The organism is Acidobacteriota bacterium (assembly GCA_016715115.1).
In the GTDB taxonomy this organism is placed as follows: Bacteria; Acidobacteriota; Blastocatellia; order Pyrinomonadales; family Pyrinomonadaceae; genus JAFDVJ01.
The window spans coordinates 980,415-1,095,757 of the sequence record JADKBM010000011.1 but is presented as its reverse complement, the minus strand read 5'-3'; the positions used below and the strand labels follow the sequence as shown (position 1 = coordinate 1,095,757).

At 54.8% G+C, this 115,343-nt stretch carries 104 protein-coding genes, 1 tRNA gene and 3 pseudogenes (2 of these 108 cut by a window edge); 48 read left to right on the top strand and 60 right to left on the bottom strand.

All coding sequences use genetic code 11. The features are described 5' to 3' along the window. The 6 genes in view from IPN69_13440 to IPN69_13415 are tightly spaced (at most 31 nt apart) and all read right to left on the bottom strand, a layout consistent with a single transcriptional unit that may run on beyond the window. A protein-coding gene (locus tag IPN69_13440) for an aminotransferase class III-fold pyridoxal phosphate-dependent enzyme (protein ID MBK8811720.1) crosses the window boundary here: on the bottom strand, nucleotides 1–557 show its 5' portion. It extends 607 nt beyond the left edge of the window; 557 of the gene's 1,164 nt are visible here — the first part of the coding sequence; its start codon is at nucleotides 555–557; its stop codon lies off the left edge, out of view. A gap of 3 nt (nucleotides 558–560) precedes the next feature. After that, nucleotides 561–983 (bottom strand): hypothetical protein, encoded by a 423-nt coding sequence (locus IPN69_13435; protein ID MBK8811719.1) that lies wholly within the window; start codon nucleotides 981–983, stop codon nucleotides 561–563. A 31-nt stretch (nucleotides 984–1,014) separates the two neighbouring features. Then, the gene (locus IPN69_13430; protein MBK8811718.1) at nucleotides 1,015–1,236 is read right to left on the bottom strand and encodes a hypothetical protein; all 222 of its coding nucleotides are present in this window, start codon (nucleotides 1,234–1,236) and stop codon (nucleotides 1,015–1,017) included. Between the two features lie 3 nt (nucleotides 1,237–1,239). Next, nucleotides 1,240–2,310, bottom strand: a complete 1,071-nt coding sequence (argC, locus tag IPN69_13425; protein ID MBK8811717.1) for an N-acetyl-gamma-glutamyl-phosphate reductase — start codon at nucleotides 2,308–2,310, stop codon at nucleotides 1,240–1,242. A gap of 4 nt (nucleotides 2,311–2,314) precedes the next feature. After that, nucleotides 2,315–2,710: a VOC family protein gene (locus tag IPN69_13420; GenBank protein ID MBK8811716.1), complete on the bottom strand. Its 396-nt coding sequence runs from the start codon at nucleotides 2,708–2,710 to the stop codon at nucleotides 2,315–2,317. Between the two features lie 13 nt (nucleotides 2,711–2,723). After that, nucleotides 2,724–3,161, bottom strand: coding sequence for a hypothetical protein (locus IPN69_13415; protein MBK8811715.1), 438 nt, complete (start codon nucleotides 3,159–3,161; stop codon nucleotides 2,724–2,726). A gap of 374 nt (nucleotides 3,162–3,535) precedes the next feature. On the opposite strand from IPN69_13415, the gene IPN69_13410 reads away from it, so the two are divergent. Together IPN69_13410 and IPN69_13405 are read left to right on the top strand one after the other, a co-directional pair. Then, nucleotides 3,536–5,710 carry a S8 family peptidase gene (locus IPN69_13410; protein ID MBK8811714.1) on the top strand — a complete coding sequence of 725 codons (2,175 nt, stop codon included), beginning with the start codon at nucleotides 3,536–3,538 and terminating at the stop codon, nucleotides 5,708–5,710. A gap of 189 nt (nucleotides 5,711–5,899) precedes the next feature. Next, nucleotides 5,900–8,389, top strand: a complete 2,490-nt coding sequence (locus IPN69_13405; GenBank protein ID MBK8811713.1) for an EAL domain-containing protein — start codon at nucleotides 5,900–5,902, stop codon at nucleotides 8,387–8,389. A gap of 13 nt (nucleotides 8,390–8,402) precedes the next feature. On the opposite strand, the gene IPN69_13400 is transcribed toward IPN69_13405, so the two are convergent. Beyond that, entirely contained in the window at nucleotides 8,403–9,146 is a 744-nt protein-coding gene (locus tag IPN69_13400; GenBank protein MBK8811712.1) for a class I SAM-dependent methyltransferase, read from the bottom strand. A gap of 117 nt (nucleotides 9,147–9,263) precedes the next feature. Beyond that, nucleotides 9,264–9,821: an HNH endonuclease gene (locus IPN69_13395; GenBank protein MBK8811711.1), complete on the bottom strand. Its 558-nt coding sequence runs from the start codon at nucleotides 9,819–9,821 to the stop codon at nucleotides 9,264–9,266. A gap of 340 nt (nucleotides 9,822–10,161) precedes the next feature. Here IPN69_13395 and IPN69_13390 point away from each other — a divergent pair, with 340 nt between their 5' ends. Then, nucleotides 10,162–10,968, top strand: coding sequence for a hypothetical protein (locus tag IPN69_13390; protein ID MBK8811710.1), 807 nt, complete (start codon nucleotides 10,162–10,164; stop codon nucleotides 10,966–10,968). 197 nt (nucleotides 10,969–11,165) lie between these two features. Here IPN69_13390 and IPN69_13385 read toward each other — a convergent pair whose 3' ends face one another. Beyond that, complete coding sequence (locus IPN69_13385; protein ID MBK8811709.1) at nucleotides 11,166–11,648, bottom strand: hypothetical protein; 483 nt, start codon at nucleotides 11,646–11,648, stop codon at nucleotides 11,166–11,168. A gap of 230 nt (nucleotides 11,649–11,878) precedes the next feature. After that, a complete protein-coding gene (thiL, locus tag IPN69_13380) occupies nucleotides 11,879–12,802 on the bottom strand; it encodes a thiamine-phosphate kinase (protein ID MBK8811708.1) in 924 nt (307 codons plus the stop codon). Nucleotides 12,803–12,886: 84 nt separating this feature from the next. On the opposite strand from thiL, the gene IPN69_13375 reads away from it, so the two are divergent. Both IPN69_13375 and IPN69_13370 read left to right on the top strand, forming a co-directional pair. After that, a complete protein-coding gene (locus IPN69_13375) occupies nucleotides 12,887–13,423 on the top strand; it encodes a MerR family transcriptional regulator (GenBank protein MBK8811707.1) in 537 nt (178 codons plus the stop codon). 46 nt (nucleotides 13,424–13,469) lie between these two features. Beyond that, a tRNA-Pro gene (locus IPN69_13370) sits at nucleotides 13,470–13,543 on the top strand. A 37-nt stretch (nucleotides 13,544–13,580) separates the two neighbouring features. On the opposite strand, the gene IPN69_13365 is transcribed toward IPN69_13370, so the two are convergent. From IPN69_13365 to speA, 6 genes are all read right to left on the bottom strand, one after another. Continuing rightward, entirely contained in the window at nucleotides 13,581–14,651 is a 1,071-nt protein-coding gene (locus IPN69_13365) for a hypothetical protein (GenBank protein MBK8811706.1), read from the bottom strand. Continuing rightward, nucleotides 14,648–15,142 (bottom strand): hypothetical protein, encoded by a 495-nt coding sequence (locus IPN69_13360; GenBank protein MBK8811705.1) that lies wholly within the window; start codon nucleotides 15,140–15,142, stop codon nucleotides 14,648–14,650. The genes IPN69_13365 and IPN69_13360 overlap by 4 nt, the downstream gene beginning before the upstream one ends. Before the next feature lie 102 nt (nucleotides 15,143–15,244). Then, nucleotides 15,245–16,735, bottom strand: coding sequence for a DegQ family serine endoprotease (locus IPN69_13355; GenBank protein ID MBK8811704.1), 1,491 nt, complete (start codon nucleotides 16,733–16,735; stop codon nucleotides 15,245–15,247). A gap of 91 nt (nucleotides 16,736–16,826) precedes the next feature. Next, a complete protein-coding gene (gene speB, locus IPN69_13350) occupies nucleotides 16,827–17,735 on the bottom strand; it encodes an agmatinase (protein ID MBK8811703.1) in 909 nt (302 codons plus the stop codon). Between the two features lie 110 nt (nucleotides 17,736–17,845). Continuing rightward, nucleotides 17,846–18,907 (bottom strand): deoxyhypusine synthase family protein, encoded by a 1,062-nt coding sequence (locus IPN69_13345; protein ID MBK8811702.1) that lies wholly within the window; start codon nucleotides 18,905–18,907, stop codon nucleotides 17,846–17,848. Between the two features lie 55 nt (nucleotides 18,908–18,962). Beyond that, nucleotides 18,963–20,885, bottom strand: coding sequence for a biosynthetic arginine decarboxylase (gene speA / locus IPN69_13340; protein MBK8811701.1), 1,923 nt, complete (start codon nucleotides 20,883–20,885; stop codon nucleotides 18,963–18,965). 313 nt (nucleotides 20,886–21,198) lie between these two features. On the opposite strand from speA, the gene IPN69_13335 reads away from it, so the two are divergent. The 3 genes from IPN69_13335 (at nucleotide 21,199) to glnA (ending at nucleotide 25,160) form a co-directional block, all read left to right on the top strand. Then, nucleotides 21,199–21,621 (top strand): type II secretion system protein, encoded by a 423-nt coding sequence (locus tag IPN69_13335; protein MBK8811700.1) that lies wholly within the window; start codon nucleotides 21,199–21,201, stop codon nucleotides 21,619–21,621. A gap of 105 nt (nucleotides 21,622–21,726) precedes the next feature. Next, on the top strand, nucleotides 21,727–23,631 hold the full coding sequence (locus IPN69_13330) for a hypothetical protein (GenBank protein MBK8811699.1): 1,905 nt from the start codon (nucleotides 21,727–21,729) through the stop codon (nucleotides 23,629–23,631). Between the two features lie 107 nt (nucleotides 23,632–23,738). After that, a complete protein-coding gene (glnA, locus tag IPN69_13325; GenBank protein ID MBK8811698.1) occupies nucleotides 23,739–25,160 on the top strand; it encodes a type I glutamate--ammonia ligase in 1,422 nt (473 codons plus the stop codon). 89 nt (nucleotides 25,161–25,249) lie between these two features. On the opposite strand, the gene IPN69_13320 is transcribed toward glnA, so the two are convergent. Next, on the bottom strand, nucleotides 25,250–25,816 hold the full coding sequence (locus IPN69_13320) for a hypothetical protein (protein MBK8811697.1): 567 nt from the start codon (nucleotides 25,814–25,816) through the stop codon (nucleotides 25,250–25,252). Between IPN69_13320 and IPN69_13315 the strand changes: the two genes are divergently transcribed. Genes IPN69_13315 through IPN69_13275 form a run of 9 tightly spaced genes read left to right on the top strand, consistent with a single transcriptional unit; the run spans nucleotide 25,806 to nucleotide 32,738 of the window. Then, the gene (locus IPN69_13315; GenBank protein ID MBK8811696.1) at nucleotides 25,806–26,111 is read left to right on the top strand and encodes a hypothetical protein; all 306 of its coding nucleotides are present in this window, start codon (nucleotides 25,806–25,808) and stop codon (nucleotides 26,109–26,111) included. The genes IPN69_13320 and IPN69_13315 overlap by 11 nt on opposite strands. A gap of 8 nt (nucleotides 26,112–26,119) precedes the next feature. After that, nucleotides 26,120–26,407 carry a 2-nitropropane dioxygenase gene (locus IPN69_13310; protein MBK8811695.1) on the top strand — a complete coding sequence of 96 codons (288 nt, stop codon included), beginning with the start codon at nucleotides 26,120–26,122 and terminating at the stop codon, nucleotides 26,405–26,407. A gap of 11 nt (nucleotides 26,408–26,418) precedes the next feature. After that, nucleotides 26,419–27,639, top strand: a complete 1,221-nt coding sequence (locus tag IPN69_13305; protein ID MBK8811694.1) for a hypothetical protein — start codon at nucleotides 26,419–26,421, stop codon at nucleotides 27,637–27,639. A gap of 10 nt (nucleotides 27,640–27,649) precedes the next feature. Then, nucleotides 27,650–28,387, top strand: coding sequence for an orotidine-5'-phosphate decarboxylase (gene pyrF / locus IPN69_13300; GenBank protein MBK8811693.1), 738 nt, complete (start codon nucleotides 27,650–27,652; stop codon nucleotides 28,385–28,387). Next, entirely contained in the window at nucleotides 28,387–29,937 is a 1,551-nt protein-coding gene (locus IPN69_13295; protein ID MBK8811692.1) for a DUF3108 domain-containing protein, read from the top strand. Before pyrF ends, IPN69_13295 begins: the two co-directional genes overlap by 1 nt. Before the next feature lie 47 nt (nucleotides 29,938–29,984). Next, a complete protein-coding gene (locus IPN69_13290) occupies nucleotides 29,985–30,437 on the top strand; it encodes a nuclear transport factor 2 family protein (GenBank protein ID MBK8811691.1) in 453 nt (150 codons plus the stop codon). Beyond that, nucleotides 30,380–30,661, top strand: a complete 282-nt coding sequence (locus IPN69_13285; protein ID MBK8811690.1) for a ferrous iron transport protein A — start codon at nucleotides 30,380–30,382, stop codon at nucleotides 30,659–30,661. The genes IPN69_13290 and IPN69_13285 overlap by 58 nt, the downstream gene beginning before the upstream one ends. Then, a complete protein-coding gene (gene feoB / locus IPN69_13280; protein ID MBK8811689.1) occupies nucleotides 30,658–32,598 on the top strand; it encodes a ferrous iron transport protein B in 1,941 nt (646 codons plus the stop codon). The genes IPN69_13285 and feoB overlap by 4 nt, the downstream gene beginning before the upstream one ends. 2 nt (nucleotides 32,599–32,600) lie before the next feature. After that, entirely contained in the window at nucleotides 32,601–32,738 is a 138-nt protein-coding gene (locus tag IPN69_13275; protein ID MBK8811688.1) for a FeoB-associated Cys-rich membrane protein, read from the top strand. 44 nt (nucleotides 32,739–32,782) lie between these two features. Here IPN69_13275 and IPN69_13270 read toward each other — a convergent pair whose 3' ends face one another. Next, the gene (locus IPN69_13270) at nucleotides 32,783–33,097 is read right to left on the bottom strand and encodes a winged helix-turn-helix transcriptional regulator (GenBank protein ID MBK8811687.1); all 315 of its coding nucleotides are present in this window, start codon (nucleotides 33,095–33,097) and stop codon (nucleotides 32,783–32,785) included. 77 nt (nucleotides 33,098–33,174) lie between these two features. On the opposite strand from IPN69_13270, the gene IPN69_13265 reads away from it, so the two are divergent. From IPN69_13265 to cphA, 9 genes are all read left to right on the top strand, one after another. Further along, entirely contained in the window at nucleotides 33,175–33,474 is a 300-nt protein-coding gene (locus IPN69_13265; GenBank protein MBK8811686.1) for a hypothetical protein, read from the top strand. Then, complete coding sequence (locus IPN69_13260; GenBank protein ID MBK8811685.1) at nucleotides 33,471–34,064, top strand: hypothetical protein; 594 nt, start codon at nucleotides 33,471–33,473, stop codon at nucleotides 34,062–34,064. The genes IPN69_13265 and IPN69_13260 overlap by 4 nt, the downstream gene beginning before the upstream one ends. Before the next feature lie 197 nt (nucleotides 34,065–34,261). Continuing rightward, nucleotides 34,262–34,735, top strand: a complete 474-nt coding sequence (locus IPN69_13255) for a hypothetical protein (GenBank protein ID MBK8811684.1) — start codon at nucleotides 34,262–34,264, stop codon at nucleotides 34,733–34,735. 59 nt (nucleotides 34,736–34,794) lie between these two features. Further along, on the top strand, nucleotides 34,795–35,172 hold the full coding sequence (locus IPN69_13250; GenBank protein MBK8811683.1) for a hypothetical protein: 378 nt from the start codon (nucleotides 34,795–34,797) through the stop codon (nucleotides 35,170–35,172). 23 nt (nucleotides 35,173–35,195) lie between these two features. Next, nucleotides 35,196–35,870 carry a hypothetical protein gene (locus tag IPN69_13245; GenBank protein MBK8811682.1) on the top strand — a complete coding sequence of 225 codons (675 nt, stop codon included), beginning with the start codon at nucleotides 35,196–35,198 and terminating at the stop codon, nucleotides 35,868–35,870. A gap of 150 nt (nucleotides 35,871–36,020) precedes the next feature. Then, complete coding sequence (locus tag IPN69_13240) at nucleotides 36,021–36,800, top strand: hypothetical protein (protein MBK8811681.1); 780 nt, start codon at nucleotides 36,021–36,023, stop codon at nucleotides 36,798–36,800. A 644-nt stretch (nucleotides 36,801–37,444) separates the two neighbouring features. Further along, entirely contained in the window at nucleotides 37,445–38,299 is an 855-nt protein-coding gene (locus IPN69_13235; GenBank protein MBK8811680.1) for a cyanophycinase, read from the top strand. Between the two features lie 218 nt (nucleotides 38,300–38,517). Further along, on the top strand, nucleotides 38,518–38,919 hold the full coding sequence (locus IPN69_13230; protein MBK8811679.1) for a four helix bundle protein: 402 nt from the start codon (nucleotides 38,518–38,520) through the stop codon (nucleotides 38,917–38,919). A gap of 786 nt (nucleotides 38,920–39,705) precedes the next feature. Further along, nucleotides 39,706–42,336 carry a cyanophycin synthetase gene (gene cphA, locus IPN69_13225; GenBank protein MBK8811678.1) on the top strand — a complete coding sequence of 877 codons (2,631 nt, stop codon included), beginning with the start codon at nucleotides 39,706–39,708 and terminating at the stop codon, nucleotides 42,334–42,336. Between the two features lie 1,222 nt (nucleotides 42,337–43,558). On the opposite strand, the pseudogene IPN69_13220 reads toward cphA, so the two are convergent. From IPN69_13220 to IPN69_13175, 10 genes and pseudogenes are all read right to left on the bottom strand, one after another. Then, nucleotides 43,559–45,081 (bottom strand): annotated as a pseudogene (locus IPN69_13220) (IS1182 family transposase). 523 nt (nucleotides 45,082–45,604) lie between these two features. Beyond that, on the bottom strand, nucleotides 45,605–46,402 hold the full coding sequence (locus tag IPN69_13215; GenBank protein ID MBK8811677.1) for a hypothetical protein: 798 nt from the start codon (nucleotides 46,400–46,402) through the stop codon (nucleotides 45,605–45,607). A gap of 274 nt (nucleotides 46,403–46,676) precedes the next feature. Further along, nucleotides 46,677–47,426, bottom strand: coding sequence for a hypothetical protein (locus IPN69_13210; GenBank protein MBK8811676.1), 750 nt, complete (start codon nucleotides 47,424–47,426; stop codon nucleotides 46,677–46,679). 392 nt (nucleotides 47,427–47,818) lie between these two features. Beyond that, nucleotides 47,819–48,391, bottom strand: coding sequence for a hypothetical protein (locus IPN69_13205; GenBank protein MBK8811675.1), 573 nt, complete (start codon nucleotides 48,389–48,391; stop codon nucleotides 47,819–47,821). Between the two features lie 157 nt (nucleotides 48,392–48,548). Continuing rightward, nucleotides 48,549–49,049, bottom strand: coding sequence for a HEAT repeat domain-containing protein (locus IPN69_13200; protein ID MBK8811674.1), 501 nt, complete (start codon nucleotides 49,047–49,049; stop codon nucleotides 48,549–48,551). Between the two features lie 290 nt (nucleotides 49,050–49,339). Further along, nucleotides 49,340–49,774: a hypothetical protein gene (locus IPN69_13195; GenBank protein MBK8811673.1), complete on the bottom strand. Its 435-nt coding sequence runs from the start codon at nucleotides 49,772–49,774 to the stop codon at nucleotides 49,340–49,342. A gap of 364 nt (nucleotides 49,775–50,138) precedes the next feature. Beyond that, nucleotides 50,139–50,750 carry a hypothetical protein gene (locus tag IPN69_13190; protein MBK8811672.1) on the bottom strand — a complete coding sequence of 204 codons (612 nt, stop codon included), beginning with the start codon at nucleotides 50,748–50,750 and terminating at the stop codon, nucleotides 50,139–50,141. 102 nt (nucleotides 50,751–50,852) lie between these two features. Then, on the bottom strand, nucleotides 50,853–51,755 hold the full coding sequence (locus tag IPN69_13185) for a hypothetical protein (protein ID MBK8811671.1): 903 nt from the start codon (nucleotides 51,753–51,755) through the stop codon (nucleotides 50,853–50,855). Nucleotides 51,756–51,988: 233 nt separating this feature from the next. Next, nucleotides 51,989–52,561, bottom strand: a complete 573-nt coding sequence (locus IPN69_13180) for a hypothetical protein (GenBank protein MBK8811670.1) — start codon at nucleotides 52,559–52,561, stop codon at nucleotides 51,989–51,991. 796 nt (nucleotides 52,562–53,357) lie between these two features. Further along, nucleotides 53,358–53,984 carry an isoaspartyl peptidase/L-asparaginase gene (locus IPN69_13175; GenBank protein ID MBK8811669.1) on the bottom strand — a complete coding sequence of 209 codons (627 nt, stop codon included), beginning with the start codon at nucleotides 53,982–53,984 and terminating at the stop codon, nucleotides 53,358–53,360. Between IPN69_13175 and IPN69_13170 the strand changes: the two are divergent. Beyond that, nucleotides 53,898–54,185: pseudogene (locus IPN69_13170) on the top strand (collagen-like protein). The gene IPN69_13175 and the pseudogene IPN69_13170 overlap by 87 nt on opposite strands. A 3-nt stretch (nucleotides 54,186–54,188) precedes the next feature. On the opposite strand, the pseudogene IPN69_13165 reads toward IPN69_13170, so the two are convergent. From IPN69_13165 to IPN69_13155, 3 genes and pseudogenes are all read right to left on the bottom strand, one after another. Then, nucleotides 54,189–54,689, bottom strand: a pseudogene (locus tag IPN69_13165) (isoaspartyl peptidase/L-asparaginase). Continuing rightward, nucleotides 54,686–56,989 carry a cadmium-translocating P-type ATPase gene (gene cadA / locus IPN69_13160; protein MBK8811668.1) on the bottom strand — a complete coding sequence of 768 codons (2,304 nt, stop codon included), beginning with the start codon at nucleotides 56,987–56,989 and terminating at the stop codon, nucleotides 54,686–54,688. The pseudogene IPN69_13165 and the gene cadA overlap by 4 nt, the downstream one beginning before the upstream one ends. 380 nt (nucleotides 56,990–57,369) lie before the next feature. Next, on the bottom strand, nucleotides 57,370–59,475 hold the full coding sequence (locus IPN69_13155) for an elongation factor G (protein MBK8811667.1): 2,106 nt from the start codon (nucleotides 59,473–59,475) through the stop codon (nucleotides 57,370–57,372). A gap of 293 nt (nucleotides 59,476–59,768) precedes the next feature. On the opposite strand from IPN69_13155, the gene IPN69_13150 reads away from it, so the two are divergent. The 12 genes from IPN69_13150 (at nucleotide 59,769) to IPN69_13095 (ending at nucleotide 76,371) form a co-directional block, all read left to right on the top strand. Continuing rightward, a complete protein-coding gene (locus IPN69_13150) occupies nucleotides 59,769–62,834 on the top strand; it encodes a VCBS repeat-containing protein (protein ID MBK8811666.1) in 3,066 nt (1,021 codons plus the stop codon). Nucleotides 62,835–62,921: 87 nt separating this feature from the next. Beyond that, entirely contained in the window at nucleotides 62,922–65,954 is a 3,033-nt protein-coding gene (locus IPN69_13145; protein MBK8811665.1) for a VCBS repeat-containing protein, read from the top strand. A 151-nt stretch (nucleotides 65,955–66,105) separates the two neighbouring features. After that, nucleotides 66,106–67,944: a tetratricopeptide repeat protein gene (locus tag IPN69_13140; GenBank protein MBK8811664.1), complete on the top strand. Its 1,839-nt coding sequence runs from the start codon at nucleotides 66,106–66,108 to the stop codon at nucleotides 67,942–67,944. 44 nt (nucleotides 67,945–67,988) lie between these two features. Then, nucleotides 67,989–69,836, top strand: coding sequence for a tetratricopeptide repeat protein (locus IPN69_13135; protein MBK8811663.1), 1,848 nt, complete (start codon nucleotides 67,989–67,991; stop codon nucleotides 69,834–69,836). Then, complete coding sequence (locus tag IPN69_13130; GenBank protein MBK8811662.1) at nucleotides 69,837–70,886, top strand: UDP-N-acetylmuramate dehydrogenase; 1,050 nt, start codon at nucleotides 69,837–69,839, stop codon at nucleotides 70,884–70,886. A gap of 495 nt (nucleotides 70,887–71,381) precedes the next feature. Continuing rightward, complete coding sequence (locus tag IPN69_13125) at nucleotides 71,382–71,606, top strand: hypothetical protein (GenBank protein ID MBK8811661.1); 225 nt, start codon at nucleotides 71,382–71,384, stop codon at nucleotides 71,604–71,606. 41 nt (nucleotides 71,607–71,647) lie between these two features. Next, on the top strand, nucleotides 71,648–71,827 hold the full coding sequence (locus IPN69_13120; GenBank protein MBK8811660.1) for a hypothetical protein: 180 nt from the start codon (nucleotides 71,648–71,650) through the stop codon (nucleotides 71,825–71,827). Between the two features lie 169 nt (nucleotides 71,828–71,996). Then, nucleotides 71,997–73,121 carry an IS21 family transposase gene (locus IPN69_13115; GenBank protein ID MBK8811659.1) on the top strand — a complete coding sequence of 375 codons (1,125 nt, stop codon included), beginning with the start codon at nucleotides 71,997–71,999 and terminating at the stop codon, nucleotides 73,119–73,121. Continuing rightward, nucleotides 73,121–73,945, top strand: coding sequence for an ATP-binding protein (locus IPN69_13110; GenBank protein ID MBK8811658.1), 825 nt, complete (start codon nucleotides 73,121–73,123; stop codon nucleotides 73,943–73,945). The genes IPN69_13115 and IPN69_13110 overlap by 1 nt, the downstream gene beginning before the upstream one ends. Before the next feature lie 50 nt (nucleotides 73,946–73,995). Next, complete coding sequence (locus IPN69_13105) at nucleotides 73,996–74,316, top strand: hypothetical protein (protein ID MBK8811657.1); 321 nt, start codon at nucleotides 73,996–73,998, stop codon at nucleotides 74,314–74,316. A 120-nt stretch (nucleotides 74,317–74,436) separates the two neighbouring features. Continuing rightward, nucleotides 74,437–76,077, top strand: a complete 1,641-nt coding sequence (locus IPN69_13100) for a VWA domain-containing protein (GenBank protein ID MBK8811656.1) — start codon at nucleotides 74,437–74,439, stop codon at nucleotides 76,075–76,077. Nucleotides 76,078–76,143: 66 nt separating this feature from the next. Then, nucleotides 76,144–76,371, top strand: coding sequence for a hypothetical protein (locus tag IPN69_13095; GenBank protein MBK8811655.1), 228 nt, complete (start codon nucleotides 76,144–76,146; stop codon nucleotides 76,369–76,371). 131 nt (nucleotides 76,372–76,502) lie between these two features. Here IPN69_13095 and IPN69_13090 read toward each other — a convergent pair whose 3' ends face one another. The 9 genes from IPN69_13090 to IPN69_13050 all read right to left on the bottom strand — a co-directional run bounded on the left by IPN69_13090 (nucleotide 76,503) and on the right by IPN69_13050 (nucleotide 86,774). Beyond that, nucleotides 76,503–76,823, bottom strand: a complete 321-nt coding sequence (locus tag IPN69_13090) for a hypothetical protein (protein MBK8811654.1) — start codon at nucleotides 76,821–76,823, stop codon at nucleotides 76,503–76,505. 303 nt (nucleotides 76,824–77,126) lie between these two features. Continuing rightward, the gene (locus tag IPN69_13085) at nucleotides 77,127–77,894 is read right to left on the bottom strand and encodes a hypothetical protein (GenBank protein MBK8811653.1); all 768 of its coding nucleotides are present in this window, start codon (nucleotides 77,892–77,894) and stop codon (nucleotides 77,127–77,129) included. A 176-nt stretch (nucleotides 77,895–78,070) separates the two neighbouring features. Further along, the gene (locus IPN69_13080) at nucleotides 78,071–78,880 is read right to left on the bottom strand and encodes a hypothetical protein (protein MBK8811652.1); all 810 of its coding nucleotides are present in this window, start codon (nucleotides 78,878–78,880) and stop codon (nucleotides 78,071–78,073) included. A gap of 16 nt (nucleotides 78,881–78,896) precedes the next feature. Then, nucleotides 78,897–80,012 carry an RHS repeat-associated core domain-containing protein gene (locus IPN69_13075; protein MBK8811651.1) on the bottom strand — a complete coding sequence of 372 codons (1,116 nt, stop codon included), beginning with the start codon at nucleotides 80,010–80,012 and terminating at the stop codon, nucleotides 78,897–78,899. 75 nt (nucleotides 80,013–80,087) lie between these two features. After that, nucleotides 80,088–80,624 (bottom strand): hypothetical protein, encoded by a 537-nt coding sequence (locus IPN69_13070; protein ID MBK8811650.1) that lies wholly within the window; start codon nucleotides 80,622–80,624, stop codon nucleotides 80,088–80,090. Continuing rightward, nucleotides 80,621–82,651, bottom strand: a complete 2,031-nt coding sequence (locus tag IPN69_13065; GenBank protein ID MBK8811649.1) for an RHS repeat-associated core domain-containing protein — start codon at nucleotides 82,649–82,651, stop codon at nucleotides 80,621–80,623. Before IPN69_13065 ends, IPN69_13070 begins: the two co-directional genes overlap by 4 nt. A 99-nt stretch (nucleotides 82,652–82,750) precedes the next feature. Next, nucleotides 82,751–83,473: a hypothetical protein gene (locus tag IPN69_13060; protein ID MBK8811648.1), complete on the bottom strand. Its 723-nt coding sequence runs from the start codon at nucleotides 83,471–83,473 to the stop codon at nucleotides 82,751–82,753. A 131-nt stretch (nucleotides 83,474–83,604) separates the two neighbouring features. Continuing rightward, on the bottom strand, nucleotides 83,605–84,093 hold the full coding sequence (locus IPN69_13055; protein ID MBK8811647.1) for a hypothetical protein: 489 nt from the start codon (nucleotides 84,091–84,093) through the stop codon (nucleotides 83,605–83,607). Continuing rightward, complete coding sequence (locus IPN69_13050; GenBank protein ID MBK8811646.1) at nucleotides 84,090–86,774, bottom strand: hypothetical protein; 2,685 nt, start codon at nucleotides 86,772–86,774, stop codon at nucleotides 84,090–84,092. The genes IPN69_13055 and IPN69_13050 overlap by 4 nt, the downstream gene beginning before the upstream one ends. Nucleotides 86,775–87,295: 521 nt before the next feature. Between IPN69_13050 and IPN69_13045 the strand changes: the two genes are divergently transcribed. Next, a complete protein-coding gene (locus tag IPN69_13045; GenBank protein MBK8811645.1) occupies nucleotides 87,296–88,741 on the top strand; it encodes a sigma-54-dependent Fis family transcriptional regulator in 1,446 nt (481 codons plus the stop codon). Here IPN69_13045 and IPN69_13040 read toward each other — a convergent pair. Next, on the bottom strand, nucleotides 88,708–88,974 hold the full coding sequence (locus IPN69_13040; protein ID MBK8811644.1) for a hypothetical protein: 267 nt from the start codon (nucleotides 88,972–88,974) through the stop codon (nucleotides 88,708–88,710). The genes IPN69_13045 and IPN69_13040 overlap by 34 nt on opposite strands. On the opposite strand from IPN69_13040, the gene IPN69_13035 reads away from it, so the two are divergent. Beyond that, entirely contained in the window at nucleotides 88,931–89,611 is a 681-nt protein-coding gene (locus IPN69_13035; protein ID MBK8811643.1) for a chitosanase, read from the top strand. The two genes, IPN69_13040 and IPN69_13035, sit on opposite strands and share 44 nt — an antisense overlap. 302 nt (nucleotides 89,612–89,913) lie before the next feature. Here IPN69_13035 and IPN69_13030 read toward each other — a convergent pair whose 3' ends face one another. Beyond that, a complete protein-coding gene (locus IPN69_13030) occupies nucleotides 89,914–90,153 on the bottom strand; it encodes a hypothetical protein (GenBank protein ID MBK8811642.1) in 240 nt (79 codons plus the stop codon). 3 nt (nucleotides 90,154–90,156) lie between these two features. On the opposite strand from IPN69_13030, the gene IPN69_13025 reads away from it, so the two are divergent. After that, nucleotides 90,157–90,525: a hypothetical protein gene (locus IPN69_13025; protein MBK8811641.1), complete on the top strand. Its 369-nt coding sequence runs from the start codon at nucleotides 90,157–90,159 to the stop codon at nucleotides 90,523–90,525. On the opposite strand, the gene IPN69_13020 is transcribed toward IPN69_13025, so the two are convergent. The 6 genes from IPN69_13020 to IPN69_12995 all read right to left on the bottom strand — a co-directional run bounded on the left by IPN69_13020 (nucleotide 90,526) and on the right by IPN69_12995 (nucleotide 94,915). Next, complete coding sequence (locus IPN69_13020; GenBank protein ID MBK8811640.1) at nucleotides 90,526–91,014, bottom strand: hypothetical protein; 489 nt, start codon at nucleotides 91,012–91,014, stop codon at nucleotides 90,526–90,528. A 131-nt stretch (nucleotides 91,015–91,145) separates the two neighbouring features. Next, nucleotides 91,146–92,276, bottom strand: coding sequence for a deoxyhypusine synthase (locus IPN69_13015; protein MBK8811639.1), 1,131 nt, complete (start codon nucleotides 92,274–92,276; stop codon nucleotides 91,146–91,148). Next, on the bottom strand, nucleotides 92,273–92,566 hold the full coding sequence (locus IPN69_13010; protein MBK8811638.1) for a hypothetical protein: 294 nt from the start codon (nucleotides 92,564–92,566) through the stop codon (nucleotides 92,273–92,275). Before IPN69_13010 ends, IPN69_13015 begins: the two co-directional genes overlap by 4 nt. Next, entirely contained in the window at nucleotides 92,544–92,759 is a 216-nt protein-coding gene (locus tag IPN69_13005; GenBank protein MBK8811637.1) for a cysteine-rich CWC family protein, read from the bottom strand. Before IPN69_13005 ends, IPN69_13010 begins: the two co-directional genes overlap by 23 nt. Before the next feature lie 66 nt (nucleotides 92,760–92,825). Beyond that, nucleotides 92,826–93,461 (bottom strand): peroxiredoxin, encoded by a 636-nt coding sequence (locus IPN69_13000; GenBank protein MBK8811636.1) that lies wholly within the window; start codon nucleotides 93,459–93,461, stop codon nucleotides 92,826–92,828. Between the two features lie 137 nt (nucleotides 93,462–93,598). Next, entirely contained in the window at nucleotides 93,599–94,915 is a 1,317-nt protein-coding gene (locus IPN69_12995; GenBank protein MBK8811635.1) for an HlyC/CorC family transporter, read from the bottom strand. A gap of 55 nt (nucleotides 94,916–94,970) precedes the next feature. Between IPN69_12995 and IPN69_12990 the strand changes: the two genes are divergently transcribed. Continuing rightward, nucleotides 94,971–97,316, top strand: coding sequence for a penicillin acylase family protein (locus IPN69_12990; GenBank protein MBK8811634.1), 2,346 nt, complete (start codon nucleotides 94,971–94,973; stop codon nucleotides 97,314–97,316). Here IPN69_12990 and ruvX read toward each other — a convergent pair. Further along, nucleotides 97,294–97,791 (bottom strand): Holliday junction resolvase RuvX, encoded by a 498-nt coding sequence (gene ruvX, locus IPN69_12985; GenBank protein MBK8811633.1) that lies wholly within the window; start codon nucleotides 97,789–97,791, stop codon nucleotides 97,294–97,296. The two genes, IPN69_12990 and ruvX, sit on opposite strands and share 23 nt — an antisense overlap. A gap of 59 nt (nucleotides 97,792–97,850) precedes the next feature. Between ruvX and IPN69_12980 the strand changes: the two genes are divergently transcribed. Continuing rightward, nucleotides 97,851–99,176 carry a PDZ domain-containing protein gene (locus IPN69_12980; GenBank protein MBK8811632.1) on the top strand — a complete coding sequence of 442 codons (1,326 nt, stop codon included), beginning with the start codon at nucleotides 97,851–97,853 and terminating at the stop codon, nucleotides 99,174–99,176. Nucleotides 99,177–99,289: 113 nt separating this feature from the next. Here the strand turns inward: IPN69_12980 and lpxD are convergent, their stop codons facing one another. Further along, on the bottom strand, nucleotides 99,290–100,312 hold the full coding sequence (gene lpxD, locus IPN69_12975) for a UDP-3-O-(3-hydroxymyristoyl)glucosamine N-acyltransferase (protein ID MBK8811631.1): 1,023 nt from the start codon (nucleotides 100,310–100,312) through the stop codon (nucleotides 99,290–99,292). Nucleotides 100,313–100,450: 138 nt separating this feature from the next. On the opposite strand from lpxD, the gene IPN69_12970 reads away from it, so the two are divergent. The 3 genes from IPN69_12970 to IPN69_12960 all read left to right on the top strand — a co-directional run bounded on the left by IPN69_12970 (nucleotide 100,451) and on the right by IPN69_12960 (nucleotide 102,512). Then, on the top strand, nucleotides 100,451–101,023 hold the full coding sequence (locus IPN69_12970) for a Uma2 family endonuclease (protein MBK8811630.1): 573 nt from the start codon (nucleotides 100,451–100,453) through the stop codon (nucleotides 101,021–101,023). Between the two features lie 11 nt (nucleotides 101,024–101,034). Beyond that, nucleotides 101,035–101,184 (top strand): hypothetical protein, encoded by a 150-nt coding sequence (locus tag IPN69_12965; protein MBK8811629.1) that lies wholly within the window; start codon nucleotides 101,035–101,037, stop codon nucleotides 101,182–101,184. 164 nt (nucleotides 101,185–101,348) lie between these two features. Then, nucleotides 101,349–102,512, top strand: a complete 1,164-nt coding sequence (locus IPN69_12960) for a transposase (GenBank protein ID MBK8811628.1) — start codon at nucleotides 101,349–101,351, stop codon at nucleotides 102,510–102,512. Nucleotides 102,513–102,596: 84 nt separating this feature from the next. Here IPN69_12960 and IPN69_12955 read toward each other — a convergent pair whose 3' ends face one another. Continuing rightward, on the bottom strand, nucleotides 102,597–102,917 hold the full coding sequence (locus IPN69_12955) for a hypothetical protein (GenBank protein ID MBK8811627.1): 321 nt from the start codon (nucleotides 102,915–102,917) through the stop codon (nucleotides 102,597–102,599). Nucleotides 102,918–103,738: 821 nt separating this feature from the next. After that, the gene (priA, locus tag IPN69_12950) at nucleotides 103,739–106,213 is read right to left on the bottom strand and encodes a primosomal protein N' (GenBank protein MBK8811626.1); all 2,475 of its coding nucleotides are present in this window, start codon (nucleotides 106,211–106,213) and stop codon (nucleotides 103,739–103,741) included. Nucleotides 106,214–106,290: 77 nt separating this feature from the next. On the opposite strand from priA, the gene IPN69_12945 reads away from it, so the two are divergent. Next, nucleotides 106,291–106,764, top strand: coding sequence for a hypothetical protein (locus IPN69_12945; GenBank protein ID MBK8811625.1), 474 nt, complete (start codon nucleotides 106,291–106,293; stop codon nucleotides 106,762–106,764). A 3-nt stretch (nucleotides 106,765–106,767) separates the two neighbouring features. On the opposite strand, the gene IPN69_12940 is transcribed toward IPN69_12945, so the two are convergent. From IPN69_12940 to IPN69_12905, 8 genes are all read right to left on the bottom strand, one after another. Then, nucleotides 106,768–108,525, bottom strand: coding sequence for a sulfatase-like hydrolase/transferase (locus tag IPN69_12940; protein MBK8811624.1), 1,758 nt, complete (start codon nucleotides 108,523–108,525; stop codon nucleotides 106,768–106,770). A gap of 8 nt (nucleotides 108,526–108,533) precedes the next feature. Next, nucleotides 108,534–109,490, bottom strand: coding sequence for an ABC transporter ATP-binding protein (locus IPN69_12935; GenBank protein MBK8811623.1), 957 nt, complete (start codon nucleotides 109,488–109,490; stop codon nucleotides 108,534–108,536). A 68-nt stretch (nucleotides 109,491–109,558) separates the two neighbouring features. Next, nucleotides 109,559–110,491, bottom strand: coding sequence for a hypothetical protein (locus IPN69_12930; protein ID MBK8811622.1), 933 nt, complete (start codon nucleotides 110,489–110,491; stop codon nucleotides 109,559–109,561). Further along, the gene (locus tag IPN69_12925) at nucleotides 110,488–111,276 is read right to left on the bottom strand and encodes an ABC transporter permease subunit (protein MBK8811621.1); all 789 of its coding nucleotides are present in this window, start codon (nucleotides 111,274–111,276) and stop codon (nucleotides 110,488–110,490) included. The genes IPN69_12930 and IPN69_12925 overlap by 4 nt, the downstream gene beginning before the upstream one ends. Before the next feature lie 240 nt (nucleotides 111,277–111,516). Next, nucleotides 111,517–112,005, bottom strand: coding sequence for a prepilin-type N-terminal cleavage/methylation domain-containing protein (locus IPN69_12920; GenBank protein MBK8811620.1), 489 nt, complete (start codon nucleotides 112,003–112,005; stop codon nucleotides 111,517–111,519). Between the two features lie 340 nt (nucleotides 112,006–112,345). Further along, nucleotides 112,346–112,834 (bottom strand): prepilin-type N-terminal cleavage/methylation domain-containing protein, encoded by a 489-nt coding sequence (locus IPN69_12915; protein MBK8811619.1) that lies wholly within the window; start codon nucleotides 112,832–112,834, stop codon nucleotides 112,346–112,348. Nucleotides 112,835–113,980: 1,146 nt separating this feature from the next. After that, the gene (locus tag IPN69_12910; protein ID MBK8811618.1) at nucleotides 113,981–114,472 is read right to left on the bottom strand and encodes a prepilin-type N-terminal cleavage/methylation domain-containing protein; all 492 of its coding nucleotides are present in this window, start codon (nucleotides 114,470–114,472) and stop codon (nucleotides 113,981–113,983) included. Between the two features lie 249 nt (nucleotides 114,473–114,721). Then, nucleotides 114,722–115,343, bottom strand: the end of a protein-coding gene (locus IPN69_12905) for a sigma-54-dependent Fis family transcriptional regulator (GenBank protein ID MBK8811617.1). 788 nt of this gene lie beyond the right edge of the window; the window shows 622 of its 1,410 coding nt (coding positions 789–1,410); its start codon lies off the right edge, out of view; the stop codon is at nucleotides 114,722–114,724.

The window sequence follows — 115,343 nt, the reverse complement described above, 5'->3', positions numbered from 1 at the left end:
TCGAGCATCACCGCCGCCGTCTCGTTGTCGGCAACGGCGCGGACCGATTCGATATCGCCGAAGATCGCCTCGACGTGTCCCGGCACGTTCGGCTTTCCGAGGTTGCGGTAATTTCCGAGAAACGTCGCCGAGATCGCATCGGCGGTCCGGCCGTGAAAGCCGCCGCTGAATGTGATGACTTTCTCGCGCCCGGTCGCAAAACGGGCCATACGCATCGCGTTCTCGTTCGCTTCGGTCCCGGAGTTGCAGAAAAACGCCTTCGTGAGGGAATCCGGCGCTACGGAAACGAGTTTCTCGGCCGCGACGGCGCGTGTTTCCGAATAAACCAAATTCGAGTAGAACAAAACCTTTTCGGCCTGTTCCTGCAACGCTTTGACGACCTGCGGGTGTGAATGGCCGGTCGCGCAAACGGCGTGGCCGCCGTATAGATCGAGATATTTGTCGCCCTCGCTCGTCCAGATCCAGGCACCTCGGCCGCGCGCGACGGCGATATTCATTTTGGCGTAGGTTTCGACCTGAAATCGGTCTTCGGTTTCTTTTATCGATTCGAAGTTCATTGGTTACCCGCGCCCGTTGACGAATCTGAGCGCGTCGTTGTGGTTGATCACGGCGTCCGGGTTGGTCGTCAGCGCCGTCTGGAACTTGTTGTTGAATTCTTCGTCCGCGTCCCCAAAGTTGAGCAGGATCCGCGCTTCGTGAAAGAGTCCGAGCGCTTCGGGCTCGGTCGCCGGGCGGCGGATCGAAACGGCTTCGTCGATCAGCGCGATGAGCGCGGAGATCTTTCTGAGCCAGGCGAAATGCTCGTCGTCGATAACCAGCTGGAAATAGTGGTTGACGCTCGTGATGCGCCCGTGAATCTCTTCAAAATCGAGCTTCGCCGCGTCGAGGAGAGTTTTGTGCAAACGAAGCATAGCCTTGCTCAGGTCCTTAAGAATGGCGCGTGTCTCGTCGGTCAAACGTTCGTCTCCGTTTTGATTTTCCATAGCGATTATTTTAGGTTGCGGACGCCCGAAATCAAACCCGTCGGTCGAGAAAACTGGACGGCGAATAGGAAACCGCATCCGCCAGCGATCTGAGGGTCGAAGGGTCTCGCTCGAACGCGGCGATCTCTTCGGGCGTAAGCTTGATCTTGATGGTATAGATCGCAACCGTCCCGCAGAGGACTTCCAGAAAGCACTCGCCGTTGTCTTCGCGCCAGGCGTCGAAAAAATAATGTTCGGAAGCGAGAACCTGCATTTATCACGGATTCGTGCCGATGAGTTTGAGTCCGGTCGTTTCATCCAAGCCAAACATCAGATTCATATTCTGAACCGCCTGGCCCGCGGCGCCTTTGACGAGATTGTCGATCGCCGAAAAGACAGCGATCTGACGCCCGTGCGCGTGGACCGAAATGTCGCAAAAGTTCGTGGTTTTGACCCAATTTATGTCCGGAGAACCTTCGACGATTCGAATGAACGGATTCTCGGGCTCGACTTGGGATTTGGGATTTGGGATTTCGGATTTTGGATGATAAAAATCCGCGTAGATCGCCTTGAGCTCTGCCGTCGAGATCTCTTGGCCTGCTTCGGCGTAGCACGACGCGAAAATGCCACGCGACAAGGGCAGACTGTGGGTCATAAAAACAAGTTCGTTCGCGAACTTTCCGATCGATCGCAGATGCTGCCCGATCTCGGGAACGTGCTGGTGCGTAAACGGTTTGTAAGCGTAAAAAGAAGTCATCCGCTGCGGATGGTGCGTGTTCGCCGCCGGCTTGGCGCCGGATCCGGACGAACCGGTCTTGGCGTCGACGATGATTCGACCGACCGGCAGCCCCGCCTTCACGAGCGGTGCAAGCGCGAGCAACGTCGCGGTTGCGAAGCACCCCGGATTAGCGATGTATTTCGCCTCGCGGATCGCGTTCCGATTGGTTTCCGTCAAGCCGTAGACGAAGCTATTCTGGAGTTCGTCGGCGGTGTGTTCCAGCTTGTAGAATTTCTCAAACACCGTTTTGTCGTCGATTCGGAAATCGCCTGAGAGATCGATGACCTTGATGCCGTCCGCGAGTTGCGGGACGATTCTCAGCGCCTGGCCGTGCGGCAGTGCGAGAAACGCGACATCGCAATCGAGCGCCGGCAGATCATAGGGCGAGGAATCGAAAGTCAGATCGCAGACCCCGCGCAGATTCTTGTGCACTTCCGAGACCGGCTTTCCGGCGTGTTCGTTGGCGGTTACCAAAACGATCTCCGCATTCGGATGGGCCAGCAAAATCCGCAAAAGTTCGCTGCCGCCATAACCTGAACCGCCGAAGATCGCGATCTTGATTTGTTTCATTTCATTACTCTTCCGCAAACTGCACCAAATCCCAAAGATTCCCGTACAGGTCAGCGAAAACCGCGACCGTGCCGTAATCGTGGCTTGACGGCTCGCGCACGAACTCGACGCCGCGCGACCGGTACAGATAATAATCCCGCCAGAAATCGTCCGTCCTCAAAAACAGGAAAACGCGTCCGCCGGTCTGATTCCCGATTCGGCTCGTCTGCTCCTCGCCGACCGCCTTCGCAAGCAATAAACGGCAATCGCCCGAACCCTTTGGCGCGACCAAGACCCAGCGTTTTGTCTCGCTCTGCGGCGTGTCTTCGATCAGATCGAAGCCGAGTGTCTCGGTATAAAATGCGATCGCCTCATCATAATCCGCGACGACCAACGCGATATGTACAAGCGATCGATTCATCTCCAATACCAATTTAGTCCAATCGGCGCGCTTTGTTAAGAGCGACGAGATCGGGTTCGAGGAAAGTACGCTTTGCATCGGCCGAAAACAGGCGTTCGCGGCTGTAGAAACGGAGCGGAAAGTCTTTGTCGAACTCGCTCGTGATCCGTTCGCACAGTTCGAAGAACCAAAGTTCGGGATGCTCGAGACGGAATGCGTCGACCGCACGCATCCAGAAGACGGTCAGCGTCTCGTGATACGGCGATTCTGCGGTTTGATCGACGCCGAAGGCGTCCAGCAGCGACAGGATCCCGCTTCGCATCCGAAACGCCGCTTCTTCGAAGTCGTGTTCGAAAAGATAGCGGCAAGCGACGATCAGGTGCTCGGCGTGACGCCAATCGCTTCGAGGGATCGTCCCCGATTCGAACTTCGCGATCATCAAGAGTATTTCTTCTTCATCCCGATATTTCATATGGCCCCAAAAGCAAAGGGTCAAGTCTTCTCGACCCGACCCGTTTTCGCTACGGTCACAGATTAACATTGCCCGCAAGCATCAACAAATCCTACTGAAACCGAATTACGCAGCACGAAGTACTCTCTCGCGAACCACGCAAAACACGTTTCGCGTTTTTCGCGGCTTTTTGCGGGCGAAAACTCTAATCCGTTACCCGGGTTGCACGGTCAAACTGATTGGTAATCTCGGTCATTTTGACCAGTCTCAAGCCGCCGTTTCAGCGGAAAACGAGGTATTGCCAGTGTTCTGTTAGGTTGGTCGGAGTGGCACGGCGATTGCGACTGTTTGGATGCCGGCGGTCCAACCCAGACGACGTCGAGCAGAGGACAGATATGCGAAAGACAAAAATTCAGAAACTCCAAGCTGCCGCCTTGATCGCGGCGTTCTGTATGTTCGTGATTCCTGGCGGATCGTTGCAGGTTCGGGCCCAGACGACTAGTTCTTCCGGGATGACCAAGCTCTCAAAGCCTTTGCAGCAGGTCGTCCTGGGCCAGATAACGGATTCGAATTCGTGGTACGAGGCGAACGCGACTCAGCCTTTCGTGCAGGTTTTGGTTCAAACCTATTCAAGCGATCTTGCCGGCGTCCGACAGGCCATCAAGGCGGCCGGCGGAACCGTCTGGACCCGCTACTACTCGATCAACGGAGTCGATGCGTGGATTCCGGTAGCCCGTCTTCTTGAAATCGCTCAGCGTTCCGATGTTGAACGAATGACACCCAACTATTTGACCCAGCAGACAGAGAGCAAGCTCGAGAAGGCGACTGGTGCGGCGGCTACCAGAGTACTTGACGCACTTACGAATGATTATGTCGGACCTGACGGATCGGGGATCGGAATTGCCGTATTGGATTCCGGGATCATGGCGGGCAACAAAGGGTTCAACGACGCCAATGGCGTTTCGCGGGTCAAAGCACAGACCGATATTGTCCAGCTCAACACCGCACTCCGCGCTTTCAAAAACTCACAGTATCGTGACCGGATCCCGTATGCCGGCAAGGACTTTGCGGACCTCTACTACGGCGCAATTTCATCTGCCGGAGTGAGTCCTATACTTCGAAATTGGCAGGCCAACGGAGACGTTTACGGACATGGGACTTTTGTCGCGGGCGTCGCCGCCGGTCGCGGAAAAGGGGGAAGCGATTCGTCGGATTTTACCGGGATCGCCCCGAACTCGAATATTGTTTCGGTCAAGGTGCTTGACGACGGCGGAGTCGGACAGGTGACCGATGTCATCAAAGGAATCGATTGGGCAATCCTTCATCGAAGCGAATATAACATCCGCGTGATCAATTTGAGCCTCGGTGGATCGTCCGGCGAGAGTTATTTGACCGACCCGCTTTGCCGCTCAGTGCGCAAGGCTGTTTCCGAAGGAATAACCGTCGTCGTCTCGGCAGGGAACTACGGCAAGAACGAGGCCGGACAAGAGGTTTACGGAACGATAACATCACCGGGAAACGATCCGACTGTGATCACGGTCGGATCTGCGAATACTTTTGAAACCGATGGCCGCGTCGATGATCGGGTAACCAGTTTCAGTTCGCGCGGTCCGACACGCGGATTCTATCTCAACTCGAGCGGTGCAAAAGTCTATGACAACCTGCTCAAACCGGACATCGTTGCACCCGGAAACAAGATCGTTTCGATGGAATCGGATGGCAATGAACTGGTCGAGAAGTATGCCGCTTTGGAAATCGCCGATGCCGATGTTGCAGCGCCGGTGATGCGAATGAGCGGAACCTCCGTGTCCGCACCCGTCGTATCGGGCGCCGTCGCGCTGCTGCTTGAGAAGAATCCCGGTTTGACGCCGGCACTGGTGAAGGCGATTCTCCAGTATTCGGCTCAACAGATAACCGGAGCGAACGTCTCGCAGCAAGGCGCGGGACTCCTCAACATCCGCGGAGCGATTCGTTTGGCAGAGGTTCTGCGGACGGACGTTTCCACGGCAATTGCGAACGGCACGATCCGGACCGGTGATTCAATGCTCGCCCCGGGCAAGTCGCTGCCGTATTCTTACGACTCGCTCAACGGTCAAACGGTCTATTGGGGTAAGTATGTCTTCGCCGGCGGCAACCACATTCTCGGGGGAAGTTCTCTTCTATCGAAGTATCAGGCCTTTTACAACCCCAAAATGCTCTGGGTCAAAAAGAAAGTCCTGATCAACGGCGTCAATGCGCCGACAAACACGGTGCTGATCTCGACCGGCGTCATTTCCGGCGACTTCGTTGCGGATAAGAAAGCCCTGACGCTTGGCAATGACATTCGCAGTCGTTTGAATAGCGGTCAAGGCGTGATGCTTGCGGATGGCGTGATGCTCGCAGACGGCGTGATGCTCGCAGACGGCGTGATGCTCGCGGACGGCGTGATGCTTGCCGACGGCGTGATGCTCGCAGACGGCGTGATGCTCGCTGACGGAGTAATGCTCGCCGACGGAGTAATGTTCGCCGACGGCTACAGTACTTGGTGGCAGGGAGTACTCCGAAGCGAAGCATTTCTTGCGGGGGAATAGATCTTGAGGGAATAAATTTCATTGACAACGGCCCGTCGTATCGGCCACCATTTATTGGCAGCTCGATACGGCGGTTTCATTGGCAAAGCAACTCGATCGCCGACAAATGCCGCTCTCCAGGCATCATTCGCTCCTGGATCAGATTATCCGATCCGTCACGTTGTTTGCGTTTCTTGGGCAACATTCCAAATGTCCGACCAACCGAAAAACAGTTTCCTGTTCGACGCCTACACGCTATCGGTCACGATGGTCGGTGTAGTTGTCTGCGCTTACGCCGTTCTTTCGTTTCCGTTTCAGCGTGCCGGCTCGGAATCCCTGGTGCTCGCGCTTCTTTCGATACTTGTCGGGTCGACCGTTTCAATCGGAATAAAACGCGCTCGCTTGAGCGTTTCGGTTTCCGATGTTTTCACTATTCTCGTTTTTCTTTTGTACGGAATCGCTCCGGCAGTTCTTCTGAGCGCGGTCGAAGCTTTCATAAGTTCTAGCAGGCATACAAAAGACGTGCGGCTCCGGCTTTTCAATTCTGCCGTGATGCCGATCTCATTCTTTCTGGCGTTTTTGGCATCCCGGACACTGGTCGGAACGAGCGATGTTCTCACCGGCAGCGGATTGGGTAAAGAAGCATTGTTAACGACGTTCGTCGTTGCGCTCTCGCATTATTTGGTCAATACGGTCCTCATCGCCGCGAGTTCGGCGATTCGCTCTGAACGACCGGTCCACGAAGTTTGGAAAGAGCAATACCGCTGGATGATCGTACCGTTTCTTGCAACCGGCTCCATCGCGTTGGTCGGCGCGAGCCTGATCAGCGCGGCCGGATTCGTCGCTTTCCTTTTGGTTCTCCCGATCGTCGGCGTCGTCTATTTCACGTACCTGAGCCATCACGAAAAACTCGAAGCGGTCACAGTTCAGGCTGAGCAGGCCGAGACGCATCTGCGGGAGATGACCGAAAGCGAAGAGCGATTCCGATCGGCGTTCAGCAACGCACCGATCGGAATCGGCCTCGTTTCCCAGGACGGCAACTGGCTGCAGGTCAATGAGGCGTTATGCGGAATCTTCGGATTCAGTGAAGAGGAATTCCGTCATCGCTCGCTCGCTGATCTGGTTCACCCGGAAGATCTCATTCAGTTCCTCAACGAGATCGGCAAGGTTGTCCAGCGAAAGAAGCGGATGTTTCAGGCCGAACTGCGGTATTTCAATCGAAACAACATCGAGATTTGGACGCAAACAAGCATTTCGTGGCTCAATGCCTCCGAAAACGCGCGGTTGATCTGCCAGATCCAGGACATTTCAGCGCGCCGCAAAGCGGAAGAGAAGTTGCGACACGACGCGTTTTTCGACTCGTTGACGGATCTGTCGAATTACAACTATTTCATGCTCAGTCTCTCGCAGTCTTTGACCCGAATGAGAGAGACGAACGATGGTTTCAGCGTTGTTTTCGTTGATCTCGATCGTTTCAAGCTGGTCAACGACAGCCTCGGACACCGCGTAGGTGACCGGCTCCTCGCGGCCGTCGGACAACGATTGAAGAAATGCGTTCCGGAAGAGGCCGTGGTCGCCAGATTCGGTAGCGACGAGTTCTATCTGTTGATCGAAGGGCGATTCGAGGGCGACGATCTTGTGTCCCTTCTCGACGAAATCCAGAAACAAATCAACCTCGTTTACAACGTTTCCGGTCAGGAGATCTCCATCTCGTCCAGCTTCGGAGTCGTCAACGTGACGCCCGAACACAAAGCTGTGGACGATATTATGCGTGACGCGGATACGGCACTCCACATTGCGAAAAAACAGGGGCGCGGGCGATACGTGATCTTCGATGACGAGATGCGCGATCGGGCTTTACACGAGGTCAGGCTCGAGAAAGAACTCGGCGGTGCAATTGAGCGCAATGAGATGCATCTGGCATATCAGCCGATAATGGATTTGGAGACAGGCGAGATCAGCGGCTTCGAAGCGCTTGCGCGATGGAACCACCCGAGTCTCGGGAATATCCCGCCGAGCGACTTTATTCCGATCGCCGAGGAAACCGGCCAAATCGTAAAACTCGGGGCGTTCGTGCTAAACGAGGCGTGTCGGCAACTGGCCGCTTGGCGCGATCGTTTCGGACGCGATCTGAATTTAACGATGAGCGTCAACGTCTCTCCCCGGCAATTGCTTCAACCGCGCCTGATGTCGGAAGTGCTCGAAACCATCGAACGCAATCGGATTCCGGCGAACTTGCTGAAACTCGAGATCACCGAAAGCGTGATCGTCGACAATTCAGATGTGGTGATCTCGATCCTCAAGCAACTTCGCGCGATGGGCACGACGCTTAGTCTCGATGACTTCGGTACGGGCTATTCTTCGCTTAGCTATCTTCATCGTTTGCCGATAGACACGCTGAAAATCGACCGTTCCTTCGTGTCCCAAATGACGACAAAAGCCGAAAGCGAGGAGATAGTCAAGACGATTATCGTTCTCGCCAAAAATCTCGAGCTTGATACGGTCGCGGAAGGTATCGAAACCGCTGAACAGCTTGCGGCGCTGTCCGTGTTCGGCTGCTCGCTCGGTCAAGGGTATTACTTTTCACGGCCGATGGATGTCGCGTCGGCGACGGATTTTATCGAAACGAGAAACACGAATTTCATTGCCGGCATCGCCGACAATACGGCGTGCGATCCAGCCGTTGCCTTCGAGCACTAGTATTTGAGTCCGATCATTGCGGTCGCGCGACGACGATCTGCTTCGGCGACCTGCCGCAGAACTCCGATTCATCGAAATCGCCGTACTTTGCCTCGACACGGAATCCGTTTTGGGCAAAAAGCGCATCGAGTTCCTGCGGGAAGAATTGTCGCATCTGAAACGACAGCGTCTGCTCCTCCTTCATATACTGATTCTTGTAGTGCCAGTCGATGTGGTTGATCTGCGTTGCCGCGTCGTAGCGAACGTTTTCGGTAACGACGACCCAGCCGTTCTCGGTTCGGTACTCGCCGATGAAATGACGTATGTCGGACGGGCGGCAGAGCAACGGCAGCGATGGATTGAAGACCTCGACGATAAATCGGCCGAAAGGGAACAGGTGTGCGCGGACGGAATCGAAGCAGGATTTGAGGTCTTCCGCGGTCAAAACGTGCTGGAGCGAGTTTCCGGCAGCGAAAATGAGTTTGAACTTCTGTTCGATCGCGAAGTTCCGCATATCGCCGATGTGCAGATCGGTCGAAACTCCTTCCGCGTCGGCCTTGCGTCCGGCGGCTTCGAGCATTTCTTCGGAACTGTCGAGTCCCGAAATGTTTTGCAGATCGTTGGAAAGCGCAACGAGGTAGTTTCCGGAACCGCAGCCGAGCTCGAGCACCGGTTCGCCGAAGCGTTCAATCTGCCGCTGATAGAACCTGATCTGTGCGTCGCCCGCCTTGTCGTTATGGACAAGGTCGTAAAGCCAATTGTTTTCGTAAAGATCCACAGGCAATTTTGGATTTTCGATTTTCGATTTTGGATTGTTCGCGTGATACGGAATCCGAAGTCACCGGAAGACAACTTGTCGCAATCCAAGATCCAAAATCGAAAATCCAAAATCGATCTACGCTGCGAGGCGCTGTTCAATCACAACATCTTCATCCATAAACAGATACTTTTTCCATTCCGGACGCGATTCGGCGTAGTGGCAGAGCAAGACGTGGTCGAGCCCCAGCCGGAGCAGTTTCTGCGATGTCAGAAGCGGCATTCTGGCCTGTTCCGGCGTTCTGTTGCCCTTTCGCTGGTTGCATTTGACGCAGGCCGACACCAGATTGTGCGGCGTGCTTTCTCCGCCTTGCGCACGCGGCAGGATATGGTCGAGCGTCAGATCCTTGGCGTGTTTGTGCTCGGCGCAGTACTGGCAACGGTACCGGTCGCGGATATAGATCCGCGCGCGCTTCATCGTCGATTCCTGTCGCCGGCGCTTGACGTGAACATAGTTGCGAAGTCGCACGACCGAAGGAACCGGAATGGTCGTCGAGGGTGAATGCAGGACATTCTTGCCGTCGTTTTCTTCAACCGTCAACTTGCCCGAAAACCACATACAGATCGCCCGTGCAACGCCGATCGTGCCGAGCGGTTCGTAAGAAAAGTTCAAAAGCAAAACTCTACCCGTTATCAATGGAATCACCTCCTGTATCCGTAAGTTGCGGATTGCCGAATCACAAACGAATCCGACAAAAAGCGCAACATCTTGTGCGTTAAAACTCAGTTGGCACTATATTACCCAATTTGACTTCGTTTTGTATATGAAATTCTTGTGAATCGAGGGTTTTTGCGCCACAACGCGCCGGAAGTCTGCGCGCATTTCGCGCGCAGATGCCCTGCGATCCATTCGCAAATCATTGATTTTGAATGTTTTTACAGTTTTCAAGAAAAAAGTTGCAAGAAATTTTCAAACCCGCCGTTCTTCGATGACAAGGCAGCAAGCCTTAAAAATAAATCTTAGGAGAACAACTAACTTGAAAGAACAAATCCTGAAAACACTGACCTTCGCGTTTCTTTTCGCGATCACCGCAATCATCGCCAGCGCCGCGCCGCAGCCGAACCTTTCCGTTCAGCCGTGGGTTGCTCCGGCGACGGTCACCGTCAATTCGACCTATCAATACACGGCGAGCGTTCGAAACATCGGCACGCAAACCGCGCAGAACGTGTCCTTGACGATCGAGTTTCCGCTCACGAACACTAGCCCGAATCGTCACATACTGGGAAAGGTGACCGGTTACCCGAGTAACTGCTCGATCGTTTCGAACAAACTGGTCTGCAACTTCGGCAACGTCAAACACAATCTCAATCCGACCCGAACCGTATCGTTCAATTTCGAATATCCGGTTTCGACAAAACCGCTTGAGTTGATCGCCCGCGCGGCGACAACTTCGACCAACGAGATGAATCCGGCCAACAACGTTCTCGGCTACGCGCCGACGGTGACCCATCCGGATCTCCCGGTAACGTCGGCAAACGTCGTCGTCTCACACTGTACCGGTACGAATCTGACCTCGTTTTTCGAATGTGAAAAGTATCCGAGTTCGATCGCGTCGTTCACGATGACGCTCGATCAGGGCGGATCGATCACCTTGCCCTATCCGGGTTACTTCGGAAACTGGAATCAGAACATTTCGCCCAAGCAGTTATACTTCAACGTCACCGACGGTTCGGACGGCGTGACGTTCAACGGTTTCGCGTCGAATTCGACTTGCTTCGAAGGCGTCGCGACCTTTACGCCCGCGAGCAACTACGTGAGTCCGTACAAGGTCTGCATTCAGTAACAAGAGAAAGGGAAGTCAAAACAAAAGGGGCGGCTGTCTGACAGGGACAGCCGCACTTTTGTTTTCAAGCTTACCTGTATCGCTCCGTTCCGGGACGGTTGAATTCAGCGGGTCGCGCCCGGCGGTTGACGCCGTTCGCGATGGAAGAGAATGCGCGGCCGTCCGAGTCGCGCGAATTGTGGAATTTGAAAAATTTCCTAGCTGCTGCCATAGTTCATCGGCGGGCCGGCGGCCTGGATCTGCTGAAAGATCACGCGGACATCGGTCGGGACTTCCGGATTCGTCGAAAGCGTTTTGTAAAGCGCGGTGTCGCGTTTGCGCAGGTGGTTGTTCATCATTCGGATCACGTAGCGGGTGTGCGAGATCGAAGACTCCCAATTGCTTGCGTTGTTCTCGTTCCCGGCTTTGTCGACGACTCCGTCGACGAGAACACTCTTCGAAAGCGTTTGAGTCTTGATTATCCACGCGCGCGTGATCGGTCCGACCTTGCCGTCCACGGACATCTCGCCCCAAGGTTTGTGTTCCCTCATATCGTCGATCGAGTAGATGCGTTTCAGAAAAAACTGAACGACCTTAACGTCCTCGACGAGGTTTTTGCATCCGTATCCGACGGCTGAATTAACATTGTAGAACGACGCGTTGCCAACCGGATCGTCACTGTCTAAATCGATAAATGCCATATTCTTACTCCCAAAAATCAAAATAGCGGTTTGTTGCCGCGATTTTGATGTTACGGGCGTTCGATCCCGCGCGCGCCACCCGTTCGGGCGGAAGACTCGGCGGTTTTTTGCGCAATTGGCGGCGGCTTGCCGCCTCTATGGATAGCAGAGGGACTCGGTAATTGATTTCGAAAGGCGGCGCGCGCCGGCGAGGAATGCTTTCCTGATTGGGTGCTTGTCCGTGAGTGACTTTAGAAATGGCGGAACGAATTGGGCGTCAGTTTATGGGTTCCTGTTTCCGAGGCAAGTTCGATCACCCCGCTGTCTGTGATCCGGCCGATCGCAGTGATGCCTTCGATCCGCGCGACAAGATCGGCCGCTTTCGGAGCGGTGAACAGCAGCTCAAAGTCCTCGCCGCCGTGGAGCGCGAGTTCAAGCGCTGCGGAACCCTCCAGTTTTATCATCGGGTCGGCCGGAATCACGGCGGCTTCGATTATCGCCCCGACCCCGCTCGCGCGGCACAAATGTCCGAGATCGCCGGATAGCCCGTCGCTGATGTCGATCATCGCCGTGACCATTCCGGATTCGAAAAGACGGCGTCCGAGTTCGATGCGCGGAAACGGCCGCAACTGACGCGCGAGAAGCGATTCAATCGGCCTCTTTTCGACGAGCGACCGAAGCCCTGCCGCCGCGGCCCCCAAGGTTCCGCTGACATAGATCGTGTCGCCGACCTTCGCCCCGGACCGCAGCAGCGCTCGTCCGTGCGGTATCTGGCCGCCGGCGGTTGAATCGACAACGAACCCGTCCGGCGAACGCGAAATGTCGCCGCCGGCGATCTCAACGTCAAAGCGGTCCGCAAGCGCGCAGTAACCGTCATAGAAGCGGTCAACAAAGTCGGAGTTCCAGAGGTTTTCGGGAACGGCGATCGAGATCAGCGACCACACCGGCGTTGCGCCCATCGCGGCGATGTCCGATAGGGAAACGGCAAGGGCTTTGTGTCCGATGTCCTCGGGCGTTGCCCATTCGAGCTTGAAGTCGACATTTTCGACCAGCATATCGGCCGTCACGACCAGATCGCTTTCCGCGTCTTTGGGCAACACCGCGCAATCGTCGCCGATCCGTGAAAAGTTACGGTGATTCTTTAGCTTTTCGATGAACCCAAATTCCGAGAGCATAGAAACTTATTGACACAAAGCCATTATATTCATACAATAACGGCGACGAATTTTAGTAAGAACTTTAACATAGTCGAGGTCTGAATGGGACAAGCTGCAATGGCGATACCGGAAAAAATATTTTTCAAGATCGGTGAGGTTTGCGACATCGTCGATGTTCAGGCACACGTGCTGCGTTATTGGGAGACGGAGTTTCCCCAACTGTCGCCGCAGAAGAACAGATCTGGCCAAAGAAGTTACCGACGCCGCGATGTCGAGATCGCGCTCCGGATCAAGGAGCTTCTTTATGTCGACGAATACACGATCGCCGGAGCGCGAAAGAAACTGCAACAGGAACTGCGGGAATCGAGCCGTTTGAAGATCGTCCCGAGTGAGCCCGTCCGCGAACCTGTGATACAGCCGATGCTTCCGGTTCAAGCGGACGAGGAATTCGCCGACCTCGAAGTTCCTGAGACCGAGCCCGAGATCGTACAGCCGCGTTTGGGGGTTACGGAACCGGTGCCGATCGGTTCCGAACGGCGACAGGCGCTGACCGATCTCGCGTCACAACTGCTTGAACTTCGCGAGCTTTTGAAACGCAAGCAGCCAAGCGAGCCCAACTCGTTCTTGCGGAAATACTGAGTTTGACAAACCGGGCCGGGTTTCCTAATCTTGAAGTTCGCCTGAACGGGATGTAGCGCAGCCTGGTAGCGCGTTCGCTTGGGGTGCGAAAGGTCGTGAGTTCGAATCTCGCCATCCCGATACCTTTCCGAAGACCTTCGATTCATCGAGGGTCTTTTCATTTTGAAGGCTTTCGGTCCGGCAGAAGATCGCGTATCGAAATATGTCGCGCCTTTCCGCTCCAGTACGAGATCGCCAATCGGCTTCCGCGAATATCAAGATCAAGCAATTGCTCGGCGAATTTGATTCTACGTATCCCTCGGGCATCGGCGATCCAGACGGCGGCCGCAGTTTTCGAAAGGGTTGATGCCGGTCTCAGCGTGAACACGACCCTTTCCGGCGATCGTTGCTTGATGTCGAAGACAAATCCCGGCGAAGTCGCATCTTCGTTTTTCAGTTCGGCGATGGCGACCGTTCCGGCACCACCAAAATCGTACAGTTTGATCGATCCGTCGGCCTCAACTGCAAACACGATCGAGCCGCCTCTTGCGAACCCGCCGAGGAGCGAGGGTGCGGGCCGCGGATCTCCCGGTAAAGAGAGCAGGACCCGAATCGACTTCGAGCCAAAGTCGACGAGATTGATGTCGTTCGGATATGCGTTGTATTTATGCTGAAAGACGACGCTTCTGCGAGAAGCTTTGAAAGCGCCGTTCCCCCGTTGAAAAGCCGAAAAGATGACCTCATCAGGAATACGGGGGCGGAGTTGGCGCATCAGCGGTACCGAAGACTTCAACTCCGGCGATACGAGGGAATCATTTTCAAAGTCCGGCGGTCCCGACGGAACCGTTTTCAGAAGTCGTCCGTTGACCGCGTCGAACGTCAGCAACGTCGAATCGACGTCGCCGTCCGCAACCTCTGCAACGAAACGCCTGTTGTTTTGCCATATGAACCTGACGACATAGGCACTGTAGGCCGCGTATCTCCGCGATCGTTCGGATGTCATCAAGACGCGTGTCTGTGAAGTCCCGAGATCGCGTACGCGAATCTCCGATAATTCCATTCCGCCCGTCACTACGACCCGCGAAAACGCCACAATCTTGCCGTCGGGCGAGAGCGTCGGATGGACAAAGTCGCCGTCCGCGATGGTCGCGATCACGCGTCCCGGAAACTCCGTCTCCGGAATGGACTGCGCGGGCGCAACCATCGACGCCGCGATCAGAGCGCCGATCAGCACCAACGACCTGATCACCGCTCCTCCTCGGATACATTTTCGCCGGAAACCTCAACCGCAGGCTCATCACGGGGGTACATACGGTCATTGAGGCGAAGCACAAGATACTGATCGAGATAAACGATGGCGGCGCCAAGGATTACGAAGACGACCCCGAAAAGAACTGAGAAGTAATACTGTCCCGCGTCCGCCGCGATCGATCTCCGAAACTCGAATCCTGCCGCGCCGACCCAGAAATAGTGAACGATCAGGAAGACGGCAAAATAAGCGAATGTCAGCCACATCGCCCACGAACGCCGGCTTGACCAGAGAATTACATTCGCGATGACCAATAGGATTGCGGTTGCCGCCCAATGGAAGTGAAAACCAAGTCCATAAAAGTATTGGAATCCTTCGTAAGCCGCGCGCGGATCGCCGATGCTCCTCAGCCAACTGAGACCGTAGAATTCGAAGAAACCGCTGAAGACGGCAGCGATCGCAAATAGTCCGAGAAAGATCTTGTTCAGCATACGTGACGTTTTACCATAATTTCCGTTGAATGGACAGCCTCAAAAAATCAAGGCTCCGAATTCGATCCGGAGCCTTGATTCGCATCGGGTTGTGCCGGTTTTCTACTTCGGCTTAACGGTCAGATAACTGACCTGGTTGCGGCGCGCGACAAGTAGAAGTATCGGCCGGTCGCCGGATTTCTCAAGCGCCGTCTGCATCTGGTCAAGCGTCTCGACCGGTTGGCGATTGACTTCCATAACGACATCGCCGCGAGCCATTCCCTCGTCGGCGGCCGCGCCATTCGGATCGACGCTGACAACGACCAAGCCCTTGACGTCCGCCGGCAATTGAAGCTGCTTGGCATCTTCCGGGGTGAGCGGCTTCAAGTCGAGCCCGAGTTTGCCGCTCGGTTTCGATTTGTCGGTTTCGCCCGGTTTGTCCGGCTTGTCGAAGTTCGAATCATCGTTCGCGAATTCATCGAGCTTTGCCGTGACCTCCTGTTCCTTTCCGTCACGGAGCAGCGTCACCTTGGTGTCCGCACCGGGAGTTGTTCCGGCCACCTTGTTTCGCAACGAATTGCCGTCTTCGACCTTCTCACCGTTAATGGCGGTGATGATATCGCCGCGTTTGATGCCTGCTTTCTCGGCTGCCGACCCGGCACGCACGTTGGTCACGAGAACGCCCTTGGTATCGTTCAGATCGAGGCTTTTGGCCACATCGTCCGTCAGGTTCTGAATGTTGATCCCGAGCTGTCCGCGGCGAACCTTGCCGTCCTTCAGAATCTGCTCGAGAACGTTCTTCGCCATATTCGACGGGATCGCGAATCCGATGCCGATGTTTCCGCCCGATTGACCTCCGGAAAGGATCTGCGAATTGATCCCGATCAGTTCGCCGCTCAAACTGACAAGCGCGCCGCCTGAGTTTCCGCGGTTGATCGGCGCATCGGTCTGCAGAAAGTCCTGAAACGAAGAGCCGTCGCTCAAACCGGTTTGACGCCCTTTGGCCGAAATTATCCCGCCGGTCACGGTCTGGCCGATTCCGAGCGGATTGCCGATCGCGAGGACGATGTCGCCAACCCTGACGCGGTCTGAATCACCCAGCGTCAGAAACGGCAAATTCTCGGCTTCGATCTTCAGAACCGCGAGGTCGCTCGGCGGATCGGAACCCACGACCTTCGCTTCGTACGTCTTGTTATCGACCATCTGCACGAGGATCTTGTCCGCACCTTCGATGACGTGATGGTTGGTCAGGATCGTGCCGTCGGATTTGACGACCACGCCCGACCCGGCGCCGCGCTCTTTTTGCTGCGGCTGCTGCGGTTGCTGCTGGCGTTGCTGCGGCATCATATCGCGGAAAAAATCGTCCCACGGGCTTTGCCGCATTTGCGTCTGAGCCTTGCGCTCGGTCGCGATCCGGACAACGGCCGGCGACGTCTTTTCGACGACGTCCGCATACGACGTCCGCATCCCGTCAACCACTACCGGCGGCGGGGGAACGTCCTGCTTCGCGGTGTTCGAATCGGCGGGGTTGCCGCTGAACAGATTCGTCCGGCACGCCGTCGTGGCGATGAGCGCGCCTACCAAAATTAAAAGAAAAACGCTTCTGAATTTCATTTGTTTCTTGTCTCCGAAAAATATCAACGGAATTACGAAAAATTAACAAATCTAGTACGGAATCTCAGCCGGCGAGGTTCTTGATTTCTTCTCAGCCGCCGACTATTTTGGGAGTTTCGTCGCGAAAGATGTATGCCAGAGTCTTGTAAACGAGCTTTGCGCAAAGAAACGCCGGCGCGTCGGAGTTTTCGGTTTTCGAAAACTCGACGAGATCCATCCCGACAATGCGCCGGCTTTCTGCGAGCTTGCGGATCAAAGTCAGCGTTTCGTACCAGCCGAGTCCGCCGGGTTCCGGAGTTCCGGTCGTCGGAACGAGGCTCGGATCGAGACCGTCGATGTCGATCGTCAGATATACGTTTTCGGTGAGGTGTCCGATCGCTTCGTCGATCCAATCGGTTCGACCGGCGACGTCGCGCGCCCAGTAGATCTTTGTCGGAAGCCCGTCGGCGATCGCCCGGGCTTCTTCGCCCGACAGCGATCGGATCCCGACCTGCACTGACGGAATCCTCATATCCCTCACGACGCGGGCCATAATCGAAGCGTGCGAGTGCGGAGTGCCGTCGTATTCGTCGCGGAGGTCGGCGTGGGCATCGATCTGGAGCACGCTTAGATCGTGAAACTTCTCGGCGTGGGCGCGTATCACCGGCGCGCTGACCGAATGTTCGGCGCCGAGCATACAGAGGAACTTGCCCGTCTCAAGCAGTCCGGCGGCCGCCGAATGAAGATCGCGCATCATTTCTTCCGGCGTTTCGCGCGGTTTGAACACTTCGGTCGTATGGATCCCGATCCGATAGACCTCGGCATCGGTCTCTTCTTCGTACAACTCCATATTGCGGGACGCATCGACGATCGCCATCGCGCCCTCGCCGGTTCCGGTCCCGTAGGAAACGGTTCCTTCGTACGAAACCGGAAAAACGACCACACGCGCTTTTTCGAAGCTCGAGCAGTCGTCTTCCGCAATCCCGCCGAAATTCATCGGTAGATCAGCTGATTCACTCATAGCAATTTCGGAATTGGGATTGGCGATTTCGGATTGTCCGCAAAAACGAGGAACCCGTTAGTCTTGTCCCGGTCCGCAATCCCAAATCCCAAATCACTAATCCCCAATCGTTAGGGAATATCCACTCCGAGATCTCTGCCGCTGAAAGTGAAACTCGGACGCTTGCGCCCCTTCATATACTTCGCCGCGGTCTGCGACAGCGCGGTGATCAGCATCGGAAGCGCGATCGAAGGATCGGCCGGCACGAAGGCGGTCGTCGCTCCGCGCAGCAGCCGTCCGAATACCTGAGTATGCGAACCGCCGTAGCTCGGCGTGCGGATCTCAAGCGGAACCGAGTCGGTCGTAATGTTCACCGCGTACTTGTGCCCGCGCGGGTTCGTGCGGGTGATGTACGACGAAACCTCGGTGACATCGACCATCTTTTGGCTGAGCGTCGAGCCGAGCGTGATGATTCCCGAATTCCGCGTCCGATTGGCGATCTGCATGATCTCGAGCGAATCCTGTGCGGTGTCGAACGAAAACTGGATCTTCTTCTCGAAGCGGGCGCGGGCGATTCCGACCGTGAACTCGCTCGACAAGATGTCGGGGCAGAAGACCGGAACGCGCGACTTGAACGCCGCCGTCAAAAGTCCGTCTTCGTGCGCGATCTCCGCCAGTTCGCGGCCAAGAAGGTGCAGAAACTCGCGGACCGCGTACGGACGCGCAAGTTCGAGCTGGTTGATGACGCTGCCGATCCACTCGTCCGCCTCGTGATACTCCTCGGAATTCGCGAGCGTGTCGCCGACCCGGAGAACGTCCGACGCCTCGAGTTCTTCATCCGACATCGACGCGTGACCCTGAAAATGATTTCGTCCGAGCGTCTCGTGGATGTCGTGAAAAAGGACCGTGCCCGACATCACCAGCACATCGACGAAACGGTTCTTGATGACGTACGCGAGCAATCGCCGCATGCCTGCGGGGATCAGATTGCCCGAACCGCAGAGATAGATCGTCGAATTGTCGTCAAGCATATCGAGCCAGATGCGGTGCGCTTCGGCCAGTTGTTTCGCGCCGAAGCCTGCTCCTTCCATCTTCTCGAGAAGGCCGGCGACGGAACGGTCGCGGTCGACTGGGATCGGCCGCGTCGGGACCGTCAGAAACTTCGAAGATTTTGATTTTTTTTGCGCTACCATAAGTTCTCCAATAAACGGCTGAAATAATGTTCTTAAATATCCTGAATCTTTCGGTCTATGAACCGTTCGGGGTCAAATACGTGTACCCGTCGATCTGTTCTTCGTAATACTCGATCAAGCGATGTCCGATCTTTTCGGTCAGCTCACCGTCTTTTATCCGCCGCTGGATGATCCGCCGAAACTGATCGTGCATTTGCGTCCTGTCGAAACGAACGGTTTCAAGCGTGTCCCCGACCGTCGCGCCGTAGATCACCTTCTTGACGATGTGTCCGTCATCGCCGATATGTATATGTGCTTCGTGCGGGACGCCGAAGAGGTTGTGGTTGTTTCCCATCACCTCCTGGTATGCGCCGACCAGAAGCATCGCCAGATAATACGGTTCGTCGTTGTCGAGCTTGTGTAATTCTAAAACAGGTTTGACATCGTGCAAATCGACGAATTTTTCAACTATCCCGTCAGAGTCGCAGGTGATATCGCACAACGTCGCAAATTCGTTCGGCTTCTTGTTGAGCCGGTGTATCGGAACGATCGGAAAAAGCTGCTCGAGGGCCCAGTTATCGGGCATCGATCTGAACACCGAAAAGTTAGCTAAGTACTTTGTCGAAAGCAGTTTGCGTAGCTCATCGAACTCCTCCGAAACGTACTTCTTTTGCTGGGCGTAACCGTCCGCACGTTCGCACACATCCCAGAAGAGAACTTCGCCTTTACCACGGTCTACCAAAGAAATCAAACCGAGGTTGAACATCTGGAAAAGCTCCTCCCGGTGTTCAAGCGCATCGTGATAGTACTCGCGGTAGTTTTTGCCGTTGACCGTCTCCCGCAAATCGTAGAGTTCCTTGACCACCTGCGGGTCGTCCGGTTCCATCTTCATCGGCGTGATGTCCTCGACGACAGTCTCGATCTCATCCATTACGTTGGTTATCAAGACGGCGTGATACGCGGAAAGATAGCGGCCCGATTCCTGGATGATGTCGGGATGCGGGACATTCTCGTCATCGCAAACAGTTTTGATGACATAGATCACGTCGTTCGCAAACTCGCGCGCGTTGTAGTTCGCCGAAGACTCGAAAGACGTCCGCGAACCGTCGTAATCGACCGCCATCCCGCCGCCGACATCGAGATACTGGATCGGAATGTTCATCTGCCGGATCTTGGCGTATGTGCGGGCTGCCTCTTTCATCGCGTTCTTGATCCGCTTGATGTCAGTCAATTGCGAGCCGATGTGGAAGTGAAGCAGTTTAAGCATTTCCGTTCGACCCGCGTCGTGGAGCCGCCGGATGACCTCGAGGATCTCGGTCGTCGTAAGTCCGAACTTCGCCGCCTCGCCACCCGATTTTTCCCATTTTCCGGATCCCTTTGAATAGAGCTTCACGCGGACGCCGATCATCGGGAGCATAGCCTTCGGATTTTCGGCGAGGATTTCTTTCGTAAACCGGAGCGTATGGTCCAGCTCGCTCATCTTCTCGATGACGATAACGACGTTTTTGCCGGCCTGCGCGCCGGTGAACGCGAGCTGCACGAAATCCTTGTCCTTGAAACCGTTAAGGACCAGCAGGCTGTCGGCGGACTGTTCCATCGAAAGCGCGGCATAGAGTTCCGCTTTGGAACCGGCTTCGAGTCCGAAATCGTAACGCGAAGCTTCGCGCAGGTACTCTTCGACGACCGCGCGATTCTGATTGACCTTCATCGGAAAAACGCAGAGATGGCGGCCGTTATAATCGAATTCCTTGATCGATTTGCGGAAAGCGGTTTGGAGTTTTCTGATCTGGCCGACAAGCAATTGCGGGAACCTCAGGAGTATCGGAGGGTTGATTCCGCGTTTTTTGAGATCTTCGACGATTTCGCGCAGATCGGCGGCCCGATTGTCGTTGTCCGACGGCCGAACGGTTAAATTGCCTTTCTTGTTGACGCCGAAGTAGCCCGCGCCCCAATTGTCAATGCCATATGTTTCGACTGTCTGATCGATGATTGCGCTCAATTAGATTTCTCCATAAGATCGTTGCCCGACAGGTGCCGAGGAAAATATATAAAAACTAATAACTTATAAAAAATCTATCAAAAAACAAAATCCATAACAACAACTATTTTCCAATGAAGGAATCGCTTTTCGCTCTTTCGATCGATGTGGCACGGCCTTTGCCATTGGAAAACGCGGCAGGTGATGAGAAACGGCAGTTTCACCCTTGAATTATTGGCCGTTCGACGCAAACAAAGCGACCAGAATGTCGTAACTTGTCAGAGCCGAGTGACATTATTTGTCAAACAGCATTCAATTTGTCGGAGCAAGTCATATGAAAAAACGAGCTGAAAGCGGATTCTCAATTGTCGAACTACTGTTGGTCGTGGTCATTATCGGGATCGTATCTGCGATTGGAATCCCGAACTTCCAGAAGGGAATGCGTTCTGCCGACAACGGCACTATGTACGCGAATCTGCGGTCGATTAGCAGTTCCCAGGTCAGCTACTACTCTCAGAACGGACGGTTCGCGCGCCTCAGCGAACTGAACGCTCTCCACGGCGGATCTCTCGGGGTGGCAGATGGAAACGGACTTGGCAAAGGGAAATTCTACATCGAAATGAGTCCGGCGGTGCCGACCGACGCCGAATTGAAGAATGAATACGTCATCATCGCTTCGGGCTTCAATGGCGTTGGCCTTCCTCCGATCTCGTACCGGCTCAATCAGACGGGCGAAATTGTTCAGTTAAGTCCATAGTCCGGTCTGCCGGAAAAACTTCTTCCTTTCAGCAGAAAAAAACGGTAATATCTTAATTGTCCGTTTCCTCCCGCCCTCGAATTTCATTCCCGAATCACCACTAAAATGAACGTTTTTGAAGATCTAATCGAAGAGCTCAAAGAAGAGAATCTGCTTGAAGAAACTGTAATGGATACGAAAGGGCGCGAACATTTTTTTGCGCCCACCGATTTCCGGGCGCAAGCAAATCGACCTCTTGCTCCGTCTTCGAATCCCGAAGGCGGACTTTCCCGTTTTGAAGAGCAAGGCGCTCCGGGTGAGGCTTCATTCGCACCGACGATAAACCCGATTCAGCATACGCCGGATATTGCGTTCGGACCATCGGCGATCACCGAAACGGTTCCGTCCGAGCCTGCCGTGCAGCCTCTGTCGTCGCTCTCGGATCTCCCGGAAGCGTTCGCTGAAATCGGGCAACCCGCACCGTCGGATCCGGTAAAGACATTCGGCGCGGATGACTCCGATCTTCCAAGCGTATCCGGCCAGTCACCGACGGCATTCGATGTTCAGCCTCCCAGGCCGGCCGGGATCGCTCAACCGCCGATGCCGGTTTTGCCGATGAATCCCTCGCCGGCGGGTCGGACATCGTTCGCATCGAATCCGCGTTCGAGTTTCGGAAGCGCCGACAAGCGACCGATCGTCAACCACAAGGAGTATTTCAAAAAGCGCGCGATCGATGAGGTCACCGGACTGCAGATGGTCGATCACGTTCTTTCGGGTGTCGAGCGCGAACAGATGAAGATCGTTCCGAAGCCGTTCAACGACATTCCGGTGAAAAAGGCGCTTCACGATTTTATGCAGGTGTCGGGCGACACGAGGTCTGCCGAACACTCGCGCGCCGAGTTTCAACTGATGCAGGAAACCGAGAGTTGGTACTCGTCGCTTTCCCATCGCGACCGGCACGTTTCCGTCGCCCATTTGCGCCGATACTGTGAAACGACGAAACCGGCGCTTAGTCCGCAAGCGCTCATCGCGATGGGCCGCTTCTATCGGAATTCGCCGTTTTCGGAACCGGTTCGCAACAAATTCGATCTAGTTCTGACGCGCCTTTTCAGCGCTGATACCGAGGACGAAAAACGGGAGCTTATGTTCCCGCGCGAGGAGTTGATCGCACAACTCAAGGACCTCTATGCCGATTGGTCGAGTATCCAAGTTTATAATGCCGCCGATGACGATTCGGAGGTTTTGATCGCGGTACTGAAGTTCCAGGATTTCATCAACGAAGCGGAATCGACCGCGACCTTTGATGAGTTGATCGGGAGTGATTTTTTCAACCGTCTCCGGATGTTGAAGGAAGGCTGTCAAGAGAACTTTTTCGCGCCGCTCATTACCGTCGCTTCGATTGAGGCCAACATCAAGATCGGTAATCGTTACGTCGATCTCATCAAGGCGGAACGAAACGGGGTGAACGCCGTCGCGCTTGAAGAAAAATACGGCTTTCTCCACGATCAAGCGATTTCCGACTCAACCGTCAAGACATTCCAGCTGGTTGATCTGCTCAAGGAGAGGGTACAAGCGGTCGAGGCATCCAATCTTGTCGAAGTCCACGTGAAGGCCGAAGAGCCGCGTCAGCGAAAGCAGATCCGAACGCAGACGAATCGACTGTGGGCGGTCAACAAGTGGTTGCTCGGATTGACGATTTTTGCCGTACTCGCTTGCGTCGGAGTCTATTTCTGGGCCGAAGCCAAGACTCAGGAAGTCGCCGGAGCACAATCGCCGAAGGTCAAGAAGGTCAACATCGAGAATTCTTCATTGAAAGAGGTTTTGCAGTCAGCGCGGATAAATGAAGAAACGTTTTTCGGCGTGGCCTTGAATACTTGGAGTGATTTGCCCCTTGAAAGAAAAGAGGAAACCCTCAAGAAGATCCTCTCGATCGGCCCCGAGAAAGGATTCAAGCGCGTCCATCTCCTTAACGAAAAAGGGCGAGCGGTGGGCTTCGCTTCCGAGGAAAAAGTCGAAGTTTATAATCCGTAGACGGAATTTGACGTGCCTGTTCAATGTTGTAGAATTGGGATAACTTTTGCGTGTGAAAAAAGACGATCTTCCCCGATTATCTTAATCATTTAATTTAAGGAGAATAAATGAACGCAAAACATGTTCTTAACTACGCCGCCGAACAGGGCGCGCGATTTGTATCCGTGCGATTCACGGACCTGCCTGGTTCCTGGCATCATCTTACATATCCGATCAGCGAGTTAACAGAAGACAGTTTCGAAGACGGTTTTGGTTTTGACGCGTCGAGCCTTCGAGGTTGGGCGGCGATCAACGAATCGGATATGCTTCTGATCCCGGATCCTTCGCGATGCTGGGTCGATCCGTTTGCGGAAGACACGACCATTTGTCTGATCGCTAACGTCGTCGATCCGATCACCAAGGAAGGCTACGGGCTCGACCCGCGTTCCGTAGCGGTTCGTGCCGAAAGCTATCTGAAGTTCACCGGGATCGCGGACACGATCTTCGTCGGACCCGAGGCCGAATTTTTCATTTTTGACGAAGCGCATTTTCACGCCGGACAACATTCGGCGGGCTTCTACGTGAATTCGGAAGAAGGGCATTGGAATTCGGGCCGTCAGGGAAACGAGATGTCTCCGAACCTCGGCTACCATATTCGCGCGAAAGAGGGTTACGTTCCGGTTGCTCCGATGGATTCGCTGGTCGATCTGCGAAACACCATTTCGACGATTCTCGGCGAAGTCGGGATCAACGTCGAATGCCACCACCACGAAGTGGCGACGGCCGGACAGTGCGAGATCGACTTCAGATACGCCAATCTGCTCCATACGGCCGACAATTTGATGCTTTTCAAGTATGTCGTCAAGAACACCGCGGTTGCCCACGGGAAGTCGGCGACCTTTATGCCGAAGCCGATCTACGGCGATAACGGTTCGGGAATGCACTGCCATCAGTCGCTCTGGAAAGACGGTTTGCCGCTTTTTGCCGGCGATCAGTATGCCGGCCTTTCGGAGATGGCCAAGCATTACATCGGCGGACTTCTGAAGCACGCGCCGGCGATCGTGGCCTTCGCGGCGCCGACGACCAACAGCTACAAACGGCTGGTTCCGGGCTTTGAAGCGCCGGTCAATCTGGCTTACTCGGCGCGCAACCGATCGGCGGCCGTCAGAATTCCGATGTTTTCACAGTCGCCGAAAGCCAAACGGCTTGAGTTCCGTCCGCCGGACCCGAGCTGCAATCCGTACATCACGTTCGCGGCGTTGCTTATGGCCGGACTTGACGGGATTCAGAACCGCATTGATCCGGGCGAACCGCTCGACAAGGACATCTATGATCTTCCGCCGGAAGAACTGGCGAACGTGCCGTCGTTGCCCGGGAATTTGGACGATGCGTTGAAGGCGCTCGAAAGCGATCACGAGTTTCTCTTAAAGGGAGACGTGTTCACCACTTCGATGATCGAACGTTGGATCAAGTTCAAACGCGAGAACGAGATCCAGCCGATGCGTCTGCGTCCGCACCCGCTTGAGTTCGCGATGTATTACGATATTTAGCCCCGAATCCGATCGACCGAAAATGAGGCCGTCCAAGAACTCAGTTCTCGGACGGCCTCGTTTCCACCAACAAATGCTCTCGAAATTCTTTAGCGCCAACGCAACATAAGTGCCGCGCAACGGATCGTGCAACGCGAACGCGAATCGGACATCAATTGCTTTGGGTGTAAAGCGCGACGCAGAAAGTAAGCGACAGATTGCCGCAGTTTTTGCGCCGAAGAGAAGTGTCTTTTTCGTAAGTTAGTGCAGATGTAAAAGTTGATCAGTCCGTAAAGTTGTTTGGTCGCCGAAAACCGGCCGGCAGAATGACAAACGTCGATTCGGCGACAACCTCGCGAACGCTGATTGCACCGAATATCGTAATTCGGTATTTTGGAGATGCCGTGTTTTTTTAACTGCGCGGGGAATTGTATGAGGAAGTCAGCAATCATTTTTGTGAGCGGAGTGGTTTTCGCGCTTTCACTCGTCGGATGCTCCGGCGGCAGCGAGTCAAAACCGGATCCGACCAACGTAAGCGTTAAACCGGCGAATGCGTTGACGAACACGCCCGGCAATTCACGCATCAATAATAATTCGAATTCCGTGTCCCCTTCGAACGTCGATTCAGACGCGTCAAATTCGCGGCGCGAGCTGAAGTCATCGACGATGGCGGCCATTCCGGCGCCGGATGAATCGACATTCACATCGACGATGGATAAGTCGGGCAACTTCATCGAGGTTCGCGAATTCAAGAATCATCCGCGACTGCTGAAAGTCGAACGCAAAATACTCGGTCGGGATTCGAAGTATTCGGTGTATTTCAAGAACGGGAAGGTCGTCGAAGCGCCGGCCGCAAAAATGGAGAATTTCCGATCTCTTTCGCCGGTCACTATCCTGGAAGCGATCGGGATAAAAGTCACACCCGAAACTCCGAAAGACCCGGAACTCAAAGATCAAAAGAAACCCGAATAAGGAGCATTATGGAGAAATTCACCGTTTTGTGTCCGTGTTGCGAGGCCGCTCTGACGATCGATTCTCAGACCGGCGCGCTTCTCGCCCACGAAGAAAAGAAGAAATTGGTCGGATCGTTCGAAGATCTGCAGAGCGAACTAGGCAAGAAGAAAGACCTGCGAGATCAGCTGTTCGCGCAGGAGATGTCTTCTCAAAAAGACCGCGAGCGCCTGCTTGAAGAGAAATTCAATGAGGCGCTGAAACGCGCCGAAGGCGAAAAGCACTTGCCTTTCAAGAATCCGCTCGACCTTGATTGACCTCCAGTAAATTGAAAGACTCAACCGTTTATTGTCAGAACTGCCGCGCGGCAAACTCGCTGAATGATTCGCATTGCGCCGAATGCGGGACCAGGCTCCTGCTGGTGATCTTCCCGACATCTTTGCAGTACGACACGAACCAAACGCCATCGTTTTACGAAGATCATCTTCTCGAACGGGTTTCGATCCTGGAACTGCGGCAAGCGCAGCTGTCCGAGGCGTTGCGCGGGACGGTCGATTTGTTGCGCGATCAAAGCCAACTCCTGAAGGAAGAGCGCGATCTGATCAAAGAACTTTACGGGATCTTGGGGTTGCTGAACACCGATGAGGCAAAAAAGATCAGAAACGCCTGGGATGCTCTGCGCGATCCCGGACCGGTTTCGGATGGGGCATCGGCCGCCTCGGATCGCAGGGCCGAGCGGATCATCGCCGGTCACGGCGGCGAGAATTCGGAATTGCTCGCAAAACTCGTCAACGAAAGCGCGCGATTGCTAGGCGAAGGAAACGAGCGCCAAGGCTTGCAGATGCTCGAGCGAGCGCGTGTTTTGTCGCCCCAAAACGTCGCGTTGCACCTCAGATATGCGTGGGAGTTGTTCGTCGCGGACCGGTACGGCAAGGCGGCGGAAATTCTCAGCGCCGCACTGTTGGTCTCGCCTGACGATCGCCACGGACTCCTTTTGTCGGGGGTTGTAAATGCCGAACTGCTGAATCTCGAGCAAGCCAGGCGAAGCTTGAGTTTGCTGGTCAACATCGAAGGGATGGCCGGCGTCACCAATTTCGTTTGGGGAATGCTCGCGGCGTATGAAGGGAACTGGACCGAGTGCATTGCGGCCCTCAAGCAGAGTTCGGCCGCCGCAACACACGCTGAACTCGAATATCTCATCGGATGCGCTTATTTCCAGCTTCAACGATATTCGATGGCACTCCGACATTTGAACGCCGCTGCAAAACTCGACAAGGATTATGCTGACGCGTGGTTTATGAAGAGTGTCGTTCATCGGATCCAAAACGAGCCCGGCGATGAGATGGAAGCGTTCGAACACGCTGCACAAGCGAAAAGTCCCGGTGCGCAATGCCACGAGTTTCTAAAGGGTAGAAAGCTGTTCGGAACGCAGGCCGCGTTGCCTTTTCGGCACTTCTCAAATCGGAAGAACTCGCTGCTTTCAGGCGGCGCGCCAAGGATCAGGCGTTTCTGCCGCGATCTGTTGAACGGGATCTTAGATATGATTTGATCGAGGTGAAATGAACGCAAGAGATAGGATTATCGTCGCGCTCGATGTGCCGAGCGCCTCCGCCGCAAGATCTATTGTCGATGAACTTCAAAGCGAGGTCGGCGCCTTCAAGATCGGCTTGCAGTTGTTTACCGCGGCCGGCACCTCGCTAGTTTCAGAATTGGTCGGCCGGGGAGTCAGGCTTTTCCTGGACCTCAAGTTTCACGATATTCCGAACACCGTGGCGAAGGCCTCGATCGAGGCCGCGCGGACCGGTGTTTGGATGTTCAACGTACATTCGCTCGGGGGCGGTGAAATGATGCGGCGAACGGTTGCCGAGGTTAGGGAATTCTGCGAAAGGGAACGGCTGTCCCACCCGAAGATCATCGGCGTCACGATCCTTACGAGCTCCGGTTCGGAGACTCTTGCCGAAGTCGGAATCAAAGGCGATATGTCTTCGCAAGTTTTGAATTTAGCTCGACTTACGGCAGAATGTGGGTTGGACGGCGTGGTCGCTTCACCGCTCGAGATCGAACTGATCCGAAAGCAGTTCGGCGCCGGGTTTCTGATCGTCACTCCGGGCATCAGGCCCGGAACGGGAATGCCGGATCCTAGAAGTGGAACTTCCGATGATCAAAAGCGTGTAATGACTCCGGCGAGAGCGGTTGCGGCGGGTTCGGATTATCTTGTGATCGGCCGTCCGATCCTTGACGCGGCGGATCGGAGAGCCGCGGTGCGTGACATTATTTCTGAGATCGAGAACGGCTGATGAAACTTCATAGAAACATAAATCGCGTTGGATCTGGTTTCGGTCTTCGCGATGCGGGCCTTCGGCGACCCGCGATCCTCGCAACGCTATTCGTTCTCGCCGCGTACGGCCTTCTTTTGCCGTCGGCTGGGGGCGCCGCGAGGGACGGTTTTCGGTCGGGCGAGAAACTCACCTACACGATAAGTTATGACCAGTACAGGAACGCCGGCTACGCTGAGATTCAAGTCGTTTCGAGCGGCAAGATCGGAGGCCGCGACGCGGTTGAGCTCCGCTCGAAATTCAAGACTTTCGAGTTTGTCGCCGCGGCGTATTATCTGATCGACGAATCGCGCACGGTTTTTGTCGCACCGGACACGGGATTGCCGCTTTACGTGAAGTCGACGAAGAATTCGGGGGTGTTTCCCGAAGAAACGATCTCTAACTTCCTCGATCAGCCATCAACCAGCTACGATCTTCTGTCCCTGATCTATCGCGTCCGGCAATCCGGCGGCGCCGGCAATTTCCCGATCCTCGAAAACGGCAAAGGTTTCACCGTTACCGCGGTGCCGGGAGTCGTCGAAAAGGTCAAGACGGACGCCGGCGAGTTCGAGACGACCGTCTCGGGCCTTCAAAGCGAGTTCTTTACGCAAGCGGGTGTTTCAGACGTACGCATCAACTTCAGCAATGATCCGGACCGGCTTCCCGTTTTGATTCGGTTCCGCGCCGGCCGCGGCGAGTTTCGAATCTCGTTGGCGGGTCTTGAGAGGGCTGCGGAACCGGTCGCTTCGCCGACGCCGAGCCCGACCAAGCCCCCGGCCGCAACGCCGAGCCCGACACCCAAAGCGACGCCGAAACCTTACATCGACGATCAACCGCTTGGATCGGAGATTCCGTTTTCGCTGGGCGAGACGCTCGAATTCAAGATCGCGAGCGGCGGCCAGGCCGTCGGAACAATTGAATTCCAAGCGAAAGAGCGACGACAACTGCCGCTGAACGGTATCAAACGAGACGGACTTTTGCTGACGGCGACGGTCACCGGATCCGAGAACGGATCGAACTTGTTCCGCACGGGAGATGTTTTCAAATCGTGGGTCGATCCGCAGGATCTCCAACCGCTTCAAAGTGAGGTCAAGTTCAACGGGCAATTGGGTTCGCTCAATCAGATCGTGAGATTCGACCAGGATCGCGGGACGGCGACGCTTGAGGGAAACCAGCAAGTTCAGATCCCGGTCAATACTCATTCGCTGCTTTCACTTTTCTACGCCGCGCGGTCTTTCAATCTCAGGCCGAGCAAGGACGCGACGAATCCGGTCAACGACACGAGGGTAGCCGTTCTTTTCGGAAATCAGTTCTACGTCTTTATGCTGCGACCGTCGAACGCACAGATAATCACGCTCCGCGGCGAAAAGGTTCCGGCACAACTTGTGACGGTATTCACCGGCAATCCGCAACTCGACGCGCTCAATATACGCTTTTGGCTGAGCAACGATCAACGGCGAACGCCCCTGAGGTTTGCCGTCGGCGCGTATCAGGCGGACCTCTCGCGCGAATCCTCCGCAAGATCCAATTAACGCACGTAATTGAAATTGGTTTTCAGTTGATTTACAATTTGTAAATCATGAGAAAAGCAATTCTTCTGGTTGCGACATTGTTTTTAACCGCAACTCTTCAGATTGCGGCGCAATCCGAAAGCGACCGCGAGGCGATCACCCAGGCGGCGTTGAACTACGCCGACGGCTGGTACACGGGAGATCCCTTGAAGATGGAGAGCGCGCTTCATCCGGACCTTGCCAAGCGCCGCGCCGTGACGAACGACAAGGGCCAAAGTCGCCTCGATGAGTTGAGCGCGCTCGGTCTCGTCCAGGGGACGCGCGCGGGCTACGGCAAGAACACTCCCGAAAAAGATCGGCAAAAGGACGTCAAGATACTCGATGTTACCGGCAACGCGGCGACCGTCAAACTTGAAATGCGTGACTGGGTCGATTATATGCACATCGCGAAGGTGAATGGTAAATGGCTGATAGTCAACGTTTTGTGGGAACTGAAGCCGAAAAAGGAAGGAATCAGGTGACAACGCTCCTTTCGGAACTCGCGATCGGCGCCACGGCGAAGGTCGTCAATGTCAGCGGCGAGGGTATGATCGCCAAGCGGCTGATGGAAATGGGCGTCGTTCCGGGCGTTACGGTGCGTGTCGTAAAGGCGGCTCCGTTCGGCGACCCGATCCAGATTCGGGTCCGCGGTTACAGCCTCGCGATCCGGCGAAACGAGGCGGAAACGATCGAAGTCACCGAATGAACAAGAACGTCAATCCAAACGGGACCCGCGAATTGATAATCGCGTTGGCCGGAAACCCGAACGCCGGAAAAACGACGCTCTTCAATGCGCTCACGGGAATGCGGCAGAAGGTCGCGAATTATCCTGGCGTGACGGTCGAGAGAAAGGAAGGGAACTGGCTTGTCGGCGACAAACCGGCACGGATAATCGATCTGCCCGGACTCTACAGCATCGATGCGACCTCGCTCGACGAACAGATCGCCCGCGATGTTCTGACCGGCGCGGATTCCTCGCTTCCGCACCCCGACGTCGTGATCGCGGCCGTCGATTCGACCAATCTCGAACGCAACCTGTATCTCGTCACGCAACTGCTCGAACTTCAGATCCCGACCGTCGTCGCGCTGACGATGATCGATGAGTTTGAGCGCCAGAAACACCAGATCGATACTGGGAGACTCTCGAAACTCCTGGGCGTGCCGGTGGTCGCGGTCGATGCGTCGACCGGCCGCGGCGTTGAAGAGTTGGCCGATTCCGCGGCCAAAATGATCGACAGCCGAAGGCCCGTGCCCGACAACCTGAACACCGCGGCCGAAACGAGCCAGAATGCGAAGATCTTTGCGCGGTACAGTTTCATATCCGAGGTCGTTCAGGAAAGCGTCAAGCATATGGATCTTGACGCCCATAATTTCTCCGAAAAGTTGGACCGCGTTTTGACTCACCGGTTCTTCGGACTCGTGATCCTCGTCGCCGTTTTGCTCGTTGTTTTTCAGACGATCTTTTCGTGGGCCAACATTCCGATGGATCTTCTGGAAAAAGGATTCGGGGCATTGGGCGATCTCGCCCGGACGAATATGCCGGAGGGTATTCTGACCGATCTGATCGTTGACGGGATCATCGCCGGCGTCGGGGGAGTCCTCGTCTTTCTGCCTCAAATCCTGCTTTTGTTCCTTTTCATTTCCATTCTCGAAGACTCGGGCTATATGGCCCGGGCCGCATTTTTGCTCGACAAGCTGATGTCGCGCGTTGGACTTCACGGCAAAGCCTTCCTACCGTTGATGAGCAGTTTCGCCTGCGCGATTCCGGGGATAATGGCGGCCCGGACGATCGAGAATCCGAAGGACCGTTTGGCGACCATCCTGATCGCGCCGTTTATGAGCTGTTCGGCGCGTCTTCCGGTCTATACGTTGATGATCGCGACGTTTTTCGCCGGTCAGACCGTATTCGGGTTCATATCGCTCGGCGCGGTCCTTATGCTCGCGATGTACGCGCTTGGGATCTTTGCCGCGCTCGTCGTCGCCCTGATCCTCAAAAAGAGCGTTCTCCGGACATCGTCGCAACCACCGTTTGTGATGGAATTGCCGCCCTATCGCCTGCCGAATCTGCGGAATGTGATGCAGAATATGTTTTTGCGCGCGTGGCTCTTTGTAAAGCGTGCCGGAACCGTCATTCTTGCCATCTCGATCGTGCTTTGGGCGCTGATGTATTTCCCGAAATCCGCGCCGCCGGCGGGGATTGCCGAAAGTCCCGAATCCTACCAGTTGACTCATAGTTTTGCAGGAACGCTCGGACAGGCGATTGAACCGGCGATCAGGCCGCTCGGGTTCGATTGGAAGATCGGTGTTGCACTGATCGCGAGTTTCGCCGCGCGCGAGGTTCTGGTTTCGACCCTGAGTATCGTATACAACGTCGGGAAGGGCGCGGATGAAGAATCGGAGACGCTGATCTCGGCGATACACGACGCCCGCGACGCTGACGGTAAGCCGACCTGGACGCCGCTCACGGCGCTGACACTGATGGTCTTTTTTGTGCTCGCGATGCAATGTATGTCGACCGTCGCGATCGTGCGGCGTGAAACCAATTCCTGGCGGTGGCCCGCATTTATGATCGTTTATATGACCGGGCTCGCGTATCTCGCCGCCTTTGTGACCTATCAGGGTGGGAAATTGCTCGGATTCTGAAAATGTCAGTCCAGACGTTGATCGTTGTCCTCATCGTGCTCGGAGCCGTCGGCTACGTCCTGCTGACCGTTCGCCGGCAGATCGCGGGATCGCGTCCGAAAAAGGATGGATGCGGCGAAGATTGCGGATGCGGAAAATGATTCTTCGCTTGGGACACGACTTGGTCGCGGCGTAAATCCTCTTTTCAAGAAAACAGCCAGACAATACGATCGAGCAGTTCATTTTTTGTCGTCACGCGACCCGCGTTTTCGACCAGATACAAAAGCAGGTCGAACTGTTTCGGTTTGAGCGTTACCGGGTTCTCCGGGCGCCAAAAACGACGATCGGACGAGTCAAGACGAAACGAGCCGAACCGGTAAAGCATAGTTTTTCGTTGAAAATTTCCGCTGATAAAAGAGATCTCCGACCGTTTCGAGATGTCGCAATTTTGAAATAGTCCGATAAAAAACGGAAAATCCAACCGAATCCGAAAGAAATCCAAAAATAATCCGAAAAACATCCAGACATCCAAAGCGCGCGCCGGTATTTTGTGGCATCGATTGCGAATATTGACTATCGATGAACTGGTAGGTAAAAATGGTGATCAAACGCAAAATTGAGTACGTCGCGACCACGCGCCGCTATGTCGTCCGATATGCGGCGCCCGGCAATGCCATCGTTTGTCCCGAATGCGGCGATTCGATGCTGTCGATCGAACAGGCCACAGTTTTGCAGGGAATCGGTCAACGACGCATTTTCAAATTCATCAAAATGGAACCGGTGCATTTCAGTGAAGCGGGGACGGGCGCGTTATTCGTGTGCCTCAGTTCGCTGGCCGCAACAGTGGAGCGTTTGGCTCAGAAGGAAACAAAGGAGCTAGAAGAAGGATACCAATGAAAAACACACAAATGACTAAAGTACTCGGAAGTTCAAACAATCGGATCGCCGGCTTGCTGATGATCCTCGGCCTGTTCGTTATATTAATGCCTGGCTGTCAACAGATAAATGATGCGGTGAACAAGCCGGCAAACAGTAACTCGACAGCAAACAGCAATGCTTCGACAAATGCGAATGCGAATAGCAACGTCACGGCAAACAGCAATGCTAACGCCAACTCATCGGCGCTTCCGACCGAACCTGCCGCCAACACCAACAATCAGGCGAGCAATTCCGCGGCCAATACCGCTACCGCAACTAAAGAGCAAGTTCCCCTAACCGAGGAAGCTAAGGTTTTTAAGAATGATCTTGTCGGAAAGTGGACGGACGGAAACGAAACATTAACTTTCACCGAAAACAAAATCGAATCCTCCCAGACTCGCGGTAAGACACATACCTATCGCGTTGTGGACGAAAAAACGATCGAGGCAACTCAAGATTGGAATGGAACGCCTTGGAAAGCGACGATGAAAATTGAAGACAATGGCAATAGTTTACTTTGGTATAACGAAACCCAAAAGAAAAACTTCAAATATACCCGGGTAAAATAAGTTAATTCGTAAGCGAATCGGTAGTCAAAAGACAGACAGAAAAGCGAATCGGTCAACTCCTGTGGTGATGAAAGAATCGCTGATTCAAGCCTTTTTGTCTGGCCGGCGACGATTCTTGCAGAAGCCCGCACGCAGTAAGAGCGAAAGATGAACACACTGACTGCGTGCGTGTTTCTGCACCTGAAGGAGATATCAAAATGAGAAACAGACTTTTTATCGGATTAGCATTGGCCGCCTGTCTTTTGATGTTCGGCTGCCAGCAAAGCAACAACGCCGTCAACAATAACAAAGCCGCAAACACCAACACCGCGACAAACGCCAACGCTGTCACAAACACCAACACGACGACGAACGCTAACACCAATTCTGCGTCAACGCCAACCAACACGAACACGGCCTCGTCAAATTCCGAAACGTCGAAGAAAGACGAAAAGTCGGAAGAAAAGGCGGATTGTGTAGTCAAGACGGACAACGCCGACTTCTATGTCTCGGCAACTGAAAAAGATATGAAGTTGAAAAAAGGAGCTCCGATCATCGATACCGGTGCCCCGATGGGACAGGGAATTATCGTCGTCAAAGCCAAGGTCGGAAATGAATGGATCAAAGGCGAAATTCAGCTTGACGATACGACCTGCAATGACGCTCCCGAGGACGCGCCGAAGAAGAAATAGGCGACCGAAGCAGATGGCTCAATATAGCGGAAATTAGCGAAATTTAAGAGCTAAAACCTATGAATGGAACATTCGGAACAAAAAGCTCCAGCATAAACATCATCAGGTTTGCTCCGGTTTTCGTTACCTTAGTCATTTTGCTGTCCGGCTGCCGGCAGATAAATAATCTGGTCAACAGCAACGCGAACGGCAGTACTTCCGCTCCGCAAGCCAACACGGCTAACTCGAATGTCAACACGGCTCAACCGTTGAAAGACGATCTGCTCGGAACGTGGATCAACGTTGATGATCCGACAACCAAAGCGATTTTCACCGCGGACGAAATAACCCAAATTGCAGCTAAACAGGAAAGCATAATTTACAAATACAAAAGGCTGAACGACCAGGAGATTGAACTTCTAGACCAGAAATCGGGCGAAAAACGAATGGCCAAGTAGAGGTTAAAGGCGACGTTTTGACGATGCAGATTGGGGATCAAACGGCTAAGTTCAAACGCGAATCAGCCGACACGACCAACACCAGCGCAGCTAATTCTGCCGCCACTTCAGCTCCCGCGGCAGCTGAGACCTTGTCGGAATCGGCCAAAGCGCTGAAAAACAAGCTGATCGGAACCTGGTTGATTAACTCATCGCCGATCAAATATGTCTTTACCGCCGACAACAGGGTTCTTATCTATTCCGATGGCCACCTGCAGTTTGCGGCTCATTACCAGATCAAAGACGACAAGGTTGAATGGCTCAACAACTTCTTCAAGAAGATCAGCATGAAAACAAGCTTCGGAAATGATGACTCGGCGATGAATTTTGGCAGCATTCGGATGAAGCTTGAATCACGCGAGACGAATGTCGATTTCAGCGATTCGTTGCCGGATCGGATCGTCGGTCTCTGGGTCGGCATCCCCGGGACAAATACGGATATGCGTACAATATCTGTCTTGCGGGATGCTCCCAATAATTATTCCTGGTCTCTTGGGCGGCAACGCAAAGGCTGGTTTCATTACAAGTTCGAATTTTCAGCCGACGGGACCGCCAAATTCGGGGCTACAATCAGGAAGTTGACGGTGGAGGATGATGTTCTGACCTCTGAGGAAAACGGCGAGATCGAGAAATACCCCCGTTTGAAAACGGTTGACTAAAGATGAGAGCGGCAAGGAACGCGAAGCCGTCAAACCGTAAAGATCATTCGGGCAATTTATTGGTCAAATCGAGGGTTAGATATCAAGCAAAAACTAAACGGAAGCGGAATGGCTCTTTTGAAACAACCGCATGCGATTTTTTGAATCAATATGAAACAGACAATAAACAACAACTTTTCGCGGCGATTCCTGGGTTTGGGAATTGTCGGTTTGATGATCATTTTTGCCGTCGGATGCGGTCGCACGAGCGCTCCCGCGAACGGCAATACGGGAAACAACAATACAGCCAACTCGGCTGTCAATAATTCGGCTCCGACCAATACGAACTCGGCCGCGCCGACTTCGGCAACGTCGCCGCTCGAGCAAAAGGCGAACGCCATCGTCGGGAAATGGGAAACGACGACCGCCTTGGACGACAAGATAATGTTCGATTTCAGTCAGCCGAAAAAAGAGGGCGAAACTTACGTCGGAACTTATAAATTCATCGTCAACGACGACACGAGCGAGCCGCCTGCAAAATACGTCGTTTCCGCCGACAAGATGATCAAGTTCTTCAACGAAGAAGGCAAGGAATACCCGCTCATCAAGGTCTCGGTTTCCGATGACGGAAAAACGCTGATGTATTTCGATCAGAAGGGCGGCCAAAGCAAATTGACGAGAGTCACCGCTTCACCCAAGAAAGACGGATCATCGGGCGATAAAGCCGATTGCGAGGTTAAGATCGACAACGCGGACTTTTATGTCACGACAACCGATAAGGAGATAAAGCTCAAAAAGGGAACGCCGCTGATGATGACCGACGCCCCGATGGGACAGGGAATCGTCGTCGTCAAGGCAAAAGTCGGAATTGAATGGATCCAGGGCGAGATCAAACTCGACGATACGACCTGCAACGACGTTCCAGAGGATTCAAAGCCGACCAAGAAATAAACGTCCGGCACGGTGACGGGCGAATTCATAATTCGCCAGCGCCGGAAGGCAAAATGTACTTCAAACCGATATCGCCCCGATTCTGCCTGGATCGCGGGCGACATCGCATTGGAATTCAGCCGAAGCGATCAGGTACTTCGGATGTTTGTTCAAGAGCGGACTGTAAGCAAGTGCGGATTAACGGAACTTGACTCTGATCTCCAGACGCTGGAAATCTGCCTCTTCGGCCGGTTCCGGGTGAGCATCGACGGCGTTCCGATCGATGACAATCGCTGGACGCGGAAGTCGGCAAAATCGCTCGTCAAGCCTCTTGCGCTAAAACGGCTGAATTTGCGAAGAGCTTCTCCTCGAAAACACGCGAAAGGACGCGAAAAATGTTTGGTTGAAGTCTTGTTTCGCGTATTTCGCGGGAAATGATTCTCTGGCCCGCGATTCAACGCGGATTGATCCCCCGGAATCTTGTCGTCTTCAATCGCGGAAATACGTGCATTTCGCGGGCAACGGAATTCCGCTATTGCACGGAGATCCGGGGGCGTGAACGGTTTGTTTCGCGGGAAATCGTAAACCAAAGAGCGTAAATGACTTGACGTTCGCTTTCCGGTCGAATAACTTATTGAAGAAACAGGGGCGACAAAAACCAACAAATGAGTATTCAATCAGACCGAGAGGTTTTCGGAGGTCATCTTCTTGTCATCGGCGGTGCCGAGGACAAATACAACGAACGGAGGATCCTGCGAAAGTTCCTCGAACTTGCCGGCGGTGAGAAGGCTAAGATCCTGATCGTGCCGGTCGCGTCGGATTATCCTGAATTCGCGGCCGATGTTTACACGCAAGCGTTTCGGCACCTCGGAGTCTCATCTCCCAGAGTTCTTCGCGTGACATCGCGTCAGGACGCGTTTCAGGCCAATGCCGACGAACTTCTGGACGGCGTCACGGGCGTTTTCATTTCCGGCGGCGACCAGATGCGTTTGACGTCGATCCTCGGCGGGACGAAGTTCGCACAGAAGCTTCGGGTGCTCGTTCGCGAGACAGACATCGTTCTCGCGGGGACGAGCGCCGGAGCTGCCGGAATGTCGACTTCGATGATCGTCCGCGGCGATTCGGCCTCGCATCCGCAAAAGAGCGCCGTGCGGCTTTCGCCGGGGCTCGGATTCCTTAAGAACATCATTATCGACCAGCATTTCTCGGAACGCGGACGGATGAGCCGTTTGCTGACCGCAGTTTCGTACAACCCGTACAATCTCGGCGTCGGGATCGACGAGAACACCGCGATAATTCTCGACAAGAAAGGCGAGCTCGAGGTCTTCGGTGAGGGCACGGTAACGATCGTCGACGGCTCCGAGATCAGTTTCAACGAGATTGCGGAGGTCGATGACCATCGCCCGTTCGCCGTCTGCGGCGCACAGATCCACATCCTCCGCGACGGACTGAAATACGACTATTTCGAACGGCATCTGATGCCCGTCGAAAGCGAGTTCTTGCTGCCGGATATCAGGTGATTTTCGATTTGCGATTTTCGATTTGAAGGATTCCGGATTCCAAATTCCAGATATTCCAGGAATCGAAAAAACGAGATTCGAGAGCTAGAAAGCGTGGTTTTGCGCTTGATCGCCAGAGTGTGAGCGTTCGATATCAGGAACGTGAACTTCGCCCAAAACTTGACTGGAATGATAGACTTTATCAAACACTCATTCCGTTACTCATTTGGGGAACTCACATGGCTACTTTTAGGAGATTTGAAGACTTAGGGGTTTGGAAACTGGCGTTCGAATGCGCTGAGTTGATTTACGACGTCACCGAGAACGGTGAATTTGCGAGAGATTACGCGTTGCGCAACCAGATTCGTCGTGCTGGCGTTTCGATCTTCTCAAATATCGCGGAAGGATTCGAGCGTGACGGCAACCGCGAGTTCGCGAACTTTTTGTCTATCTCAAAAGGTTCTTGCGGTGAAGCGAGAGCACAGTTAGTGTTTGCGAAACGTCTTAACTACATTGGTGAACAGCGATTTCTCCAACTTCACCGGAAGCTCGAAGAAACGAGTCGTCAGCTTTCGCGACTCCGGAGTTATCTGGTCAAGACGCCGATGAAAGGTCGACGTTGGGAAGAAGACAATTACTAGAAATGAATCCACTGAAAAGTAGAATCTCGACAATTTCTTAGTTTGGAGATTCTTGGAATCATGGAATCAATGAGATACCTGGAAACCAATTGAATCTCCGGAATTTTTGAAATCCATGGAAAGCTTGGAATCTCCGGAATTTTATGGAATTCTCTGGAATTCTTGGAATCTATGGAATTCTGGAATCTCCGGAATTCTTGGAATCTCCGGAATTCTTGGAATCTCCGGAATTCTTGGAATCTCCGGAATTTGTGGAATCTCCGGAATTCTTGGAATCTCCGGAATTCTTGGAATCTATGGAATTCTTGGAATCTCTGGAATTCTTGGAATCTCTGGAATTCTTGGAATCTCCGGAATTCTTGGAATCTCCGGAATTCTTGGAATCTATGGAATTCTTGGAATCTCCGGAATTCTTGGAATCTCCGGAATTCTTGGAATCTCCGGAATTCTTGGAATCTCCGGAATTTGTGGAATCTCTGGAATTCTTGGAATCTCTGGAATTCTTGGAATCTCCGGAATTTTTGGAATCTATGGAATTCTTGGAATTCTCTGGAATTCTTGGAATTCTTGGAATTCTTGGAATTCTCTGGAATTCTTGGAATTCTCTGGAATTCTTGGAATTCTTGGAATTCTTGGAATTCTCTGGAATTCTTGGAATTCTTGGAATTCTCTGGAATTCTTGGAATTCTTGGAATTCTTGGAATTCTCTGGAATTCTTGGAATTCTTGGAATTCTTGGAACCTCTGGAATTCTTGGAATCTTGGGAATGATTGAAGTCAGCCGAATATGGAAATTCTTGAAATCAGAACACTCCGCGGTCCCAATTATTGGAGCGGGTATTGGAAACAACTTATCATTATGCGGCTCGACATCGGGACGTACGAGGATAATCCGTCGAACAAGATCCGCGGTTTTTACAGGCGGATGACTGAGGTGATGCCGACGCTCCTGTCGCACGGCTGCAGTTATGGCGAAGAAGGCGGATTTCTGAAACGCGTCAAACGCGGCACGTGGGCAGGCCACATCATCGAGCATCTCGCGCTCGAGCTTCAAACGCTTGCCGGAATGGAAGTCGGTTACGGCCGCACCCGGGAAACCAGCGAACGCGGCATATACAACGTCGTTTTCGCCTATTTTGAAGAGGAAGTCGGACGCTACGCGGCCCGCGCCGCCGTGAAGATGTTTCTCGATCTTGCAGAAGGGGTCAAGCCCGTCGCCGAACTGCAGGCCGAACTTGCGCGTGAAGTTCAGGAAATGCGCGAGATCCGGGAAGATGTCCGATTCGGACCGTCGACCGGGTCGATCGTTGAAGAAGCTGAGAGCCGGGACATTCCGTATATCCGGCTTAACGATCAGTCGCTCGTCCAGCTCGGTTTCGGCGTCCACCAGCAGCGGATCCAGGCGACGACCACTTCGCATACGAATATGATCTCGGTCGATATCGCCGGCGACAAAAGCGCGACCAAGAAATTGCTCGGAGATATGGGTGTTCCGGTGCCGCGCGGCTACTCGATCCGTGACGAGGAAGATCTTGATCGGACGGTCGAGCGCGTCGGGTTTCCGGTCGTCATTAAGCCGCTCGACGGGAATCACGGCAAAGGCGCGACCGTCGGGATCAACACCATCGACGACGCGAAGATCGCGTTTGCGAAGGCCAAAGAGTATTCGCGTTGGGTGATCGTTGAAAAACAGCTTATCGGAAACGATTTCCGCGCGCTGATCGTCAACAACCGGCTGATCGCCGTCGCCGAACGTGTTCCGGCAAACGTCGTCGGCGATGGAAAACTCACGATTCAGCAGTTGATCGACAAGACCAACGAAGATCCGCGGCGCGGTTACGGGCACGAAAACGTCCTGACTCAGATCACCATCGATCAGCAGACAGAGCGCTTGATCCGGGCCAAATCGTACACTCTCGAAACGGTTCTTCCAAAGGGCGAGATTCTGTATCTGAAAACGACCGCGAACATTTCGACCGGCGGCACGGCGATCGACCGAACGGACGAAGTTCATCCCGAAAACGTCTTTCTTTTCGAGCGAATCGCTCGGATCATCGGCCTTGACGTCGCCGGCATCGACGTCATCGCGCCGAACGTCGCCGAACCGCTTTCCGAGAACGGCGGCGGAATCATCGAGGTCAACGCCGCGCCGGGCTTTCGTATGCACCTCGCGCCGAGCGAGGGAATCGGACGCAACGTCGCCGAACACGTCGTCGATATGCTTTTCCCGCCCGGAAAACCTTCCCGAATTCCGATCTTTTCAATCACCGGAACAAACGGGAAAACGACGACGACGCGCCTCATCGCGCATATTCTAAGGAACAGCGGCAAAAACGTCGGATTCACGACGACGGACGGAACGTATATCGGCAATAATCAGATCGTCACCGGCGACAACACGGGACCGGTTTCGGCGCAGCTCGTATTGCGCGACCCGACGGTCGAGGTCGCGGTTCTTGAAACCGCGCGCGGCGGCATCATCCGCGCGGGGCTCGGGTTCGATCATTGCGACATCGGCATCGTGACGAACATTGCGGCCGACCATCTCGGACTGAAAGATGTCAACACGCTTGAAGATCTGGCGCGCGTCAAATCCGTTGTCCCGCGCTCCGTCAACAAAAAGGGATTTGCCGTTCTAAACGCCGAAGACCCGCTCGTTTACGGTATGAAAGAGCTTGTCGACGGGCATCTCGTCTATTTTTCGATGGACGAGAATCATCCGAACATACAGCGCCAGGCTCGCCGCGGACGCGTTTCCTGCGTTTACGAGAACGGCTATGTCACGATCCTCAAGGGCAAGTGGAAGGTCCGCATCGAAAAGGCCCTGAACATCCCGCTGACGTACGGCGGCCGCGCCGAGTTTATGATTCAGAATGTGCTCGCGGCGACGCTCGCGTGCTTCGTGCACGGCGTTTCGCTCGAGGATATTCGCGTCGGTCTGACGACCTTCACGCCGTCGCTCGCGCAAACTCCGGGAAGGTTAAATTTCCTCGAGATCGGCGACTTCACGGTTCTGATGGACTTTGCACATAATCCCGCCGGATTCGCGGGATTGCAGAAGTTCATCGGCAAGCTCCCGTTCAAGCACAAGACCTGTATCCTGAGCGGCGTCGGCGACCGCCGCGACGAGGACATCCGTGAGATGGGCAAGCTCGCCGGCGAAACCTTTGACAAGATCATCATCCGCCGCGGCGATTACCTTCGCGGACGAACTGAAAAGGAGGTCCTCGCTCTGCTTCAAAAGGGAATCAAGGCGTCGAAGAAGAGTCCCGTCGTCGAGATCGTCCACGAGTCAAAGGAAGCGATCTACCACGCCTTCAAGAAAGCGAAGAAAGGCGAACTGGTTGCGATCCTTGCGGATTCGGTCGACAAGGACATCGCGATTGTCAAGCAGTACCGCGATGAGATGTTGGGATGATCGGACCGATTCGATCGTTCCGCGGTCGAGCATCGGAACACTCAACAAAGGGAATGATTTCGGTTGCAAAAAGGTAACCGGGGCGGAGATGTTTCCGCGCGTCGCCGTGACCCCTTGGGGCTTTCAAAAACTGTATGAATTCGCTGAAGGCGAATCAGATAATAGCCTGGGGTGAGCGGAGCGTAACCCCAGGATTTTAGTCAGACGGGACGCCGACCCTGAAGGGGTCGAAGGTAAGTCGTTGATTGTTGGACCCTTGCAGCATTATGATGACGCGTTGTTCAACAAAGGGCCGCGCTCGTTTCGTTCGTCAGCATCATGATTTCGCGTTGTTCAACAAAGGGCGGCGCCCGTTTCGTTCGCCAGCATTATGATTTCGCGTTGTTCAACAAAGAGCCACGCTCGTTTCGTTCGCCTTGCCGCACACTGCTTTGTTGTCCCGTTTGCGACCTTAAGGAATCGGGTTCTTTGAAAAACCTGACGACTTGCAAAAAAACAATTGCCTTGCCGCGGATGACGCGGATCAACCTGAAGATGCGAATAAACGGACAATTGGCGTCAGGCCCGAGATTTGGGGTATTTCGGACTTTCGGGTGGCCGCGGCAACGCGCCAACCCGACGATCAGCAAGTCAGTACCGCCTGCGTCAGCGGGCGGGCGACGCCTAAATCCAAGCCACTCAATGCGGCTTTGCCGCCCGGATGTGGGGAAAGGCTGTGCCTTTCCGGGTCGGCCTTCTGTCCACGCGGCTGCGCCGCCCGTTGCATATTGGCGGCAAAGCCGCAGGATTGCGGTAGCGTTGAAAGGAAAGGCCGAGCCTTTCCGCACATCCGGGCGGCAAGCCGCAAGGACGGCAAATACATCAGCGTCCTGCCGGGTTCGTTGGGGGACATTTGATTTCACCGACCGGCTCTTGGAATCTGGACTCTCCATAAGCCCCCCGGTTGGATCCGTCCGCCGAATCCGAATCGCCGAGCGATGCCGTGAGTCGCCGACGAGATCCGAATCGCGCAACGATGCCGCGAGTCGCCGACGAGATCCGAATCGCGCAACGATGCCGCGAGTCGCCGCCAAGATCCGAATCACGTAGCGATGCCGTGAAGGAGGCTGTCTGGAAAGTCACTCAGAAAGTCTCTGGGATTGCCGTTTTTCTGTTGTCTGTTTTGGGAGAGTCCGCTTCGGCCGTCATCAGTTGGCCGGTCGCCGAGCGCATTTCCGCCTTTTCAGACGGTTGCCAGCCTTTGCAGGTTGTGTGCGATCGCGATCAATCCGATCTCAATCTGTACTTTTGCCAACCCCCTCAGTAAGAACCTTCTGAATTTCTTGTTTTCCTTTATGTTTCCGATCACCGCCTCGACCTCGTACCGTTGTTTCCTCCGTTCGACGCCTTTCTCGCTTTCGAGCATCTCGCGCGCCTTGCGCCGGTGCCTCAGAACTTCTTCGTTGCGCTCGATCGACCGTCCCCCTCGCCCTTCGAACATTCGGCCCGCATCGGACATCCGCCGCAGGCCTCGGTCCGGTAGATTTTGACGTTTTGCTTCCGGCCGTTCTGCGTCGTCTTCACGCGATCCTCCGAGAACTCCATCACGTGCCCCGCCGGACACCGGTAAGTATCGGTCTCTGCGTCGTATTGGAAGTTGTCTGCCGCGAACTTCCCTTGGGCTTCCCGGAATCGAACCCCGGAAACTTCACAAATGCCTTGATCGCCCGTTTCTCCAGATAGGCGTAGTTCTCTTCACTGCCGTAACCCGCATCCGCCGTCACGCTTTCGGGTTCCGTTCCGTACGTTTCGATCATCTTGCCGACATGCTCCGGCAGCGCGGTCGTGTCCCCGCCGATTGTGTCAGCGTGTACCCGGTCAGAAAATGCCCCTCGGTCGCCAGCTGGACATTGTACGCCGGTCTCAACTGCCCGTTCCCCAGATGGTCTTCCTTCATCCTCATGAACGTCGCGTCATGATCGGTCTTCGAACTGCTTCGTCGCCCGTCCAGCATCCGCTCCTGCGCCTCGACCTTCGCCGCCCGGCCCGGCAACTCCGCCTCAATTTCCGCACCCGCTGCCTTGTCTTCGCATCGGGCTCGGCTTTCAGCAACTCCTCGTCGATCGCTCTCACCGCGCGCGTCACCGCTTCCGGGTCCACCGCCTCAAAATCCGGCTCGTTCGGCGCCTGCTCTTCCTCCGCGCTCGCCCGCTCGACGTACTTCCACACGTCACGCAACTGTTCCCTTATCCGCTGCTTGTTCCGCTCCACCGTCTTTGCCCAGACGAACGTGTACCGGTTCGCGTTCGCCTCGATCTTCGTCCCGTCCAGTATCACTTCCCGCAACGATACCGCCCCCTCTTCGACAAGCAGCAGCACGACCTGCGAAAAGATCTTCTCAAGATGATCTTTCAGCCGCTTCGACCGAAAGTCCGCCAGCGTGTTGTGGTCCGGCCTCGCGTTGCCGGCGAGCCACATGAAATGCACGTTTTCCTGCAACGCCTGCTCGATCTTCCGGGACGAATAGATATTCCGAAGATACGCGTAAACCAGCACCTTCAAAAGCAGCCGCGGATGGTAGCTCGACGCTCCGCCGCCTTTGTACCCAAGCTCAAGCACGCCGATGTCGATCCGCTCGATCACTTCGTTCACAACGCGCACCGGATGGTTCGCGGGCACCAGATCATCCAGGCTCGGCGGCAACAACATCGGTTGGTTCTGATCGTAATGCTTGAAGACCACCTTCTTCCTTTTCTCGTGTATCATACTTAGTATTATAACCCACGTATGCAACTCGACGAAATTCAAACAACACTCCCGAGACCGAAAATCGCCGAACCCGAGGGGACTTTTCAGACAGCCTCGAACTCGTTGATTCGTATCTCGTCGCGTCAGCGACGGCTGAGTCAAGCGTCGCTGACGCGACAAGCCAACACATTTGGGAGTGCGGGTTTCGGATTTTCGCAGATCGCCGGTCCACCGACGGTCCCGATCGAAACTCGCAGTTTCGACCGATCGCAAATCGAAAATTCGCGAATCCAAAATCCAAAATCCAAAATCGCAATGTCCTCCTCGAAGGCCTTCAGTACCGAGTCCGAAAGAAACCTGAACTTGATCTCTGATTCGTCGGTTTTATGGTCTTTATGCAAAATGCTCATCGGAATTCGACTCCGATGAGCATTTTAGTTTTCGCGATTTGCTTATTGTTGTTAAGGTAACAGAAACGATTGGCGATGCGTTGCCCTTGATCGGCCGCCGTTTGATCTCGAAGCAAGCCTGACAACCTCGGTTAGATATCGAGATAGATTTGTTCTTTGCCATCTCTCGTCTTGACTCGGCGCTTCAGTATCCAGCCGCCTTTCTTGGACTTTGTGATTCGATTCAAAAGTTCTCTGAAACTCAGGTCGGAGAAATCCAGGCTAATTTCAAGTTTCCGCCCATACTGTGCTTCCAGGAGAATGCTCGACCCTGTTCGCGTAGGATTGAAATAGAGATTGTTTCGTTTCATCCACATTGAGAATTCCCCCAATCCCTTAATTACCTTTGTTATATCGTCAACGGTTCCCCCGCCTGGCAATCGAAATTTCTCAATCCTGGTCTCCAGCAGCTCCTCGAGTATCTCGTCGCGACCGCAGCTGGGGACGAAATTAATTACTCCTTCATTTACTTCCCACCTGTAATTCTCCATTTGCCGGACAATCTGATTCAGAGCGGCCTTCAGCGGACCATTTTGAACCTTGACCGTGAAAAAATGATTTTTCGCGACAAACTCTTCTTCAACTTCAATATCCAACGTCACGCCTTCCTCAAGTTCGATGTACGATCTCCCTTTGAAAGGCAGATTTGTTTGAAACCTGTAATCGTAATTTTCTATATCCAAATTTGACTGTTCAAAACCGATCTGTATGTCATAGGTTTCCATCAGGTAGCCAAAAACACTCCCCAAAGGCTGGTTCGTCATTTCTATGGTTATTGTCCTTTCTTCGGGTCGTACTTCATTTGTTTGTCCGGGAGCAGGCCTCGCTCCTGCAAGAAAACCAATTAAGGAACACACAACAGCAGCATTCAACACGTTCATAATTTTCATCGTAGTTCTATTTTTGTTGGATGCGCCACATACTTTGCAGCCGCGAATTAACAGTGTCCACTGTTCCGCAAGATTTCCGCTCGATGGGGCGACCAAAGTGGGACGCGTCTGAAGTTGCCGGTTTGGACCGTATTGCCGGTGTGGCGGGCGCGAACGCGCGGGAACCTTCCGGAACTGAATCAAGTATCGAAAGTGCCGCACCTTCGTCACCGAGGAAGAAAAACTGCGTAAGGGCACCTGCCATTACTAACCAATTCCCAGAAATTCCATCCCGTTAAAGCAGAATCTCGAGAAGTTTCGGTTCGCCATCTTTCTGTTTGGACAGCATGTCCCGTCTCACGACCCAACCACCGCGTTTAACCTTCGTAATTCGGTTGAGCAGTTCCTTCAACGTCAGGTCGCGAAAAACAAGTTCTCTTTTGAAAACCCGATCCAAATGCCCAAGATCAAAGCGCGCGTCGCTAACACCCGAACTCTGCTTGATAAGGAAATCCTGAATCTCCGGCAACACATATATCTCAAGCTGCATCGACCCGAACGAATCACCTTCTGATATTCGAAACTCCGAAATTTTCGTTTCCAATAGCTTTTCGAAAATTGCTTCCCGCCGTGATTTCGGGAATATGTTCACAACTCCGTCATTGATCTTCCAGGTATACCCCTCCATTTGCTCAACGAACTTGTCGAGGACTTCGGTTAGGACGGCGTTGTCAAAATCGAGTGTAAACTTGCGTTTGGATTTCGAATTACAGCCTCTCAACGATTCGTCCGGCACCTGAGCGAATTCGCCGGGTTCGGGAACGTTCAGATTATAGTTGAGATCATCGTAGTTCTTCTCCGATGCCGACTCCTCAAGTCCGATTGGAATGTCCCGCCGGAATAGCGTCCAAACAACGCATTCAAAAGACCGGTTTTTTAAGTGAATCGTAACTCGTTTGTTCGCCAGGTCATCCTGCGCAATCGCCGAACCGATGCAAAGCAATAAGAATGCCAAAACCGGGAAAATCGGTATTATTCTCTTCATATGGCTAACCTCTCAACTCTACTTTCTTGGCCATTCGCCGAATGGCGTCCTTCTGAAGGTCTCAACAATTTGCAATTGTCCCGAAGCAATGCCCTGATTTCCGATCGGGGTCGCGGTTGCGGTAAATCTTGACTCGGCCAACATTTGTCCGTTCGAATCGAAAATTCGAGACTTTCAAATTCACTCTCATCGGCAACGACAAGGCCGACTTGTCGGCAGTCGTCCAGTCGGCTACACATCGATTTCAATGTATTCCTTATCCTTCACCTTGTACAAGTATCCTTTGCGAACGATCCAGCCCCCTTTCTTTATCTTCGTGATCCGGTTCAGGAGTTGCTTGAATGTGATCTACGAAAACTCGAGTTTCTCTGCGTCCGATCAGGTCCATAAAACTACTCGTTTGGCATACCGTAAACTGGTGCCAACTCCATTGTCTCGATGTCAATCATCTTCCAAACCCCGTCGGCTTTATAAAGCAGGCAAACTCGTTCCCCGTTGAAAGTCGACGAATGCCGGGACTTTACCCGTACCCGAACGCGGGCCTCTTTTCCAACAGTCCAAACATTCGTAACCTCTTCGATATACTCGCCATTTCGCCGAATCGTATTGGGCCACCCAACGGCAATGGGCGTCACTGACTCGATCTCGGCTGTTGTTGTCTGGGACCTGCCACGGACAGGTATGTCGGGATCGTATTTGAAGTCGTTCGTATCATCAACTGTTTGCCCGGCTTGCCTTCGCAGCAGATTGACGTGTTTGTCAAATGCCACGTAGTACTCAGGCGGCAGTCCGGTCACGAGCGGTCTGATAGCTTCAAGATCTCCTGCTTCGGAAAGCTGGAAGTAAAGTCGCACTACCTGTGCGGGATCTTCGGTCCTTCCAAAGCTCGATCCGATCAGAAACAAGCAATAGGAAACCCCGACAACTATTATTCCTGTCACAATGTAACGTTTCGCATTATTCATATTCCCTCCGTCAAAATCTGGCTATCTCTACCGGATCGTGCACATCCAAAATCCAAAATCGCGAATCCATAATCCGGAGGCCGTTCTGGGTCGTCACCACGCGCGGGCTGCCCAGATGATCCTGTGTCAAAAACTAATTTGCGGCTCGGGGACCGGCTCAATCATTTGGTTCCAATCCTTGGTACGCCAACCAAGCCTCGAAAAAGCTCCTTCGTTTAAGCAGATACCTCTCCCGGACGATCACGTCACGGGCCGACTTTCCGAGATCGCCTTTGTCATTCCTTACAAGCATCGCCAGCCGAGACCCTTCCGACTGGTCAATTCTGAAGATTTCTGTGAGCAACACATCTCTGTCCGGATCAGTCGTATCGGAGTACAATTCCTGAAGCACAGGGAGCGCACTCGGGTACTTGCCGTTTCCAAGAAATCTTATGGCTGCTCGTCGGCGAGGCATTTTCTTGTCGCGGATGCGTTGAAGCACAACCGGAACGGCGCGGTCTCCCAAAAGTATCAGCGGTTCACGCTGGTCACCGTGATAAGTTTCGAAGTCAGCGGGCAATTCCGACAGAGGTTCCCGCTCAGAGCAGCTTGCGATACTCAGAGAAACAAGCAGAAGAACTGCAATCCAAACCCCTCGTTTTATCAACATCGACTTCATCTGATCACCCTTAACGGAACCGTCCCGTCAATATCGCCGGCTATTTCGCCTGGGCGAAGTCCAATCCCGATTCTTCGTCCTTTTCGTATGTAGCCTTTCCGCGTTTCGGGAACTTCGTCGTAACCGAGACCCGAATTCATGCAAACTTCAAAGAACGGTCATTTTCAAAGAATGACTCAACAGATCGAACAATCCAAAATCCAAAATCGCAAATCCAAAATCGTTTGGGCTTCCAAGATGATCTGCTGTCAAATAACTTACCAGCGGCGCCCGGGGGACGACGTCATTCGCTAGTTTCGTGCGGCGAAATTCTCAATCTTAATATCAGTGTACGCAGTTGTTGTTCGTGGGTTGGAGATATTGATCTCGATCGGCACTCCCAATTTTTCGTCGTATCTAACCCTTACGCGAAAGTCACGGTCATACCCGTCTTGTATCAAAACAAACAATTTCTCGACAGTGTTGCAGGATTCATAGTCAGGAAAATGGGCAACCCTGGAATCGTCAAGCGCCTTGACGGATACAGCATTACCATTCGTCACATCAACTCTTACCGGTGACACGGGTTGATAAATCCCGGGTTGCTCAAGGTACAACGTCATTACGTAGTCCGAAATCCGGTTTTCACGCCATATTCGCAAGTTCTTTCCCAATTCGGAATCAACCGCTCCATCAATCAGCGCTCCGTTTGTGTTCAAGCTGGGCGCATTGCGATTCGACTGCATCGACGATTCTTGAGGAATCGTGCAACTCGTTTGAGTTAGCAAAATTAGAATTACCGCAACTATCCGAAGAGACGAACGAATCGTCGTCCACTTCTTAGTCTCGCCGGCGCGGTACGAATTCGAAACCCGAAGAACGCGGCCGTCGGGGGTCGAACCCCTTCTCGGTAAACACGTTGCCCTGCGAGTTGATCTCTTCGGTCTTTGTCCGTTCACGATGACGTCTTCGGTGTAGACGAGTTTCAGATTCGTCTAACCGTGCTTGATTCGATCCTCTTTAAGAAGCGAATTGTTATTCCAAATACTGCCGTTGACATCCTCACCAATATCGACCCAATCGCCACGAGTCACAGCTTTGCGAAATTCCTCATTCGGTACATTGAGATAAATCGGTTAGCCGAAGTTCGATTCGATAAATACGCCAACGACTATTTTTATCAACCGCCAAAAAGAAATCCGCCAATTTCGTATCAGTCGAGTTTACGAGTTTGGCGCAGAGCTTCGCAAATTTATCAGAAACCTCAATTCGATCAGTCTCCGCCAGTTCGAAACGGTTTTTCTTGATGAAAAAGGGAAATGTCGTCCGTACCTGGCTCAAGTCGTATCGGGCGGCGGCATCGCCGCGTACGTAATCGTCTTCCCATGTTGGTTCTGCCTCGTCGTCGGTCGGCACACCATACTCGTTACAGTCAGTTGCGGCGATACAATCCTTTGAAACCGCTTGCCCTGTAGACTTCATCGTCAATTCGCCCAGTCCGATTGGCTCCCCAACCTTAGCCAGTCGGCAGTATTCCTTGATCACGGCTTCCGGTTCAGAATCGATTGACTTCGGCGTCGACTTAGATTGCGCTGGCAATCTAGCCTGAGCGCCGATCGCTTGTTTCGAAACCACAATCGCCGCAATCACGATTGCTAACTGAGAGAAAAGAAGAAAAAATGCGACGGCAGTCGTTTGGCCGCGATTTGATGACCTAATCATTGATTTCACTTCTAAGTTACGCCTTGGGGAATTGACTAATCCCTTCCAGCCCCTACCCTGAAGATTTTCGAATCAGCATTGTCAGTCGTCAGCAAGACAGTTTCAGATGTCCAAGTCAAAATAGTAGTCAAGTCCATTCGATTTTCGTCGTGCCCAGCGCAACGACCAACCGCCCTTTTTTGCCTTCGCAATTTCATTCAATATCTCGCGAAGCGTCAAATTTCGTAAGTCAATTGACTTTGAAACGCTCCTGCCATATTGGGCCTTCAGTGCCGATTCCTCGCCGTCTCGAATTCCAGTAAAGATCAGTCGGTTGGACTTTAGGAATTTTCGGAACTCGGGGAGCCTTTGAATCGCCCCGGTTATACCTTCCACGGTTGCGTCTTGATTGAGGCGGAATTCAGCGATTCTTAAATTCAGGAGCTGTTCGAGCTTCTCGTCCCGACCGATTTTTGGAAAAATATTGACGGTTTCACGAGCATACTCCCAGTTGTAATTCGACATTTGGCCGACAACTTTGTTCAAAACCACGTCAAGCGTCGACTCTTTGGCGACGAGATTGATTGGGCGATTGCCAGTTCCGCTTCTAGCTTCGACGACGGTTGTTGCAACAACGCGTCCGTCTCCGGATTTCGTCTGAATCACTGTGCGGTACGGTGGATTCGTCTGAAACCAAAAGCCCCAGTGGTCGCGGTCAAGATTCGATTCTTCGAAACCGATTTGAACGCCATAATTTTCCGAGAGGATTTTAACAAAATCCGAAAACGATCCATTTTCAAGCTTGATGCTGATCTTCAAGTTCGCAATTGAATCCGCTTCTTTTGCCTTTTCCTGTGCGTTTCCAAAACTTTGGAGAATGATCATCAACGTGATCGTGCAAATTAAGACTCCTATTTTGCGCATTTTACCTCCAACTTCATCGAATCCAATCAGATTTCGGTCGCTTTTACACAAAGACATTAGGCATAGATTCTTTGGTGAACGTGTCTCGTATCTGACCTTCAAGTACAGCAGAGTTACCTTATGTCTTGATTGCAAAACCAATTGGCTCGAACTCATTGCCGTCAATCGTGAATTGCACCTGAAATGACTGCGATGGCCCCTCACCGGCATTCTCCTTGTCGACCGTGCGTTCTGGGCCCCACGTTGATCCATCGTCCTGTTGAGCACTCGATGTTGTCGTTTTGACCTTGCGGGACATCCGCTGCTCGGTTGTGTCTCGGAAACGAATTCGATCTCTATTTGCTAGCCCAGTTTGGAACGGCCACCTTTCGATTTTCGTCGAACAGTGTCTCAAACGTTCCGTCTCCATCTGAATCAACAATCCGATAGTACAGCATCTCATTGTGTCCGTTGATGTTTTTTTGAGCGGCAGTTTCGCGGTTCTTCGCCGTTATCAGAAAAGAGTAGACTTTGTCATTAGCGCGGCACTCCTCGAATCGCGTGAGCACCAACTCGCCGTAAAGCCGAGTGACTCCGTTGGCAAAAAACTCTTCCTTGTACAAGACCGAGTCGTTCGGTGTAAACGTAGTAATTAGAACTTGAACCGGCTTGCCCTGTTCGGATCTCGAGTTTTCCGCGTCTGGGGTCGATTTCCGGGTATTTGCTGTATCCGGTACGTACCATCCGTTCCGGTTGATAAACGCTCCGTTGTCCAGCCTTTCCACCGATAATCGTGGCGTAACTGTTTGAACGGTTTGATGGTTCGTCGACGAACGCGAATTGGAACATCCAGCAAAAAAGAAGAGCGCCAACCCAAATCCCCAGAATACTTGAACCGAAAGTGCTTTTGTTAGACTCGGAGTTCTCATTATCGATCACCTCAAGATGCGAGAACGAAATTTGCTGTGACTCAACGTGTCAGCGACGGCTGATTCAATCGTCGCTGACGCGACGTGCGGCCCTTTTATGACCCGTTCCGTGGGTTGAGACCCACGGCTAACCTCAACCATTAACGCGGCTGTCCGACGGTTCGGAGCGTCGAGGCTGATGCCAATTGATCTCGGGCAAGCGAAAAAGTCCGAGATCCGCGGAAATGTGCGTTTTTTGAAATCGTCATCGTGTTTGCTTCACCTCTCCGTTAAAAATCTCGCTAGTTAGGTCAGTTCGCACCCGTCGGTGATCGTGATCGTGACTATCCCAAGCGAATCATCGCTAAATAGGAATGAACAGCACCAAACATTCTACAATGCGGTGATAGCGCTTATGCCTTCATTCGTAAGAACATCCTCAAGGCCCTCCAAAAGTTCTCGCTCCGTCATGAGCACCAATGATCCTCTCAGGCATCAAGGCTCCAGCCCAATTCGTTAGCGCTTTCTCCAATGACTCTCCAGTCGCTTGCCGGATGTACGTTCCCTCCTTGAATTCAAAAAAGAATGTGTAGAGCTTATTTCCTAAACCTTTCATCGGTTTCTTTTCCCGGTTCTACCATACGATTCTGATTTCTTTTGCTTCCGACCGCCTGCTTTTTCTGACTTTTGAGCTTGGCGATATCCTTTTGAATTCCTTTGTTTCGGTCTTTTCGGGCAGCACGCCGCTATTACCGTCAACCGCGGAGAAAACCAAAAAATTCATATTGAAAGTCGCTCAATCGCGGCGTTCCGGGCGTCATTTGTAGATCGAGATCTCGATCGCACCGTCACCGCGGATCGAGGCACGGTACATCCCCTCAGAATTGAACGGCAGGACGATATTTCCCGCTCGGTCGACGGCGATGAAGCCGCCTTCGCCGCCGATCGCGGTCAGGTGTTCGAGAGCCTCGCGCGACGCAACCTCCAGGCTCACGCCCTTGTATTTCATCCGCGCCGCGATGTCGTGAGCCGTGACGCCGAGCATAAAGAACTCGCCGTGGCCGGTGCAACTGACCGCGCAGGTCCCATTTTCAGCGTAGGTGCCGGCGCCGATGATACAGGAATCCCCGACCCGGCCGAATTTCTTGTTGGTCATCCCGCCCGTCGACGTCGCCGCCGCGAGATCGCCGTTTGCGTCGCAAGCGACCGCGCCGACGGTGCCGATTTTGGATTTGCGATTTGCGATTTGCGATTTGCGATTGGCGGATTCCGGAGATTCCAAAGATTCCAGGGATTCCAGAGATTCCAGGGTTTCCAATGAGTCCAGGTATCGTTCGGGGTCTTTGGAATCTTTGGAATGAATGGAATTCTTGGAATCCGTGGAATCCCTGGAATCTTTGGAATGAATGGAATCCTTGGAATCCCTGGAATCTTTGGAATGAATGGAATCCGTGGAATCCCTGGAATCTTTGGAATGAATGGAATCCTTGGAATCCCTGGAATCTTTGGAATGAATGGAATCCCTGGAATCCCCGGAATCTTTGGAATGAATGGAATCCCTGGAATCCCTGGAATCTTTGGAATGAATGGAATCCCTGGAATCCCCGGAATCTTTGGAATGAATGGAATCCTTGGAATCCCTGGAATCACTGTGGTCAAGCTGCACCCGGTTTTCAGCGATAGCTGTTTGCAACTGGCGCCAGCGGTGTTCCGTAAAGAAATACTCGTCCGGTTCGAATTTGATGCCGTGTTCGTGCGCAAACTCAGTGGCGCCGTGGCCTGCAAGGAGGCAATGTTCGGTGTCGGTCATCACGAGCCGCGCGAGCGAGATCGGATTTCGGATGTTCGTGACGAACGCGACCGCGCCCGATCTCAGATTCGCGCCGTCCATAATGCAGGCGTCCATTTCGTTCTTTCCGGCGTGGGTAAAAACCGAACCGCGACCGGCGTTGAACAGCGGAAAATCCTCAAGCGAAACGACGGCCGCCTCGACGGCGTCGACCGCGGATCCGTTCTTCGTCAGAACGCGCCAACCGGCCTCAAGCGCCGATCTTAGTTCGTTCCGGTATTCGATCTCGAGTTCCGGGGTCATTTCCGACCTGTGAATCGTTCCGGCGCCGCCGTGGATCGCCAGTGCTAGCTTGTTCATAATTTTAGTTTTCGAAGCCTCAGCGCGTTGGTGATCACCGAGACCGAACTGAAGGTCATCGCTGCCGAAGCGATCATCGGCGACAGCAAAATGCCGAACACCGGGAAAAGGACGCCCGCGGCCAGCGGAACGCCCAGAAGGTTGTAGAAGAACGCGAAGAACAGATTTTGCCGGATGTTTTTCATCGTCTCGACGGAAAGGCGCCGCGCTCGCAGGATTCCGGCGAGATCTCCCTTGAGCAAAGTAACTCCGGCCGATTCGATGGCGACATCCGTGCCGGACGCGAACGCGATCCCGACATTGGCCTGGGCCAATGCCGGAGCGTCGTTGACGCCGTCGCCGGCGAATGCCACAATCCGTCCGGCGGCTTGCAGTTCCTTCACCTTTTCCGCCTTCTCGGCCGGAAGGACCTGCGCGAAGACCTCGTCGATCCCGAGTCTCCCGGCAACGTGATTCGCAGTGCGCAGGTTGTCGCCCGTCATCATCACGATTCTGATGCCGCTCCGGTGAAGTTCGCCGATCGCTTCGGCGGCTGACTCCTTGATCCGGTCGGCGATCCCTATGAAACCGGCTGGTGCGCCGTCGACCGAAACTTCGACAACGGTCTGACCCTGTTCGCGCAGTCCGTTCAGTTCATCGGATTCCGCCGTGACGCTTGCGATTTCGACCCGTTTGCCACCGATCGTTCCTGAAACCCCGACTCCGGTGTTCGACGAAAAATCAGACGCCGCGGGCAGTTCCAATCCTCGGCCGACCGCTTCACGAAGAATCGCCGCGGCAAGCGGGTGTTCACTTTGTTTTTCGAGCGCCGCCGCGAGGCTCAGCAGTTCAGTCTCCGAAAAACCGTCTTCCGGCAACACGACCTGGACTTCGGGCCGGCCTTCGGTCAGCGTTCCGGTCTTGTCGACGACGATCGTGTCAACCTTCTCAAGCGTCTCCAGGGCGTCCGCTCGTTTCACGAGGACACCGCTTTGGGCGCCTTTCCCGGTGCCGACCATAATCGACATCGGTGTCGCCAGACCGAGGGCGCAAGGGCACGCGATGATCAGAACCGAAACGGCGGCGACGATTGCCGACCCGAGACTGCCGAGCAGAAACCAGACCGCGAAAGCGGCGATGGAAACGAGCAGAACGGCCGGCACGAAGTAACCCGAAACGACGTCTGCGAGGCGCTGGATCGGCGCCCGCGAACGCTGCGCTTCGCCGACCATCCGCACGATGTTCGCGAGGAGCGTTTCGCCGCCGACCTTTTCGGCGCGCATCGTGAAGCCGCGATTGCCGTTGATCGTCCCGCCGATGACCATTGCGCCGGGCGCTTTCCCAACCGGAATTGGCTCGCCGGTAACCATCGATTCGTCGACATACGATTCGCCTTCGAGAACGACGCCGTCGGTCGGAATCCGCTCGTTCGCCCTGACGCGAACCGTCGCCCCGACCTGCAGATCCGTGATCGCGATCCCGGTTTCGCTTCCGTCTTCGAACACGACCGTCGCCGTTTTCGGCGTCAACCCGAGAAGTTCGCGGAGCGCCGAGGAAGTTTGCGAACGCGCCTTCAGCTCAAGCACCTGGCCGAGGAGAACGAGTGTCGTGATGACCGCCGCCGATTCGAAATAAACGGGGATCGCGTGGGTGTGCGCGTCGTGGAGCGACGCCGGGAAGACGCCCGGAAAAAATAGTGCTGTCAGACTGTACAAAAACGCCGCTCCGGTTCCGAGGGCGATCAGCGTGAACATATTCGGACTCGCGTTCCTGACCGAATTGAGCGCGCGCACGATAAACGGAAAACCGCCCCAGAGAACGACCGGCGCGGAGAGTAGAAATTGGATCCATACCGAGAACTTGGGATCGATCAGACCGTGGAATCCAGGGATCATTTCGGACATCGCGAGCGCGAACACCGGAACCGTGAGTGCCGCCGAGATCACGAATCGGCGTTTCATATCGAGGAATTCGGGATCGGGCTTGTCGTCGAGAGATACGACCTTGGGTTCGAGCGCCATCCCGCATATCGGGCAGATCCCGGGACCGATCTGAACGATCTCAGGATCCATCGGACAGGTGTATTCGGCACCATCGGATCCGGACATCGGTTCCGGTTTTGCTTCGGGAGCAAGGAATCGCTCGGGATTTTGCCGGAACTTGTTCAGGCATCCAACGGCGCAAAAATAGTAGGTCGTGCCCGCGTGGTCGAACTTCGCCGCCGCCGTCTGCGGCATCACGAGCATCTTGCAGACCGGATCGGTCTCCGTTTTGAAATCCTCGTCGTTCGTTTTCTTTCGGCCGAGTTGGACGGGTTGCATAGGGAGATTCTAGCACCAACGGCGAGCAGTGGGCAGTAAACGGTAAGCGTTAAGCGTTGAGAAGTGGGGAAAACGGGATCACGAGCGGCGGGGTCAGAACCCGACGCGGCAGCGCGGCGAGCGAAAAGTACGTTGAATCCTACGGACGGATCAACAAATCACGAAGATCACGAACTTCGGGCGTAGCCCAATTTGAATCAGAACAGATGAGGCCGGGCGGGAGCCCGGCCCTGAACGCGTCGCCGAAAGTGGTTCGGTTAAGCGGTCGCGTCGCCGTCCCGCAACGGTTCGGCGACGCGGTCGTAAACGCTGATTCCCGTGCGGATCCGGTCAGGATCTCGCAAATCGCAAATCGCAAATCGCAAATCGCAAATCGCAAATCACTCGTCTTCTTCGTGCGCTCTCACGCGGCCGGCGGCGACGGCTTCGTCGATGACCTTCTGCGCCAGATTGCCCGGAAGCGGATCGTAACGGGAAAACTGCATATGATAGCTGCCGCGGGCTTGCGTGACGGAGTTGAGTTTCGACTGATAATCGAGCATCTCCGACAGCGGAACCTGCGCCTTGATCACCTGCTGTTTGCCGCGAACGTCCATTCCCTGAACTCGGCCGCGGCGCGAATTGAGATCGCCCATAATGTCGCCCGAAACTTCCTGCGGACAGAAAACTTCGACGTCCATAATCGGCTCAAGTAGCGTCGGCTTTGCCTTTTCCATCGCCGCGCGGAACGCCTTGCGTCCGGCCGCACGGAAACTGTGCTCGTCGGAGTCGACCGTGTGATAGCTTCCGTCGATCAGCGTGACACGGAAATCGACGAGCGGATATCCCGCAACGGCGCCGTTGGCGGCCGCTTCGAGAATCCCTTTTTCGATCGCCGGACGGAAATTTTGCGGAACCGAACCGCCGAAGATCTTGTCCACCCATTCGAAGCCCGCGCCGCGGTCGAGCGGTTCGAACGTGCATTTGCAGTCGCCGAACTGCCCGCGTCCGCCCGATTGTTTCTTGTGGCGGCCCTGAACCTCGCATTGGGCCGTGATCGTTTCTTTGTAGGGAACCTTCGGCGGGTGAAGCGTGACCTCGACGTGATAACGGTTGGCGAGCTTATCGACGACCGTCTCGATATGAAGCTGCCCCGAGCCCGACAGAATAAACTCCTTGGTCTGCCCATCACGGTCGAAATGAAGGCTCGGATCTTCCTCGAGAATCTTGTGCAGCGCGACGGATATCTTGTCCTCGTCGGCACGCGACTTCGGCTCGATGGCGAAGGCGATCGCCGCCTCCGGATATTCGACCGCCTGGTAAACGATGGCGTTCGACTTGTCGCACAAAGTATCGCCGGTCTGCGTATCCTTGAGTTTCACGACCGCAATGATATCGCCGGTGCGGGCCTCGGGAACCTTGTCGAGCGATTTGCCCTGAATCACGTGCAGCGCGCCGAGGCGCTCCGACGTGTCGCGGCTCGAATTGAAAACCGTCGCATCTGACGCGACTTTTCCGGATATGACCTTCATCACGTTGATGCGGCCGGCAAATGGATCGGCGATCGTCCGGAAAACATAGGCGCTGAACGGTTCGTCGTTCGAGTATTTGCGCGAGATCCGGTCACCGACGCCTTCGGGGTTGCCGAATCCGTGTTCCGCTTCATGCGTCGCCGGGTTCGGTCCGAACTCGACGATGTGGTCAAGAAGGATCGAGAGCCCGACGAGCGTGTTCGCCGAGACCGCATATGCCGGACATAATTTGCTCGCGGCGATGGCTTTCGAAAGATTCGGAATAATATCTTCCTCTTCAAGCGTACCGTTCTCGAAATATTTTTCCATCAAAGCGTCGTCCGATTCGGCGACGATCTCGACGAGGCGCTCACGCGTCTTTTCGAAATTCTCCTTGCCGACTTCCGGGATCGGAATCTCCTTGGCCTTTCCGTTCGCGTCGAATTCATACGCTTTCTGATGGACGACATCGACGACCGCGGTGAAATTCGCTTCGGACCCGATCGGGAGCGTGAACGGCACGATCGAACGCGCGAACGATTCCGTGGCGGTATCAAGGGCGTGGCCGAAATCGGCGTGCTCCTTCTCCAGCTTGTTGATCACCAGAAAACGCGGGAGGATGAACTCGTTCGCGTAGTTCCAGGTCTTTTCGGTCTGAACCTCGATGCCCTTGACGCCGTCAACGACGACCAGGGCGCAGTCCGCGACCCGCACCGCCGGCCGAGCGTGCGATACGAACGCCGCGTAACCGGGCGTGTCGATGAAATTTACCTTCGTGTCCTTGTATTCGAGGTGCGCGAAGTTGTTGTTGAGCGAGATCTTTCGTTCAATCGAGTCTTCCTCGTAATCCGTGACGGTCGTACCCTCGTCAACCTTGCCCCAGCGGGGCGTTGATCCGGCAACGTAAAGCAAAGACGCGACGAGCTGCGTTTTACCCGCGTCGCCGTGTCCGATGACAGCCAGGTTCCTGATATCTTCAGTTGCAAATGCTTTCATGGTAGGCAAATTTCTCCTGTTAGTAAAAGATTGGATCGTGTCCGGATTGGTTCGTAAATCAAATAATTCCAACGAGATGCGAGCGAAGCTGCGAGCGTGATCGTTCGGCAACGTCGGACGCCGGACACAGACTGTTGGTTAGAACTAAATTTATCTCACGTTCGGGGTATAAGCAAGAGCGGGGAAATTCTTTACCGGTGTCGAAAAAATGCGACTATAATGAGGTTGTTACGATATTGAGTTCCGTCGAACGGTCGGTCGGCGACCGGTCGATGGTTTTGAGCGATTTGTGTATGCCTATCAGTAGCGGTTTCGGTTCAGTTCTTGCGATTGGAATCCTGGTCGTTCTCTCGACGCTTTCGGCGTCTGCCGCGGCCGGGGACGTTGATGCGACGTTCAACGCATATGTCGCGCGGACAGCGAATTGGACGCCGACCGCGGGCGTCCGCACGTCCGAAGTTCTGCCGGACGGCAAGGTGCTGATCGGCGGGATGTTCCGGGTCGCCGGAGGACTGTACCGAACGGGAATCGCACGACTAAACGTTGACGGGACGGTCGATCCGACGTTTACTCCGCCCGAGATCACCGGACTCGTCGATGTCGCCGTCACCGCGATCGGATTGCTGCCGAGCGGAAAGATACTCATTGCGGGCGATTTCCAGAATGTCGACGGCCTCAATATGCGCGGAATCGCCAGGCTTAACGCCGACGGCACTTCCGACGTTGCATACAATACGGCGCTCCAGCAGAAGATCTACATCTTCAACGGGAACGTGAACGATATCGAGGTTCTCGCCGATTCGCGTTTCCTTCTTGCCGGGTCGTTTACGCTTGGCCTGTCGCCCACGACGACGGTCACGCGATCCGTTTACCGGATCACCGATGACGGAAGCTACGATCCGACATTCAACTCCTCGGATCTTGCGATGTCCGTGCAGAAGTTGAAGATTCTGCCCGACGGAAAGCTGTTCGCGGCGGGGTCGAGCGGGCAGTTCTTCAATTACACCGGACTCGCGCGGCTCCACGCCGATGGCTATATCGATTTTTCTTTCTCCGGAGTAAATGCGGGCGGCGCGATCTACGATTTCGAGGTTATGCCGAACGGACAGATCATCGTCGTCGGATCATTCGTGACGTTGAACGGATTTGCCCAGGGACGGATCAGTCGGATCAACGCCGACGGCAGCGTTGATCTGAGTTTTATGGCGAACAATCCGGGCGCGGACGGCGATATCCGAACCCTGGATATACTGAGCGGCGGCAAAATGCTTGTTGGGGGCGCATTTTCGACGTTTAATTCGCTGGCCAAGCCAAAGCTTCTGCGGCTCAATTCGGATGCGACGGTTGACGCGGCGTTCACATACGATCAGGTCAATGACGGCGGGATAACGACGGCGCAACTTTTTACCGATGGCCGGATATTGATCGGCGGGATCGGCGGACTGTGGGAGCGGATCGGCATTCTCAACAACAGCGGAACATTGCAGCCCGTCAACAATTTTGTCGGCGATACCGGCTTGGTGCGGACGATGGTTCAGCAACCGGACGGGAAGATCCTCGTTGCCGGGCGGTTTGAGATCGCCAACGGCATCAGGCGCGGTACGGTGGTTCGCTTCAACGCCGACGGGACATTCGACACGAGTTTCGTGCCGACCGGCCTTCCGGCGTCGATGACAATTCGCCGGCTCACACTTCAACCTGACGGGAAGATAATCATCGGAACCGGAACGTCCGCCGTTTACAGGCTTCTTCCGGACGGAACCGCAGATCCCGGTTTTGCTCTCGGCTTTTATTCATTCGCGTCGAATTCGGTGAACGATATTGCGGTCCTCGGCAACGGCTCGCTGATTATCGCGGGAAGTTTCAACCCAAGCAGCTCCGATTTGCGCCGGATCGCCCGCTACTCCCCGACCGGGGTTCTCGACGGCTCGTTCACGACGCCAGTGATCAACGGCGCGATCAACCGTCTCATCGTTCAACCGGACGGAAAGATCCTGATCGGAGGCGAATTTACACAGATCGGTGCGACGCTGCGCGGCCACATCGCACGGCTCAATTCCGACGGTTCTTTGGACGCGACGTTCAACCCGATCGGAGGCGCCAACAACTATGTCAACGACCTCGCGCGGCAGAGCGATGGAAAGGTCGTTATCGGCGGCGTGTTTTCGGCAGTCGGCGGCAGCAACGGGCAATCGCGCATCGGCCGCCTCAACGGCGACGGTTCGCTCGACACGACATTCACTGCTTCGACCAATTCTCCGGTCGAGTCGCTCCGCCTCCAGCCAGACGGCAAAATAGTGATCGGCGGCCAGTTTACGAATGTCGGCGCGGCGCCAAGCAGCGGTATCGCGCGTTTGAATCCGAACGGCAGCCTTGATGCTGGTTTCGGGGTCGGTTCCGGAGCCAACAATCGGGTTTGGGAGGTCCTCATCCAAAGCGACGGTAAGATCGTTGCGGGCGGAGAGTTTGGCAAGTTCAACGGCCAGCCGAGAATCTCGATCGTCAGGTTGTTCGCGGCGACTTCCGGCGGCGCGAAGTTCGATTACGACGGCGACGGAAAAGCAGACGTATCCGTCTTCAGACCGGCCACGAACCGTTGGTATCTGCGGCTGAGTTCGAACCCGTCCGTCGTTGAAAATGATTTCGGGCTTTCCGGCGATGTCATCGCTCCAGCCGATTTCGATGGCGACGGCAAGACCGACATCGCAATCTACAGGCCCTCGAGCGGAGATTGGTGGTATTTGGCGTCGGCGACCAATACGCAGTCCAGCGTTCGCTGGGGATTGGAGGGCGACGTGCCGCGTCCGTCCGACTTTGACGGCGACGGCAAGGCGGATTTTATTGTTTACCGCCCGTCCGACAACGTCTGGTATCGATTCGGCAGTTCGGGACAGGTTTTGATCCAGCAGTTCGGATCATCCGGGGACAAGACCGTCGTCGCGGATTTCAACGGCGACGCAAGAAGTGACATCGCCATCTTTCGTCCCTCGACGGGCGATTGGTGGTTCATTGATAGTTCGACGGGGCAGAATCGCGTCGAGCATTGGGGCATTTCGACCGACGTTCCGGTTCCGGCCGACTACGACGGTGACGGCAAGACGGACTTTGCCGTATTTCGTCCGGCAACGGGCGTTTGGTACGTCAAGAACAGCGGCAACCCGACGCCGACGATCATTACCTTTGGGCTGGCGTCGGACAAGCCGGTGGCGGCTGATTACGATGGTGACGGCAAAGCCGACGTCGCGGTTTATCGTCCGTCGGACGGGGTCTGGTATATTCTGCAGTCAACGAACGGCTTTATCGCGTCGCAATTGGGGAATTCGACCGATCGTCCGACGCCGAACGCATTTGTTCCATAAATACCGTTCAGTGCTCGTCGACCGGGGGGATACAAATGAGGGAATCACCATTGCCAGAATCGGGGGAAAAGCGGAGGTTTTGAAGTGATGAAAAAAGCGTTTTTCGGAAAACTGGCGGTATTTTGTTTCTTGGCTGCGATTTCCGCTCTTTCGGTCCGGGCCTCGGGCGAGATCGATCCGGCATTTGCGCCGGTGCCTTCAAAAGCTCTCGTTGAGAATTCGATAACGGGCCAACTCGTTCAGCCGGACGGCAAGATCGTCGTCTGGGGCACAGATCTCGCCGTCGATTCAAAATTCGGACAGATCGTTCGGCTCAGTGACAACGGAACGGCCGATCCGGGATTCTCATTCTGCGGATGCCTTCTGACCTCGGTTACGAAGGTCGTCCGCCAGCCCGACGGCAAGTTTCTCGTTGGCGGAAGCGGTTTGGACTTTCAAGGCCGCATCGTCAGGCTCAACGCAGACGGGTCGCACGATTCGTCGTTCAACAGCGTGCTCGGCGGCTTCAGCCATATCCAGTCGACGGCCGATGTCATTGCCGTTCAGGCCGACGGCCGCGTCTTCGCGACGATCGCGGGTCAGGTCATCGGCGGTTTCCATTCGGGATATCTTGTGCGGCTTAACTCCGACGGCTCGGTCGATACGAGTTTCACCCAGATCGCGTACGATGGCGGCCGAATCATATTTGGTTACGTCCGCGGCTTTGAACTCGATCCGAATGGCCGTTTCTATATGGCGATCGTCACGTTCAGCGCATTCAGCTCGAGCATCTCGCTCCGGCGGTACGCGCCGGACGGAACGGTCGACACGACCTGGGAAGCTCCGACCTTCGGCCCGAGCGGCTCTCTCCAGAATATCGGGGATCTGGCTCTGCAACCTGGCGGGGCGCTGCTCGTCAGCGGGACTTTCACGAGCGTCAACGGCGTCGCGAAAACCAATCTTGTCAGGATACTTCCGGCCGGCAACGTCGATCTCAATTTTACGGCGACGGTGCCGGGCATCGGCGGCGTCGGAGAGATCGCCATCCTTCAGAACGGCAAGATCCTTGCGACCGCGGCCGGTTTGCTGGTCCGATTAAATGCCGACGGCTCGACTGACAGCGGATTCACGCATCCTGTCGGGATCACGTCGGTCGCGAACCGCTTCGTGCTCGATTCGGCCGAACGAATCGTCGCATACGCCCAGAGTGGCAGCGTTTACAGACTTTTCAGGCTTCAATCGAACGGCCCTGTCGATACTGGTTTCAACCCGAACCTGACGATCCTCGCCGAGACTTACACGCAGGCCGTTCAGTCCGACGGCAAACTGATCGTCGCCGGCACGTTCTCGCAGATCAACGGCACACCTAAGTCTTCGATCGGGCGTCTGAACTCCGACGGCACACTCGACGGCTCGTTCGACGGCGGAACCGGCTTCGATTTGCCGCCGATTTCGCTCTCGGTTCAGAACGACGGCAAGATCATCGCGGCCGGCGGGTTCAATTCGTACAACGGGATTTCGCTTCCGGGACTGGCGCGTCTCAACAATGACGGATCGCTGGATCAAACGTTTACGCCGACGGTGGCATCGGTCTACGGGGCGACGGTTCTTTCGGACGGCAAGATCCTGATTTACGGCCCTTTCACGACCGTCAACGGCGTCACCCGCGAGCGGCTGGTGAAGCTCAACGGCGACGGTTCGCTCGACAACTCAGTGACGGCCTCGATCGCGAACGGCGCGGTTTATTCGGCGGTGGAAGTTCCGGGCGGCGGCTTTGTCGTCGGCGGGAGTTTCAACGGAGTCGACGGGTTCAACCGCTCAAACCTCGTGCGGCTTAATTCGAACGGCAGCCTTGACCAGACGTTCAATGCGACGGGGGTCGCGACGGTTAATTCGATCATTGTCCAACCGGACGGAAAATTCGTTTGCGTTTACGGCGCCGGATCGCCCTCGGCGATCGGGCGGCGGAACACCGACGGATCTAACGACACCGGATTCGTGTCGCCGACGCTGTTATTGAACGGCAGCTCGGATCAGAGAATACACACCGTCACCCGTCAGTCCGACGGCAGTCTGCTCCTCGGCGGGTTATTCGACTCGGTCAACAACTCGCAGCGCAGCAATATTATTCGGCTCGCGCCGAACGGCTCGCTCGACCGGCTCTTTCTGCCGCGAGGCGCGAACGCGCCGGTCCGTTCGATGGTCACTCGGCCCGACGGAAAGGTCTATGTCGCCGGCGACTATTCACGAATCGGTGATTCGGCGCGGGCCGGCCTGGCGCTTGTGACACCGGGGGCATTCACGCGCGTCGTGCCGTTCGATTTTGACGGCGACGGCCGCTCGGACATCGCGGTCTTCCGGACTTCCGAAAACAAATGGTATATCCTTCGCAGTTCGGATTGGCAGGTAACGCAGACGATCTTCGCGATTCCGGGCGACCGGTCGGCGCCGGCTGATTTCGACGGCGATGGCAAAACCGACGTTGCGATCTACCGTCCGTCACTCGGGGATTGGTGGAGCCTGAGCACCGCCTCGAATACCCAGGTTTTCGCCCACCTCGGCGCATCGGGAGACATCCCGTTGCCATCGGACATCAGCGGTGACGGGCGTGCCGACTACGTCGTGTACCGTCCATCCAACTTCATTTGGTATCGGTCGGCGAGTTCGAACGGCGCGGCCTCGCAGTGGCAGTTCGGCGCCGCCGGCGACAAACCGGTGATCGGCGACGTTGACGGCGACGGCAAGACGGAACCCGTCATCTTCCGGCCGTCGACCGGCGACTGGTGGTGGCAAAGCAGCATCGACAACGTCCAACGCGCAGTCCACTGGGGAATCGCGACGGACGTTCCCGCCGCCGGCGACTATGACGGCGACGGCAAGACCGATTTCGCGGTCTACCGGCCTTCGGAAGGGAATTGGTACATCCGAAACTCATCGAACGATTCCTACACGATCATCAAATTCGGAATCGCCGAAGACAAGCCGGTCCCGGCGGATTACGACGGCGATGGCAGGATCGACATTGCGGTTTACAGACCCTCAACAGGCGTCTGGTATCTGCTGAAATCGACCGAGGGTTTTGCCGCCTATCAGTTCGGGATCGCCACGGATTTCCCGGTTCAGAACGCCTTCGTTCCCTGATTTGCCGCCACCGCAACCTATTCAAATACCACACAGACCGTTTCGGTTTGTGTGGTATTATTGTCGCCGGGCAAAAAATTGGACGGCGAACGTCATTGTTCGGGCCCTGCATCTCAATAAAGACGGCACAGCTTGGGGCGTGGAAAAGTTTATGAACAGTAGAATCAATCCCGTATCTTCGATTTTGGCATTTTGCGTTCTGATGTCGATCTTCGCGCAGTCGACATTGCTTTTCGCGCAGGATGTGGTGACGTCTGAAGACTTCACCGGCGGATCGAGCGCGTTTGTCTTCAAGTCGTCGCGAAAAGCGACGCAGAAGAAGACCGCGTTCCGGACCACGACGTCGGTCAAGCGAACCGCGACGGCACGCGTCGAGACGACCAAACGAATCGCGAAGCAGAACGTAACCGTGGCCAAAGTGGCGCCAAAGCGCGCGAAATCCAAAGAAGTCGACCCGAACACTCTCAAACCCGACTCGATAGAGTTCAAGCGTAAATCCAAGGAAGAGACCTCGGTTCTTTTTGCAGGCGTGGGCGAGTATTACCTGACGAACAGCGATATCGACAAATCGGTCGAATTCTTCCGTGAATCGGCGCTCCTCGACGCGAAAAACACCGTCGCGAAGCTCGGGCTGAGCGAGGCATTGACGCGCAAGGGCGATCAGGTTCTTCAAAAGGGCCAGTTCGAGATCGCGAGGTTGCTCTATGAGGACGCGATCCGGAACAACAGCAAGAACGCGTTCGCATATGCGGGACTGGCCGAGATCGCGAGTTCAAAGGACGATGCCGACAATGCCATTCTCAATTACGAAAAAGCACTCGCGCTCGATGCCGATCTGACCGAGCTTTACGCGCCGCTCGGAGTTTTCTATTTCCAGAAGGGCGAGATCGCAAAGAGCGAGAATTATCTCCAGAAAGCGATCGCGCTCGACGCGAACAATGCCGAATCTCAGTTTTTCATCGGTCTCGTGAGATACCGTCAGAATCGAAACGCCGAGGCAATTGCCGCGTTCCAGCGTGCCATCCAGCTTGATCCTACCAACCCCGAGGCGCATTACTTCCTCGGTGAGGTTTACGACCGCCTGGATCGCGATCGCGACGCCATCGCCGCCTATCGGCAGGCTGTGACTCTGAACCCGAAGTATTTTGATGCCTGGTTCGACCTCGGCGCCGCGTACTACAACCGCGCAACCAATCAAGGAGCCAATTCGGCTTACTATGAGGAGTCGGTCAAGGCATATAAGGAAGCGATCAAGATCAGTCCGACGAACGGCGAGGCCCACGGAAACCTGGCCGACGTTTATCGCCAGATGAACCGGCTTGACGACGCCATCGGCGAGTATCGCTTGGCGACGCTGTTCAACAAGAACGATCCCGAGCTGTGGAGCAAATTCGGCTACGTCGCCGGCCTTCGGGCGGTAAATCCCGTCTATGGAAGTTTTTGGAAACTGTCGATCGAAAACCTTGAAAAGGCCGTTTCGATGAGTTCCGAATACATTGACTATACTAACCTCGGCTGGGCGTATTACAACGCGGCGCAATCCGATCTGAAGCAGCGCCGGGAAGTTGAGTACAAGGACAAGCTCGCGAAGGCGAAAGCGGCGCTTCAAAAGGCCGTTTCTATGAACGCCAAGATCGCTGCGCCGTTTCTCAATCTCGGAATGGTCCTGACCGATCTCGGTGAGTTTCAGGCGGCGGTCGATGCGCTCAAGCGGGCGGACGAACTGCAGAAGAATTGGATACCGGCGATCAACGAACTTGGGATCGCATACCGCAAGAACGGCGATTTCGAGAACGCTGTGAAACAATTCCGCCGTGCCATCGCAATCGACGACAATTTCGCCCAGGGACACTATAACCTCGCGGAATCGGAATACCGGCGCGGGAATGTCAAAGAAGCCAAGAAAGAATACGAGAAGCTCAAGAAGATGAATCGAATCGATCTCGTGCAGACTCTCGATGTCGTCACGAACAATGGTTTGAGGCAATAGGATCGTACCGGCCGAGGTTGTTTCCGGCCGGTTAAGGCAAGATGATGTTTCGTGCGGTTCCAAAGAAGTTGCTTTCGGCATTTTTGATCGGCGGTATTCTGCTGTTCGATGCGTCCGCCGCTTTTGGTCAGGACGTGATGACGTCCGAAGATTTTTCCGGCGGGGCGAGCGTTTACACCTTCAAGGAAAGCCGTAAGGCGAAGAAAAGAAGTGCGTACGTCAAGAACGGATATATTCCGCGTCGGAACGTCGCAAAGCGCAAACGCGCATCGCAACGTTTGAAGACGCAGATCGCGGCTTCCCGGTCGCGCTCGACGCGGCCGCGGTTCAAAAAGGTCGATCCGCAAACCGTTGCCAAGACCACTCCAAAAACTGCGGCCGCCAAATCAAAGGCCGCGCTCGATTACGCCGGCGCCGGAGAAACTTACCTCGATGAGAACGACAACGCGGCCGCGGCAAAGTCGTTCGAACGGGCTTCGGCGCTCAATCCGAAGTACACGGATGCAAAGCTAGGGCTCAGCGAGGCGTACGCGCGACAGGGCGATGAATTCGCGGAAGCGGGCAAACCGATCGAGGCGATGGCCGCGTACAATAATTCGATCAAGCACAACCCGAAGAACGGCGAGGCCTACGCAGGACTCGGAAATCTCTACGAGTCCCAAGAGAATTCGACGATGGCGATCGCCAATTACGAAAAAGCGACCGCGTCCGACGCCAGCCTCACGAACGCGAACGGACGGCTCGGAGTACTCTATTACGAGCAAGGCGAGGTCGCGAAGGCCGAAACGAATCTGAAGATCGCCGATTCGGCCGAACCGCAGGATGCCGAGACAAAGCTCTACCTCGGACTCGTGAGCTTGAAACAGAACGATGCCGACCGGGCGCTTCAGGCGATCGATGCGGCCCTCAAGGCTGACCCGAATTACGCCGAAGCATATTACTATCGCGGCGCCGCCAACAATCGCCGGAGCGCAGACGATGCCGCCGTTTCGGATTTTCAGAAGGCGGTTTTCATCGACGCGTCCTACACCGACGCGGCGTTCGATCTGGCGACGACCCAGTACAACCAGGAGAAGTTCGCGCAATCGGCCGAAAGCTATCAGAAGGTCATCGCCATCGACAAGACTCACGGTGACGCCAACGCCAATCTCGCCGAATCGTACCGTCAAACCGAGGATTATCCGAAAGCGAATGCCCAGTACGGAGTCGCGGCGGAATATGTAAAAGACGACCCGGAGCTTTACTCGAGCTGGGGCTATTGTCTCGGCAAAGAGAACAAGTGGGACAAGGCGTCGGAGCGTCTCGACACGGCGGCCGATATGCGCGGCGACGCGACCGATTATTCGAATGTCGGGTGGGCCAGAAACCGTGCCGCTGAAGAGGATCTCAAGGCTGGTCGACAGGCCGATGCGGCCGTCAAACTTGGCAAGGGCCGGGACGCGTCGAAAAAGGCAACAGAACTGAATCCGAATCTGGCGTCGGCATATGTCAATCTCGGAACGGCGCTGAACGGTCTCAACGATTACGAGAATGCGACAGGCGCGCTGCGCCGCGCGGTTCAACTTCGAGACGACTGGTACTTCGCGCACAATGAACTCGGCAAGGCGCTCCGCGGATGGGGAAAGCTCGCGGAGGCTGTCTCGGCGTTTCAACGGGTTGTCGGGATCAACGACAAGTTCGCCTACGGCTACTATAATCTCGGCGAAGCGCAGTTTGCGTCGGGCGACAAGAAAGGCGCCGAGAAGACGATGAAGCAGCTTAAGAAGCTCGATCCAACGCTTGCAGGCCGGCTCGACAGCGTGCTCAAGGGCAAGATCGACGAACAAAAGCGAAAGGTCGAAAACAAGATCAAAGACAAGACCATCAACAAGATACCGAGGCTCCCGTTCTAGATGAAACCGCTTCGGATTCTTGAAAACAGGCCGCTCGCGCCGCTGACGACATTCAAGATCGGCGGCGCGGCGCGTTTTTTTGTATGCGCCGAAACCGAGGATGAGGTCGTTCAATCCGTCAGATTCGCGCGGGAGCGAAGTTTGCCGCTGTTCGTTCTCGGCGGCGGGAGCAACGTCCTGATCGCCGATCAAGGGTTTGAAGGGCTTGTCCTGCAAATCGGCATCAAGGGAATCAGCCGGCACGGCGATCTGATCGTGGCGGCCGCGGGGGAAGATTGGGACGAGTTCTGCGCGTTCTGCGTCGCGGAGGATCTGGCCGGGATCGAATGTCTCAGCGGAATCCCGGGATTCGTTGGGGGAACACCGGTTCAGAACGTCGGCGCGTACGGTCAGGAAGTGTCCGAAACGATCGAGTCGGTCCGCGCGCTCGATCTTCAGAGTATGATGATCGTCGATATCGCGAATACGGATTGCGGTTTTGCATACCGGTCGAGCATCTTCAATTCGACCGCCCGCAATCGATACGTGGTGCTCTCGGTCGCGTTTCGATTGATCCCCGGCGGGACTCCGAAGATCGAATACAAGGATCTGAAGAATCACTTCGGCGACCGTAGCCCGACCCTTTCCGAAACACGTGAAACGGTGCTGCGGATCCGCGCGGAAAAGGGGATGCTCGTCCGCCAGGGCGGCGCGGATTCAAACAGCGCCGGGTCTTTCTTCAAAAATCCGATCGTTCCGCGAAAGCATTATACGAGTATCGCCGAACACGCCTACGCCCTTGGATTGGGCACGGTCCCCTATTTTGAGGCGGGCGCCGGCCTGGTAAAGATACCGGCCGCCTGGTTGATCGAAAACAGCGGCTTCAAAAAGGGTTACACAAAAGGCCGAGCCGGAATCTCTACGCGCCATTCGCTCGCGCTCACGAACCGCGGAAACGCGACGGCAGAAGAGATTCTCGCCTTGAAGACCGAAGTGGCCGACGCAGTCCGCGAGCGATTCAGGATCGAACTTACACCGGAGCCTGTCTTTCTCGGGTTCGGGGACGAATAGCTCAATCCATTACGATCCGTTTCAACTTCAACCAGGCTTTTAAGCCTTTGAGTGAAGGCGTCGAAGAAATTCGGCGCCGTCCGTTTTTTCGCGTGCGCCCGGACCGCGCTGCGGACCGAACTGCTCTGCGATCCCCGATAACTTCGCAGGAAATGCCCGCGCAGGCAAGAAAGATCAGTACTATCTGCGGTAGCGGATGGTTGACGATGGGAATACGAGCTTGCTGATCGGACCGCTGCGGCTGCAGACTGCGGCGGCCAACCATCCGCTACCGCAGATGGTACTGACCTGTCTTGGCTAAGGTTGTGCTCGATCAGGCATTTTCCCGCGCGGAGAACACCAAGATCGCAAAGAGCGGGAATTCGCTGAATCTAATTTAGTTGCAGTAATAGGATTCAAACCAGGTTGCGCAATAGCGAGTTTTGCCCGCGAATCTTCGCCAATCGGCGCGAATGGAAATCCGGTCCGGCGCGCGCCGAAAAAGATCCCGGTTTTTTGGAATTGGGCCATTGGACGGGCCAAGGTATTGAAAAGGGGTTTGTTCGAACGGGTTCGGACAGAATTGTATTCGCGCCGATTCGTGGGAATTCGCGGGCAAACCTTTCATTAGTTGATGCAAGTTCAATTCTTGAACAAGTCGTTGATCTTCAGAGGACGGTGGCGAAGAAATTCGGCGGCGTCACTTCTTTCGCCGAAAATCCCGTCGGCGTGCAAGATTAACGTTGCCACGCGTTCAGTAACTAGCCTGGAGGTGAAATCTGATGCGAAAACATCTGATCGGTGTCGCGATCTTTGTCTTGATCGTCGGTTTGTTCGGCGCGTTTTTGGCCAATTCCCGAATTCGGGAGCGGAAACCGGCCGGCGGCGAACTTGAGCTGAGGGTCGGATCGTCATACTACGATCTCGACTCACGGAGGTTCACGACGTGTCATTATGCGTGAGAAAATGACCCCCTAGCATGCGTTTGTTTTTGACCCCCCTGGACGGCATTTTTGATAACTTTCGTGAAACGGAGGTTATCGGGAATGCTTGGAATGGAGGAATGGATGGAGGGCAAAGACTTGAAAAGGGAGGGGCAGTCGATAAAGCAGATCTGCCGGATGACGGGATATTGGCGGAACACGGTCCGCAAGGTTCTGCGCGAGGGTTCGCCAGCGCGCCGCCGAAACGAAACGTGGTTCCAAACTGGACGCGTACAAGGACTATTTGAAGAAGCGGTACGAGAAGACGGGTCTGAGCGCGGTTCGGCTGACGGGCGAGATCCGGGGAATGGGATTCGCGGGATCGTGGGACATCGTGAGGCGGTACTTGCGGGAACTGGACGTCGGGGCGAAGGTGTCGGCGAAGGCGACGGTGAGGTTCGAGACGCCGCCCGGCAAGCAGGCGCAGGCCGACTGGGCGGAGATCGGGTCGTACATTGACGAAAAAGGCCGCCGGAGAAAGATCTACGCGTTCGTGATGGTGCTCGGGTACTCGCGGGCGATGTACGTCGAGTACACGCGGCGGATGCGGATGCCGGAGCTGATCGGATGCCTTGAGAGGGCGTTCGCCTACTTCGGCGGCTGGCCGGAGACGATCCTGTTCGACAACATGGCGCAGGTGCGCCTTCCGTGCGGGAAACTGAACCCGCAGATGGCCGACTTTCTGAATCACTACGGGATCGCGCCGAGGACGCACCGGCCGTACCGGCCGCGAACTAAGGGGAAGGTGGAACGCGCGGTCGGGTATCTGAAGGACAACTTCATCAAGGGGCGGGAGTTTGCCGACCTTGCGGATCTTCAGGCACAGGGCGCGGCGTGGCTGGAAGAGGCGAACGGACGGAAACACGCGACGACCGGAAAGCGGCCCTTCGACCTGCTGCCCGAAGAGGGCCTGACGCCGTACGGGTCGGCGCCGCGATACCGGCCGTCGGTCTGGAAGACGCGGAAGGTGGGCGTCGACGGGTACGTCTCGATCGGGGGCGTGAAGTACTCGGTGCCGCCGGAAGCGGTCGGCCGCAAGGTGGTGGTCGAGCAGGGAGAGCGCCGGGTGACGGTGCGCACGGGCGAGACGGTCATCGCCGAACACCGGCGGTCGCTCAAATCCGGCGAAAGCGTGGCGGATCCGGCGCATGTCGCGGCGATGTGGAAACTGACGGTTGAAACGCAGGAGGCGCCGCCGAAGAGATCGGGACGGGTTCTGTTCGAGACCGTGGCTGTAGCTCCGCTCGTCGCCTACGAGGAGGTGATCGGCTGATGAAGGTCTACGAAGATATGGCATCGTCCGCGCTCGGCGAACTTGATCTCAAGACCGCCGCGGTCAATCTTGACACGATCGCCCAGCGGGCGGCCGCCGAGGACTGGAGTTACACGGAGTTCCTCGGGCGGCTGCTCGAAGGCGAGGTCAGGCACCGGCAGGAGATGCGCGTCGCGCTGAGCCTGCAGTTCGCGCGCTTTCCGTACCCGAAGAGGCTTGGCGAATTCGATTTCAAGGCGCAGCCCGGCGTTGACCGGAGGCTCATTGACGAACTGGCGACGGGGCGCTTTCTGGCCGAAGGGCGGAACATCGTCTTTCTCGGGCCGCCCGGAGTGGGCAAGACGCATCTCGCGATCGGGCTCGGGGTGATGACGGCGGAACTCGGGCACCGCGTCTATTTCACGACCGCCGTCGACATCGCGCGCAAACTCGTGCGGGCGATGCACGAGAACCGGCTCTCGCGCGAGATCAAGAACCTGACGCGCCCGAAACTGCTGATCATCGACGAGGTCGGCTACCTGAAGCTCGAACCTCCCGAGGCGAGCCTGTTGTTTCAGGTCATCTCGGAGAGATACGAACGCAAGGGAGCGGTCATCCTGACGAGCAACAAGGCCTTCGCGGCCTGGGGCGAGGTCTTCGCCGGAGACGCGGTGATGGCGAGCGCGGCTCTCGACCGGCTGCTCCACCGCTCGACGGTGATCAACATCCGGGGCGAAAGCTACCGGCTCAAGGAAAAGCGGGCCGCCGCGGCGCGCACGGGAGTTGTGGAAGAGTTGGCGGCAATTGCCGCCAACTCTTCCACAACTCCGGACAACAATGACTAAAGGGGGGGTCAAAAACTAACGCCTGTAAAGGGGTCAAAAATTAACGCTGATTGACAACGACGGAAGTGGAACTGACCTGGAGCGGCGCCGGGCCCGCGCCGGAACGCGTTTTCATCGTCCAACGATTCGACATCTCGGATCCGGACGAAACGATGAATTACCGTGATGTCGCCGAGATCAAGCGGCCGTTTTCGGATTCGCGCAAGGCTCGGCTCGTGATCGAATCCGACGGAATCGATTTCGACCGTGCCCTTGCGAATCTCTACGGCAGGTTCGAGGCGTCGGCGAACCAGATGCCGGACTCAGCCGTTTCGCCGGCCGTCCCGGTGCTGTTTGTGCACGGAAAAGCGTCGAGACCGACGACGCGCTGAATTTTCTGAATTTTGTCCCCCCGACGTTGCAAGTTTGAGGCGGCCGAATCGTTCCTTCCGCAAAAGGGGTTTCGGCAAGTCTTCAAACTTGCAATTTTCTTTTTGAGAGGACAAAAAACTATGAGAAGGGCTGATGATTTTGGCGGCAGATCGTTGATCGCCGTTTTTCTTTTGGTCGCGATCTTTCTTTCGGCGTGCGGCGAAAGCGCGCCCGAATCGGCACAACATTCAAAACCGGCGAATTCCGCGCCGGGCTATTCGACGCAGAATTCTTCGAATTCGGCAAGTTCCACGTCGAATTCGACTTCGACGATGCGCGAAGACCGCATGGAGAAATCGGCGGGCGGCGAGCGATACGCCGAGATCACCGAAAATCCGTTTCTCGAAGCGTCGCGGGCGCCGCTTTCGACATTCTCGATCGACGTCGATACCGCGGCGTACACCAACGTACGCCGTTTCTTGAACGATGGCCAATTGCCGCCCAAGGACGCGGTTCGGATCGAGGAGCTGATCAACTATTTTGAATACGATTATCCGCAGCCTATGGGCGAGGTTCCGTTCTCGGTCAACACCGAGGTCGCGACGGCCCCCTGGAACGCGGACCACAAGATCGTGATGATCGGGCTGCAGGGCAAGAAGATCGCGCTCGAGAACACGCCGCCGTCTAATCTTGTCTTTTTGCTCGACGTTTCGGGCTCGATGGCGTCGAACGACAAGCTTCCGCTGCTCAAACAGGGCCTGCGAACGCTTGTCAATCAGCTTTCGTCGCGCGACCGCGTGGCGATCGTCGTTTACGCCGGCGCTAGCGGTCTGGCGCTATCGTCGACATCGGCCGGCAACAAAGGAGAGATCATCGCCGCGCTCGACCGGCTCGAGGCGGGCGGTTCGACCAACGGCGGGCAGGGAATCAACCTTGCCTACAAAGTGGCGAAGGATAACTTCATCGAAAACGGCAACAACCGGGTGATCCTTGCGACCGACGGCGATTTCAACGTCGGGACGACGAGTGATTCGGCGCTGGTCGAACTGATCGAGGAAAAACGCCGGAGCGGCATCTTTCTATCGGTTCTCGGATTCGGAACCGGAAATCTGAACGATTCGATGATGGAGCGCCTCGCCGACAAAGGCAACGGCAACTACGCCTACATCGACTCGCAGGACGAGGCGCGCAAAGCGCTCGGCGAACAGGTCGCGGGGACACTTTATGCGATCGCCAAGGACGTCAAGATCCAGGTCGAATTCAACCCGGCAAAGGTCGCCGGCTATCGTTTGATCGGCTATGAAAACCGACTGCTCGCCAATCGTGATTTCGAGGACGATCAGAAGGACGCCGGCGAGATCGGCGCCGGGCATTCGGTTACGGCGCTTTACGAGATCGTCCCGGCGGGCGGCAAGATCGACAATCCGGGCACCGGCGAACTCAGATACGGCAAGGTCGAACCTTCGGACACGAAGTTTTCTGACGAGCTTTTGACGGTCAAGCTCCGTTACAAAGAGCCGACCGGCGTCGAAAGCAAACTTCTGACAATGGGATTGCTCGACCGGCAAGCAGGATTCGAGACTGCGTCGGACAATCTGCGTTTCGCCTCGGCGGTCGCGGCGTTCGGGATGGTGCTCCGCGATTCGCGCTACAAGGGCAACGCCAATCTGAATTCAGTTTGGCAAATGGCGAATGCCGCCCGGGGCTACGATCTCAAGGCCTATCGAAGCGAGTTTCTCGAATTGGTCCGAAAGGCGGCCGATCTGCGGACTCGCGGTTAACTCCGGGGCTTTGCGGCACGAACCGGCTGGCGAAACCGGGCAGACGTCACCCGGCCCCGCGCGGAGATGTTTCCGCGCGTCGCCGTCGGCCGCGCTTTCGATCGCGCCTGCGACGGACTTCAGGGATTTTTCGAGTTCCAGCGCGTTGCTGAGCATCTCGTCGTCGGTTTCGCTTTCAAGATCAGCGTTTGCGATATCGTTCCAGAACCGGAACGAGACGATCGCGGCCGACTTGAACTCGTCGAGCGCCTCGGCCCAGAGGGCGAGGATCCGAATCGCGTAGCGATGTCCTGAATTTCGCCGTGGGTTTCAACACACGGGAACTCGTGAATTCGTATCTCGTCGCGTCAGCGACGGCTGATTCGGGTCGTCGCTGACGCGACGCGCGGCCCTTTTCGAAGCTTACCGTGGGTTGAAACCCACGGTTAAATTCTGCCGCCGCTGACGCGGCTTGATGACTGTTGCCCGGTCACCGTGGGCTTACGCGCCACGGCTAAACTCTGCCGCCGCTCTGCGGCTTGTTGACGCATACGGGCCACGTATCCGTACCGTCGCGGATTCCGCGTCCCTTTGGCGGCGACGGTCAGCGGGAACGCGGCTGACAACTGACTCCCTTGGGCGGCGGCGTTTTCTTTCGACATAACTTCTTCCTCTTCTGTATTGGATTCAGGGAGCGCGCGGGATGCGCGTTTTTCGGCAAGCCCACACATTTGGGATTGCGGATTGCGTATTTTGGATTTGCTCAACCTGTAGGAGTTACGCGTTCACGCGTGACGTCCCGATAAGTGATCGAACACATGTCGCTTCCTGCGAACGTTTTGATCACGGCCAATCCAAAATCCAAAATCCAAAATCCAAAATCGCGATGTCCTTCTCGAACGCTTTCAGTACCGAATCGGAGAGAAACTTGAATTTGATCTCGGATTCTTCGGTTTTGTGGTCTTTATGCAAAATGCTCATTGGATTTCGACTCCGATGAGCATTTTAGATCGCGACAGAAACTAATTGTCTGCGGCCTACAGTTAGGAACGACCGCAGCAAGCCTGCAACTACAGTTCGATCATAATCATTCTCTCGCGTTGTTCGACGGGAGTGCTGTACTTATCACGACGAATCGACCAGCAGCCGCGTTTTACTTTGGTGATCTTGTTTAGAAGTTCCCGAAACGGAATGTTTGAGAAATCGAACCCCGCGGTTGATTCACCGGACGAGCTAGTTGTAGAGTCGCCGCTGGGGATCTGGTTCTTTTTCTCAAAAAAATCGTTGATTTCCGGAACCTTGAAAGAAAACGCACCGCCAAACACTTTAAGGTCTGTCCCCGCGTCAAACTTGAATTTTCCGATTTTCAAGTCAAGAAGTTCTGCAAAAATGGGTTCGCGTCCCTTAACCGGAATGATGTTCACGACTTCGTCGTTTATCTCCCAGCGATAATCTCCCATCTGCCGAACCAACTCATCGAGAACGTCCTCAAGCTTCGCATCGGCAAAGTTAAGCGTCAGATCGTGACCTTTGGTCGGCCAACGAGGAAAACACTTCGCCGATACCGTGTCCAGCCGGTGTTTTTTCCAATCTGCCTGCAACCACGTTGAATGGTAAAAAACAAAGTCGTCATGCTTTGCATCGTAGGTCGATTCTTCATATCCAAAGGCGACGTCATACTCGTTCACCAACCATTCGATCGCACATTGCAAGGGCGAGTCAGCCATTTGAATCGTTACCCGTTTTTCACGGATAGTCTTGATCTGGCCTTGCGCGGCAACGGTCGCGTCGCAAGTGACTATCAGAAGTACGCTGAGCCCCAAAACAAGTCCTTTCATAATCCGACAACCTCCGTCTATTTATCCACTCTAATGGGCAGCTTTCCAGTACCATCTACCGATCTAAAAGAAGCAGCGAAATTGGTTTTGAAAACAAGTTCTGACGCTTCGTGACCGTTTCGTTCTCGTTCGTGATCAGCCGCGGACGTGATGACAAAAACAACATCCCCACGACCTCATAATATTAAAAAAATGACGTCATTGTCTTTGGAGCGTTCTTTATCCGCAGACGGAAAGACATACCAGCCGCATTGATTCAATTTCGCGAGTCGGTTCAGAAGTTCCCGAACGGTAACATCGGTTAACGAAACCGGTTCGGTGAGTGTAAACCTTCGACCGTAACCAAATGTCCCTCCAGCCGTGGTGATAATGAATCGACTCTTCTTGAACTCCGGCAAATCCCTGATTGTATCGAAGAATTTTCCAATCTGTACGCCCGCCGGAAACCAGAATCTGGATATCTTTGTGTTCAGGAACGTCTCAACCGCCGGATCTCGCTTGCCCTTCGGACGGATGTTCACCACACCGTCATTGATTTCCCAGGTGAATTCGTCAAGCTTTTCGACAAGATCGTCCAGGAAATTGTCGAGTCGTGCGTTATCTGCGGAAACCATAAATAGTTCCTTTGCAGATCGGTACTGATCGGGCGATTGATCGGAAACAACGATCTGTCCGGGTTTCGATCCATCACCCACAGACAGGTGTGGATTGAAGTGGTAATTCGGTTGGAGATCGGGATTTCCGATTTCGAGACCGACCGGAACTCCGGTTTGATACGCGATTCCGTACAATATCGCTCCGAGCGGACGCTTGCCGGCGGCTATCGTCACTCGTAAAGCCTTGATCTCCTCATCGCTGCGCGTTTTGAGAAGCTTCACGGTGTCCAATTCAAAGTCCGGAATTTCGCGGTATTGTTGCGCGCAAAGAATCGTCGCAGAACATAGGATCACGATCGAAATAAGGATTGGCTGTTTTATATGTTTCATAACTCCGTTTTCTCCATTATGGCGTCGGTTTTGGAAATGTACTTGGCCGAACCCGTTGCGGCACCGTGAAATTTGGTATTGGCATGGCCTTGATTTGCGGGAACAAGGAATCAACAACGATCAAAGTAAGTGTCGGAGAAGGAAGACCATTGATCTTGATGACAGTGCTCAAGATCGTGTGGCTCGCCGGATTGACAAGATCGCCATTGATCACAACGACATCGCTTCGACTAGAAAAAACATATTCTTGGCCAGCCTCAACCGACACTGGCTGATTGCCACCTTCGAAATTCTGTTTCGCTTGAGTTAACGTATATTCAATCGCCGGAAATAGGTTAAGACCATCAACCGCAATCGCAGAGATCACCCCTCGCGCATCGGTCCAAGTTACATAAGGAAGATCATAGTACGTCAAAATCTGTTCACCGCTTGCCAGATAAAACCCCGGTCGCCATCCATAATAATTATCGCCGAATCGTTCTTCAACATATGTAGGAACAACTCGAACGTTTCCGGGTGTGCCCTTGGCTTTCGGGCCAGTCTGGGCGCTAGATCGAGACGGTCGCGCCACTGCGGGTGCCGAATCTCCCGTTGTTCTCTTATCAACGGGATGGTCACCCGTGCTCGAACAGACCGCCTTCTTGCACGGACCTGCTGAATCTTCAACTTTTTCAACATTTGCCCAGTCAAACGTCGTGTCCCGTCCCCGAAGTGCCGAGCCGTCAACCTGAGGACCGCTGTTTTGGCACCATTGGGCGCAGAAGCTTCCTGATGTCCCGGCCGCCAATCCCAACGGATCGGTGAACTTGTACGGGGAATTCAGTACGTATGAATAGCGGTTGAACGACTGCGGGTCGCGGATCATCGCGCTGGCGGTCAGGGGATCGACCGACGTGAACCGGCCGTGGGCGGTGTTGTAGTATCTCGCCTGCGCGTATTCGAGGCCCGATTCGTTGTCCTTCTGATAGCCAGTGTAATCCTGCCGAAGTTCGTCCGTGCTCGTGTACCCGAGTCCGCTCGCCCGCTGGGCGGTGAGCGTCTCGTCGCCGAACGCAGCGAAGTCCTGCCGCTTCGTGACCGCGCCGTTCTGGTTCGTGATCAGGCGCGGGCTGCCCAAGTGATCGGTTGTCAAATAACTTACCTGCTGCGTCTCGGCGAGCGCCGTCGAATACTCGGCGATAAGCCTCCCCCCGCTTATTTGGTGGCGCTACTCCAAAAACAACTGATCTCGACCCCAAATGACGCTGAAAATCTTCCATTCCCCCAGGTCATGGGTCAAAAGAAACGTAATCGTAAAGGGTGCCTGGTCAAAGCATCTTACGGAAAGGAAGACCTTGCTGTCCTTGCCAACCGTCTTCACGCCTTCGATTCCACGAAATTCGCATTCAGTTTCAAAGGTTCCAGGGACATCATTGATGAGGTAGTCCTGAGCCACAGCGGTCGGCTTGACGGTACGTCCGGAAGGAAATCCCTTTTCGGGCACATTCCCCTTCGCGATGAACGCGATATAAGAATCAGGAATGCCCGTTATCATCTTCGACATCGCCACCTTGTCACGCGACCGTACGAGTTCAAAATACTTGACGACCGTGTCTTCGGGTCTTGGGCAGGAAATATCCGAAACTATCGGAGGTGTAGATGCGATCTGATCAAAGCCGTCGTATCGGGCCGAATGCATCAAAACCACGACTATCAGCCCGCCAACAGTTATGGTGATGGCAATTAGAACAGTCATACGTTTCATAACGCTCTCCTCCCTTTAGACGCAAACGACCTGCGGACATCGCGAAATGCGGTATTCATCGCTTGATTAAACAGTGAAGCCACTTCCCGGGTAAGTTCACTATACGAATAAGAATATCGATCTGTCCGACCAATAATATCGATGTACACAGCATAGCGCGGGGCGTCAAACTCTCTACCGATCGCATCAGTTTGTTTGATCAAATACTCACCGAGTGCCTGGAATCTTCTTGCAATCTCCTTTTGTTTGTCAGGGTTGTCCATTCTGAATCGTTCGTACTTCGCAGCGCGTCGGTAGACCTCGCGGATGTTTCGTGCCACGGCGTTTATCAAACCATTGACCTCTTCCGTTATTTCACCTCCGAAGCCTTCGTCGTTAATCTGCGCTCCAACCCCCCAAATTTCCTTCAAATACTGAATTAAGCTTAGAGGCTGCGATGCCAGACTAGAAGATGTCGAGTTTGCGACCGGCGGGGCGGTACCCGTTGATTCCGATGCCGGTTCACCTTCCTTTGGACTTCCCTGACTTGCAGCATTTCCGGCCTGAATCGCAGCGATGAGGTCCGCGTCCGAGGTTCCCTCCGACGCCGCTACCACCGAATCCCACCATTCTCGCCAAATCTCGTTTATGGTTTTGAGGTGTCCAAACGTCGTGTCCCGTCCCCGAAATGCGGATCCGTCAACATAACTGCCGCTGTTTTGGCACCATTGCGCGCAGAAGCTTGCTGATGTCCGGGCCGCCAATCCCAGCGGGTCAGTGAACTTGTACGGGGAATTGAGAACGTAGGAATAGCGGTTGAACGACTGCGGGTCGCGGATCGTCGCGCTGGCGGTCAGGGGATCGACCGACGTGAACCGGCCGTGGGCGGTGTTGTAGTATCTCGCCTGCGCGTATTCGAGGCCCGATTCGTTGTCCTTCTGATAGCCGGTGTAATCCTGACGCAGTTCGTCCGTGCTCGTGTACCCGAGTCCGCTTGCACGCTGGGCGGTGAGCGTCTCGTCGCCGAACGCGGCGAAGTCCTGACGCTTTGTGACCGCTCCGTTCTGGTTCGTGATCAGGCGCGGGCTTCCCAAGTGATCGGTTGTCAAATAGCTTACCTGCTGCGTCTCGGCCAGCGCCGTCGAATACTCGGCGACAAGCCTTGATGCTCCATCATAGACGAAAACGGTCGTCTCGGTCGATGAGATCTTCTTCACGCGGCGTCCCTCGCCGTCGTAATAATAGGTGGCATCGGGCGTCGTTCCGTTGTTGCCGTTGACGTAAAACTCTTTCTGTCGGTTTTCCTGATCGTAGCCGAACCTTTCGCCGGCGGCATTCTGGGTCAGATTTCCGTCGGCATCGTATGCATACCCGCTCGACGAGATGCGGTTCGTCGCGGTCGAGAATGTCGGATTGCAGATGGCCGAAGTGCAGTTCGCCGGTGCCGTGGTATTGGCGGCGTCGATCCGTCTGTTGCCGTACCGATCGTAATCAAAGGCTTGTTTCCAGGTTTCCGTGCCCAAGATCGTCTCTTTTGCCGATTCAAGCCGGTTCAGTCCGTCGTAGAAATACTGCTGGTCGGCGGTAAAGCCCGACGTGCCCCCGACCGTCGGGACCGTGATCTTCTGCTGCGCCATCGAGCCATTGTTCTTGTCCGTGTTGAGCGTTCCGCTTTCCCATTTGCCGTATCCGAATTCAAGTTTCAAAATGTCAATGTTCTCGGTCGAATCGGTCGTGCCGAGCCCGATCTTCTCGACCTGCATCCGGTTGTTGTAGGAATAGGTTTCCCAGCGGCCGTTCCCGAGACGGAGTTTCTTGATCGCGCCGTTCGTGTCGTAGCTGAATCCGAAGGCATAGGCGTAATACCCGAAGTCCGGGTTCTTTTTGCTCTGCACCATCGATAGTTCGCCGTCCTGGTTCACGGTATTTTTGATGACGCGATCCGACGGATAGGTTTCCTCGATCAGCGCGCCCGAAAGATTATATGAATAGGCGGTCGAATAGGTCTCGCCGTCCGTATGTTGCTGATGCGACGTGAGGCGGCCCATATTGTCGAACCCAGTGTAGCGGGTTTCGGCGTTCTGACAATCCGAAACCCCCTCTGATCTGACCTCCGGATCAGCTTTCGGTTTGGACTCTCTCGCAGCTCAAGGTGTCGGTTCCTTCTTCACAATCGCCGAACTCAGATCAAGCGAAATCGGCTCGGAAACAAGTTCCTCAAGCATCAGATATCCAGAAGATTCCCACCTTTTTTGAAGCATTCTCCCAAAAAGACGATCTGCGGCACGATATTTTTGTCTGGGCTCAATATTCGGGCTCCACGTTGCGTAGTGAAGTCTTATCCAAACTTGAGGCAACTGCCGATCGTTCTTGCTGGGACTCGACGCGAAAGATGCAAAGAGTTTTTTCTTTGAGATATTGAAGAAGAAATCGCGGTAAGAAAACTCCCAGCTTTCATTTGGTTTCACGAGAATAGTCTTGTCGCTCGCAGGGGAGTCCGCGTCAAGAGCCAACCGCAAATCATCCCATTCTTTCGAATACAGATCCGAAGGAAACCAATTGTAAGTGCTAATGATTTCGTTTTCTTGGAAGCTTTCGCTTCTTGAAAGGAGCAATTTCACGATCATGCCATCATTCGGGGTCTCCGGTAAAAGACGATTCCAAAAGATAATGTTTTTGTTGCTCAGGTTCTTTATCCGCAACCTCAAAATTGCCCTTACCTGGATACTAGTTAATGAATCGATGGATTCAATTTGACCAGGTTCTCCCGTTAAGACGCATGTTGCGTCGGGGAACGATTTGTTCTGTCCAAGTGTTTTGCAGGTGAAGGCAAAAATGAAACAAAAACCGAAAAGTACAAATTTCTGCATACTGTTACCGCACCTTCCTGTAATATCCTGTTCTCTCCGCCGTCCACTTTGGCCGCGACATCCACTTTCGTGATGACGCGTCTGTTGATGTCATCATATTCGGTTTGGACGAGACCTCGTCGTCTGTTGGTCTACGGTTTCGAAATCTGCAATACGGATTTTAGAACAACAACAAAATCGAATCGGGTATCGAAATCATTCTGTTTATGATACTTCAAAACTTTAATCACGAATGTACCGGTCAGTTTTCGCTGGTCGGTTGGGGTTTTCAATCGCTTTTTTCGCAGGCGATCCATTCTGCCGAGGATCTTTGCTTTTGTTGCTTTCCTGAATTCTTCAGCAAAAGTGAATCGAAGTCGTTTGGGGTTCCGAAGATCGAAATCACACGTAACGGCCGGCGACAACCAGAACCCTTCCCATCCGATAACGAAATCGGCATTCACTACCAATTCTCTATCTACAAATTCCGCTATCTTTGTTTCGACCTCACAAAAACCGACCGCATCGCTGGCAAAAACGCGCTCCTGTGCCGGCGATGAGGCGCAAACTGCGAAAAAGAGGCAAGCAACGCCAATCTCGAAAATTGTAAGGCAACTTGCCTTGATATGGTTCAATTTCATTTGATTCTCTTGGCCTTGTAACCGTATGACTTGAAATCGGCTCCTTGCATGTCTCCCGACACCTTGTATTGGGATGAAACAAACTCTTTGATTGCCGAAGCTCGACGGTCATCTGCGGTAACTTGTGGATTATTCTTGTCGACCTGCGTCCACGTCTTGTTCCAAACCGGAATATCGTATTTCGAACCATCGACATCCATTGCTTCGAACAAATAGGAATTCGCCTGAAACGCGTTCGTCTCTGTTTGATATTTCGTCAAATTAAAGGGGTTGTCAGAATTAAAAAATGTTCCCGGGTGATTTGCGTATTCCATTTGATCAAATACGTGCGACCCCTCGTGAACCAAGCCGGCAAAAAGTCCGTCGGATTTCACAAAGTCCTCAGTAAACGTTACCGAAATTGCTACTGCAACATAATTGTCTTTGCTCTGATCGGCCTGGTTGTAAGTGAATTCGGGCAACGTCTGTCCAACACCTCCTTCGACGTCACCGATGCCAATAGTTACTCCGTTGTCCGACCCCTTCTCGCCCGGTTTCGGTCCGAGCGCAGTCATCGCATCATTCAATCTCTTCAGTCGATCCCCAGTTAGTTTTCCTGCATCTCTAGCCGCTTTGATCGCAGCCATCGCTTTATCATACGCTGCCAAGATCTTTTCACGTTTCTTGGCTAGTTTTGCAGTTTCGTCTTTTGACAACGATCCATCGTCCCTCAACGTGCCATCCCACTCGAAGAAGCCGGAAGGATCAACAAATTTTACAGGATTATTCCTGACAAAACAGTAACGATTCCAAGTGTCTGGACTCCCAGGACGTCCCGAATTGAGCAAATGATCAGCCCCCGTAAACCTGCCCAGTTCCTTCTTGTACATTCGGGCCTGGGCGTAATCGAGGCCGGTTTCTTCGTCGTTCAGGTAGCCGGTGAAGCCCTGGCGGACGTCGTCGGTGACGTATTTGTCGGTCGTCGATCTGCCGCCGAGGCCGATTATTTCTTCGCCGTACGGCATGTAGTCGGTCCTTGAAACGACCGTGCCGTTTTCGTTGGTGTTGATGCGGGGCGTGCCGAGATGATCGTTCGTCAGATACTGCACCTGCGGCGTCTGGCTGAGGTTTGTCGAGTATTCCGCGACAAGTTTTCCGGCGGCGTCGAAGATGAAAATCACCGTTTCTGATCCCGTCACCTTCTTGACCCTCCGACCGTCGCCGTCGAAATAGTAGAGCCCGATCGTCTGGTTCGACGAGTTTTTCACTTCTTTCTGCTTGTTCTCGGCGTCGTAATTGAAACTCCGCCCCTCGGCGTCGGTCAAAACGTTCCCGGCAGCGTCATATGTGTAACCCTGCCCGCTCGTGAAACGGTTGTCGGAAGTATTGATCGCCGGATTCGAAACCGCCGTATTCGAGAACGACGCCGGAAAACTCGTGTTCGCCTGATCAAAACGCCGGTTGCCGTATCGGTCGAGCGCGTAGGTTTGTTTCCACGCCGACGATCCGCCGGCGGTCTCTTCCGCTGATTTGAGTCTGTTCAACTCGTCATACACGTAGCTTTGATTGAGAACGAGCGGATTCTGGTTGCTTCGCTGAACGGTGATCGTTTGCGACTGAATGTTCCCGTTGTTCTTCGCCGTATTGAGCGTACCGCTTTCGACGACGCCGTAGGTGTAATCGAGTTGCAGCAGATCCGTCGTGTTCTGAACCTTGCCGAGTCCGATCTGTGTCGGTTGAAGCCGCGAGTTGAAGGCAGTCTTCTCCCAAGTACCGTTGCCGAGCTGCATCGAGCTGACCGCGCCGGCGGCGGTGTAGGTAAAATGGTTCGCGTAATTCCAAAACGCGTTATTCGCGTTCTTTTGACTCTTTACAGTCTGCAAATCGCCCTCATCGTCGAGCACGGTTTTGACAATCCTTCCCGACGGATATTTCTCTTCAACCATCGCGCCCGAAAGGTTGTAGGTGTACTCCATCTCATTATAGACGATCCCGTCCGTCGTCTGTTTGCTTTTTTTCACCCTGCCGGCAGCGTCGAACTCGGTGTATTCGGTGATCGAGAACGGCGACGTGACCGGACCGGTCGTGACCTTTGTCAGCTTTCCTTTGGCGTGGCTCAGATTGTCGTAAGCATAGTAAACGGGAAGCGTCGCGTTGTCGTCGTAGGATCTTTCGGTCACGCGGTTGAGCGCGTCGTAGGTGTACGCGGTCGTGATGTTTCGGGCGTCCTTCTTGCTTGTCAAATTTCCGTTCGGGTCATATGCGTAACTTATCGTTCCCGATTCGGGGTTCTGAGCCGTGAGCAGGCGCGAGAGACTGCTGTAGGCAAAGGAGCGGATCTGGTTGGTGGTCGCGCCGAGAGGCTGATCGACCTGCGTGAGATTGTTCAACGGATCGTAATTGTAGGCGGAACGGTAACCGTGGGCGATCGCCGTTCCGGGGAATGTGACCGACACGGTCGATGAATCGGAAGCCGGGACGATCTCCCAGACCTCTTTGAGCTGTCCGAGCGCGTCCGTCCGGCTGATCCGCTGCTTTCCGGCCTGATCCGTGACAAGCGTCCGATCGGCGTCCGAGTCGGTCGCAATGACGCCGGTCGATGCCGTGTTGCTCCCCCACGGCGCGGGAAGACCTGCTCCCGAGAACGTCTCGACTTCGGAACGGATGCCCGTGCTCCACGTCTTCGACCTTGTCCATCCCATCGATTCCTCGCTTCCGGCGTTTGGTGAATAGTCCGCGCGGTAAGGGTTTGACGACAACTAGAAACTCGTCGCCGGAAAGCAGGGCGAGAACCGCTTTGTGAAGCGCCTCGACGTGGCTGAATCCGAGCTTTGTGTATGACATCGAAGTATTCACGAGACACAGGATCTCGTCGGACGCGTACCACCGCTCGGCTTTTGAACAGCTCGGGTCGAGCAGTAGAAAACGGGGGACCGTGCGGTCGCGGCCGTCCCATTTCTTGTTTAATGCGATCCGGGCTGCGTCGAGCACCGAGACGGAGGTGACGACGAGATCGGTCCGTAGGATCTGTTCTACTCATCGAGACCGCATTGAATCTCAAAAAACGCTGAGTTTGAAGCATCAGCTTGCATCGGATCTATCTGTATAATCTTTGTCAGAAACGGCTCCGGGATCGCCGTTACGTAGGTTTTTAAAAGCTCCCGGATCTGGAATCTTCATTCGCAAACTGAACAAAGTGCATTAATTTGATACAATATCGGCAATGAAGTTCAAGGCATTGATCATTGACGATGACGAGGCGACGCTCGATATGATGAGGTTTCGGCTCGAGGCGGACGGATTCGCCGTGACGACGGCCGATCGCGGTTCGACGGCTCTCGAACATATCCGCGATACCGAGTTCGACATCGTTCTTACTGATTTCAATCTGCCGGACACGAACGGGATCGAGATCGTTCGCGCGTCGAAGGAAGTCTCTCCCGAAACCGAGATCATTATGATCACGGCTTTCGGTTCGGTCGACAAAGCGATCGAAGCGACCAAGGCGGGCGCGTTCTACTATGTCGAAAAGCCGGTCAAATTTGACGATCTGCGGGTGCTGATCGAAAAGGCGGTCGAGCGGAAACAGCAGAAACGAGAGATCCGCGAACTGCGCGGGCGGCTCTCGAGCCGCGCATCGTACGAGGGCATCATCGGCGGAAGCCGTGCGATGCAGGACATTTATGAGATCATCGACAGCGTCGCGGAAACGGATGCGAACATTCTGATCCTCGGCGAATCGGGAACCGGAAAGGAAGTCATCGCCAATGCGATCCACTTCAAGAGCCTCCGCTCGAAAAAGCCGTTTGTTAAGGTCAATTGCTCGGCCTTGCCGAAAGATCTTATCGAATCGCAGCTTTTCGGTCACACGAAGGGCTCGTTCACGGGGGCGACGAGCGACAAAACGGGATTCATCGGCCAGGCATCGAAGGGAAGTCTGCTGCTCGACGAGATCGCCGAAATGCCGGTCGAACTTCAGCCGAAACTGCTTCGTGTTCTTCAGGAACGAGTCTATTACAGCGTCGGGAGCGAAACGCCGCAGGATGCGGACTTTCGACTCATCTCGGCGACCAACCGCGATCCGATGGCGGCGATCGCCGACGGCTTTCTGCGCGAGGATCTTTTTTACAGGATAAACACGATCGAGATCCGAATCCCGCCGCTGCGTGAGAGGATGGAGGACGTACCGGCGCTGGCAGAGCATTTTCTTGAGCATTATTCGGAAAAATACCATCGTCCGGTCAACGGATTTGCGCAGTCGGCGTTCGATCAGATGCTGAATTACACCTGGCGCGGAAACGTCCGCGAACTGCAGCATTCGATCGAGAGAGCGGTCTTGTTGTGCAAGACGGATAGCATCACGGACCTGCGGATCCCTGGAATGGAGACCGTCGCGCCCAGCAGCGACGCCGCGCGGGTTCGTTTGAGCACGCTCGCGGTCGGGCTTTCAGCTGAAGAATTTTTTGACGAGATCGGGCGGACCGTGATTTCGAATCTTCCGGAAGCTCCGTTCGACGACGAGAATCGCGACGCCTTCGATCTGCTTGAAAAAGGGATCGTCCGCGCGGCCCTGACGAAAACGGGTGGCAATAAACAGGCCGCATCGAAGGCCCTGAACGTCTACCGGCCGAGGCTTTACGGCATTATCAAGCGCCACGGACTGGAATGATTGCCGATTTTAGATTTTGGATTTTGGATTTTGGATTTTGGAATCTGGAACTTGGAATCTGGAATCTGGAATCTGGAATCTGGAATCTGGAATCTGGAATCTGGAACTTGGAATCTGGAACTCGGAATCTGGAATTTGGAATCTGGAACTTGGAATCCTGGAATCCTGGAATGTTTTCGATTGTAGACTATGAAACTTCTTTCAGCGCAGAAACGAATTATCGAGCGAGTCATCAATGTTTTCGAGAGCGGGACTCCGGCGGGAAACTATTCGGCGATCTCGATCTATGCCGACGGGCCGAATGACGTTCGGCAGATCACGTACGGGCGTTCGCAAACGACGGAGTACGGCAATCTGCGCGATCTGGTCCAACGCTACGTGGCGGCCAACGGGACATTCTCGAAAAAGCTCAAGCCGTTTGCCGAAAAGGTTGGGAGCGTCCCTTTGACCGACAATTCCGAATTCAAGGATCTGCTGCGAAAGGCGGGACGCGACGACGCCGTGATGCGCAACGTTCAGGATCGGTTCTTTGATGATCGTTATTACAAACCGGCAATGAAGTGGGCGTCGGACCACGGATTCATACTGCCGCTTTCGGCGCTTGTGATCTATGATTCGTTCATTCACAGCGGCGGCGTTTTGTGGGTGATCCGCCAGATGTTTCCCGAAAATCCGCCGGATCTCGGCGGCAACGAGATCGAGTGGACGACCGCCTATGTGAACGCGCGCCATATCTGGCTTGGCAATCACCATCGCGAGGCAGTTCGCAAAACCGTTTACCGGACGCAATGTTTCAAGAACGAGATCGCGAAGGGAAACTGGACGCTTTCAACATTGCCGATAAACGCGAATGGAACAAAAGTATCTTAGGATTTGGGAATTGGGAATTGGGATTTGGGATTTGGGAATTGGGATTTGGGAATTGGGAATTGGGATTTAGGAATTGGGATTTGGGATTTGGGAATTGGGATTTGGGAATTGGGATTTGGGATCTGGAATTTGGAATTTGGAACATTTGGAACCTGGAATTTGGGATTTGGGAATCAGGAGCTTTGAAAAACCCAGGGGTTCTTTGTATTCGGGGCCGGAACGAGTCAGTACCATCTGCGCGGTTGGTTGAAGATAGGTTGGTATCAATACTTCGGTCCGGGAGTGCCGCAACCAACCATCCGCTACCGCAGATGGTACCGACTCGACGCGATTGCAACGCGATTCGGGATTCCCAGTCTGGAATCCTTGGAATTCCGGAATCTTGAATTCGGATCTGGGATCTTGGAATCTCGAACCTTGGAATCTGGAACCTGGAATTTGGAACCTGGAACCTGGAATCTGGAATCTGGAATTTGAAACATTTGAAACCTGAAATCTGGCTCCTGGAATTTGGAATATCCGGAATCTCTGAAATCTGCCAACCGATGAAACTGCCGATCGAACACAAATCCGAACCGCTTCTGCCGTGGCGAAAATTCGCTTCGCGGATGCTCCTGAGTCTGAGCGCCGGGACATTCTTGGTTATAGTTTCGCTGGCCGTTGGGACGTGCGGCTACCGGTACTTCGAAGACCTTTCGTGGCTTGACGCGTTGTTGAATGCGTCGATGATCCTTTCCGGAATGGGGCCGATGGCAAATCCGGGAACCGGCGGAGGGAAGATCTTCGCTTCGATCTATGCCCTCTACAGCGGTTTCGCGGTCCTTGTCATCGCCGGGATTGCGTTCGGGCCCGTGGTTCACAGGCTCTTTCATCGCCTTCATATCGACGAGTCCGAATTCCCCAAGGAAGGCTGATTATTCGATCACCGCCAGCACCTCGCCGGCGTTGACGTTCGAACCTTCCTCGAAACGAATCTCCTTGACCACGCCGTCCTTCGGAGATTTCATCTCGTTTTGCATCTTCATCGCCTCAACGACGACGACTCCGTCGCCATGCTTCACGGCGTCTCCGACCTGTGCGAGGATGCGGACCATTCTCCCGGGCATTGCGGTTTTGATCTCGGCGATACCGTCGGCGCTTTCTTCGGAAGCAGCCGAACCGCGGAGACGTTTCGGATCGTACAACTTGACCTCAAGTTGATGCTTGCCGATGTTGACGATGCCGCTGGGAGCGACGTAAACCTCGTGAATTCGCCCGCCCGATTTCATCAGAAAGACGTTCGGTTCGACCTCGGATGCTTCGAGCTCGTATTCACGGTCGTCGACACGCGCGAATACGCGTTCGCCGTCGCGCTTGACTTCGATCTCGTACTTTTCGTTGTTCAATTCAGCTTGCAGTTTCATTTTTTCGTAAGAGCTTTCGTAAGAGCTTTCGTAAGAGCTTTCGTAAGAGCTTTCGTAAGAGCTTTCGTAAGAGTCACGCCTTCAGGCGTGATGCCTTCAGGCGTTCACGCCTGAAGGCGTGACTCTTACGACTACCGTCTTGTCGATCTCTCGTATTCCTTCTTCAACAGTTCCATAAACTCGTCGCGGCGGTCGTAAAGCCGTTTCGGTTCCCGCGGGTCGTGACGGGCCAATGCATATGCGGTGATCAGCGGCAACGCGACCGTCGAGTCGATATAGGCGACGACCGCGTCGGGAAGCTTGTCCGGATCGACCTTTCCCCAGCTGACCGCCTCGGCCGGTGTGGCGCCCGACAATCCGCCCGTGTCAGGACGCGCGTCCGTGACCTGCAGAAAGTAGTCGTGCCCCTTCTCGTCGATCCCGAGAACTTCCTGGATCTGCGGCTCGGTCTGGAGCGCGAAGTTCTTCGGACTGCCGCCGCCGAGAATGAAGATCGCCGATTTGCCGCCCTTCTTCTGCTTTTTGCCGGTATGCACGACTCCGCGCTTCGCCGCGAGCACGATCGACGCCGTTTCATTGACGTCGAGATTCGGATTCAGGACCAGTTTGCCGCCCTGTAGTTCCTTCGCCGCAATGTTCATCCCGATCGACGAATCGCCCGGCGATGACGTGTAAACGGGAACACCGTATTCATAGGCGACGGCGAGCAGCGATTTCTCTTTGATGCCGAGTTTCTTCTCCCGTTCGCGGATGTACTTGCCGGCGAGATAATGAAACTCGGCGGAACTCATAGGCCTTTGAAATTCATCGTGTTCGATCAGGCGCCGGAAGAACTCATCCGTGTCGAGCAGGACGGAATAGTCGAAAAAGATGTCGAAGATCCGCACCACTTCTTCGTCGCGCAAGATGCGGTCGTCGAGCTTTGCGTCTCCCTGGTGAAGCGACAGCCCGATCCCGAAATGCGTGTCGTGGTAAAGATTCGCCCCGGTCGAAATGATCCAGTCGATGAATCCGGCCTTGATCAACGGGATCAGTGCTGATATTCCGAGGCCGGCCGGCGTCAGCGCTCCGGTAAGCGTGACGCCGATCGTCACGTCGGGCTCGAGCATCTTTTTCGTAAAAAGCTGGCACGCTTCCCGCAGGCGCGCGGCATTGTAAGCCATAAACGATTCGTCGATGAGATCGGCGAGGTTCGTTTTGCCATCGATCGGTGTCGGATCGATCCGCTTGCCCGAAAGGAATTTGCTCTTCTTTTTTCTCATTCTTGATCGCCCTTATTCGATTCCGCGAACCTGCGTTCATTCACGAACCAGTTGACCGCCGCCCAGCCGAAGCCGACGACCAGAAAAATCCCAAGATAAATGCCGAGGTTCAACGGAACAAAGAAATCGTCGATCTCGCGGCCGGGCACAAATCGCCCGACCAGAAACTGGAAAAGGCACATTATCGCCATCATAAACAGGCCCCACAGCAATCCGTAGATTCCGATAAAGAAAGCGGCGCCTTTTTGCCTCACCTTCTTCCAGCGCTCAAGTTGTTTCTCGTTGCTCATAAACCGTTTCCTCCCGCGGGCGGGAAAACTCAGTCAGACAATCAAAGCACAAACAACTCGAAAAACTCCGCCTCAGGTCTGAAAGGGTTTCCGCGCTAAGTTGAATTTCGAAACACCGGCAATTTCCCGACAGCGCGCCGCAGAAAAATTCCCGGCCGCAACGTTCGCAAACCTTTGTTTCCGATGTCTCCACTCTCGCAAAAGGAGGTTTCGAATTGAGATTCGAAGCCCCCCCCGATCCAAATCCGAAACCACAGGATCACTTGTTCGGTTGCTTGGTGATCCGCAAATACGGCTTGACCTCCCGCCAGCCGGCCGGGAACTTCTCCTTCGCGGCTTCGTTCGAAAGCGCCGGAACGATGATGCAGTCGTCGCCGTCCTTCCAGTTGACGGGAGTCGCAACGCTGTAATTTGCGGTCAATTGAAGCGAATCGATGACGCGCAGGATCTCGTCGAAATTGCGGCCGGTGCTTGCCGGATAGGTTAGAGTCAGCTTGACCTTCTTGTCGGGGCCGATGACGAAGACCGAACGAACCGTAAAGGTGTCGTTCGCGTTCGGATGGATCATATCGTAAAGATCCGAAACCTTGCGGTCGGAATCGGCGATCATCGGGAAATTGACGGCCGTGCCTTGCGTTTCCTCGATATCCTTTTCCCAACCAATGTGCGAGTCGAGCGGGTCGACGCTGAGTCCGATCACTTTGACGTTGCGTTTCTCAAACTCGGGCTTGAGCCTTGCGGCCATACCGAGTTCGGTGGTGCAAACGGGCGTGTAATCCTTCGGATGCGAAAACAAAACTCCCCAACTATCACCGAGCCATTCGTGGAAATTAATCGTTCCCTGTGTGGTCTCGGCGGTAAAATCGGGGGCGGTATCACCTAATCTGATTGCCATAAAATAACTCCTCGTTCGTTGTGGCCTTGCCTGTCCATCCAATGCGTTTTCGGATCGAAAACGGCGCTCAAGCCGGCAAAAAAAGCTTAACACACTCACATCGGGTCGCAAATGTTCGAGCAGTTCTGGGGATTGCTCTATACGTTTTCCGAGTCCGATTCGTCCGACTCCGTGATCTTCCTGATACGAAGCTGGAGCAAACGCTTTTCATCGGCTCCGAGAATTTCGACCTCAAGTCCGTGAAGCTCGATTCTCTCGCCGATCCTGGGAACGTAACCGGCCTCGCTGATCACGAGCCCGGCAATTGTCGTGACCTCGTCGTCGTCGATCTCGATGTCAAAGATCTTCTCGATCTTGCCGATCTCGACGGACGCCGGAACGTCGAAGTATCCGTCATCGGCCTCGATGATCTCGACGATCTCCTCTTCTTCGATGTCCTCATCTTCGATCTCGCCGACGATCTCCTCGATAATGTCCTCGAGAGTCACCAAACCCGCGACGCCCCCGTATTCATCGACAACAACGGCGATCTGAACGTGATTGCTCTGCATCGCTTTCAGAAGATCGGCAGCTGATTTGGTCTCGGGAACGAAGTACGCCGAACGCAAATAGGCGGCGATCGATTCGTTTTCCTTGCCGTCCGCCCACGCCTGCATCAGATCCCTGACATAGATCACGCCTTCGATATTGTCGATCGAATCCCGATAGACCGGCATTCGGGAGTATTTCTCCTCGTTTATCAAGTCACGGGCCTGGCGGACGGTGGCTCCGAACGGCAGCGCGCAGATCTCGGTCCGCGGCGTCATAATCTCTCCGGCGCGCGTTTCGGAGAACTCGACCATCGTTTCTATGAGTTCGCGCTCGCTCTCTTCGATAATTCCTTCGGCCTCGCCGACTTCCATCAGCGCCTGAAAATCGTCGGCGGCGTCTTCTCGTTCGGCGTCTGTCGGTCCGTTCGGCGACAGCGTGTTCTCAAGCGACGTCTGGATCTTGCCGCGGAACGAAGGCTCGACCGGATCGGCGATGAACGGCACTATTTCGTAAAGCGGACGCACGAACGGAAGCAACAGGAGAAGCTTTTTCTCGGGATCCTTCCAGGTCAGCAACCACGGGATCACCTGCCGGAAAAGGACGGAAAGCGTCAGACCGATGAGAATCGAATAACCGAGCAATTCGGCGTGACTTTGAAAGAACCTGAGAACGATGATGGTTACGAGCACCGAGAAGAGAATCAGCAGGATCTGGATCGTCGCCGACAGGGCGAAACGGAATCGAGGGCGGTTCTCAAGAATCTGCTGAAGAAACTCGAAAGTCTTTCTGCGCGGCGTCTCTTCGAGATCCGCCAGCAATCGTCGGAGACTGACGTCAGAAAGCTGAGAAAACGCCATATCTACGGTCGCCAGGAAGACGATTGCGAAGAGAATGAAGACCGCGACGGCAATTTCGATTTCCATACAAGCTACTAAATGTTAAATTGAAAGCTCAAAATAGTAAATTCACAGATCGAATATGAAAGTCAAAAATCCTTTTATCGCCCTTTTCATCTCGTTGCTTACCATCCCTGCGTTTGGCCAGACCGTCGCCGTCCGGGCCGATGCAACGCTCTTGGTTGACGGCATTCAAAGCAAGGTCACCGTTCGTCGCGACGAACGTGCGATCCCTTATATCGAGGCAACGAATGATGCCGATCTTTATTTCGCGCAGGGCTTTGTGACCGCGTCGGACCGCTTGTGGCAAATGGATTTTCTGCGCCGCGTCGCCCGCGGCGAACTCGCGGAGATCTTTGGCAAACAGGTGCTGGAGGAAGACAAACGCTGGAGGCGTTACGGTTTTGCGAAGATCGCCGAAGAAAGTATGTCGACGCTTGATCCGGGTTTGAAAAAGGCGCTTGAAGATTACTCGCGCGGGGTGAACGCATACATTGCGACGCTTGCCGACGATAAACTCCCGATCGAGTTCAAAATTCTGCAGTATCGGCCGCGTGAATGGAAACCGACCGACACCGTTGCCGTCGGCAAGATCCTTGCCGACGCGCTGAGCTCGACCTGGCGTCAGGATCTGATCCGCGCGTCGCTTCAGTCACTACCGCAAGAGAAGTTCAGCGACCTGACGAATCAGATCACGCCGCAGGACGTCGTTCTGTACGGCAAGGATTCAGGCGGTCGCGCCGTTTACACGCAACAAACGACTTCGCCGGTGGCCGTCGCATCTGCTCTGAAGCTCGCGGAACGCGAAGACGAACTGCGAAGGTCTTCGCTCCAGCGCGTCGGGCTTTACGCCGAAGATCTGGCGGCAAGCAACAACTGGGTCATCTCGGGCAAACGCACGCTCGACGGCAAGGCGCTGCTCGCGAACGATCCGCATCTTCAGCCGGCGGCGCCGGGAATCTGGTATCTCTCGCATCTGTCGACGCCGGCAATGCGCGCGTCCGGAGTGACTTTCCCGGGCGTTCCGGGAATCGTTCTCGGGCACAACGAGTCGATCGCGTGGGGCGCGACCAACGTCGGTCCGGATGTTCAGGATCTTTATCGCGAGGAGTTTAACGGCGAAGGCAAGTACAAGACGGAAAAGGGTTTCGTCGCGCCGAACGTCAGAAGGGAAGAGATCAGGGTTCGAACGAACCCTTTCAAGCCGGAGACCGAAACCGAAGTTTACGAGGTCCTTGAAACTCGAAACGGGGTCGTCATTACCGACGAGGTCGGTCAGAAATTCGCGCTCAAATGGACCGCGCGAGATCCGAAGAATCAGGAATTCGAAGCCTTCTTTCGCCTCAATCGGGCGAAAAACTGGAAAGACTTTCAGGCATCGCTCAGAACTTACGGCGGCGCGATGCAGAACTTCGTATATGCGGACGTCGCCGGAAACATCGGCTGGTACGCCGCCGGGCGCGTTCCGATCCGGCGCACCGGAACCGGAGCCTTGCCATACGACGGATCGACCGGCGCCGGCGATTGGGTCGGCTACGTGCCGTTTGAAGAACTGCCGAATCTCTACAACCCGCCCGAAGGTTTCATTGTCACCGCCAATCAGCGGATCGTCGGAAGCTCATACAAATATTTCGACTTGCTTGCGCGCGATGCTGCAAATCCTTGGCGGGCGCGCCGGATCTACGATTTGTTGAAGGCGAATACGAAGGTATCAATGAACGACGTCCGCGATGTTCAGCATGACGTTTTCAGCATTCCGTTTTCCTATCTCGCGCGCGAGATCGTCGATCGCGCGGCAGCCTCGCCGGAGACTATGGCGGTGCTTCGCGGTTGGGACGGCCGAACCGTTGCTGACTCAAAGGCGGCGGTGCTCGTCAACGAGATCAGGAATTGCGTCGCGTCGAAGATTGCCGACGACAACAAACCGGTTCCGTCTTTCCTCGTGCGCGAACGCCTTCTTTACTGGGTCTTGAAGGAAAACTCCGCCCGTTGGCTGCCAAAGCAGTTTGCAGGCTACGACGGACTTTTGAAGGCGTGTGATTCGGAATCAAGAACGGCGCTGGCAAAACGTCTCGGCGCCGATGACTCGAAATGGCGTTGGGGCGATGTTTTTACCGCGAATTTCCAGCATCCGCTGGCAGTTGCTCCGCTCATCGGCGGTCAGTTCGCTTTGCGTTTCAATAACGTCAACGGCAGCGGCCAGACACCGAACGTCGGTTCGTACGTTTCGATGCGGCAGATCGCCAGCCCCGGGAATTGGGACGCGACGCGGCACGTCATACCCCTCGGAGAATCCGGCGATCCGGCGAGTCCGCATTGGAAGGACCAGTTCGAAGCGTGGCGGACGGGAACCCCGATGATCTTTCCTTTCACTCCCAACGCGGTCAACGCGGCGGCCAAAAGCGTCACGGTGCTGATGAAGAAGTGAGGTTGCGCTTGACGTCGAGGAAGTCCGAGAGAATTATCGCGGCCGCCTCGGCGTCAACTTTCTTGAAGATCTCTTTCAAGCTGAGCCCGCGTTCGTAAAGATTCTCGCGCGCGGCGATAGACGAAACGCGTTCGTCCTGCAGAAAGACCGGAACTTCGATCGACAATGAATAGTTTCTCGCGAGCCGCCGCGCATCGGCGGACATTTCGCTTTCGCTGCCGTCAAAGTTCAATGGCAAACCCAAAACCAAGGCGCCGGCATCAAACTCGCTTAGCAACTTCCGTGTCTCCGCGAGGAGCGCTTTCCAGTTCGTTCTCTTGATCGTCCGGAGGGCGCGCACGGTGAACTGGAGTTCGTCGCAGACGGCGACGCCGACATTCCGGGTTCCAATGTCGAGCGCGACGATCCGCCCGCTCTCTGGAGCGCGAGAAATATCTGTAAACGCATCGGAATTAGTAATTTCTTTTCGTTGCACGGAAACCCTGGATAATAGATAATCGTAAGACTTCGGTTGATTGTGAATTGTTTGCAGTATTGACCGAAACAATCAACGATTATCCGGTAACGATTTACACGTCAAGCATTATGTCATTTCGCGGAAAAATTATCATCGCTTTTCTTTCGGCCGCAATCGCTTCGTACGCGCTCCTTGGCGGTATCCTGGGTTCGTTCGCGCAGCAACCTGTCAACGACGTCGGCGCCCAGATGCGGATTTTCGAATCGGTCCTGCAGCATATTCAGAATGACTATGTCGATGAACCGTCGATGGATCGCGTCCGTGGCGGCGCTCTGCGCGGACTTCCGTCGTCGCTCGACCCGTATTCGTCCTATCTGACCGCCGAACAGGTCAAGGATTTTCAGGCGAACAAGCAAAACACGCTTGCCGGAGTCGGAGCCGAGTTCTCGTCGAACTCTTCCTATCTTTACGTGGTTTCCGTGATCAAAGACTCGCCGGCGGACAAGGCTGGATTAAAGGCCGGCGACATTATCGAGTATATCGAGAACAAGGCGACCCGGGACATTTCGCTCTATGATGCGAGGCAGTTGATCCTCGGTGAGGCCGGTTCGAGCGTCAAACTCCGTGTTTTGCGAGCCGGTGCGAAACCGCAGACGCTGTCTGTCGCGCGCGGCAACTACTCGATCCCGAAGGCGGAGTCGCGTATCGAAGCCGGCAAGGTCGGCGTCATCAAGATTTATAGTCTGGAAGCCGGCGAAGCGGAAGATATCAGAAACCAGGTCCAGTCACTTACGAAACAGGGCGTCCAGAAGATCATTCTCGATCTTCGCGGCGTTGCTTCGGGATCGATCGACGAGGCGGTAGGCGTTGCCAATTTGTTCATCAAGGACGGTACGCTGGCGCAGGTCATCGGCCGTGAAAGCAAACCGATCAAAACGTTTTCGGCCGATCCTTCGAAGGCGGTTTTCGACGGAAAGATGTCGGCGTTGATCGATATCGCGACCGCCGGAGCGGGTGAGGTCGTCGCCTCGGCGATCCTTGACCGCAAGCGCGGCGACGTCATTGGCGAACGCAGTTTCGGAGCGGGAACGGAACAGAAGCTTTTCACGCTTAAGAACAGCGGCGACGGGCTTTTGTTGACCGTAGCAAAATGGGCTTCCGCCGAAGGCAAACCTTTTCTCGGTGACAATCGTTTGAATTCGGGCGTGATGCCGTCGGTCGAGGTAAAGCGGCCCGAAACACCCGAACCGTTGGAGGTCGAAGACCTCGTCGACCAGCAGGAACAGAACGAACAGCAGCCGAATCCGTCGCCGTCGCCGACAGCGACGCCGAAGGTCGAACAGCCGAAGGTTCTCGAAGATATTCAGCTCAAGAAGGCGCTCGAATTGATGCAAGACAAGTGAGTTGGGAATAGGGAATTCTGATTTCGGATTGGAGCCGGCGAAGATCGCCGGCTCTTTCAATTTTGGAGTAGGGTCTTCCGACGCGAGCAATCAGGCATTTTCCTGCCTTCGGATCACTCGCCCAACAGCTTCGATACTTTCTTCTCGAGATCGCGGACGGTCCGGGCGATCTCGCCGAGCCGGCGAAAGGCGGCCGTCGAGCGAAGCCAATCGCGATTGTCGAATCCCGGAACTCCGGAGATCATCTTGCCCGGTTCAACATCGTGCGAGGTGGCGGATTTGGCCGTCAAAACGGCATCGTCGCCGACCGTGAGATGTCCGGCGATCCCGACCTGGCCGGCGAGTATGACGCGTTTGCCGATCACGGAGCTTCCGGCAAGCCCTGTCTGCGAACAGATCAACGCGTCATCGCCGACTATACAGGAATGGCCGATCTGGACGAGATTATCGATCTTTGCACCGCTTTTGATGCGCGTTTCGCCCACCGACGCGCGGTCGATCGCGGAATTCGCGCCGATCTCGACATCGTCTTCGAGTACCACGCGCCCGACTTGCGGGATCTTGAGCCAACGGCGTTCCTCGTCCCTGGCGTAGCCGAAGCCATCGGAGCCGATCGTCGAATTGTTGTGAACCACGCATCGCTCGCCGATCTCGCAGTCTTCGCGAACCGAAACGCCAGAATGCAGTACCGAACCCGCCCCGACCTTCGCTCCGTCGTAAACGGTGACGTTCGGAAAGATCTTCACGCCCTCGCCGATCTCGCAATTCTCCCCGATTACCGCATTCGCCATAACCTCGGCCGTCGCCGAAACGCGTGCCGAGGTGTGGACTACGGCCGAAGGATGAATCCCCGACCGGACCGGCGAATCCGGAAGAAGGGTTCGGAGCACGCGGGTATATGCGAGGTACGCGTCCTTGGTCCGCAAGACCGCAATGTCTGTCCGGTCGATCTGCTCCGTTTCATTCAAAATGATCGCCGATGCGCGTGTTTTCTTGATCAGCGGCTTGTATTTGGGGTTCGCCAGAAACGTCACGTCGCCCTCCCCCGCGAGTTCAAGCCCGGTGGCTCCCGTAATTTCAAGATTCCCGTCGCCGCGATCGATCACGGACTTCGTCAGCGAAGCAATTTCGTTCAATTTCATAAAGTGAATAAAGATGTTTAAATGCGTCCTCAGAAAGTCTATAATCACCTATCCAAACTTTCGAAGTAGTTTGTCCAAGAATCTTTCTACGACCCCGACCAAATAACTTTTCGATCAAGGAACACTAGAAATATGAGTGAGAAAATTTTATCGCAATCTGAGAAAATTTACACCGCCGAAGATTATTTGCGTTTCGAACGCCGTGATTCAGGCAAAAAAGACAGGGCGTCGGGCCCGACGGGATCGAGTCGCCGTCATAATCTTATCGGCAGCAATACGACGATCGCCATCGGCAGCCGCATTCGGGGGCAGGGGAAAGAGGTTTACGTCAATGATATGCGCGTCAAGATGTCGCCCAACAACTACTGCTATCCGGACGTCATCGTTGTCAGCGGCGAGCCGTCCTTTGAGGGCAAGGAACTTGATATCTTGACGAATCCGACGGTCATCGTCGAGATCATGTCACGGGCGACGTTGCATCAGGACAAGACCGAGAAACTCGACCGGTATCTCGCCATCGACAGCATAAAGGAGATAGTTCTCGTAAAAGAAGAGGAAATGCGTGTCGAACATTACCACAAACAGACGATAAACCAGTGGATCTACAAGATCTATTCGCTCCGCGACGACGTTATCTCGCTCGATTCGATAAATTGCAAGATCGCCCTCAGCGAGATCTACTCGCAAATTCGGTTCGAGGCGTAGGTATCGGAGTTTTGACAGGGACCAGGATTCCAGATTCCAGGATTCCAGATTCCAGGATTCCAGGATTCCAGGATTCCAGATTCCAGGATTCCAGATTCCAGATTCCAAGATTCCAGATTCCAGGATTCCAGGATTCAGGATTCCAGATTCGGGAACTTTGAAAAACCTCACCTTTTCGAGGTTGGTTTCGGTTGGTCGATTGGATGACGGTATCCGGATTTGAATTAGGACAGTAAGGCGATGATTTGGACGCAGCGCCGTCGGAATTTCTCCATTGACGGACCTTGGGCTGTACCTGTAACTCGTTGTATTATATAATAGTTACATGAAACAGAAGCAACTTACTTTGATGGATGCGATGCTGACGTTGTCGAGACGGAAGAAGACGAGCCGTGCGGTCGGGACCTTGGAGTCGATCGGCAAGCTGGTGGACTGGGAAGCATTGGTTAAGATCGTCGAGCAGTTGGACCGGACGCGCGAGGGACGGGGCGGGAGGCCGCCGGTGTCGTTCGAGGTCAAGCTGAAGATGCTGTTTCTGCAGCACGCGTTCAATCTGAGCGACGAGGAGCTTGAGGACCAGTTGGCGGACCGCCTGTCGTTCCAGCAGTTCGTGGGGTTGGGGTATGACGAGGAGATCCCAGATTTCACGACCTTCTGGAAGTTCAAGGAGAAACTAGTGAAGGCGGGGCTGATGCAGAAGATCTTCGAACAGATCCTGAGTCAGATCGACGAGCGGGGACTGATCCTGAAAAGGGGGAACGATCATCGACGCGACGCTCATCCAGAGTGCGAACCGGCCGATGACGAAGGAGAAGCGGGAGAAGGCGAAGGAGAGCCGGCAGCTGGACGCGGACGCGGCGGGAACCTCTCAGGGCGGGAAGAAACACTTCGGCTACAAGGGCCACATCGGTATGGACGAGGGCAGCAAGATCATCCGCAAGTGCGAACTGACGCCGGCGAACGTTCACGACCACGAACGGCTGCACGAGATGATGAGCGGAGACGAACGGAGCGTCTGGGCAGACAAGGGATATCCTATTCAGGCGGCCAAGAGGGCGGCGCGGGAGGTCGGAATATATTACGGAGTGCTCGACAAGGCGGCTCGGGCGACACCGCTGACGAATCGCCAGAAACGGAAGAACGCGAAGAAATCCAGAGTGCGAAGGGTGGTCGAACATGCGTTCGGATTCATGAGGAAGAAACTGAAAGTAACGGTGATGGGGGCCAGGAACATCGCCAGGAACACGCTGAGATTCCAGATGTGGTGTACTGTGTACAACGTGCTGAGAGCCGACTTCATACTCAAGCAGAAGTGCGCCTTCTGAACGAAAACCGGGCGAAATCGATTGCGAAAATCGATCGAAATCGCCGAGAATGCCGCCAGAATCCGAAAAATAGATCAGAAACGGGGGCGAAAGACGGAAAAAACATGAAAAGAAAACGACCCACTTTCAAAAAAATCAAGAAAAGGAACCGGGCCGCTTTCTAACCAAGTTTTTCAAAGCTCCCGATTCCAGGATTCCAGGATTCCAGGATTCCGGGATTCCAGATTCCAGGATTCAGGATTCAGGATTCAGGATTCAGGATTCCAGATTCCAGGATTCCAGATTCCAGGATTCCAGATTCCAGGATTCCAGATTCCAGGATTCCAGATTCCAGGATTCCAGATTCCAGGATTCCAGGATTCCAGGATTCCAGATTCCAGGATTCCAGGATTCAGGATTCCAGATTCCAGGATTCCAGATTCCAGGATTCCAGGATTCCAGATTCGGGAGCTTTGAAAAACCCACGGGTTCTTTGTATTCGGGGCCGGGACGAGTCGGTACCATCTGCGGTAGCGGATGGTTGGCTGCGGCAATCCCGGACCAAAGTATTGATACCAACCGATCTTCAACCATCCGCTACCGCAGATGGTACCGACTCGACGCGATTGAAACGCGATTCGGGATTCCCAGTCTGGAACCCTTGGAATTCTGGAATCTTGATTTCGGGAACTTTGAAAAACCTACTTGATTGAAGCGACACTCCGTTCTTAACAGAACACGGATGGGTAGGGATGAAAACGATGATTTGAGCCCAACTCGGCGCCATTACGGTCGAAAAGACATATGATCTTGTCCCGCCGATCCGTGTTCATCTGTGGCTAAACGCCGCCGATCTCCTTCAAGCCGGTATTTCAAAGCTCCCGATTTCAGATTCAAGATTCAAGATATTCAAGATTCCAGATTCCAGGATTCCAGATTCGGGAGCTTTGAAAAACCTTTCTTAACGGCGGTCCCGGCGCCGATTCTGACAGAACACAGATAGATCGGATGCAGGAGGATACTTCGAACTCAGCGTTTCTTGAGAACTTTTTCTATCTTTAGTGGTCGAAACGAATCCGCTCCATCCAGCCAATCTGTGTTCATCTGTGGAAAAAATGCGATTTGCTTCCCTTCGTGTCGGTTTTTCCAAGCGCCCGAGTTGGGATTTAGGCGTCGTGCGGCCGCGGTTGCCCGCCCGCTAACGCAGGCGGTACTGACTCGCTGATCGTCGGGTTGGCGCGTTGCCACGGCCGCAAAGGTCCGAAACATTCCAAATCTCGGACCTGACGCCGATCGCCCGGATATTCGCATCTACAGGTTGATCCGCGTCACCCGCGGCAAGGCAAATGTTCTTTCGCGAGTCGTCAGGTTTTTCAAAGAACCCGGATTCCAGATTCCACGATTCCAGGATTCAAAGCAGACTCAACGGATCGATCTCGACACTGACGATCCGCAGGTCGCAGAACCGTTCCTGCGCGGCGGCGAGGGCGAAATCGAGCGTTTCGCGAAGCGCCGTACGGTTAGCCGCCTTGACGAGGATCTGCAGCCGGAACTCGTTCTTCAAACGAGAAAGCGGCGCCGGCGCGGGGCCCAGAATCCGACAAGCATTGTCGCGGTTGTTGGCGACGAGGCATTCCTTCAATATCTGGGCATTGTCGAATGCATACGCGTAATTCGGATGCTTGATCATTATCCCGGCGAGCGAGACGAACGGCGGATAGCCGAGGCGGCGCCGGAATTCGACTTCCTGGGCATAAAAATTGCCGTAATCCTGTGAATGCGCGTGGCGCAGTATGTAGTGATCGGGATAATAGGTCTGGATGATCACGCGGCCCGGAAGTTCTCCGCGCCCGGCCCGGCCGGCGACCTGCGTCAATAACTGGAACGTCCGCTCGCCCGAACGGAAGTCGGGCATCGCGAGTCCGGCGTCGACCGAGATCACGCCGACAAGCGTCACGTTGTGAAAATCGTGGCCTTTGGCGAGCATCTGTGTGCCGACGAGCATATCGATCGACCCTCGGCTGAACTCGTCCAGGATCGATTCCATATCCTGGCGCCGGGCCGTCGTGTCGCGGTCGACGCGCGTGATCCGCAAGTGTGAAAAGCGGCGCTTCAGTTGATCTTCTATCTGTTCGGTGCCCTCGCCCATAAAGTAAAGATACTTGCTCTCGCATTTCGGACAGGTTTGCGGGACCTTTTCGCGATGGTTGCAGTAGTGGCAGATCAGCTTGACGTCGCGCCGGTGGTAGGTGAGCGTGATGTCGCAGTTGCGGCAACGCATCGACTCGCCGCACGACCGGCAAAGGACGAACTGCGAAAATCCCCGGCGATTCAGAAGGATGATCGATTGTTCGCCCTTCGAATGGGTTTCCTCGATCGCTTCGATCAATTCGGCGGAAAACGAAAGATCCTTGCCCGCCGTGCGGAAAACGTTGCGCATATCGACGATCTCCGCCGCCGCCATCGGTCGATTTCCGATTCGTTTCGGAAGACTCAGATACTCGTATTTTCCGATTTCCGAGTTGCGAAAGGTCTCAAGCGCAGGCGTTGCCGAACCGAGGACGACGACGGCATTCGCAAAGCTTGCGCGGACGACCGCGACATCACGGCCGTTGTAGTAAGGCGCCTCGTTCTGCCGATACGAGCCGTCGTGTTCTTCGTCGACGATCAGCAAACCGATGTTCGCCAACGGCGCGAAAACGGCCGAACGGGTGCCGATGACGATCCGCGCATCGCCGCGCCGGATCCGTCGCCATTCGTCGAAACGTTCGCCGGACGAAAGATTCGAATGGAGGATCGCCACGTCGTCGCCGAAAACCGCGCGCAAACGCTTCGAGAAGACCGGTGTCAAGGCAATTTCGGGCACGAGCATCAGCGCTGATTTTCCGTTGTCGCGCGCGAAGTTCATCGCCCGTATGTAGATCTCGGTCTTGCCGCTGCCGGTCACGCCGTGGAGCAGAAACGCCTTGTATCTCTCCGACTTCTGAGCTTGGTTGATGCTCTCGAGAACGCTCGCCTGCCTGTCGGTCAACTTGATCGGAACAAACGCCGGCACACTCGAATCGCGAAACGGATCGCGCAACATCTCTTTTTCGAAGATCTCGACAAGGCCGTTTTTGGCGAGCGTGCTCACCGGCGATTGATTGACCTTTGCAGCTTCGACCAATTCCGTCTGGAACATTTCACCGCGCGTCGCGAGCAGGTCCAGGATTCGCTGTTGCGATTCGCTAATCTTCTTCCCTGACGAGTCGGTATCGGTCAAACGAACCGCGAGACGTGTCTTTTTGCTGACCGCTGCCCGGACCTGTTTCCGTTGAAGCGAAACGAGTCCAAGATTCGCGAGGTCCCTCAGTGTTCGCATCGCGGTCGATTTGCCGAGGTGCTTTTCAAAATACTTTCGTCCCGTTTCGCCGTTTGCCGCGAGCTCGCGCAGGATCTGCTGCTTGTTCGTCTTCGGCACCTCGAACTTTGACTCTTCGGCCCGGCCCGATTCCGTGATTACCACCGTCTCTTCGACGTTGGAATTGATGCCGGCCGGAAGCGACGCGCGCAGGACCTCACCCCAACTCGACGCATAATAATCGGCCGTCCATTGGGTCAGCTTGAGTATCTCCTCATTGATCAGCGGTTCGTCGTCGACGATCTCGGCGACATTCTTGATGAGTTTCGGGTCGATTGCGAGTTCAGGATCGAGTGACGTGTGAAGCGCGACGGCATATCCCGTCAACTGACGGGTCTTGAACGGGACGATCAGGCGCGCGCCGAGCCGGACACGTTCGGCGAGCGATTCAGGGAGCCGGTAGGTGAACGTCTGCCTCAGCGGAATCGGCAGCGCGACCTCGACGAACTCCGGTATTTGAGAAATCTCGGCGGCAGGTTTATGCATTCGTTAACTTCAACTAAAATGATAACTGATAGGAACTTTTAATTGAAACGAATGTCTAAGGTTCGGGAGAGTGAACTGTGAGTAAGAGTTTTTTGATCGCTTTGTTGGTTGCGGTCGTCGTGGTCGCCGGCGGCGTCGGGTTGATCTGGAAATTTCAGCCTTCGATGGAGGAACAAAAGGCGATCGTGCTCGAAGGCGCCATCCGCGAGGAATCGCCGGAGTTCGCCGCGCTGACGCGTCGCATCATCGCTGAAAACGATGTTGACAACACGTGGGAATCGCCGCTTGGAACGGGCTTCATAATGATGAATATTGCGGGTCGGATCAAGAATCTCAGCGACCGGACGCTTACCGGGCTTGAGCTTCGCGTGAGCGTTCTTGATTCTTACGGCAAGACCGTCAAAGACAAGTCGGTGATCGTTGTTCCGACCCAACAGGCGACGCTGGAAGCGAACGGTACGATGGACGTTGTCGTGCGGATCGACGGATTTGTCAAGGATGACGACCGCGCGAAGATCCACTGGAAGGTCGTGGCGATAAAAACCCGCTGAATTTCAGTCCTCGAACTGGATCAGATTGCCTTTCGGCGGATTGAAGAATCGCGGCGGCTGGTTTTCCTTGCGGGCCTTGAAAAGCGACACGGCGTAGTTGTTCTTTCGTGATTCTTCGGGAACGCTCATAAAATCCAAAAGCGTCGTGAAGATGTTGCAGTGCATCGGTTTGAAGCCGGTATCGAAGGCTTTCGGATCCGCGCCGAGAACGAAAAAGGGCACCATCGCTTCCTCGCGCGTCTCACCGCCGTGCCCGGCCTTGCCGGAAGCGAAGAAAGACTCGCCGTGATCGCTCGTGTAAACAATGACCGTTCCGTTCGGCAGCCGTCCGTAGTCGTTCGCCAAATTCCGAAAAAAGTCATCCAGATTGAAACGCAGCGAGTTGTCGTATGAGTTCTTGACGGCGTCGATCTTGTCCGCCGGCGGAACCTCATACTGCTCCTTGAAGCGATAGATGGGTTTCCAAATCGCCTCGCTTTCGGGATAGTTCTTCTCGTATGGAAAATGGACGCCGCGTTTGTATATGAAGATGAAGTTTCCGGTCGAACCGCTGAAGATCTCGTTCACCATTTTGGCGATCCGAATGTCGATTTCCCATTGCTTGACGGCGTTGCGCTCATTGTCGAGGTTCGTGATCTTGTCGCCGAGTTCCCAGTCTTCGACGCGGTCCGGGTTGTCGATCTCGGCGAGCGAGACGAAGTTGTCGATGTAATTGAGATCATCCTCGTTTCCTCCCCAGTAACGCTTCATCTGGCCGTCGAAAAGATGGGTCTTGTAATTCATCGATCTCGCGTATTGAAACAGCGTCGGCATCGAATTGATGTTGTGGAAACGGACGGAGTCGATCGTTTGCGGCGTCGCGCCGCTGATCATCGCATCGTAACTCGTGTGGCTCAGCGTTGACGAAGAGACGGCGGTTCCCCAATTGATGAGAAGCTGCTTTCGTTCGAGTTCTTCAAGAAATGGCGTCGTTTTGCGCGTGTAGCCATTGATGCTCAAATGGTCGGCGCGGACCGATTCGTCGAAAACGAAGACGATGTTGTTTTTGGGGGCCGATGTCGGGTCAACAACTGCGTCGACCACATCGCGTTTCTTGGCCGCACCGCCGAGGACCGGCGTGTGAAGGAGATAATCCGCGCCGGCGAGCCAGAAATTGCCAATCGAACTCGAGGCGAAAGTGCGGTCGAACATCAGCGGATTGACGAACGAAACGTTGACGTAGAACAAACAATAGACCGCCAGCAACCCGACGAACGCGCCGCCGCCGAAAACCCGTTTCTCCTTTCGCGGAATTACGCTGACGCCACTCAGAAGCGCGACCGGTATGAGCGCCAGGAAACTGGTGTAGGCATAGATCGAATCCAGCTTTTGCTCACCCGTCGCCGAAAAAGCGGAAACGAAATCCTGCGCGATCAGGAATCGTCCGACCGCATTGTGATAGCCGAACTGGGCGGTCGCGGTCAGGGCGAAGATCGCGATCAGCGGGATCTTGTAATACCATTTTGAAGAAACCGTGACCAGAACATAGACGAACAGAAGGTAGAGCGAAGCCAGGATGTACCCGACGCAAATCACCGAAAGCACCAGGTTGTCGCCGTTCCCGAGGTATGCGGCGAGCTCCCTGAAATCACTGCGGAAGTAAAAAAACTCGAAAACGCCGATCAGGAAAACGAATCCGAGCGCGACGCATGTCGTGCTGCGGTCCGCTCCGAGTGTCAGACTCAGGTCTTTTCGTACAAGTATGTCTTTGAACTTCGACATAATGGGAATCAGTCGGCAGTCGTCGTCTCGACGGTTTCCTTCACAAAAAGCTCTTCGAGCGATTGGCGCACGGGTTGAACCGAAACGAGGTTCCCGCCGGTTTCCCCGAGGATCGAAAGCACCTTCGGAATGTCGGATTCCGACAGCACCTGGATGCTTGCGCCGTTCGCCTTGAGCGAGCAGAGGCTGCCGCTGATAGAATTCGTCCGGGACTGAAACTCTTCCGCCGGCACGCCCTTGACGACGATCTCAAATGTTTGATTTTCGCCGCTGCTCGTGAGCAGGTCGGAAAGATTGCCCGTCGCCGCGAGTTTGCCGCGGCGCAGGATCGCGACATTGTCGCAGAGCGCCTCAATGTCGGAGAGGATGTGCGTTGACATAAAGACGGTCGTTCCCGCGTTCCGCAAGCCGGCGATCAATTCGCGGATCTCGCGGCGGCCGATCGGATCGAGTCCGGACATCGGCTCGTCGAGGAACACGATCTCCGGTTCATTGATCAGGCATTGCGCCAGACCGACGCGCTGCAGCATTCCCTTCGAGAACTTGCGGAGCTGCTTGTCCCAGTCCTTTTCGTCGAGTCCGACCTTGGTCAGCAGTTCCTCCGTCTTTCGCCGGCGCTTCGCCGCATCGAAGCCGAAGATCTCGCCGAAGTAATTCATCAGTTCGCGAGCGGTCAGGTAATCGTAAAAATAAGGATTTTCGGGGCAGTAGCCGATGCGCGAATGCATCGCGGTGTCGGAAATGTCGTGTCCGAGTATCCGGGCGTTTCCGCGCGTCGGAAAAATCAGAGACATCAAGAGCTTGATGGTCGTCGTTTTGCCGGCACCGTTGCCGCCGAGGAATCCGAATATCTGTCCGGGGCTGACCTCGAGATTGAGGCCGTCAAGCGCGCGAACCTTTCGTTTTTTCCAAAAACCGAGTTCGTAATCCTTCGTCAGGTCCTGAATTTCGATGATTTTGTTCATACTAAGTCGTTTCCGAATCGGCAGTCGATATTGTTGATAAGATCCGATGCCTGCCGAAGCTAACTATCTCAAGAGGGAAGTTTTGACTTCTCATAATTGATCGAGACATCACACGTCTCGCGCTTCAGGATGTACGGGACGCCGGTCGGATCGAGTAGTTCGTTGTTCTTGTCGATCAGGAACTGTCGTCCACGCGGAAGCTTGAGATTCTTCAGGATCGGGAAGATCTCCGTCCAGTTGTTGGCGCAGCGGTTGTTCTGGTCCTTGAATTGTCCGAGCGCCGCGCGGATCTGATCGCGGTCGTCGAATGAATCCAGTTCAAGCAATCTCAGTGCGGCTAGGTCCTTCGTCTGGCCGTCTTCGGCACCGTCGAACATCTGTTGATAGATCGCACGCGCCGTATCGCGGCTGCCGCCTTGACTCCGCATTTGCGCGACCATCATCTGCATAAACTTCGGGGCTCCGTCGATCTTCGCACCTCGTTCGTAGACATCAGCAGCCTTGTCGTATTCTTCCAGGCGCCAATAAATGAAACCGAGGTACTGATAGAGCCGCCACTCGTCCGGATTGCTCGCGATTCCCTTTTCGGCGATCCGTACGGCCTGTTGTTTGTCGATTGCGGGAAGGACGACTGCGCCGTAGTAGAACGGGGCCTTGAAACGCGGGTCAAGCGTCGTCGCGTTGTCCAGGTAAGGATACAGTAGGCGAGGATTGAGCGGATTAAGGTCGTCGATCGAAACTTTGATCTGCGGATTCCGGAGAATCTTTCCCCCGATGTATTGCAGGGACTCCATCCAGTACCAGTCGGCGATCAGACCTTCGAATCCAAGCGCGTAACCCCGCAATCCGGCCCCCTTCAACGCCAGATCCTGATCTTCGAACCCTTCGGGCTGCGGCGGTCGTATTGTTTCGAGCCGTCCGCTTAGAGCGAACACGGCTCCGAACCCGACGATAGCGAGTGCGAGCGTGATGATCAGTTTTCGGTTCGCGCGGTCCATCATTTGAAGTTTCGCCGGCTGAAGATAAGCGCCGCGAAGGCGATCACGATCGACGCGTAGACCACCGTGTAGAGAATCACCGTCGCCAGATAGGTTGCGGGCGGCACATCGCCGTGCGCGGCGTTGGTGACAAAACTGTAGAACGACAGGTTCGGCAGGAAGTAATAAAGAAAGTTGAAAAAGAACTTCGCCGATTCCGATCCGAGATTCGCAGCGAAGTCGCGGAGAGAAGCGCTGAAGTGGCCGATCACGAAGACGAGAAAGGTCAGCAGCGCCGACAGTGCCGGCGAAGAGAACGACGAGAACAAGATCGCGATCGCGGTGATGACGGTCAATTCAAAGAAGATCAGTGAAACCGCGCCCCAAATACGAAAAGCGAGTCCCCCGCCGCCGACGATCAGAAGCGCGACCGAAACACCCGCGCCCATCACGACGACGTTGATAAGCAGGGTCAGGCAGAGTCCGAGATAGCGGCCGACGATGAATTCGCCGCGCCCGACGGGTTTTGAGAGAACCGCGTAGATCGTTCGTTTCTCGATCTCCTTCGAGACCAGGCTGACACCGACGAAAATCGCGATGAACACCCCGAACAGCAGCATCGCGCTCAGTCCGAGATTGACGATCGTACGCGCTTCGTGGCCATCCGTCAGATCACCCAGGAAAACCGCGGCGGCAATGATCAGGAGAACGAATACGATAAGGTTGTAGAGCACGCGGTCGCGCACCGCCTCGCGAAACGTATTGCGGGCGATCGTTACGATTTTTGCAATATGCTGAAATGTACTCATTCAGAAAATCGATTCAAATTGAATTTGGAGCCGGGATAAGAATTGGCCGGAACAGCCTCTAAAAAGATAACACAATCGCTGGAATTTGAAAACAGGATTTTTCTGTGTTGAGCGCAGTTTTCGCTCGATTTCAGTTTAACGTCTCCGCCGCGGCTTTGCGCGAAAACCGTCGCTGCGGCGAAACGGAAAAGGCCCCGTCCGGATCCGGACGGGGCCTCGTATGGCGAGATCGGCAAAAGATTAGTTGCCGGTCGCGGTTCCGTAGTTGGCGGCCGAGCAGTCACCGTCAGCAGCTGCGAGTCCCGTCGCCGTTCTCGTGCGGATGATGCCTTCCGTCGCGATGCAGTAGTCTTTGCTGCCCGTCTGGGTCAAACCCGCGTTGACGACCGGCGAAGCGCTGAGCGTGAAGCTTGCGGCAACCGTCGTGGTGCGGTCGGTGTCGAAGCTGTTGAAGTTGTAGCCGCTCTTCTGGGGCGAAGCCGCGCCGAGCTGAGCGTCAACAAGGTTTTCGGTTCCGAGCTGAACCATCGTTCCGTAGTTGCCCGAACCGGTGGTCGACTGATAGGTCATTTGCGCGCCGTGGACGGTGCGGACCGAAGCCTGTGCCGATCCTTCGTTGGCTGAACGGCGGGCGGCCAGCAAGTTCGGGATAGCGATAGCGGCGATAATGCCGATGATGACGACGACGATCAAAAGTTCGATGAGCGAGAAGCCTTTCTGGTTTTTCATTTTAATTACAGTCTCCTGGTTTTGTGGTTAAGTACCGTTACCTTTCTCAGGTCGCAAGGGTAATTGCAAATCGCGTACCACAACGCCGGCGCAGCAGGGCAGGTCTCGTAAGCAACTGTCGTTCAATGAGTTATGCCGACCGCGATCTAATCGTGATCGCTCCGGAGATCAGGGCGTTCGTCTGCACATTACAGTTTTTGTAATCCGCGGGATGACAAAAATTGTGAACCGACCCGAGTCCAAACATACCGGAAACCACAAAAAGGAGTCCGCGTTTGAACGAAAAGAAAGGCCCCGTCCATTTCGGGACGGGGCCTTTTTAAGCGAGATCGGTAGCGAATTAGTTGCCCGTTGCGGTCGCGTAAGCAGCCGCCGTGCAGCCGCCGTCCGAACCAACGAGTCCCGAAGCCGCTCTCGTGCGGATGATGCCTTCCGTCGCGATGCAGTAGTCTTTGCTGCCCGTCTGGGTCAAACCCGCAGCGACGACCGGCGAAGCGCTGAGCGTGAAGCTTGCGGCAACCGTCGTGGTGCGGTCGGTGTCGAAGCTGTTGAAGTTGTAGCCGCTCTTCTGGGGCGAAGCCGCGCCGAGCTGAGCGTCAACGAGGTTTTCCGTTCCGAGCTGAGTCATCGTTCCGTAGTTGCCCGAACCGGTGGTCGACTGATAGGTCATTTGCGCGCCGTGAACGGTGCGGACCGAAGCCTGTGCCGATCCTTCGTTGGCTGAACGGCGGGCGGCCAGCAAGTTCGGGATAGCGATAGCAGCGATAATGCCGATGATGACGACGACGATCAAAAGTTCGATGAGCGAGAAGCCTTTCTGGTTTTTCATTTTAATTACAATCTCCTGGTTTTGTGTTTAAGTCTTTTGCCTTTCTCAGGTCGCAGTGGTTAGTGCAAAGGGCGTGCCACGATCGATCAAGTGTCCTGAGTGGGGGTGTAAATGCTGTGTGTACGTTAGTTACGCGTGCGGCTAAGTTGGTCAGGCGCTCGCCGATGAAGAGGATGGGAATCGGAAAGTAACAGTTTTTGTGAAGGGTCTATAACAAAAACTGTGACAAGATTGCGGGATTCCGGGATTCCAAGATTCAAGAAGTCTGCCGGAAATATCGATTCAGTGCGCGGAGCACACGAATGTGCGATAGCAACACGTGGAGCGAAGCGGAACCCAAGTGTCAGCCGCGGACGTTTCCGTCGAACATCTGAAACACGCGCACCTGCTGCATTCGCAAAAGAGTTATGCCTGTTGCACACGGTTTGAGTGCCGGCGCGACGGGACACCACGTTTCGCTCCTCTTCACGTGGCGCTATCGCAAGTTCGCGTGCTCCTGAGCTTGAAGAAGAAAGCTCAGTTCTCTTAGGGCTTTTTCGGAAAGGCTCCAAGATTACAAGATTTCAGATCAACGCTGTTCTTATCGTTGGCTTGCAAAACCTGATGAGCCGGATACTTCGGAATCGAAACCCTCGGATTTCGAAAAAGACCCGAAGCGCTTGGGGAATTGCCGGGTGTGGCTAGTCGTTTGAAACCGCCTTCAGATCTCAATTCTCAAAATACGAATCGCAAAGTGTCCGCCACGAGGAAAACCATGGCCCGTCTGCATCGATGATACTCAATTTGTCTTGGCCGATCGGGCGACCCGACACGAGAATCCTTTGCGTCGTGAGCGGAAGCATTCAATCGACAGCGCCCCGAGCTATCGTTACATAGAGGCACCGTGTTCCGGGGATTGGCCGAAGTATGTCCCGAGCTATCGTAAATAGCGCCACACGTCGAGCCATATCGTCGTTCACCGTAGTTCGCGCTACGGCTCTACCGCTATCCGCTATGGCGAGCGGCCTTGGGCGCGTATCGTAATCGGTCCGCAATTGGCGCATCTGTAATGAAGTGCATAACAGAAGCCGCATCACCACTCAAAAACGAGATCGGCGGCATCCGATACGATGCCGCCGATCTTAAAGTCTCCAACTGTTCGTTGTGCTAGTTGCCGGTTGGCGCAAAACTTCCCCAGTTCTCAGGACAGGCGTCTTCATCGGTATCAAGTAGTATCATCGCGCGAGCCTTCATCACCCCTTCCGTGGAGATGCAATAGTCTTTGCTGCCGGTCTGTGTTAGACCAACACCAACCACCGGTGAAGCGTAGACCGAGAACGACGCCGGAACGGTAGTTGTGCGATCCGTCTTAACGCTGTTGAAGTTGTAGCCGCTCTTCTGCGGACTCGCGGAGCCCAATTGAGTATCGACGAGATTTTGCGTTCCGAGGTCCGTCATCGAGCCGTAGTTGCCCGAACCGGTGGTCGATTGGTAGGTCATCTGCGCGCCGTGAACGGTGCGGATCGAAGCCTGCGCCGAGCCTTCGTTGGCTGAACGACGGGCGGCAAGCAGATTGGGGATGGCAATGGCGGCGATGATCCCGATGATCACGACGACGATCAATAGTTCGATGAGCGAGAAGCCTTTTTGGTTTTTCATTTACAGTCTCCAGTTTCAGTGTTTTGAATTTTAAGTCGTCCTCGTGGACGGGGCCGAACGCGGCAAAAAACGTGCCAAAGATGCCAACTGATGAAAACGGGAGATTAAGTATTGCAAAAACGGTAGTTAGCGGGATCGCCCATTGAAGCCATCCCGACACGGAACACCAAACTAACGGCAGGAACGAGAAAGTGTCAGCACAGAAATGACAATGCGAGTCACTGGATTCGATTCTGAAGCCTCGAATAATCAGTCGTTCGAACTCCGCATCTGCGCGGAAAGCGATCTGATCTCGTGTTTGTCCAGAAGATGCCGCAACGAACGGACCTGCATACGGAGGAGGTCCGCGGCCTTGGTTTGATTCCCGCCGGTGCGCTTGAGGGCCTCGACGACGTAGGTCTTTTCGAGGTTGTCGAGATGGGTCGTGAGATTGATGCCTTCGTCCGGCAAGTCGAATTCGGCGTTGATCCTCGCGGGATTGTAATTCGTGATGTGCTCCGGCAAACGCTCTGGCTGGATCTCCTCGCCGCGTTCGAGTGCAACCGCGCGTTCGATCGTGTGTTCGAGTTCGCGGACGTTCCCGTGCCAGGCGTAATTCTCGAGCAGCGAGACCGTTTTCGGCGAGATCGTCAAACTCTTGCCGGTCTGATCGCAAAACTTGTTGACGAAATGCTCGATGAGTTCGGAGATGTCTTCCTTTCTGTCACGCAGCGGCGGCAGACTGATCGGAATCACCGAAATGCGGTAAAAGAGATCTTCGCGGAAGGTGCCATCGTTCGACATCTGCTTGAGATCGCGATTGGTCGCCGCGATTACGCGCGCGTCGATCGAGAATTCTTCGTGCGCGCCGACAGGGCGGACGCGCCGCTCC

What these genes read in the sequence shown, in the direction of transcription:
- IPN69_13310 (MBK8811695.1), top strand. Translation starts at nt 26,120, where the DNA reads ATGGAGAAATTCACCGTTTTGTGTCCGTGTTGCGAGGCCGCTCTGACG.
- IPN69_13060 (MBK8811648.1), bottom strand. Translation starts at nt 83,473, where the DNA reads ATGCAGAAATTTGTACTTTTCGGTTTTTGTTTCATTTTTGCCTTCACC.
- IPN69_13360 (MBK8811705.1), bottom strand. Translation starts at nt 15,142, where the DNA reads ATGCTGAACAAGATCTTTCTCGGACTATTTGCGATCGCTGCCGTCTTC.
- priA (MBK8811626.1), bottom strand. Translation starts at nt 106,213, where the DNA reads ATGCATAAACCTGCCGCCGAGATTTCTCAAATACCGGAGTTCGTCGAG.
- IPN69_12925 (MBK8811621.1), bottom strand. Translation starts at nt 111,276, where the DNA reads ATGAGTACATTTCAGCATATTGCAAAAATCGTAACGATCGCCCGCAAT.
- IPN69_13315 (MBK8811696.1), top strand. Translation starts at nt 25,806, where the DNA reads ATGGCGGCCATTCCGGCGCCGGATGAATCGACATTCACATCGACGATG.
- IPN69_13180 (MBK8811670.1), bottom strand. Translation starts at nt 52,561, where the DNA reads ATGAGAACTCCGAGTCTAACAAAAGCACTTTCGGTTCAAGTATTCTGG.
- IPN69_13270 (MBK8811687.1), bottom strand. Translation starts at nt 33,097, where the DNA reads ATGTTTTTCGGATTATTTTTGGATTTCTTTCGGATTCGGTTGGATTTT.
- IPN69_12970 (MBK8811630.1), top strand. Translation starts at nt 100,451, where the DNA reads ATGAGTGAGAAAATTTTATCGCAATCTGAGAAAATTTACACCGCCGAA.
- IPN69_13290 (MBK8811691.1), top strand. Translation starts at nt 29,985, where the DNA reads ATGAGAAAAGCAATTCTTCTGGTTGCGACATTGTTTTTAACCGCAACT.
- IPN69_13045 (MBK8811645.1), top strand. Translation starts at nt 87,296, where the DNA reads ATGAAGTTCAAGGCATTGATCATTGACGATGACGAGGCGACGCTCGAT.
- IPN69_13430 (MBK8811718.1), bottom strand. Translation starts at nt 1,236, where the DNA reads ATGCAGGTTCTCGCTTCCGAACATTATTTTTTCGACGCCTGGCGCGAA.
- IPN69_13055 (MBK8811647.1), bottom strand. Translation starts at nt 84,093, where the DNA reads ATGAAATTGAACCATATCAAGGCAAGTTGCCTTACAATTTTCGAGATT.
- IPN69_13405 (MBK8811713.1), top strand. Translation starts at nt 5,900, where the DNA reads ATGTCCGACCAACCGAAAAACAGTTTCCTGTTCGACGCCTACACGCTA.
- IPN69_13095 (MBK8811655.1), top strand. Translation starts at nt 76,144, where the DNA reads ATGTTTCCGCGCGTCGCCGTCGGCCGCGCTTTCGATCGCGCCTGCGAC.
- IPN69_13120 (MBK8811660.1), top strand. Translation starts at nt 71,648, where the DNA reads ATGCGAAAACATCTGATCGGTGTCGCGATCTTTGTCTTGATCGTCGGT.
- IPN69_13215 (MBK8811677.1), bottom strand. Translation starts at nt 46,402, where the DNA reads ATGAAAATTATGAACGTGTTGAATGCTGCTGTTGTGTGTTCCTTAATT.
- IPN69_13385 (MBK8811709.1), bottom strand. Translation starts at nt 11,648, where the DNA reads ATGGCATTTATCGATTTAGACAGTGACGATCCGGTTGGCAACGCGTCG.
- IPN69_13010 (MBK8811638.1), bottom strand. Translation starts at nt 92,566, where the DNA reads ATGAGCAACGAGAAACAACTTGAGCGCTGGAAGAAGGTGAGGCAAAAA.
- glnA (MBK8811698.1), top strand. Translation starts at nt 23,739, where the DNA reads ATGAACGCAAAACATGTTCTTAACTACGCCGCCGAACAGGGCGCGCGA.
- IPN69_13275 (MBK8811688.1), top strand. Translation starts at nt 32,601, where the DNA reads ATGTCAGTCCAGACGTTGATCGTTGTCCTCATCGTGCTCGGAGCCGTC.
- IPN69_13265 (MBK8811686.1), top strand. Translation starts at nt 33,175, where the DNA reads ATGGTGATCAAACGCAAAATTGAGTACGTCGCGACCACGCGCCGCTAT.
- IPN69_12915 (MBK8811619.1), bottom strand. Translation starts at nt 112,834, where the DNA reads ATGAAAAACCAGAAAGGCTTCTCGCTCATCGAACTTTTGATCGTCGTC.
- IPN69_13130 (MBK8811662.1), top strand. Translation starts at nt 69,837, where the DNA reads ATGAAACCGCTTCGGATTCTTGAAAACAGGCCGCTCGCGCCGCTGACG.
- speB (MBK8811703.1), bottom strand. Translation starts at nt 17,735, where the DNA reads ATGAGTGAATCAGCTGATCTACCGATGAATTTCGGCGGGATTGCGGAA.
- thiL (MBK8811708.1), bottom strand. Translation starts at nt 12,802, where the DNA reads ATGCTCTCGGAATTTGGGTTCATCGAAAAGCTAAAGAATCACCGTAAC.
- IPN69_13070 (MBK8811650.1), bottom strand. Translation starts at nt 80,624, where the DNA reads ATGAAACGTATGACTGTTCTAATTGCCATCACCATAACTGTTGGCGGG.
- IPN69_13145 (MBK8811665.1), top strand. Translation starts at nt 62,922, where the DNA reads ATGAAAAAAGCGTTTTTCGGAAAACTGGCGGTATTTTGTTTCTTGGCT.
- IPN69_13025 (MBK8811641.1), top strand. Translation starts at nt 90,157, where the DNA reads ATGAAACTGCCGATCGAACACAAATCCGAACCGCTTCTGCCGTGGCGA.
- IPN69_12960 (MBK8811628.1), top strand. Translation starts at nt 101,349, where the DNA reads ATGAAACAGAAGCAACTTACTTTGATGGATGCGATGCTGACGTTGTCG.
- IPN69_13335 (MBK8811700.1), top strand. Translation starts at nt 21,199, where the DNA reads ATGAAAAAACGAGCTGAAAGCGGATTCTCAATTGTCGAACTACTGTTG.
- IPN69_13135 (MBK8811663.1), top strand. Translation starts at nt 67,989, where the DNA reads ATGTTTCGTGCGGTTCCAAAGAAGTTGCTTTCGGCATTTTTGATCGGC.
- cphA (MBK8811678.1), top strand. Translation starts at nt 39,706, where the DNA reads ATGGAAATTCTTGAAATCAGAACACTCCGCGGTCCCAATTATTGGAGC.
- IPN69_13285 (MBK8811690.1), top strand. Translation starts at nt 30,380, where the DNA reads ATGGCTGATAGTCAACGTTTTGTGGGAACTGAAGCCGAAAAAGGAAGG.
- IPN69_13040 (MBK8811644.1), bottom strand. Translation starts at nt 88,974, where the DNA reads ATGACTCGCTCGATAATTCGTTTCTGCGCTGAAAGAAGTTTCATAGTC.
- IPN69_13260 (MBK8811685.1), top strand. Translation starts at nt 33,471, where the DNA reads ATGAAAAACACACAAATGACTAAAGTACTCGGAAGTTCAAACAATCGG.
- IPN69_13150 (MBK8811666.1), top strand. Translation starts at nt 59,769, where the DNA reads ATGCCTATCAGTAGCGGTTTCGGTTCAGTTCTTGCGATTGGAATCCTG.
- IPN69_13320 (MBK8811697.1), bottom strand. Translation starts at nt 25,816, where the DNA reads ATGGCCGCCATCGTCGATGACTTCAGCTCGCGCCGCGAATTTGACGCG.
- IPN69_13200 (MBK8811674.1), bottom strand. Translation starts at nt 49,049, where the DNA reads ATGAAGTCGATGTTGATAAAACGAGGGGTTTGGATTGCAGTTCTTCTG.
- IPN69_13235 (MBK8811680.1), top strand. Translation starts at nt 37,445, where the DNA reads ATGAGTATTCAATCAGACCGAGAGGTTTTCGGAGGTCATCTTCTTGTC.
- IPN69_12935 (MBK8811623.1), bottom strand. Translation starts at nt 109,490, where the DNA reads ATGAACAAAATCATCGAAATTCAGGACCTGACGAAGGATTACGAACTC.
- IPN69_13205 (MBK8811675.1), bottom strand. Translation starts at nt 48,391, where the DNA reads ATGAATAATGCGAAACGTTACATTGTGACAGGAATAATAGTTGTCGGG.
- IPN69_13375 (MBK8811707.1), top strand. Translation starts at nt 12,887, where the DNA reads ATGGGACAAGCTGCAATGGCGATACCGGAAAAAATATTTTTCAAGATC.
- IPN69_13000 (MBK8811636.1), bottom strand. Translation starts at nt 93,461, where the DNA reads ATGGCAATCAGATTAGGTGATACCGCCCCCGATTTTACCGCCGAGACC.
- IPN69_13410 (MBK8811714.1), top strand. Translation starts at nt 3,536, where the DNA reads ATGCGAAAGACAAAAATTCAGAAACTCCAAGCTGCCGCCTTGATCGCG.
- IPN69_13195 (MBK8811673.1), bottom strand. Translation starts at nt 49,774, where the DNA reads ATGCAGTCGAATCGCAATGCGCCCAGCTTGAACACAAACGGAGCGCTG.
- IPN69_13015 (MBK8811639.1), bottom strand. Translation starts at nt 92,276, where the DNA reads ATGAGAAAAAAGAAGAGCAAATTCCTTTCGGGCAAGCGGATCGATCCG.
- IPN69_13345 (MBK8811702.1), bottom strand. Translation starts at nt 18,907, where the DNA reads ATGGTAGCGCAAAAAAAATCAAAATCTTCGAAGTTTCTGACGGTCCCG.
- IPN69_13295 (MBK8811692.1), top strand. Translation starts at nt 28,387, where the DNA reads ATGAAACTTCATAGAAACATAAATCGCGTTGGATCTGGTTTCGGTCTT.
- IPN69_13230 (MBK8811679.1), top strand. Translation starts at nt 38,518, where the DNA reads ATGGCTACTTTTAGGAGATTTGAAGACTTAGGGGTTTGGAAACTGGCG.
- IPN69_13240 (MBK8811681.1), top strand. Translation starts at nt 36,021, where the DNA reads ATGAAACAGACAATAAACAACAACTTTTCGCGGCGATTCCTGGGTTTG.
- IPN69_13190 (MBK8811672.1), bottom strand. Translation starts at nt 50,750, where the DNA reads ATGATTAGGTCATCAAATCGCGGCCAAACGACTGCCGTCGCATTTTTT.
- pyrF (MBK8811693.1), top strand. Translation starts at nt 27,650, where the DNA reads ATGAACGCAAGAGATAGGATTATCGTCGCGCTCGATGTGCCGAGCGCC.
- IPN69_13100 (MBK8811656.1), top strand. Translation starts at nt 74,437, where the DNA reads ATGAGAAGGGCTGATGATTTTGGCGGCAGATCGTTGATCGCCGTTTTT.
- IPN69_13435 (MBK8811719.1), bottom strand. Translation starts at nt 983, where the DNA reads ATGGAAAATCAAAACGGAGACGAACGTTTGACCGACGAGACACGCGCC.
- cadA (MBK8811668.1), bottom strand. Translation starts at nt 56,989, where the DNA reads ATGCAACCCGTCCAACTCGGCCGAAAGAAAACGAACGACGAGGATTTC.
- argC (MBK8811717.1), bottom strand. Translation starts at nt 2,310, where the DNA reads ATGAAACAAATCAAGATCGCGATCTTCGGCGGTTCAGGTTATGGCGGC.
- IPN69_13420 (MBK8811716.1), bottom strand. Translation starts at nt 2,710, where the DNA reads ATGAATCGATCGCTTGTACATATCGCGTTGGTCGTCGCGGATTATGAT.
- IPN69_13415 (MBK8811715.1), bottom strand. Translation starts at nt 3,161, where the DNA reads ATGAAATATCGGGATGAAGAAGAAATACTCTTGATGATCGCGAAGTTC.
- IPN69_12940 (MBK8811624.1), bottom strand. Translation starts at nt 108,525, where the DNA reads ATGTCGAAGTTCAAAGACATACTTGTACGAAAAGACCTGAGTCTGACA.
- IPN69_13250 (MBK8811683.1), top strand. Translation starts at nt 34,795, where the DNA reads ATGAATGGAACATTCGGAACAAAAAGCTCCAGCATAAACATCATCAGG.
- IPN69_12910 (MBK8811618.1), bottom strand. Translation starts at nt 114,472, where the DNA reads ATGAAAAACCAAAAAGGCTTCTCGCTCATCGAACTATTGATCGTCGTC.
- IPN69_13080 (MBK8811652.1), bottom strand. Translation starts at nt 78,880, where the DNA reads ATGAAACATATAAAACAGCCAATCCTTATTTCGATCGTGATCCTATGT.
- IPN69_12990 (MBK8811634.1), top strand. Translation starts at nt 94,971, where the DNA reads ATGAAAGTCAAAAATCCTTTTATCGCCCTTTTCATCTCGTTGCTTACC.
- IPN69_13050 (MBK8811646.1), bottom strand. Translation starts at nt 86,774, where the DNA reads ATGGGATGGACAAGGTCGAAGACGTGGAGCACGGGCATCCGTTCCGAA.
- IPN69_13355 (MBK8811704.1), bottom strand. Translation starts at nt 16,735, where the DNA reads ATGAAATTCAGAAGCGTTTTTCTTTTAATTTTGGTAGGCGCGCTCATC.
- IPN69_12930 (MBK8811622.1), bottom strand. Translation starts at nt 110,491, where the DNA reads ATGATGGACCGCGCGAACCGAAAACTGATCATCACGCTCGCACTCGCT.
- IPN69_13020 (MBK8811640.1), bottom strand. Translation starts at nt 91,014, where the DNA reads ATGAAACTGCAAGCTGAATTGAACAACGAAAAGTACGAGATCGAAGTC.
- IPN69_13245 (MBK8811682.1), top strand. Translation starts at nt 35,196, where the DNA reads ATGCAGATTGGGGATCAAACGGCTAAGTTCAAACGCGAATCAGCCGAC.
- IPN69_13035 (MBK8811643.1), top strand. Translation starts at nt 88,931, where the DNA reads ATGAAACTTCTTTCAGCGCAGAAACGAATTATCGAGCGAGTCATCAAT.
- IPN69_13210 (MBK8811676.1), bottom strand. Translation starts at nt 47,426, where the DNA reads ATGAAGAGAATAATACCGATTTTCCCGGTTTTGGCATTCTTATTGCTT.
- feoB (MBK8811689.1), top strand. Translation starts at nt 30,658, where the DNA reads ATGAACAAGAACGTCAATCCAAACGGGACCCGCGAATTGATAATCGCG.
- IPN69_12920 (MBK8811620.1), bottom strand. Translation starts at nt 112,005, where the DNA reads ATGAAAAACCAGAAAGGCTTCTCGCTCATCGAACTTTTGATCGTCGTC.
- IPN69_13255 (MBK8811684.1), top strand. Translation starts at nt 34,262, where the DNA reads ATGAGAAACAGACTTTTTATCGGATTAGCATTGGCCGCCTGTCTTTTG.
- IPN69_13065 (MBK8811649.1), bottom strand. Translation starts at nt 82,651, where the DNA reads ATGGGCCGCCTCACGTCGCATCAGCAACATACGGACGGCGAGACCTAT.
- IPN69_13085 (MBK8811653.1), bottom strand. Translation starts at nt 77,894, where the DNA reads ATGAAAGGACTTGTTTTGGGGCTCAGCGTACTTCTGATAGTCACTTGC.
- IPN69_12995 (MBK8811635.1), bottom strand. Translation starts at nt 94,915, where the DNA reads ATGGAAATCGAAATTGCCGTCGCGGTCTTCATTCTCTTCGCAATCGTC.
- IPN69_13330 (MBK8811699.1), top strand. Translation starts at nt 21,727, where the DNA reads ATGAACGTTTTTGAAGATCTAATCGAAGAGCTCAAAGAAGAGAATCTG.
- IPN69_13155 (MBK8811667.1), bottom strand. Translation starts at nt 59,475, where the DNA reads ATGAAAGCATTTGCAACTGAAGATATCAGGAACCTGGCTGTCATCGGA.
- IPN69_13140 (MBK8811664.1), top strand. Translation starts at nt 66,106, where the DNA reads ATGAACAGTAGAATCAATCCCGTATCTTCGATTTTGGCATTTTGCGTT.
- IPN69_13110 (MBK8811658.1), top strand. Translation starts at nt 73,121, where the DNA reads ATGAAGGTCTACGAAGATATGGCATCGTCCGCGCTCGGCGAACTTGAT.